The following is a 115026-nucleotide window of genomic DNA, read 5'->3' as shown; positions in this document are numbered from 1 at the left end:
GCGCCGGTGGTGATCGGGATGGTCTTGAGGAGCTTGCCGTCCCGCTCGACCTTCATCGTCTTGGACTTCGCGTCGACCGTGGAGACCTGGCTGCGGCCGATGGTGAAGGTGATCGACTTGGCCTGCGAGCCGTACACGTCGGGCCGGCCCTCGACACCGTCGAGGTTGAGCTCGACGGTGACCTTGGTGCCGGGCTTCCAGTACTCCTCGGGACGGAAGTCGAGGCGGTCGTTGCCATGCCACTTGTGGCGGATCTCCACGGCGGGTTCGGCGGTGACCTCGATGGCGTTCTCTACGGCGTCGGGGTTGGTGATGCCGCGGGTGAAGTTCAGCGAGACCGGCATGCCGACACCGACCGTGTCACCGTCCTCGGGCGTGTGGTGCCCGACGAAGGTGTTCTTCGGGGTGAGCGTCGTGAAGGTGATGTCCTTCGCGGACGCGCGGCCCTCGGAGTCCTTGGCCGTGGCGTGCACCTTGTACTTGGTGGAGGCCGCGAGGTGACTGGCCGGCTTCCAGCTGGCGCCGTCCTTGGCTATCTCGCCGGGGATCGCCTTGCCCTTGGTGTCCTCGACCTTGACCTCGGTCAGCTTGCCCTTGTCGGCGGTGATCTTCAGGGCGCCGCTGGTGGCCACGTTCTTGGCGCCGTCCTTGGGGGCTATGTCGACCACGGCCACCGAAGGCGTGTTGGCCTTCGCCTTGTCGGAGCCGCCCTTGGCCTTGTCCTTGTCGCCGCTGTCGTCGCCACCGCCGCCTCCGCAGGCCGTGACCGCGAGCAGCAGTGCGCCCGTGATCAGGGCCAGGCCGGTCCTGCCGCGGTGTCGTCGTGCATCAACCGATGCCCCCGATATCGGTCGCCCGTTCACCTGTCGCTCTCCCCTCGCATGGCCTGGTCAGGCCCGCTCCCCTGGATGCGCTCGCTGTTTGTCGCGCGTCCTATGCGCAAGGGTTATCACACGAGCTCGGGGGCTCGCTCCCCCGGGTTGTCACTGTTCCGTCCCAAGTGGTTCGGGCCCCAACTGCCGGGGCGGGGTGGGGGTTTCTTTTCCCCACCCCGCCCCTTCCCGAAACTGAGGGCTTCGCCCCCGGGCCCCCGCATCCGAACTTCGTTCGGATCTGCTCAATCGCCGCAGGGGCTGGATCGGCCGCAGCGGCTCAATGTGGCACCTTGCCCTGGCCCTGGGGGCGGTGGGCCAGAGCCGAGCCCTTCTTCCAGTCCTGCCAGGACAGGTTCCAGCCGCCCAGGCCGTTGTCCGGTGCGACTGTTTTGTCCTTGGAGCCGGTGACCTCGACGACGTCGCCGATCAGGGAGCGGTCGAAGAACCATCCCGCGGGTGTCTCCGCGCTGCCGCCCTTGACGTCGCGCAGGCCGACGCAGCCGTGGCTGACGTTGTCGCGGCCGAAGGTGGACGACGGGGCCCAGTAGTTGCCGTGCAGGAAGGTGCCCGACGTGGTGAGGCGGATGGCGTGCGGCACGTCCTTGATGTCGTACTCGCCCTTGCCGTCGGAGTCCGTGAAGCCCACGGTCGCGCCGTTCATGCGCGTCACCTCGAGCATCTCGGTGATCACCATTTTGCCGTTGTACGTGGTGGTCTTGGGCGCTCCCGCGGTGATCGGCACCTTGGACAGGAGCTCACCGTCGCGGTGCACCTCCATCGTGTGCTCCGCCGCGTCCACGAGGGAGACCTGGCTGCGGCCGACCGTGAAGGCGAAGGTCTTGTGCTGGAGCCCGTAGATGCCGGGCGCCGCCTCGACATCCCGTAGATGCAGATCGACCGTGACCTTCGTGCCGGGCTTCCAGTACTCGCGCGGACGGAAGTCCAGGCGGTCGGTGCCGAACCAGTGCCCGACGATCTCGGTGGGCGGCTGGGCCGTCACCTTCACCGCACGCTCGACGGCCGCCCGGTTCTCGACCTCGCGGTTGAAGTCAAGGGAGACGATCATGCCGGTGCCGACGGTGGAACGGTTCTCCGGTTTCACGTACGCCACGAAGCGCTCATCGGGCACGTACGTGGTGAAGCTCGTGTGCCGGGCCGAGCGGCGGCCGTGGCCGTCGAGCGCGACCGCGTCCACCTCGTACTTCGCGGCCAGCGAGAGCCGGGGGTCGTCCGGGGTCCAGCGCAGCCCGTCCGGGGAGATCCGGCCGGGCACCGGGAACTCCTGCGCGTCCTGGTACTTGACCACCTTCACGGTCTCCAGGCGCCCGCTGGGCACCTTCACCTCGATGCCCTCCTCGGGCCGTACTCCCCGCTCACCGTGGCCCGGACTCACCCGGATCGGCTCGGTTTCGCCCTTGCCGAGCATCTCGTCGAGCCGGAAGCCGTCCGACGAGCATCCGGAGAGCAGACCCATGGCGATCACTGCGACGGCCAGAAGGGTCCTGACCCGGCCGGCGCCCCTGTCGTTTTGTCTCACGTTGTCCCCAACGACGCGCCCCCTCCTGGGGAAACGTGAGTGCGGGGCCGGTTGGGGGCACAAGTGGGGGGAGACAGCGAGGACCGTACGCACGGGGAGCCGCGGCCGGGACGCCGTACCCCTCCGGACGGCCTCGCTCTGAGTACCGCTGAGCCGCGGGAGGCTGACAGGTGTCGAGGGCACCCGAGCAAGAGGCACAGCACGAGGCACGGCAAGGGGCACGGCAGGAGTCGGCGGAGAGGACGACGCGGGCGGACGAGCTGCTCGGGGGCGCCGCGGTACGCGGGGCCGCACGGCGCGGGCGGGAGAGCCCGCTGCCCACGCGGGCGGTGTGGCCGGGGGCGCCGACGCCGCTCGGCGCGCGTTTCCGGGTCGGTCCCGACGGGGCGGCCGGCACCAACTTCGCGCTGTGGGCAGGCGGTGCGGAGTCGGTGGAGCTGTGTCTCTTCGACGAGCAGGGGCGCGAGACGAGGTGCCCGCTGACCGAGCTGACCCATGAGATCTGGCACGGCTTCGTGCCGGGTGTCGAGCCGGGACAGCGCTACGGCTATCGCGTGCACGGGCGCTGGGACCCGTGGACGGGTGCGCGCTGGAATCCGGCGAAGCTGCTTCTCGATCCGTACGCGCGGGCCGTGGACGGCGACTACGGGACGTACGGCAGGGCTCCCGAGGTGTACGGGCATGTGCGGGACTGGCCCGAGCAGCACATCGCGGACACGGTGCGCGACGACCGGGATTCGGCGCCGTTCGTGCCCAAGGGCATCGTGGTCCACGACGACGGTCCGGACGAATGGGCCGAGGATCGGCGGCCGAAGACGCCCTGGGCGGATTCGGTGATCTACGAACTGCATGTGAAGGGCTTCACCCGACTCCATCCGGGAATTCCGGAGGAATTGCGCGGCACCTACGCGGGGCTCGGGCATCCGGCCGCGATCGACCATCTCGTACGGCTCGGGGTGACGGCGGTCGAGTTGCTGCCGGTGCACCAGTTCGCGCATGAGGACCATCTGCTCAAGCGGGATCTGAGGAATTACTGGGGTTACAACTCGATCGGGTATTTCGCGCCCCACGCGGGATATGCGGCGGGCGCGACGACGGGTGCGCAGGTCGGCGAGTTCAAGGAGATGGTCAGGTCTCTGCACGACGCCGGGATCGAGGTCATTCTCGACGTGGTCTACAACCACACGGCGGAAGCGGGCGAGTTGGGGCCCACGCTGTCGCTGCGCGGGATCGACAACCGGGGCTACTACCGGCTGCAGAGCGATACGCGCCGGTATGCGGACTACACCGGCTGCGGGAACACCCTGCATGTCGTGCAGCCGCACGTGCTGCGGCTGATCACCGATTCGCTGCGGTACTGGGTGACGGAAATGGGCGTGGACGGATTCCGTTTCGATCTGGCCGCCGCGCTCGCCCGCTCCTTTCACGATGTCGACATGCTCTCTCCGTTCCTCGCGGTGATAGCCCAGGATCCGGTCCTTCGGCGCGTGAAACTCATCGCCGAGCCCTGGGACGTGGGGTCGGGCGGATATCAGGTGGGGTCCTTTCCCCCGCTGTGGACGGAATGGAACGACCGTTACCGCGGTGCCGTACGGGATTTCTGGCGGGGTGCGCTGCCGGACGTACGGGATCTGGGGTACCGGCTCTCGGGGTCGAGCGATCTGTACGCGTGGGGCGGGCGCAGGCCGTACGCGTCGGTCAACTTCATCACCGCGCACGACGGGTTCACGCTGCGGGACCTGGTGTCGTACGAGCGCAAGCACAACGAGGCCAACGGCGAGGGCAACCGGGACGGCACCGACGACAACCGGGCCTGGAACTGCGGGGTGGAGGGCGAGAGCGACGACGAGCGGATCCAGGCACTCAGGCGCCGGCAGCTGCGGAACCTGCTCACCACGCTGCTGCTTTCGACCGGAGTGCCGATGCTGGTCGCGGGCGATGAGCTGGGGCGGACGCAGGGCGGCAACAACAACGCGTACTGCCAGGACAACGAGACCAGCTGGGTGGACTGGTCGCTGCTCGAACAGCCGGGCTGGAAGGCCCTGTTCGAGCTGACCTCGCGGCTGATCCGGCTGCGGCACGAGCATCCGGTGCTCCGCCGGCGCTCGTTCTTCTCGGGGCGTGCGCACTCGGCGGACGGGCTGCGGGATCTGGCCTGGTTCACGGCGCACGGCGCGGAGATGACGGAACGGGACTGGTACGCGCCGGCGGCGACGCTCGGCATGTACCTCTCCGGCCGCGACATCCCGGGCCGCGACGCCCGCGGGGCACCGGTCACGGACGACAGCTTCCTGGTGGTTCTGCACGCCGGCGACCGCCCGGTCAGCTTCACTCTGCCGGGACCGCCGTGGGCCACGTCGTACGAACTGGTCCTGGACACCACGAGCGAGGACCAGGCCCGGGCGCCTGCCACCCTGCACGCGGCGGGGACGGTGGTGACGGTGGCGGCGCGGTGTGTGCTGCTGTACCGGGTGGCGGACTGAGGGGGCCGGGAATACCGCGGTCGCAGATCAGCCGAGGATGCCGCGTTCGTACCCTGTTGCGACCGCGGCCGCTCGGTCCTTGACGCCCAGCTTGGCGTACAGGTGGGTGAGATGGGTCTTGACCGTGGCCTCGCTGATGAAGAGTTCGCGGGCGATCTCGCGGTTCGACGTGCCGCGGGCGACCAGGATCAGGACCTCGCGTTCGCGGGCGCTGAGCGGGGTTTCGCCGGGGGTCGGGGCCGGGGTGCGGACCCGGGAGACCAGGCGTGAGGCGACGGCCGGCGAGAGGACCGTGCGGCCCTCGGCGGCGGCGCGTACGGCCGTGAACAGCTCGTCGCGCGGGGCGTCCTTGAGGAGGTAGCCGGTCGCGCCCGCCTCGATCGCGGGGAGTGTGTCGGAGTCCGTGTCGTACGTGGTGAGGACGAGGACCTTGGCCCGCGCGCCGGTCCGTGCGAGCTCGGCGATCGCGGCCACTCCCCCGCCGCCCGGCATCCGCAGATCCATCAGGACGACATCCGGGTCGAGTCGGTTCGTGAGCGCCACGGCCTCCTCGCCGGTCGAGGCCTCGCCGAGCACCTCGAAGCCCGGCGCCGACTGGAACATGCCGCGCAGGCCGTCCCGTACGACGGGGTGGTCGTCCACGATGAGCAGCGTGATGGCCGCGTCAGAGCTGGTCATGGTGGTCCAACGGTACGGGACGATCTTGGGTGCGGACGAGGGGTTCTTCGTGTGCGCGCGACCTTGCGGTCGCCTCGCGTACGCCCGGCTGAGCGGACTCCTCGCGTGCGCCCGGCTGAGCGGACTCCTCGCGTACGCGCGGTTGAGCGGTCTCCTTGCGGACCAGCGGAACGCGCGCCGAGACCGCCGTGCCGAAACCGGGCTCGGACTCGATCTCCACGGTGCCCGCGACGCGTTCGGCCCGTGCGCGCATCCCGTCGACGCCGAAGCCGCCCGAGCCCGAGCGCTGCGGTACCGCGAGCGGGTCGAAGCCGGTGCCGTCGTCGCGTACGTCGAGGGCCACTTCGTCGTCCATGTACGAGAGCGTCACGCCGATACGGGTCGCCGCCGCGTGCCGTGCCGTGTTGGACAGGGCCTCCTGCGCGATCCGTACGAGGGTGCCCTCGATCTCGTCGTGCAGGGGCTCGGCGGTGCCGGTGACGGTGAACTCGGCCCGCACACCCGTCCTCGCGGACCACTCCGCGACGGTCTCCTTCAGGGCTTCGGCCAGACCCTGGTCCCGCAGCGCGGCCGGACCGAGGTTGTGCACCGAGCGGCGGGCCTCGCCGAGACTGGAGCGCGCCAAGTCCGCGGCGCGGCCCAGGTGTTCGCGGGCCAGGTCCCGGTCGTCGGTGTTCGCGACGACCTGGAGCTGGGCGATGATGCCGGTCAGGCCCTGCGCGATGGTGTCGTGGATCTCGGCGGCGAGCCGGCGGCGCTCGTCGGCGACGCCCGCCTCCCGTGCCTGGACGAGGAGTTGGGCGTGCAGCGCGGCGTTCTCGTCCAGGGCCTGCTGGAGCTTCGCGTTGGTCTGCTCCAGCTCGGCGATGGTGGCGCGCTGCACGTTCGTACGCTGCTGCTCGTACGTGTTGAGCCGGGCGAACACCCAGAAGAGCGAGACATGCACCGCGAGGATCGCGCCGAACAGCAGCCAGCGCGGGCCGTTCGGCGGCGGGAAACCGCCCGACTGCGAACCCGCGATGGTGATCGCGCTGGCGAACAGGCCCAGCGTGACCCAGCGCTGCGGCAGCAGACGCTCCGCACCGAAGTAACCGAGGGCCGCGTAGAAGGCCGCGAACGGGTTCAGCCAGGACAGGGTGAAGGCGAGCGCCCAGCGGATCGCGTAATACACGGAGCCGGCCGGGGTGGGCACGGTGTGGCCGCGGCCCATGCGGTACCACCACAGCTCCAGGAGCAGGGCGGCCGCGCTGAGCCCTCCGGCCGCCCAGCGCTCGCCGGCCGTCGGCAGGAGCTGGTTCGCGGTGCCGAGGACGAGCACCAAGGTGACGCCGAGGAGGACGAACGGGCCCCAGCGCAGGAGGTATTCCCAGCGCTCCTCGACCTTGTCGTGCGCGGCCGCCGCGTCCAGAGGCGTCACCGAAGGGTCCGGCCCTTTTGTGGAATGCCGGACGATCGCGTCGTACCAGGTGCCGCGCATGTCCTCAGTCTCGTGCACCGGCCGGGATCCTTCACGGTCGCCCGTCGTTCCCACCCGTCACTCCCAGCGGAACCAGCGGCCCGCCGCGGCCGTGAGGACCACCGCCCACAGGGCGAGGACGCCGAGGTGGGACCAGCTCGGCCAGTCGCCGGCCGCGGCCTCGCCCAGGGCCTGGGCGGCGGCGCCGAACGGGAGCAGCTCCATGATCCGCGCGAGCACGTCGGGCATGGTCTGCACCGGCATCCACAGACCGGCGCTGAACATCATCGGGAAGAAGGCCGCTGCGCCCACGGCGTTGGCGGCCTTGGACGTTCGGGAGACGGCGGAAAGCAGGGCGCCGAGCGCGAGGGCCGCGGCGACGGAGAGGACGAGGGCCACCCCGTATCCGAAGAGCTGCTCGGGGAGCGCCACGTCGAAGACGAGCAGTCCGACGAGGACCGAGAGGACCGCGGAGACCAGGGCCGCGGCGCCGTGCAGCGCCATCTGCGCGATGAGCACCGAGCGGGGGCGCACGGGCGTGGTGGACATCCGGCGCAGGATGCCGCGCTCGCGGTAGCCGGTGATCACCGGGGGCATGGCCTGCAGGCAGGCCATCAGGAGGGCGGTGAGGATCGCGATCGGTACGTAGACGTCGACGAGCCGCAGCCCGGGGACGGCCTCGCCGACCTCGCGGAACGTGGGGATGGAACCGAGGATCACAAACAGCGCGGTCGGGAAGACCATGATCCAGAAGATCGAGCCGGGTTCGCGGCGGAAGAGGGTGAACTCCGCCTTGAGGACGGCTGCGGTGGCCGGAGACAGGGGGCGGGTGAGAGTGAGCGTGCTCATGCCGGGACTCCCTTGGCGGCCGAAGGTGCGGCGGAGGTTTCCGTCAGGTCCAGGAACGCGTCGTCCAACGTCGCGTCGGATACGCGGAGTTGGTGGGCGGTGATGCGATGGCGGGCGAGCAGGGTGATCACGGCGTTGACGGTCTCGTCGGTGCCGTTCACCGTGAGCCGACCGTCCCGTGCGTCGGTGGCGGTCGATGCGGCGCCCGGGAGTCCGGCCAGGTCGGCCGGGTCGAGGGGACGCGAGGGCGTGAAGGAGATGACCGTCGAGCCCGCGGTGCGGCGGATCAGACCCGAGGGGGTGTCGAGTGCGGCCAGGCGCCCGCGGTCGATCACGGCGATCCGGTCGCACAGGCGCTGGGCCTCCTCCATGAAGTGCGTGACCAGGAGGACCGTGACGCCCGAGGCGCGGATCTCCTCGATCAGCCGCCAGGTGTCGCGCCGGGCGCGCGGGTCGAGCCCGGTGGTCAGCTCGTCGAGCACCACGACCCTGGGGCCCCCGATCAGGGCGAGCGCGATGGACAGACGCTGCTTCTGGCCACCGCTGAGCTTGGCGAAACGGGTGGTGAGCTTGTCCGTGAGGCCGAGGCGTTCGGCGAGTGCGCGCCAGTCGGCGGGGCGGTCGTAGAAGGCGCTGTAGAGCTCGAGGGCCTCGCGCACGGTGAGCTTGGCCTGCAGCTCGCTCTCCTGGAGCTGGGTGCCGAGGATGCGGGTGACCTCGTCGTGGTCGGCGACGGGGTCGAGGCCCGCGACGCGCACCTTGCCGGCGTCGGGGGCGCGCAGGCCCGCGATGCACTCCACGGTGGTGGTCTTGCCGGCTCCGTTGGGTCCGAGGATGCCGAAGATCTCGCCTTCCTCGACGGTGAAGCCCACGCCGTCGACGGCGGGGCGGCCCGAGTAGGCCTTGCGCAGGTCTGCGACTTCGATGACGGTCATGGCTTCACGGTCCCGCCCGCGGGACCCGCGCCGCATCGGCGATCGCGCTCGATCCGGCATCAACCGATCGGTTGATGGGGTCCTCCGAGTGGCTGCCGGAGAGCTGCCGGACAGCAGTCGGCCGGCTGCCGACCGGTGGTCCTACGCCCCGTCGTACGACCAAAAACCGATAACGGTTTGTCAGTGGCGAAGCCTAATCTCACTACTGATGCCCACTACATCTGCCGCCACGTCCGCCGCCACCGCAGACCCGCCCAAACGCTCCGCCGTCCGCTCCCTGCTGAGACTGTGGCCGTATGTCCGGCCGATCCGAACCCGTCTGTTCTCGGCGGCATTTGTGGCGATTGTCGCGTCCTGCGTGGGGCTCGTCATCCCGCTCGTCCTGAAATGGATGGTGGACGGTCCGGTCGCCGGCCGCGACCCCGGCGGGGTGTGGCTGGGTGCGCTGTATCTGCTGCTGCTCGGGCTCGCCGAGGCGGGTCTGTTCGGGCTGCGGCGCTGGCTCGTGGCGCGTCCGCTCGCGAGCGTCGAGGCCTCTATGCGGGCGGATCTGTTCCGGCATCTGCAGCGGCTGCCGATCGCCTTCCACGACAAGTGGGCCTCGGGGCAGCTGCTTTCGCGCGGGACGACGGATCTGATGCTGCTCAGGATGTTCCTGGCGTTCCCGCTGACGTTCCTCCTGGTCAACGGGGTGACGATCCTCGTCGGCATGATCATTCTCCTGGCGCAGGAGTGGACGCTCGGGCTCGTCCTGCTCGCTCCCGTCGTGCCGATGGTGATCGTCTGCTCGCTCTTCGAGCGGCGGTACGCGGCGGTGGCGCGGCGGGCGCAGGACCAGGTGGGCGATCTGACCACGGTGGTCGAGGAGAGCGTGCTCGGCGTCCGGATCATCAAGGGCTTCGGGCGGCACCGTTCGCAGGCCCGCGCCTTCCACGAGCTGGCGCACCGGCTGCGCGGCACCGAGCTGGGCAAGGCGAAGCTGCTCGCGGCGATCTGGGCCGTGATCGTGCTGCTGCCCGAGCTCACCATCGGGGCGGCCCTGGTGCTCGGCACGGTGCAGGTCGCGGACGGCGCGCTCTCGGCGGGGACGCTGGTGCTCTTCCTGTCCACCGCGCTCGCGCTGCGCTGGCCGGTGGAGTCGATCGGCTTCCTGCTCGCGATGAGCCAGGAGGCGGCGACGGCGACCGAGCGGTACTTCGAGGTGCTCGACGCGGAGCCGGAGTCTTCGGACGCGGCTGCGCCGGGCAAGCCGTCGGATGTGGTGGCCCTGGGCAAGCCGTCGGACGCGGCAGCCCTGGACAAGCCACCTACCGGCTCCCTGAGCACCGGACTCCGTTTCGAGGGCGTCGAGTTCAGGTATCCGGACGCCGCGCCCGACGCACCGCCCGCGCTCGCCCGTATCGATCTGCACATACGCCCCGGCGAGACGATGGCCCTCGTCGGCGCGACCGGCAGCGGCAAGACCACGCTGACCGCGCTCGTGCCCCGGCTGCACGAAACGACCGGCGGCCGGATCACGCTGGACGGCGAGGACATCACCGCGATGCCGCGCGAGCGGCTGCGGGAGCTGGTGGCGGTGGCCTTCGAGGAGCCGACGCTGTTCTCGGCGAGCGTGGGCGAGAACGTCCTGATGGGCGCCGAGCACGCCACCGCGGACGATCTGCGCCGCGCGCTCGCCGTCGCCCAGGCCGACTTCGTGCACGCCCTGCCGCACGGCACCCACACCCAGGTCGGCGAACAGGGCCTGAGCCTGTCCGGCGGCCAGCGCCAGCGTCTCGCGCTGGCGCGTGCGGTGGTGGGCAAACCGCGCTTCCTCGTCCTCGACGACCCGCTGTCCGCGCTCGACGTGCACACCGAGGCGCTGGTCGAGGCGGCGCTGCGCGAGGTGCTCGCCGGGACCACCGCCCTGGTCGTCGCGCACCGTCCGTCGACCGTGCTGCTCGCGGACCGGGTGGCGCTCCTGTCCGGCGGACGGATCACGGCGGTGGGCACCCATCAGGAACTGCTGCGGGACAACGCGGAGTACGCGTGGCTGATGTCGGGGGCCGACGAGACGGTCGACGGTCTCTCGTACGTGAAGGAGGACCGTTGACCACCACCGTGGACAAGCCGGCCGATGCCGCCGCGCGGCAGCAGGCCGACGATCCCTTCGCCCAGGACACCCTGCCCGCGGCCGAGGGCGCGACGGGTGCGCTGCTGCGTTCGCTGCTCGCACCGCTCAGGGCGCGGGTCGTGCTCACCGCCCTCCTGCTGCTGCTCCAGCAGGCGGCGGTGCAGGCGGGACCGCTGCTCGTGGCCTTCGCGATCGACCGCGGTGTACCGGCGCTGCGCCGCGGCGACCACGGCCCGCTGATCGCGGTCGCCGCCGCGTACGCGGTGTGCTCGCTGGGCTCGGCGGCGCTCCAGTACGCCTTCATCCGCTCCTCGGCCCGGGTCAACCAGGACGTGCTGCTCGATCTGCGCGGCCGGATCTTCCGCCATGCGCAGGCCCTGTCGGTCGACTTCCATGAGCGCTACACCTCGGGCCGCCTGATCTCCCGCTCCACCACCGATGTGGAGTCCCTGCGCGAACTGCTCAGCGAGGGCCTGCAGGAGCTCATCACCGTCATCCTCTCCTTCGTCTACATCGCGGCGATGCTGCTCTGGCTCGACCTGGGGCTCGGCGGTGTGGCGGTGGCGTCCTTCGTGCCGCTGTATCTCCTGATCCGCCTCTACCAGCGGCGGGCGGGCCGGATCTTCCGCCGCCGGTCGACCACGATCGCCGCGGTGATCGTGAAGTTCGCGGAGACGATGAACGGGATCAGGCCGGTACGGGCGTTCCGCCGCGAGCAGGCCAACGACGAGGAGTTCGCGGTCCTCAACCACCGCCACGAGCGCACCAACGGCGACGCGATGCTGGAGATGGCGCGCTATGTGGTCGGTTCCCGCCTGGTCGCCAACACCGCGGTCGCGGGCATCGTCCTGTGGGGCGCTTACCGGGTGGCGGGCGGCGGGCTCGCGCTCGGCGTGCTCGCGGCCTGCGTGCTGTATCTGCGGCGGCTCTACGACCCGATCGACCGGCTCGGGATGTTCCTCAACTCGTACCAGTCGGCGGCGGCATCGCTGGAGAAGATCGCGGGTCTGCTCGCCCAGACACCGTCCGTCCCCGAGCCGTCCGAGCCGCGCACGCTGCCCGTACGGAGGTCCGAACTCCCGGGCCGTACGGTCACGTTCGAGTCGGTGAGCTTCGGCTACCGCACCGGGGGCGAGGTCCTGCCGCGCTTCGACCTCACGCTGCCCGCGGGGCAGACGGTCGCGGTCGTCGGCTCGACGGGCGCCGGCAAGTCCACGCTCGCGAAGCTGCTCGCCCGGTTCTACGACCCTTCGCGGGGCCGGGTCCTGCTCGACGGCGTCGACCTGCGCGAGCTCGCGGTGCCCGAGCTGCGGCGCGGGGTCGTGATGGTCACCCAGGAGGCCTTCCTGTTCTCGGGCACGATCGCCGAGAACATCGCGATCGGCCGTCCCGAGGCCACCCGCGAGGAGATCGAGGGGGCGGCGAAGGCCATCGGCGCCCATGAGTTCATCGTGGCGCTCCCCGACGGCTACGACACGGATGTCCGTAAGCGCGGCGGCCGGATCTCCGCAGGTCAGCGCCAACTGGTCGCGTTCGCCCGGGCGTTGCTCGCCGACCCCGCGGTCCTGATCCTCGACGAGGCGACCAGCTCGCTCGACGTACCGGGCGAACGGGCCGTCCAGGAGGCGATGCGGACGGTCCTGCACGGCCGTACGGCGGTGGTCATCGCCCACCGCCTGTCGACGGTCGCCATCGCGGACCGGGTGCTCGTGATGGAATCCGGCCGGGTGGTCGAGGACGGGCCACCGGACGAACTGATCGCGGGAACGGGCCGGTTCTCGGATCTGCACCGGGCCTGGCGGGACAGTCTGGTGGGCTGACCGGTGCGCTGAGCAAACGCTTGCACCCTTGTGGCGGCGGCGGCACGCGGGTGCGTACCGCCGCCGTCGCGCTGCCGCGGCACACCTCGCGTACGCCTTCCGTATTCCGAACAGCCACCCCCGGACAACGGACCGTTTCCGGCCAACCTGTTGACGCGCTCCTGACAGCGGGTCGGCGCTCCTGCCACTCTTCACCTCGGTCGGCTCACGGTGTCCCACACGGCACTCGTGACCCGGTCATGCACCCCCACGCACCCGCACGTACCTCGCTCTGCCTGTTCTGAACCGGTCGGTTACCCAGCCGTCCGGTGGTCCGGCCGTGACCACGGCCCGCAGAAGGAGTCAGTGTTGAGATCCACCTCCCACATACGCACCACCCGTCGTCGTGCGACCGCCGTCGGCGCCCTGCTCTCCGCCGCCGCGCTGCTCACCGTCGGCATCCAGTCGGGCGCCGCGAGCGCGGACGTCCCGGCCGCCCCGGTGGCCGGACAGGCCGACCCGGGCGCCCTGCCCGCCAAGCTCTCGCCGGCGCAGCGCGCCGAGCTGCTGCGCGAGGCGAACGCCACCAAGGCCGAGACCGCCAAGGACCTCGGGCTCGGCGCCAAGGAGAAGCTCGTCGTCCGTGATGTCGTCCAGGACCGGGACGGCACCACGCACACCCGCTACGAGCGCACCTATGACGGACTGCCCGTCCTCGGCGGCGACTTGGTGGTCGCGGCGACCTCGGGCGAGACCGAGACGGTCACCAAGGCGTCGAACGCGAAGCTGACCGGCGTGGACACCACCGCCGAGATCGCCGCGTCCGCCGCCGAGGAGCAGGCGGTGGACGCCGCGCGGGCCGAGGGCTCGAAGAAAACCGCCGCGGACAAGGCGCCGCGCAAGGTCGTGTGGATGGCGAGCGGCTCCCCCACCCTCGCCTACGAGACCGTGGTCGGCGGACTCCAGCACGACGGGACGCCCAACGAGCTGCACGTGGTCACCGACGCCGCCACCGGCGCGAAGCTCTACGAGTGGCAGGCCGTGCAGAACGAGGGCACCGGCAACACGATGTACGGCGGCCAAGTCCCCCTCGGCACCACGCAGTCGGGCAGCAGCTACAACCTCACCGACGGCGCACGCGGCGGCCACAAGACGTACAACCTCAACCGCGGCACGTCCGGCACCGGCACCCTCTTCTCGGGCGCGGACGACGTGTGGGGCGACGGCACTCCGCAGAACCTGGAGACCGCGGGCGCCGACGCGCACTACGGGGCCGCGCTGACCTGGGACTACTACAAGAACGTGCACGGCCGCAGCGGTATCCGCGGTGACGGCGCGGCCGCGTACACGCGGGTCCACTACGGCAACGCGTACGTCAACGCCTTCTGGCAGGACAGCTGCTTCTGCATGACGTACGGCGACGGCACGGCCAACGCCAAGCCGCTGACCTCGATCGACGTGGCCGCGCACGAGATGACGCACGGCGTCACCTCCAACACCGCGGGCCTGGTCTACAGCGGGGAGTCCGGCGGGCTCAACGAGGCGACCAGCGACATCATGGCGGCGGCCGTGGAGTTCAACGCCAACAACGCCGCCGACAAGGGCGACTACCTCGTCGGCGAGAAGATCGACATCCGGGGCAACGGGACGCCGCTGCGCTACATGGACAAGCCCAGCAAGGACGGCTCGTCCAAGGACGCCTGGTACTCGGGCATCGGCTCGATCGACGTGCACTACTCCTCGGGCCCGGCCAACCACTTCTTCTACCTGCTCTCCGAGGGCAGCGGCGCGAAGACGGTCAACGGCGTGAACTACGACTCGCCGACCTCCGACGGTCTGCCGGTCACCGGCATCGGCCGGGAGAAGGCCGCGCTGATCTGGTTCAAGGCGCTGACCACCAAGTTCGGCTCCAGCACCAACTACGCGGGGGCCCGCACCGGCACGCTCGCGGTGGCGGGTGAGCTGTACGGGACGTCGAGCGCCGAGTACAAGGCGGTGCAGGACGCGTGGGCCGGGGTCAACGTCGGTGCGCGCTCCGGCGGCGGCGGTGGCGGCACCTCGTACGAGAACACCACGGTCGTGGCGATCCCGGACAACGGCGCCGCCGTGACCTCCTCGATCGCCGTGGACAAGACCGGCAACGCGCCGGCCACGCTGCAGGTCGCCGTGAACATCACGCACACCTGGCGCGGTGACCTCGTGGTGGATCTGCTGGCGCCCGACGGCTCCGTCTACAACCTGAAGCCGTTCAGCTCCTCGGACTCGGCGGACAACGTCGTGGCGACGTACACCGTGAACGCCTCCTCCGAAGTGGCCGCCGGTACCTGGAAGTTGCGGGTGCAGGACAAGGCCGCGCAGGACACGGGACGGATCAACAGCTGGAAGCTGACGTTCTAGCAGCGGTTCTGGTCGCCGTGGTCGGCTGACGCTCCGGTCGCCCTGGGCGGCCGGTGCCGAGTCGCCGTCACCGGCTGACGTTCCGGCCGCTGTCGGCGGTGGCCGGATCCGGAGCCCCGGGCCCTCCTCTTGCGGAGGCCCGGGGCTTCGTGTGTGCGTGTGTGTGCGGGTGCGAGTGCGAGTGCGCCAACTGTCGTACGGCTCACATCGATCGGCCGGGGCGCGCGGAACACGCATCGTGCACCATGCACGCATGACGTCCACCGAGAACCTCACGATCGCTCCGTACGTCACCGGCTACCCCGGGGTGGCCTTCGGCGGGTATGTCGCCGGGCTGCTCGCCGCGCGGGCCGACGCCAAGGAGGTGCGCGTGGACTTCCGGGCCGCGGTGCCCGTGGCGACCGGGCTCGTGATCGCGGACGGGCCGGACGGCGAGGTGGCGATACGGGACGGGGCGGGCGCGGGGCTCGCGGTGGCGGTCCCCGCCGAGGTGGGCGTCGAGGCGCCCGAGCCGCCCACGTGGGACGAGGCGGAGCGGGCCGCGGACCGCCAACTGGCCTCCCTGCGCCGCAATCCGCCCCCGATCCCCGACTGCTACGGCTGCGGCCCGGACGTGCTGCCCGGCCGCGGTCTGAAGCTCCTTCCGGGCCGCGTCGAGAGCCGCCCCGAGCTGCTCGCCGGAGCCTGGGTGCCGGACCGGGAGCTTGCGGGACCCGACGGCACGCTGCCGCCCGAGATCGTGTGGTCCGCGCTCGACTGTCCCGGCGGCTGGGTGGGCATGCGGATCGGGCGGATGCCGGAGGGCGCGGTGACGGCACGTCTGACGGGGACCCAGCCACTTCCCGTACGGGCGGGTGAACGCCATGTCTCGTACGCCTGGCTGCTGCACCGCGAGGGCCGCAAGACGACGGTGGGCGTGGCGCTCGCGACGGCGGAGGGCGAACTGTGCGCGCTGGGCGAGGCGTTGTGGATCTCGCCCCGGGAGCACACGGCCGGCTGAGCGGGGCGATCCGGAGCGGGCGGCGGCGGGCCACGTGCGCGGGGCTCCCGAGGCCGGCGGCCGGATGAACCGGTGACACCGCGGAAAGCGGACGCCGCACGGTGATGCTTACCGCATAGGTGTGCGCCGCGTAACGGAGGGAGCACATCGGGCCACGGACGAAATCCGGCCACCCCCCGATGAGGCGTACTGGCATGGACGCATCAGCGCTGCCACTCTGCGATCGCGCGCAGCAGCCAAGCACCCGCAGCGTCGCACTTCCCCCGAGGCCCGGGCGGTCCCCCATGCCGCCCGGGCCTCCTCGTACGTCCGACCGCCCCGAGCCGGTGAGCGGCGTGGCCCGCGACGCCGCTCACCGGGGTGATCAGCGCATCAGGACCCCCGCCCCCTCCCCCGTCAGCTCCGACGGCAGGGCCACCAGGCCGAGTTCGCGGGCCGAGGCGAGCAGGCGGTGCGAGGGCAGGATGCGGACCGTGTAGCCGAAGGGGCCCGTGCGGTCGAGGGCGAGGGGGCCCTCGTAGATCCAGCGGCCCTCAAGGTCCGGGCCGCCCGCGGGCTTCAGGGGCGTGGCGACCGCGTCCGTGAGCGTGTCGTCGGAGTCGACGCGGCCCGTCACGGACTGCACCTCGACGTCGTCCGGCTGGAGTTCGCCCAGCTGGACGCGGACCCGCAGCGCGACCGTCGCGCCGAGCTCGGCCGTGGAGCCGGCCGCCGCGGACTCCACATGATCGACCGCGACATGGGGCCAGGCCGAACGGATCCGGCCTTTCCACACGGCGAGTTCGCGCGCCGCCGCGAAGTCCAGGACGCGCTGCGCCTGCGCGGCGGGCGCGTACAGCTTCGCCACGTAGTCGCGCACCATGCGCCCCGCGAGCACCCGCGGCCCGAGCGAGGTCAGCGTACGGCGGACCATCTCGATCCAGCGGTCGGGCAGGCCCTGCGGCCCCCGGTCGTAGAAGCGGGGCGCGATCCGCTGCTCCAACAGGTCGTACAGCGCCGCCGCTTCGAGCGCGTCACGCCGGTCCTCGTCCGTGGCCGCGCCGTCCGCGGTCGGGATCGCCCAGCCGAAGTCCGGCTCGTACCACTCGTCCCACCAGCCGTCGAGGACCGACAGATTCAGGCAGCCGTTCAGCGCCGCCTTCATCCCGCTGGTGCCGCAGGCTTCGAGTGGCCGGAGCGGGTTGTTGAGCCACACGTCGCAGCCCGGGTACAGCTTCTGCGCCATCGCCATCCCGTAATCGGGCAGGAAGACGATGCGATGACGTACGCGCGGGTCGTCGGCGAACCTGACCAGCTCCTGGATCAGCCGCTTCCCGCCGTCGTCCGCCGGGTGCGCCTTGCCCGCGACGACGATCTGGATCGGCCGCTCGGGGTGCGTGAGCAGGTCCATCAGACGGTCGCGGTCCCGCAGCATCAGGGTGAGACGCTTGTACGAGGGCACGCGGCGCGCGAAGCCGATGGTGAGCACATCGGGGTCCAACACCCCGTCGATCCAGCCGAGTTCGGCCGTCCCCGCGCCGCGCTGGCGCCAGGACGCGCGCAGCCGGGCCCGCACCTCGTCCACCAGGTGCGAGCGAAGGACCCGCCGCAGCTCCCAGATCGTGTCGTCCGGGATCTCGGCCACCGCGTCCCAGCGGTCCGAGCCCCCGATGGTGAGCGCGTCCTCGGTGCGCCGCTCCCCGATCTGCCGCGCGCCGAGCCGGAACACCTCGGGCGCCACCCAGGTCGGGGCGTGCACCCCGTTGGTCACCGAGGTGATCGGCACCTCCTCGGGGTCGAAGCCCGGCCAGAGCCCGGAGAACATCTCGCGGCTGACCTTGCCGTGCAGCGTGGAGACCCCGTTGGCGCGGGCGGCGAGCCGCAGGCCCATGACCGCCATGTTGAACAGGTTCGCCTCGCCGCCCGGGTACGTCTCCATGCCTAGGCCGAGGATCCGCTCCACGTCGATCCCTGGCAGTTCGGCACCCGGACCGAAGTGCCGCGCGACCAGCTCGCGGTCGAAGCGGTCGATGCCGGCGGGCACGGGCGTGTGCGTGGTGAAGACCGTGCCGGCCCGCACCGCTTCGAGTGCGGCGTCGAAGTCCAGCCCCTGTTCGGCCAGTTCGGCGATCCGCTCCAGGCCGAGGAAGCCCGCGTGCCCCTCGTTCGTATGGAAGACCTCGGGCTCCGCATGAGCGGTGAGCCGGCAGTACGTGCGCACCGCGCGCACTCCGCCGATCCCGAGCAGCATCTCCTGGAGCAGCCGGTGCTCGCTGCCGCCGCCGTACAGGCGGTCGGTCACATCGCGCTCGCCGAGATCGTTCTCCTCGACGTCGGAGTCGAGCAGGAGCAGCGGTACGCGGCCGACCTGGGCCTGCCAGATGTGGGCGCGCAGCTGCCTGCCGTGCGGGAGTGCGAGGGCCACATGGCTGGGCGTGCCGTCGGGCTCCTTGAGCAGGGTGAGCGGCAGCTCGTTGGGGTCGAGCACGGGGTAGTGCTCCTGCTGCCAGCCGTCGCGCGAGAGGGACTGCCGGAAGTAGCCGTGCCGGTAGAGCAGACCGACGCCGATGAGCGGGACGCCGAGGTCGCTCGCGGCCTTGAGGTGGTCGCCGGCGAGGATGCCGAGGCCGCCGGAGTACTGCGGAAGGGCGGCGGTGATCCCGAACTCCGGTGAGAAGTAGGCGATTCCGGCCGGCAGCTCGGCGCCCGACTGCTCCTGGTACCAGCGCTCTCCGCTCATGTACTCCCGCAGATCGTCGGCCGCGGCCCGCAGCCGCTCCAGAAAGCCTTCGTCGGCGGCGAGTTCATCGAGCCGCGAGGGCGGCACGGTGCCGAGCAGGTGCACGGGGTCCCCGTCCCAGCGTCCTGGGTCGACGGATTCGAAGAGTTCTCTGGTGCCCGCATGCCAGGACCAGCGTAGATTGCGGGCGAGTTCGGTGAGCGGACCGAGCGGTTCGGGCAGTACGGGACGCACGGTGAATCGACGAATAGCCTTCACGGTTCCACCTTCGCAGGGGGCCAACGCGCCGCGGGGACCCACGCCTTCGTACGTCCCCCTCGTCGCCTTCGACGGTAGCGGCGCCGGGGGCTCCCATCCATGGGGCGTGGAGGGGCACTGGGGGCGCTCGTCCGTGACGGGCGGCAGCCGGTGGGGCGGGCGTCCCCGGCCGCGCGGCTGCCCGGAAATGGCCAGGACCGAGCGCAACCCTTCACAATCCGCACACCTCGCCCACGCCCGATATGGCCTGTTCCGCCCGGAGGTACGGGTTGTTCCCCTTCGCGGTGCGCGGGAGGCTGCCAAGTGTCGCCGGGGTCCGGACGGGGAGCGGGCTGTCGACCAGGCCGTGACTCCCCCTGCGCGACGCGGAGTTGAGGAGGGGAACTATCGGCATGAGGAAAGGGACTACTCGCCTGCGCTGGGCTGCCGGGCTGACCGCCGCGGCCACCGCCGTGATGGTTTCGGCCATCACCGCTCCCGCGCAGGCCGCCCCGCAGGAGGGGCGGATACTCGGCGCCGGGCAGGCCGGCGCCATCGGCAACAGCTATATCGTCACGCTCGACGGCGCCACCGACTCCGGGTCGAAGGCCGGGAAGGGCCTCGCCGAGAAGTACGGAGCGAGAATCAGCCACACGTACGACGAAGCGCTCAATGGGTACGCGGTGAAGCTGAGCGCCCGGAAGGCCAAGGAGTTCGCGGCCGATCCGCATGTGGTGGCCGTGGCCCAGGACACGAAGGTGACCACGCAGCACACCCAGCCGGACCCGCCGTCCTGGGGTCTCGACCGGATCGACCAGACCGATCCGCCGCTCGACTCCTCGTACACCTGGCCGGAATCCGCGGGCGCCGGGGTGAAGGTGTACGTCCTCGACACCGGTGTGCGGATCTCGCACCAGGACTTCGGCGGACGCGCGCACAACGGCTGGGACTTCATCGACGGCGATCCCGTCGCCGAGGACGGTTTCGGGCACGGCACGCATGTGGCGGGGACGATCGCCGGCGAGCAGTACGGCGTCGCCAAGCAGGCCGAGATCGTGGCGGTGCGCGTGCTCGACGACGAGGGCGCGGGCAGCACGGCCGGCATCCTCGCGGGCATCGACTGGGTGGTGCGGAACGCGCAGGGACCCGCGGTCGTCAACATGAGCCTGGGCGGCCCCGCCGACCCCGCGCTCGACCAGGCCGTGCGGAACGCGATCGCGGCCGGTATCACGTTCACGGTCGCGGCGGGCAACGAGGCGCAGCCCGCCTCGCTCGTCTCCCCGGCCCGCGTGCCCGAGGCGATCACGGTCGGCTCGACCGAGGCGGACGACCTGCGCTCGGCGTTCTCCAACTGGGGCCCGAGTGTCGACCTGTTCGCCCCCGGGGGCGAGATCACCTCGCTGTCGAACGCGAGCGACACGGCCGTCGTCACCGAGTCCGGCACCTCGATGGCGGCGCCGCACGCGGCGGGCGCGGCCGCGCTGTATCTGGCCGACCACCGGGACGCGTCCCCGGCCGAGGTGGGCACGGCGCTGCAGGAGAAGGCGGCACAGGGCAAGGTGCTCGGCGCGCTCCCGGGTTCGCCGAACCTTCTGCTGCAGGTCAACAACCCGTAAAGCAGGGCCCGTTGAGAGGGTCTGCCCCGGTACCGATGGGGCAGGCCGTCTTGCGTTTCGGTCTCAAGTCGACTTGTCTGCGATGCGGGGTACTCGTTGCCCGTACGCCCCTTGTCGCGATGTCTGCACTCTTACGCGCCAGTAGTTAACAAGGCCCCGGATTGCCCGCCCGGAGAGCGTGGAAGGCTCCCCCGGTACACGCCCCAGCTCCACTGCACCCGACCACCACCCCACCCCCAGGTGATGTCGTGAACTCAAGCGTGAGCATGCCCTTCGAACCACCGCGGATCGGACGTATCCCCGTCCTCGACGTCCAGCCGGCCGTCGACTGCGGCCGGCTCCCCGCCAAGTGTGTCGTGGGCGAGACCTTCCAGGTCAGCGCCACCGTCTTCCGTGAGGGCCACGATGCCGTGGCCGCCAACGCGGTCCTCGTCGATCCGGACGGACGCGAGGGCCCCTGGACCCCGATGCGCGAGCTGGCCCCCGGCACCGACCGCTGGGGCGCCGACGTCACCGCGGACCGCGCGGGCCTCTGGACGTACCGGGTGGAGGCCTGGGGTGATCCGGTCTCGACCTGGCGGCACCACGCGGGCATCAAGATCCCGGCGGGGATCGACACCGAACTCGTCCTGGAGGAGGGCGCGTTGCTCCACGAGCGCGCCGCCGAGGCAGAGGACATACCCAAGCCGCTCAAGGACACGCTCCTCGAAGCGGCCGACGCGCTGCGGGACACCCGGCGCCCGCCGAGCGCACGGCTCGCGGCGGCGCTCACCCCGCAGGTCAGCGAGATCCTGCAGGCCCGTCCACTGCGCGAACTCGTCTCTTCCTCCGCCGAGTTGCCGCTCCTCGTGGAGCGCCCGCGCGCCTTGTTCGGCTCGTGGTACGAGTTCTTCCCGCGCTCCGAGGGCGTGCGCGAGAACCCGGACGGCACCCACACCGGCGGCACCTTCACCACCGCCGCCGAGCGGCTGCCCGCGATCGCCGCGATGGGCTTCGACGTGGTGTATCTGCCGCCGATCCACCCCATCGGCACCACGTTCCGCAAGGGCCGCAACAACACCCTCTCGCCCGAGCCCGACGATGTCGGCGTGCCCTGGGCGATCGGTTCGCCGGACGGCGGCCACGACGCGATCCACCCCGACCTCGGCACGCTCGAGGACTTCGACGCCTTCGTCGCCCGGGCCCGTGAGCTGAATCTGGAGATCGCGCTCGACTTCGCTCTGCAGTGCTCTCCCGACCACCCCTGGGTCGACAAGCACCCCGACTGGTTCCACCACCGCCCCGACGGCACGATCGCGTACGCGGAGAACCCGCCGAAGAAGTACCAGGACATCTATCCGATCGCCTTCGACCAGGACATGCCGGGGCTCGTCAGGGAAACCCTGCGCGTGCTTCGGCACTGGATGGAGCACGGCGTACGGATCTTCCGCGTGGACAATCCGCATACGAAGCCGGTGGTGTTCTGGGAGCAGGTGCTCGGCGAGATCCGGCGCACCGACCCCGATGTGATCTTCCTGGCCGAGGCGTTCACGCGTCCCGCGATGATGCGCACCCTGGCCCAGATCGGCTTCCAGCAGTCCTACACGTACTTCACCTGGCGTAATGAGAAGCGCGAACTGGCCGACTACGCCCGTGAGTTGGCGCATGAGACGGCGCACTACATGCGCCCGAACTTCTTCGTGAACACGCCGGACATCCTGCACGCGTATCTGCAGGAAGGCGGCCGCCCGGCCTTCGAGGTGCGGGCGGTGCTCGCCGCGACCCTGTCCCCGACCTGGGGCGTCTACAGCGGCTACGAACTCTGCGAAAACGTTCCGGTAAGGCCGGGCAGCGAGGAGTATCTGCACTCCGAGAAATACCAGCTCAAACCGCGCGACTGGGCGGCCGCCGAGCGCGAGGGCCGGACGATCGCCCCCCTGATCACCCGCCTCAACGGCATCCGCCGCACCAGCCCGGCGCTGCGCCAGCTGCGCCGGATCCACTTCCACGACGTGGACAACGACCAGGTCCTGGCGTACTCGAAAACCCATGGCCCGAACACGGTTCTGGTGGTCGTGAACCTGGACCCGCACCACACCCAGGAAGCCACCGTCTCGTTGGACATGCCGCAACTGGGCCTCGACTGGCACGAGTTCACCGATGTACGCGATGAGCTCACGGACGAGGTCTACCACTGGGGCAGGGCCAACTATGTGCGTCTGGAGCCGGGCCGATCGCCCGCTCACATCCTCACCGTCCTGCGACCGTCCTCGCCGTGAATCGGAGGGTCACCCACACATGATCGTCAACGAGCCCGTCCCGGACACCTTCGAGGACACCCCTGCGAAGGACCGTGACCCCGACTGGTTCAAGCGCGCCGTGTTCTACGAAGTCCTCGTCCGGTCCTTCCAGGACAGCAACGGCGACGGCATCGGCGACCTCAAGGGCATCACCGCCAAGCTGGACTACCTCCAGTGGCTCGGCGTGGACTGCCTCTGGCTGCCGCCGTTCTTCGCCTCGCCGCTGCGCGACGGCGGCTACGACGTCTCCGACTACACAGCCGTGCTGCCGGACTTCGGGGACCTCGCGGACTTCGTGGAGTTCGTGGACGCCGCCCACCAGCGCGGCATGCGCGTGATCATCGACTTCGTCATGAACCACACCAGCGACCAGCATCCGTGGTTCCAGGAGTCGCGCACCAACCCCGACGGGCCCTACGGCGACTACTACGTCTGGGCGGACGACGACAAGCAGTACCAGGACGCGCGGATCATCTTCGTCGACACCGAGACGTCCAACTGGACCTTCGACCCGGTCCGCAAGCAGTACTTCTGGCACCGCTTCTTCTCCCACCAGCCGGACCTCAACTTCGAGAACCCGGCCGTCCAGGAGGAGATCATCTCGGCCCTCCGCTTCTGGCTGGATCTCGGCATCGACGGCTTCCGGCTCGACGCGGTGCCCTACCTCTACGCGGAGGAGGGCACCAACTGCGAGAACCTGCCGCGCACGCACGAGCTGCTCAAGCGCGTACGCAAGGAGATCGACGCGCACTACCCGGACACCGTGCTGCTCGCCGAGGCGAACCAGTGGCCGGAGGACGTCGTCGACTACTTCGGCGACTTCGAGGGCGGCGGCGACGAGTGCCACATGGCCTTCCACTTCCCGGTGATGCCGCGGATCTTCATGGCCGTACGGCGGGAGTCGCGCTACCCGGTCTCCGAGATCCTCGCCAAGACGCCCGCCATCCCGGCCGGCTGCCAGTGGGGCATCTTCCTGCGCAACCACGACGAGCTGACGCTCGAGATGGTCACGGACGAAGAGCGCGACTACATGTACGCGGAGTACGCCAAGGATCCGCGGATGCGGGCCAACATCGGCATCCGCAGGCGGCTGGCCCCGCTCCTCGACAACGACCGCAACCAGATCGAGCTGTTCACCGCCCTGCTCCTGTCGCTGCCGGGATCGCCGATCCTGTACTACGGCGACGAGATCGGGATGGGCGACAACATCTGGCTCGGCGACCGGGACGCCGTCCGTACGCCCATGCAGTGGACCCCGGACCGCAACGCAGGCTTCTCGTCCTGCGATCCGGGCCGACTCTTCCTGCCCACGATCATGGACCCGGTCTACGGCTACCAGGTGACGAACGTCGAGGCCTCCATGTCCTCGCCGTCCTCCCTCCTGCACTGGACGCGCCGGATGATCGAGATCCGTAAGCAGAACCCGGCGTTCGGCCTCGGCTCGTACACCGAACTGCCCTCGTCCAACCCGGCCGTTCTGGCCTTCCTGCGCGAGCACGGCGACGACCTGGTCCTGTGCGTGCACAACTTCTCGCGCTTCCCGCAGCCCACCGAGCTCGACCTGCAGTCCTTCAACGGACGGCATCCGGTGGAGCTGATCGGCGGCGTTCGGTTCCCCGCGATCGGGGAACTCCCGTATCTGCTCACCCTCGCGGGGCACGGCTTCTACTGGTTCCGGCTCCGCACCGATCCGTCGTAGGTTCGATTACAGGTTCGCAGGCACAGCTCCCCCACCCGTACGGGGAAAGGAAGCACGCCATGTCGGAAGCAGTCATCCGCCCGGCCGCCGGGTACGAGAGTGCCCGGCCCGATCTGCTCGCCTCCCTCGATCCACTGCTGCGCGCCTGGCTGCCCCGGCAGCGCTGGTTCGCGGGGAAGGGGCGGCCGGTCACCGGCTTCACGCTGGTGGCGGCGACCGCACTGCGTCCGTCCGGACTGCTGCATCTGCTCGTACGGGCGGAACAGGCGGGCGGGCCCGCGCAGGGTGTGCCCGCGCAGGGCGATCCGGCGGCGGGCCCGGGTGACTGCTACCAACTGCTGCTCGGCGTACGCCCGACGCTGCCGCCGCAGCTGGCCCCGGCCCTGATCGGGCACGCGGAACACGGGCCGCTCGCCGGGTCCGCCGTGTACGAAGGGGTGCACGACCCCCGGGCCGCCGCGCTGCTCCTGGAGCGGTTACGGATACCCGGCCGCATCGGGGTGCTCCGCTTCGAACAGGCCCCCGGCGCCGAGATACCCGGCGGCCTCACGCCCCGGATGCTCGGCGCGGAACAGTCCAACTCCTCGCTCGTATACGGCGATAGGTACATCCTCAAGCTGATCCGGCGGGTCGTCCCCGGCCTCAACCCGGATCTCGAACTCCCCCTCCTGCTCGCCCGCGAGGGCTGCACCCGCGTGCCCGCGCCGGCCGCCTGGTGCACCGCGGAGCTCGACAGCGGCGAACCGCTGACACTCGGCGTGCTGCAGCCCTTCCTCGCGGGCGCCGAGGACGGCTGGGAGCTGGCGCTGCGGACGCTGGCCAAGGGCGACGACTTCACCGCGGAGGCGTACGCGCTCGGCGAGGCCACGGCCGAGGTGCACGCGGCGCTCGCGGCGGCGGCGCCCCAGGTCTCGCTCGGACCTCCGCAGCGCGAGGTGATCGCCGACGAGATGGTGCAGCGGCTGCGGGACACCGCGCAGGACGTGCCGATGCTGCGGCCGTATGTGCCGGCGCTCACGGATGCCTTCGAGGAGTTGCGTCAACTCCCGGACGCCGACATCGGGTTCGCCCAGCGGGTGCACGGCGATCTGCACCTCGGGCAGTGTCTGCGGGCGCCGGACGGCACCTGGCAGATCATCGACTTCGAGGGCGAGCCCGCACGCCCGCTGTCCGAACGCCGCCGCGAGCAGCCGGCGATGCGCGATGTGGCGGGCATGCTGCGGTCCTTCGACTACGCGGCCTGCTCGGTGCCCGAAGCGGGCCTCGGCTGGGCGGCCGCGTGCCGGGAGGCGTACTGCGCCGGGTACGCCGCGGCCGGCGGCGCGGATCCGGCCGCGCATGCCGTCCTCGTACGGGCCTATGAGACCGACAAGGCCGTGTACGAGGTCCTGTACGAGGCCCGGCACCGGCCCGACTGGCTGCCCGTGCCGATGGCGGCGATCCGCCGTCTGTCCGCTGCCGCTCCCGGAAACCCTGTCGTCCGTACGCCCCCGAGGAGGCCTCGCCCGTGAGTACGCGTCCCCCCGAGCCCCAGCCGCCCGAGAAGCCCGCCCGGTCCTCGAAGGAGGGCGTCGCGAAGGCCGCCCCGGAGCAGGCGGCCGTTCCCCGCCAGCCGAAGAAGGCGGCGACGGGGAAGGCGGCCGTGGAGAAGAAGGCGGCCGCGAAGAAGGCTGTGGCCAGGAAGGCCGTGGCGAAGAAGGCCCCCGCCAAGAAGGGTCCGGTCGAGGAGACCGCGGCGGCGAAGAGTCCGGTCAAGGAGACGACGGCGGCGAAGGGCCCCGTCGAGGAGGCCGCCGCCAAGCGGGCCCTGCCCAAGAAGGCTCAGGCCAAGACGGTGCAGGCCAAGAAGCCTGCCGCCAAGAAGCCTGCCGTCAAGGCGGCTGCCAAGAAGGTCCCCGCGCAGGGGGCCACGGCGAAGAAGGCCGGGAGGACCCCGGCCGCGAGGACTCCGGCCACCAAGACACCGGCCGCCGGGACCCCGGCCCTGACGACACCGGCCACGAAGGCCCCGGCCGCCGGTCCCATAGCCCCCGAGCCCGCGCACCACGCCCCCGCAGCGCTCCCCTTCGAGGAGCGCGACCGCCTGCTCGCCGGCACGCACCACGATCCGCACTCCGTGCTCGGTGCGCATCCGCACCCCGAGGGCGTGGTGTTCCGTGTGCTGCGGCCGTACGCACTGCGGGTGACCGTGATCACCGAGGGGCTGCGGGCCCAACTGGACGACGACGGGGGCGGGTTCTTCTCCGGCGTCCTGCCGCTGCGCTCGGTCCCCGACTACCGGCTGCTCATCTCGTACGAGGACAACGACTTCGAGACCGCCGACCCGTACGGCTTCCTGCCCGCGCTCGGCGAGTTCGATCTCCATCTGATCGGCGAGGGCCGCCATGAGCAGCTGTGGAAGGCGCTCGGCGCCGAGCCCATGACCCATCAGGGCGTCGACGGCACCCGCTTCACCGTGTGGGCGCCGAACGCCCAGGGCGTGCGGGTCGTCGGCAACTTCAACTACTGGGACGGCACCGGCTTCCCGCTCAGGTCGCTCGGCTCGTCCGGGATCTGGGAGCTGTTCGTACCGGGGGTCGGCGAGGGCGAGCTCTACAAGTTCCAGATCACCCGGCCCGACGGCTCGATGACCTTCCGCGCCGACCCGATGGCCCGGCGCACGGAGGTGCCGCCGGCCAACTCCTCGATCGTCCACGCCTCGCACCACGCCTGGGACGACGAGGAGTGGATGGCGGCGCGGGCCGCGCGTCCGGCGCACGAGAGCCCGTTCTCGGTGTACGAGGTGCACCTGGCGTCGTGGCGCCCCGGACTCACGTACCGCCAGCTGGCCGAACAACTGCCCGCCTATGTGAAGGACTTGGGCTTCACGCACGTGGAGCTGATGCCGGTCGCCGAGCACCCCTTCGGCGGCTCCTGGGGCTACCAGGTCACCGGCTTCTACGCGCCGACGGCACGGATGGGCACGCCCGACGACTTCAAGTACCTGGTCGACGCGCTGCACCGGGCCGGGATCGGCGTCCTGATGGACTGGGTGCCGGCGCACTTCCCGCGCGACGACTGGGCGCTCGCGGAGTTCGACGGCCGTCCGCTGTACGAGCACGAGGACCCGCTGCGGGCCGCGCACCCCGACTGGGGGACGCTCGAGTTCGACTACGGCCGCAACGAGGTCCGCAACTTCCTCGTCGCCAACGCCCTGTACTGGTGCGAGGAGTTCCACATCGACGGCCTGCGCGTGGACGCGGTCGCCTCGATGCTCTACCTCGACTACTCCCGCGAGCACGGCCAGTGGACCCCGAACGTCCACGGCGGCCGCGAGAACCTGGACGCAGTGGCGTTCCTGCAGGAGATGAACGCCACGGTCTACCGCCGCGAGCCGGGCGTCGTCACCATCGCCGAGGAGTCCACGGCCTGGGACGGTGTCACCCGCGCCACCCACCATCTCGGCCCCGGCGGCTTCGGCGGGCTCGGCTTCGGCCTGAAGTGGAACATGGGCTGGATGCACGACTCGCTCGGCTACGTGCAGCACGAGCCGGTGCATCGCAAGCACCACCACAACGAGATGACCTTCTCGATGGTGTACGCGTACAGCGAGAACTATGTGCTGCCGATCTCGCACGACGAGGTCGTGCACGGCAAGCGTTCGCTGGTCTCGAAGATGCCCGGCGACTGGTGGCAGCAGCGCGCCACCCACCGCGCGTATCTCGGCTTCATGTGGGCGCACCCCGGCAAGCAACTCCTGTTCATGGGCCAGGAGTTCGCACAGGGCGCCGAGTGGTCGGAGGCGCACGGGCCCGACTGGTGGCTGCTCGACCCCGCGTACGGGGCCGAGCCGGACCACCGGGGCGTACGGGACCTGGTGCGCGATCTGAACTCCGTCTACCGGGCGGCACCGGCCCTGTGGCAGTGCGACACCGTGCCGGCCGGGTTCGCCTGGGTGGTGGGGGACGCGGCCGAGGACAACGTGTTCGCGTTCCTGCGCTACGACGCCGAGGGCTCGCCGCTGCTCGCCGTGTCCAACTTCTCGCCGGTCGTACGGCACGAGTACCGGCTCGGCGTGCCCGACGAGGTGCCCGCGTGGCACGAGGTCCTGAACACCGACGCAGTCGCGTACGGCGGCGGCGGTGTGGGCAACCCGGAGACGATCAAGCCCGATCCGGTGGGCGCGCACGGACGGCCCGCGAGCCTGCGGCTCGTCCTGCCGCCGCTGGCGACGGTGTGGCTGCGGCCGGCGTGAGACAGGGGTGGGTGGGCTCCCCGGCGGACCGGCCGGGGAGCCCACCCGCCCACCTCAGAACCCGTCCTCGCTCAGCTCCGTGATCCCCGCGTACAGGCAGCTCCACAGCTCGCCGCTCGGGGTGCCGCGCTCGAAGAGACCGGGCGCGAGCTCCTCCATCTCCGCCAGGTACACCTCGGCCAGGTCCTCCTGGTCGCCCTCGTCGGGATACGGGTGCCAGCACGCGTTGCGGTAGCGGTTGATCGCCTCCAGGCAGCGGGTGAAGACGTCCAGGTCCGGGGCGATGGCGATCAGGAAGGGGTGCCCCACGCCCTGCGGCCTGGTCACCTTGGTCCAGATGTGCACCGTGCCCGCGCTCCGGTGCAGATACAGCCGACCGTAGTCGACGCGGGCGAAGACGAGCAGGTCGCCGGGCGTCACACCCTGCGGCAGCCCGTCGGCGGACAGCTCGCCGTCGGCGGGCGCCCGCCACGCGTCGAGCGGCAGCAGCTCGAACTCCCCTCCGTGGCACGCCCAGTACGTGGGTACGCCGACGCCCCGCAGGAACTCCCGGGTCCCGGCGTGCTCGACGGCATCGGGCAGCTCCTCCTCGGAGAGCCGCAGCACCCGCCGCTCGCCGAAGACTTCGGCGACCCTGGCCGTGGTGAGCGGACCCTCGGGCCGCACTGCCCGCGGCTCGGGCCCCGGCGAGCCCTCCTCGGCCGACGACCAGTCGATCTCGCCGCGCGGCCAGTCGCCGAGGACCTTCGGATCCGTCTCGATCAGCGCGATGCCGTGCACGCTCTCGACGAGATGACGCGTGCGGCCCTCCACGACCGTGACGGCCGACGCGTCCTCCCAGCACTCGGGCGCGGTCAGCTCCAGGTCGGCGAGGTCCGGTGTGCCGTCCGCCGGATCGTCCCCGGGCGCGGGGGTCAGAGCGTCCGGATCGGGTGCGGGGACCGGGCGGCCCGTCGCCTCGTCCAGCCAGGTCCGCTCCTGCCCGAAGGAGGTACGGACTTCGATGAGCACCCCGTCCCCGTACCCGTGCCGCCCCGCATACCCGTCGTATCCGGTCAGACTCGGTTGCGCCACGAACCCGTTGACCGGCCGCCACCAAGCCCAGACCGTGCGCCAGGGCATACCCGGTTCGGCCTCGGCGATCCGCTCCGCGTACGCGTGCTCGCCGAGCATCCGGGCGGCGAACTGCAGCCAGGCGGCGAATTCGGCGCGCGGCACGTCCGCACCGCCGAATATCGCCTCGGCCTGGAGGAACACCTCACGTCCCGGCCCGGCACCCCCGTCCTCGATGAGCGCGCGCACCGCCGGGCGCCCGGCGGCGAGCAACCGCCGCGGATCGTCCAGGATTCCGTCCGGGATGTCGTCCAGATGTTCGGTCATACCCGCATGCTGCCACCCGGCTCTGACACCACCGCAGGCCGGCGCACCTTCCGCTTCGACTTCAATACGTCAACTGCCTTATGCCTGAAGGGAGTTGAGACTTTCCTTTCGCGCGATATGTGGTCACCCCATACATGCCTCCGTAAGGTGAATCCATGACGGGGGCTCAAGGGGACGACGAGCCGCGCTCCGCGCTGGAGCACGCGGTCCGCCAGCAGATCCTGCTGGAAGGCCCGGCGGTCGCGCGCACACAGGAGCGCAAGGCGCCGGAGGCGATGCGCCGATGGGGACGCGGCCGCCTGGTCCGGGCGCCGCGCTGACCTTGCGCGGCGCGGAGATCGGGGGCCGGCTGCATCTGTCGCGGGGCATCGTCGGCAACCCCCTCGGCACGGCCGTCGACTGCGACCGCACCCGGGTCACCACCGGCCTGATGATGCAGGAGTTACGGGCCTCCGGCTCGACGAGCCCGACCGGCACCCTGCCCTTCACCGACGCCACCCTGGGCGGCAAGGCCGACCTCGTACGGGCGAACCTCACCAACAGCAGCGGCCCCTCCCTGACCGCGAGCCGGCTGCGGGTCGACGGGGACCTGGACCTCAGCCACGCGCGGATGTCCTCCGCCGGCGAGCGGTCGTCCCTGAACCTGTTCAGCGCCAAGATCGGCGGATACGCCTCCCTGTCCTCCGCCAGGACCAAGAACGACCTCGGTACGGCCCTGTTCGGCGTCCAGCTCAAAGTGGGTGGCGATCTGCGGCTCAACGAGGAGTTCACCGCACGGGGCGGCGGCAAGGACGGGGCGGTCCGGCTGCATGTGTCCACGATCGAGGGCGCCCTCGATCTGTCCACGGCGCGGCTGCGCTCCGGACTCGGTCCCGCGCTGTCCGCGCGCTCGATGGAGGTGCTCGCCGACTTCCGCGCCGACCACATCAACATCACGTCCCAGGACCTGTCGAGCGACTCCTCGGGCCACGATCCGCACCCCAAGGTCGACCTGCGCGGCAGCCGGATCCGCGGCCGGATGGAGGTCTCGCCCGAGACGGTCCGCGCCAACCGCAGCCCCGGCCGCACGCTCGTCGCCCTGGACGACCTGGAGTTCGGCGTTCTCGACGCACGGATCGACGTCAAGCAGTGGATCGCGCTCCTGTCGGAGGAGACCCCGGCCTACCGCTCCCAGCCGTACCAGCATCTGGCGAGCCGCTACCGCGAACAGGGCGACGAGCACGAGGCCCGGCAGGTACTCATCGCCCAGCACCGCGACCAGCTGCGCAGAACGAGGGACCGCAGCGTGCTGCTGCGGTTCTGGCAGCAACTGGCCGGTGTCACCATCGGCTTCGGGCACCACCCCTGGCGGGCCTTGTTCGGGCTGCTGGGGATCTTCATCGTGATGAGCGCGCTCGCCCTGTGGGGAGGCGGGCTCGACGGCACGGGCTGCCGCTCCGTGGAACGCATCGGCCGCGCCGTCGAGGCCAGCCTGCCGCTCATCCGGATGCAGCAGCTGGAGGGGTGCAGCCCGGGCCTGGGCGCTCCCGGTCTGGTCTTCGTCCTGGCGTCGTGGGTGGCGCAGGTGGGTGCCTGGGTGTTCGCCACGCTGTTCATCGTCGGCCTCACCAACGCGATCCGCAGACGCCCGTCCTGAGGGCAGAGTCCCTGCGCCCGCCGGGGATACGCAGGCGGGCGCAGGGACACACGGGCTCAGGCGTACGGCATCTAACGCGCCGCGGCCGCCTCCGCGAGGCTCTGTGGCAGGTCGGCCGTGTGCAGGATGCCCAAGCGCTGGGTGGCGCGGGTGAGCGCCACGTACAGGTCGCTGGTGGCGAGCCCGGCCGGCTCCACGAGCAGCACCGCGTCGAACTCCAGGCCCTTCGACTGGCGCGCGTCCAGGAGCACCACCCGCTGCGTGAGGTCCGGCACGGTGCTCGGCCGCACCCCGTCGAGCCGCGCGGCGAGGGCCGCGTGCAGCTCGCGCGGGGCGATCACCGCGAGCCGTCCCTCCTCCGGGAGTTCACGGCCCACGGCCTCCGCGACCGCCGCCGGCAGCTCGTCGGCCGCGACCCGGCTGATCCACGGCGGGACCCCGGTCGAGCGCACCGAGGCGGGCGGCTGCGCCTGCGGGTGCTCGGTGCGCAGGACCGCCGCGGCGAGGTCCATCACCTCCGACGGGGTGCGGTAGTTGACCCGCAGCCGTACGTGCTCGAAGCGGTCGCCCACGTACGGCGCGAGGATCGAGGACCACGAGCCGAGCGCGGCCGCGTCCCCGGTCTGGGCCGGATCGCCCACAAGCGTCATCGACTTGGTGGGCGAGCGGCGCATGAGCAGCCGCCAGGCCATCGCCGACAGCTCCTGCGCCTCGTCCACGATGATGTGCCCGAACGCCCAGGTGCGGTCGGCCGCGGCCCGCTCGGCGGCGCTGCGCAGATCGGCCTCCTCCTGGCGTTCGGCCATCCGCTCGGCATCGATGATGTCGTGCGCCGAGAGCACCTCGGCCGCGTCCTCGTCGAGCTCTTCCTTGTCCTCGAACTCGTAGGTGCGCGAGGCGTACGAGAGGTCGAGGACGCCCTGCGCGTACTCGATCCGCCGCTGCCGCTCGGCCTCCTGGCGGGCCCGCTCGGCCGAGTCGTCCACACCGAGCAGTTCCGCCGCCTCGTCGAGCAGCGGGATGTCGGCGGAGGTCCAGGCACCGCCGGTGCGCTTGATCAACTCGGCGTCGGCGTCCGGGAGATAGCCGACGGGATCGGCGAGGAACTCCCGTACGAGCCGCTGCGGTGTCAGCTCCGGCCAGAGCTCCGCGATGGCGCCGTGCACCGCGGCGCTGGTCGCGACGTCCTTGCCGAGCTGTGCGGTGTCGTCCGGGCCGAGCAGGTTCGGGCCGCCGAAGGGGTCGGCACCGATGCGCTCGACGAGCTGCTCGGTCAGCGCGTCCACGATACGGAACGCGAAGTACGGGCGCGCGAGGTTGTGCGGCAGCCGCATCTCGCGCGCGGCGGTCCTGGCCTCCTCGGCCATGGCGCGGTCGATGAGCAGCGTGCCGTGGTCCTCGTGGTCGATCTCCAGGACCATGTCGGGCACGGACTGGTGGTCGCTCACGTACTCGGCCAGGATCTCCGCCATCGCGGCCCGGCCCTTCACCTCGGCCGCGCCCTGGGTGTCCTCGCCGGTGGCGTGCACGCCGGGGAAGAGTTCGCCGATCGTGGCGAGCAGCACCCCGGTCTCGCCGAGCGAGGGCAGCACCTCCCCGATGTAGCCGAGGAAGGCCGGGTTCGGACCGACGATCAACACGGCGCGCTTGGCGAGCAGTTCACGCTGTGCGTAGAGCAGATACGCGGCCCGGTGCAGCGCGACTGCCGTCTTGCCGGTGCCGGGTCCGCCCTCCACGACCATCACGCCCTGGTGCGGTGCGCGGATGATGCGGTCCTGCTCGGCCTGGATGGTCTGCACGATGTCGCCCATCCGCCCCGTACGGGCGGCATTGAGGGCGGCGAGCAGGACGGCGTCGCCGTTCGGGTCCTCGAACCCGGTGCGCTCCTCGTCGGTCAGGTCGAGGATCTCGTCGTGCAGCGCGAGGACCTCGTGCCCCTGCATGGTGATGTGTCTGCGCCGGCGCAGACCCATGGGCACATGGCTGGTCGCGAGATAGAAAGGCCGTGCGACATCGGCACGCCAGTCGATCAGAATCGGGGTGCGCTCACGGTCGTCGGCGCGGATTCCGATACGCCCGATGTGAAAGTTGTCCCGTTCCTCGACGAGATTGTCGGGATGATTGAGATCAATACGCCCGAAGACCAGGCCGTTTTCCACACCGTTCAGCTCGGCGACCAGACGGCCCTTCTCCAAGGCCGCGACATCCCGCTCGAGACGGGCCTGCCGCCCGGTCCCCACCTGCGCAAGGGCCGATTCGGCGGACTGCTCGGCCGCCTCCTGGAGCTGCCCGAGACGCGCATACACGCGGGCGACGAATTCCTGCTCGCTCCGCAGCTCCTCGGACGCGATTTCGCCCGTAGACCCGGTTGACAATTCAGCTCCTCGCGGGTTATGGTGTGTTCGTTGGGCCTCTTCGAGAGGCCCTTTTCTGTGTGCACAGAAACACCCAATATACGCGGGGAAATGCCTCGGCTGTCAATCGGCCGGGGTTTTCTCATGCCCGTACGTGGAGCCCGAATCCCGTGCGTCCCACGGGCTCCAGCCCCTCCTTCAACTGCAGCGACGGGATCTCGTAGTCGCCGAAGTTCTGCCGGCGGTACGGGATGGGCTCGGTCGTCTCCAGCGCGAGCAGCCGCTCCCGCCAGGCCTTGGCCACGTCGGGGAACTCCTGCTCGGTCATCCGGTCGGTGCCGTACAGGACGAACGGCGGTACGGACTCGATGCCGGGGTAGTACAGGATCCCGTGCTGGATCGGGAACAGCAGATCGTCGATCGGGCCGTTGATCCCGCGCGGTCCGTAGTGCGCCTCGGGGCCGCCGACGGTCACCGACAGCAGCGCCTTCCTGCCCGCGAGCGTGCCCTCGCCGTAGCGCTCCCCGTACTTGACCTCGCTGTGCTCGCCGACTCCGTACGCGAAGCGATAGGTGAACACCCGGTCCACCCAGCCCTTGAGGATCGCCGGCATCGAGTACCACCACAGCGGGAACTGGAAGATCACGGTGTCCGCCCAGAGCAGCTTCTCCTGCTCGGCGCGGACCTCTTCGGCGAGTGTCCCTGTCTCGAAGGCGTGGCCCGAGTCGCGGGCGACATGCAGCCGGCTCGACGCGTCGAGACCGTAGTCCCCCGCGTCCACGGCCGCCTTCCAGTTCATCGCGTACAGATCGCTCACCCGTACCTCGTGCCCGGCACCCTCCAGGGTGGCCACGGCGACGTCCTTGAGCGAGCTGTTGAGGGACTTCGGTTCGGGGTGGGCGTGGACGATCAGCGTCTTCATGGGAACTCCCCGGGATCGGTCGTGCATCGGATCGGATGCCTTGATCCTGGGCTCTGCGGCGCGCGTTGTTCAGGGGCGCCGCTTCCGTCGGAACGGAGTTCCTGGTACTGGCAGGGCCACCCTCGGCGGCGTACCCCGAGGCCATACTTGGGGGCATGGACGATCTTGCGGGACTCGGTGCCACGGAGGATCTGGCGGGCTTTCTGCGGACGCGGCGCTCCCGGGTCGACCCGGCGGCCGTCGGCATCACGACCGACGGCCGGCGGCGGGTGGCCGGGCTGCGCCGCGAAGAGGTCGCGCATCTGTCCGGAGTGAGCGTCGACTACTACGTACGCCTGGAGCAGGGCCGCGCGACGCAGCCCTCCGAGCAGGTGCTCGACGCGCTCGCGCGGGTGCTCGGTCTGGACGAGACCGAGCGCGAGCACCTCTACCGGCTCGCGCGTCAGCGACGGCGGCGCACGAAGGCACCGGCCGTACGGGTCCGCCCCGAGCTCCTGCGCGTGCTCGACCTCGTGCGCGACGCGCCCGCGCTGATCCTGGACCACCGCCTTGACGTACGGGCCGGGAACCGGCTCGCCGAGCTGCTCTACGGGCGGCCGACGGCGGGACTCAACACCGCGCGGCACATCTTCCTGGAGGAGACCGAGCGCGGGCTCTACGCGGACTGGGAGCAGTGCACGCTCGACGTGGTCGGGCATCTGCGCCTCGCGGCCGGGCAGTACCCCGACGATCCCCGACTGGCCTCGCTGATCGGGGAGTTGGCGATGGGCAGCGACCGGTTCCGGCGGCTGTGGGCCCGGGCGGATGTGAAGGCCCGCACCCACGGGCGCAAGGCCTACCGCCATCCGCTGGTCGGCCTGCTCGAACTGCACCAGGAGAACTTCGCGCTGCCCGACGCCTCGGGCATGGAGCTGATCGTGCTCTCCGCTCCCCCGGGCAGCCCGACCGAGGACGCCCTTCGGCTGCTCGCGGGGATGGGCGCGGACGGTGCGGACGCGGCTCCGGGCCGCTCCGGTTCAGCTCCGGGCAGGCGCGCTCAGATCGGCGAGAGCGTCCGCGAACACGGCCATCAGGCCTAGGGCGTTGACGAGGTCGCGCTCCAGACCGGACGTCGCCAGGCGCACGGGAGCACTCGCGCTCTGATCGGCGGCGGCCACGTGCAGGAGCTCCCGGAAGACGGCCGTGCCCTGCTGTACGTCCCCCCGGGTGAGCGCGGCCAGCGGACGGACCTTGGCGAGCAGCGCCGTGGCGCTCTCATCCCGTACGGCGGGTACGAGGACGTTCCGCACCAAGTGGTCGGCCAGTTCGGCGCGTTGGGCGGGCGTGAGGTGCGGCGCGTAGACGGCGAGTCCGCGGGCGAGGACGCTGCGGGCCTGGTCACGTGGGTCTTCGCAGGGGGCGGAGGCCGCGCTTGAGGCGGGTGCCGTGATGGGTGCGGCTGCAGCGTGTGCGGCCGTGGCGCCTGTGAGCGCGAGCAGGAGGGCGAGGGCGAGCGGTCGCAGCGGCAGAAGGGCCCGCACGGGCGGGCGCGGCGGACGGCGCATGGGGCGGCTCCGGGAGACGTACGGGCGGAGGTCGTTCCCCTCCACCCTCGGCCTTCCGAAACCGCCCCACCAGCGCAGCGATCCGAACGAGTCCCGGACCGGACGGTCCTCAGACCACCTCGGCCAGCTCCGCGAGCAGCTTGCGCTTGGGGCGGGCGCCGACCACCTGCCACACCGGCTCACCGCCCTTGAACACCATCAGCGTGGGCATCGACAGGACACCGTACGCCGTCGTCGTACCAGGGTTGGCGTCCACATCCAGCTGCACCACCTTCAGACGCTCGCCCTCCTCGCGGGCGATCTCACTGAGCACGGGTGCCAGCTGCCGGCAGGGTCCGCACCAGGAGGCCGTGTACTCGACGAGCACGGGCAGCTCGGCCTTCAGCACCTCCTGCTCGAAATCCGCGTCGGTCACCTCGGGCACACCCTCGGCCTTCACCACGGTCCTCACCCCACGTTCTCCCTAGGTACTGCCTCGTCGGACATCAGCGCATCGGAGAGCTCGCACAGCGGCTCGGGTCCGCCGGGCAGCGCGGCCTCGGCCGCGAGCCGGGCCCGCGCCTGCTCGGCGCGCTCCAGCTGACCGCGCACCTTGGCCCGTACGGAGGCCAACTCGCCGATCAGCGCGTCGAGTTCGTCGAGCTTGCGCCGGTACACCTCAAGCGAGGCCGGGCAGGAGTCGCCCTCCGGATGGCCGGCCCGCAGACACTCCACGAACGGCCGGGTCTCCTCCAGGCCGAACCCGAAGTCCTGCAGCACCTTGATCTGCTCGACGAGGCGCAGATCGCTCTCGTCGTACGCCCGGTACCCGTTGGTGCCCCGCCGCGCGGGCAGCAGCCCGCGCGACTCGTAGTACCTGAGCGTCCGCGTGGTGGTCCCGGCCCGCTCGGCCAGCTCGCCGATTCGCATGTCCCCGACGGTAATCCTTGACGCCGACGTCAAGGAAAGCGTGCGGGGGAATCCGGCGCGGACGGAGCGCATCGGGGCGCCTGCGCCGAGCTCGTCGCGATCGGGGCGGCCGCGACGGCCGGGGGGGCACGAGCCGAGCACGATCGTCGCGGTCGGCGACGGCGGCCGCGGGGTCATCGCCCCCTGTGGCCGCTGCCGTCCGATACTCCTCGACCGGCCGAGCCCCGCCCCTCGGGCGCCCGCCGCTCCACACCCTCAGACGCCGGACCGCTCCGGCGTCCGCTCCTGCGCCGCCTCCGGCGAGCTCTTCGCGCGGCGCGGCAGCAGGGCCGCCACCAGGAGCGTGCCGGCTCCGAGGATCACCGCGCCGACCAGGCTGGTGTGGGCCACCGCGTCCGAGAAGGCCGAGCCGACCGCGTCCGCCATCTGCCCGGCGCCATGGGCGAGTTGCTCGGCCTGCGCCTTGAGCTGGGCCGCCTGCTCGGGTGTCGCGGCCTGGGCGGCCTTGCCCGCGAGGGCGCGGGCCTGCTCGCCGATGCCCTGCGCGACGCCGTAGCCCGCGCCGACCGAGTCCTGGGCGGTGGCCAGGGCGTCACCGGGGAGCTTCGTGCCGGAGGCGGCCGTGGCGAGGTGCGAGGAGTAGGTGTTCGCGAGCACCGAGCCGAGGATCGCGATGCCGAGCGAGCCGCCGAGTTCGAGCGAGGTGTCGTTGACGGCGCCGCCGACCCCCAGCTCCGACTCGGGGAACGCGCCCATGATCGCGTCCGTGCAGGGCGAGAGCGCCAGGCCGATCGAGAGGCCGAGCAGGATCAGCGGCAGCACGAACGTGCCGTACGAGGAGGCCGCGTCCACCTGTGTGAGCAGCGCGAGCGCCGCCGTACCGCCGACCATGCCCGCGGTCACGGTGACCCGCATGCCCAGGCGCGGGGTGAGGAAGCCGGTGAGCGCCGAGCCCACGAAGACCGCGCCGGCCAGCGGCAGCATACGGATACCGGTGTCGAGCGCCCCGTATCCGAGGACGAACTGCAGATGCTGCGTGAGGAAGTAGAAGGCGCCGAACACCGCGAGGAAGAAGAGCGCGACGGCCAGGTTGGAGCCGGCGAAGCCGCGGTGCACGAAGCGGCGGACGTCAAGGACCGGCTTGGGGTGGCGCAGTTCGCGGACGATGAACAGGACAAGGCCGACGGCGGCGACGACCGCGGCGGTGATGGCGTTGACGCCCCAGCCGAAGTGCGGGCCTTCGATGATCATGTAGACGAGCGCACCGATCCAGATCACGGACAGGACGCCGCCCACGAAGTCGATGCGGTCGTGGTGGTCGGCCTTGGACGGCGGTACGAGGACCAGTGCGCCGGCGATGGCGAGCGCGGCGATCGGCACGTTGATCAGGAAGGTCGAGGCCCAGCCGTGGTGCTCCAGGAGCAGTCCGGCGACCAGCGGTCCCGCGGCGATGGCGACGCCCGCGGTGGCGGTCCAGATCACGATGGCCCTGGCGCGCTCGCGCTTGGGGAAGGTGGCCGCGAGCAGCGAGAGCGTCGCGGGCATGATCATCGCGGCGCCGACACCCATCACGGCACGGGCCGCGATCACCCCGGTCGAACTGTCCACGAGCGAGCCCGCGACGGCGCCGCCACCGAACACCACGAGGCCGAGGATCAGGGCGCCGCGGCGGCTGTACTTGTCGCCGATCGCGCCGAGCAGCAGCATCAGGGCGGCGTACGGGACGGTGTAGCCGTCGATGACCCACTGCAGATCGGCGCTGCTCAGGTGCAGCGACGTGGTCATGTCCGGGGCCGCGACGGTCAGGGCCGTATTGGCCATCACGATGATCAGCAGGCTCAGGCAGAGCACGCCGAGGGCCCACCAGCGGCGGGCGTAGGGCCCGCTCATCTTCTCCACGGGCTCCTTCATGACCAGGCGCATGACGCGGGCCGCCTTCCGTTCCACTCAGGGCACAGCACCGTGCGCCGTCACTTGCACAGCACTGTGCAATTACACAGCACTGTGCAATTTACGTGACTGCACAGCGCTGTGCAAAATGGACGCATGAACCAGGACCGCGTGAGCCCGAGCACTGCGCCCCAGGACCGCCCGAGCCGCGCCGACAGCAACCGCCGCCGCATCCTGGAGGTCGCGCGTACGGAGCTGCTGCGCAACCCGGACGCCTCCATGGACCAGATCGCGCGCGCGGCGGGGGTCGTACGGCGCACGGTGTACGGGCACTTCCCGAGCCGCGAGGCGCTGATCGTCGCGATCGCGGACGGCGCGATCGAGGCGATCGGCGAGGCCTTGGCTGCCGAGCCCGGGGACCCGGCCGGCGATCCGGCGGGCACCCTGGCCCGGCACACCCTGGCCGTCTGGCAGGTCGCCGACCGCTACCGCCTGCTCGTCTCGCTGGCCCAGCGCAGCGGCACGATGGAGGACATCCGCGACCGGCTCGCCCCGCACCGCGAGCACCTGACAGAGCTGCTCCAACAGGGCCTGGACCAGGGGGTGTTCACCTCACCGCTGCCGGCCGCCGCGCTCGCCCTCGTACAGGAGCAGGTGCTCTTCGGCCTGATGCAGGCCGTCAACGACGGCTTCCTTGACGCGGAGAAGGCGGGCCCCGCCGCCGCGGTCACCAGCCTGACCGCCGCGGGAGTGCCCGCCTCCGGGGCGAACGCCCTGGTCGCCCAACTGCCCTCCTGAGCCGCACCTCCGGGTGCGGCCCTCTCCCGAGCGCCACCGCTCAAGCAGAGGCAACCCGCAGCACGAGCGCCGCCACCGCTCAAGCAGAGGCAACCCGCAGCACGAGCGCCGCCACGGCGACGAGCACGAGCACCGCCGCCGGCGCCAACTCGTAGTCCTTGACGCGCAGATGGGCGATGACCGCCCCGATGAAGTAGAGGACCACGCCCACCGCGGCCGCCGTCCCGATGAACGGGACCGCGAGCCCGGCGAGCAGCCCCAGCGCGCCGGCCGCCTTCAGGGACGCAAGCCGTGGCAGCCAGGAATCGGGCACACCCACCTTGCCCATCGAGTCCGTGATGGCGGGATTGCGGGCGAAGGTGAACGTCGCGGACGCGGCCAGGACGAGGGCGAGCAGGGCGGCGACGATCGCATACGCGAGGAACATGAGCACTCCAATGTTTTCGAGTACCCTCAACCATAGAGGGTTCGATATCGTTGAAGACTATCAATCATTTTCCCGGTTCCACAATGGATCCCCGGCTACAGTGTCCGTATGGCAGCTCGAGAGGTCACCTACCGCCCCGCGTTCCTGCTCGCGTTCCACGGGAACATCACCGACGGCCTCATCCGCAAAGCCGTCGCGACCGCGGGGCTGAGCCCGCGGCATGTGGTCACCCTGCAGTTGCTGGCGGACGGTCCCGTCTCGCAGAAGGCGCTCGCCGAAGGGCTCGACGTCGACCCGAGTGTGCTCGTGGCCCTGCTCAACGGCCTGGAGAACGACGAGCTCGTGCACCGCAGGCGCGATCCCGCCGACCGGCGCCGACACATCGTGGAGATCACCCCGGAGGGCACCGAGCGGCTGCGGAAGGCGGATGCCGCGCTCGACGCGGTGGAGCGCGAGCTGTTCGCCGGCCTGTCCGAGCGCGAACTCGCCTCCCTGCGCAGGCTCCTGGACAAGCTCCGTACGTCTCCGGAGAACTTCAGCTGCGGCGAGTGAGCCACCGAAACGCAGCGGAGCCCGGCACTCCACCTGGGGGTGCCGGGCTCCGCTGCGTACAGCGAGACGGTCAGACCGCCGCGCCCTCCTTCTCGCCGCTCTTCTGCAGCGGTACGGCGTCCGCGCCGGCATCCGGCGCCGAGCCGTGCCCGTCGTCGAGGAGGGTGCGCTCGTCGAACGGGGCGCGTCCGGACAGGACCTCGTCGACCCGCGAGCGGTCGATCTCCTTGGTCCAGGTGCCGATGAGGACCGTGGCCACCGCGTTGCCCGCGAAGTTGGTCAGGGCGCGGGCCTCGCTCATGAAGCGGTCGATGCCGACGATGAGACCGATGCCGTCCACCAGGGCCGGCTTGTGCGACTGCAGACCGCCGGCCAGCGTCGCGAGGCCGGCGCCGGTGACACCGGCGGCGCCCTTCGAGGCGACGAACAGGAAGAGCAGCAGCGGGATCTGCTCGCCGATCGACATCGGCGTCCCCATGGCGTCCGCGACGAACAGCGAGGCCATGGTCATGTAGATCATGGTGCCGTCGAGGTTGAAGGAGTAGCCGGTCGGGACGGTGATGCCGACCACGGGCTTGCTGACGCCCATGTGCTCCATCTTCGCGATGAGGCGCGGCAGCGCCGACTCGGAGGACGAGGTGGACAGGATCAGCAGGAACTCACGGCCCAGGTAGTTGAAGAGCGTGAGGATGTTCATGCCCGCGACCATCCGCAGGAGTGCGCCGAGCACGAGGAAGACGAACAGCACGCAGGTGATGTAGAAGCCGAGCATCAGGACGGCCAGGGACTTGAGGGCATCGAGACCCGCGGAGCCCGTGACGGCGGCGATGGCGCCGAAGGCACCGATCGGCGCTGCCCACATGATCATGGCGAGGATACGGAAGACCAGGCGCTGGATGTGCTCGACCCCGCGCAGGATCGGCTGGCCCGCGTCTCCCATGGCCTGCAGCGCGAAGCCCGCGAGCAGGGCGATCAGCAGGGTCTGCAGGACCTCGCCGCCGGTGAAGGCGGAGACCATCGTGGTCGGGATGATGCCGAGCAGGAACTCGACGGTGTCCTTGGCCTCCGCGTCGACCTGTGCGTGGCCGGTCTCCTTGACGGCGTCGGTCACCGCGAGACCCGTCCCGGGGTCGATGATGTTGCCGACGACCAGGCCGATGGCGAGCGCCACCATCGACATCACGGTGAAGTAGAGCAGGGCGATGCCGCCGACGGCGCCGACCTTGGCGGCCTTCCGTACGGAGCCGATGCCGAGCACGATCGTGCAGAAGATGATCGGCGAGATCATCATCTTGATCAGGTTCACGAAGCCCGTGCCGATCGGCTTCAGCTCGACCGCGACACCGGGCGCCGCGAAGCCGACGATGATGCCGAGCACCACCGCGGCGATCACCGCGATATAGAGGTAATGCGTTCTGTCCCGCTTGCCTGTCGTCGTGGCTGCCACGGTGCCTCCCTGCACTTACGGCTCAAGTCCCGCCGTCCCGGTCCGTCCCCTGCGCGGCCCGGGCCCTCGGGGGCTTGCCCCGGCGGCGGTCCCGGTGAATATCCATCAGCACGTGAGCGGGGTCACCCTTGCGTACATTTAGTTCGCGCTTACGCGGCCAGGCACACTGACGCCATGCCCCGGATACCCAGGCCGCGCTCGCTCGCGGGCCAGCTCTTCGCCATGCAGGTCGTGCTCGTCGCGGTCGTCGTGGCCGGGTGTGCCGTGTTCGCGTACGTCACCGCGCACCGCCAGGCGGAGAGCGCCGCCGTACGGCAGGCGACGGCCGCGGCGCGTGCGGTGGCCGACTCGCCCTCGGTGCGCGAGGCGATCCGCGGGGACGCCCCGACCGTGTTCCTGCAGCCTTACGCGGAGGCCGTACGCCAGGACGCCGACGTCGACTTCGTCACGATCATGGATCCCCGGGGCATCCGCTGGACCCACCCCAACACCGAGCACATCGGCGACAGGTTCCTCGGCCACATCGGCCCCGCGCTCGACGGAAAGACCTTCTCCGAGACGTATACGGGGACACTCGGCCCTTCCGTCCGGGTGGTCACACCCGTCCACGACCGGGGCCGGATCGTGGGTCTGGTCAGCGCCGGGATCAAGATCGAGGAGATCGACGACCAGGTGCAGCGCCAGCTCGCCGGCCTGCTCGCCGTGGCACTCGGCGCCCTCGCGCTCGGCGGCCTGGGCACGTATGTGATCAACGCCCGCCTGCGGCGCCATACGCACGGCATGAACGCCGCCGAGCTCAGCCGGATGCACGACTACCACCAGGCAGCGCTGCACGCCGTACGCGAGGGCCTCCTGATGCTCGACGGCCGGCGCAGGATCGCGCTGCTCAACGACGGGGCGCGCGAACTCCTCGGCGTACGGGAGGACGTGGTCGGCCGCAACATCGCCGAACTCGGCCTGCCCGCCCCGCTCACCGGCGCACTGCTCGCCACCGAACCGCGGGTGGACGAGGTCCATCTGACCGCGGACCGCGTACTCGTCGTCAACACCTCCCCGGTCTCCGGCGGCGAGCAGCGCGGCACCGTGGCGACCCTGCGCGACCACACCGAACTGCAGGCCCTGACCGGTGAGCTCGACCACGAGCGCGGGTTCACGCAGGCGCTGCGCTCCCAGGCGCACGAGGCCGCGAACCGGCTGCACACCGTGGTCTCCCTGATCGAGATGGGCCGGTACGACGAGGCCGTCGACTTCGCCACGGCCGAGCTGGAACTGGCCCAGGCCCTCACCGACCAGGTGGTCACCGCGGTCGGCGAACCGGTGCTCGCCGCGCTGCTCCTCGGCAAGGCCGCGCAGGCCAACGAGCGCGGCGTCGAGCTCGAGGTCTCTCCCGACAGCCGGCTTGACGACGGGCTGCTTCCGGATACGCTGCCCGCCCGTGACCTGGTCACCGTGCTCGGCAATCTGATCGACAACGCCGTGGACGCGGCGACCGGCACCCCGGGCGGCGCGGTGACCGTCACAGCGGTGGTGGTCCACGACGAGCTGCTCCTGAACGTGTCCGACAACGGCCCGGGCGTGCCCGCCGGCACGGATGTGTTCGCCCGCGGCTGGTCCGGCAAGGGCCCGAACCGTGGCCTCGGCCTCGCGCTCGTACGGCAGACGGCACAGCGCCACGGCGGCACGGTGGCGGTGAGCGAATCCCCGGACGGGGGCGCCGAGTTCACCGTCCGGCTGCCGCTGCAAAGAGAGCCGAGGAGAGATACGGGTGCGCACATGAGAGAGGTACGGCAGTGAGCGAGCCCACCAGAGGCACGGGCGTGAGCGAGCCCATCCGCGTGCTCGTCGTCGAGGACGATCCGGTGGTAGCCGACGCGCATGTCATGTACGTCAACCGCGTCCACGGCTTCCGGGCCGTGGCCAAGGCGCACTCCGGCGCACAGGCCCGCCGGGTCCTCGAACGCACCCCGGTCGACCTGCTCCTGCTCGACCTCTATCTGCCCGACGGACACGGTCTGCAGCTGGCCCGCAGTCTGCGCGCGGCCGGCCACCAGGCCGATGTGATCGCGGTGACCTCGGCCCGCGATCTGGCCGTGGTCCGCGAGGGCGTCTCGCTCGGCGTGGTGCAGTACGTGCTCAAGCCGTTCACGTTCTCGACACTGCGCGACCGCCTCGTACGGTATGCGGAGTTCCGTACGGCGGCGGGCGAGGCCTCCGGGCAGGACGAGGTGGACCGGGCGATCGGGGCGCTGCGCGCACCCCGGCCGGCCGCGCTGCCCAAGGGGCTCAGCGCCCCCACCCTGGACCGCGTGATCACCACGCTGCGTGCCGCGCCCGAGGGCCTGAGCGCCGCGGCGGCCGCCGAGACGGCCGGGCTCTCGCGGATCACCGCCCGGCGCTATCTGGAGCATCTGGTCGAGTCCGGCCGCGCGGTGCGGGCTCCACAGTACGGGCAGGTGGGGCGGCCGGAGCTGCACTATCGCTGGGTCACGGCCTGAGTGCACGGCCTTCGGCCGGCCGACTCCCTTGCCGGATAACAACGTTGTCACGGAACCGATCTCCGCGTACGCACGGGCATTGACCCTCGCTGAACGGCGACCGTACGTTCAGCGGACAGCCCTAACGCATTACGCCGTAGCGCAACCCCGCAGCCGCCCCGCAGGCTCGTAGGAGGTCGTCCCGTGCGTCGTCCCAAGCGTTCCCTCGCGCCCCTCGTTCTCGGCGCAGCAGCCCTGTTCGCCGCCACCACGCTGACCGCCTGCGGTGATGACTCCGGGGACGACCCGGACACCCTCAAGGTCTCGTTCAAGCAGTCCACGGACAAGTCCATCAAGGTCCAGGACAACTTCCTCGCTTCCATCAAGAAGCAGTTCGAGAAGGAGAATCCGGGCAAGAAGGTCGAGCTCATCCCGATCAACGCCCCGGACGCCGAGTACTACACGAAGGTGCAGCAGATGCTGCGCTCGGCGAAGACGGCTCCCGATCTCGTCTACGAGGACACCTTCCTCATCAACTCCGATATCACCAGCGGGTACTTGACCCCACTCGACCCGTATCTGGAGAAGTGGAAGGACTGGCCGCAGTTCATCGAGACCGCACAGGCCGCGGCGAAGGCCGAGAACGGCAAGACGTACGGCGTACCGGACGGAACCGACACCCGCGGGCTCTGGTACAGCAAGGCCCTGTTCAAGAAGGCCGGACTGCCGGAGAACTGGCAGCCGAAGAACTGGGACGAGATCCTCGACGCCGCCCGCACCATCAAGGAGAAGGTGCCCGGGGTCATCCCGCTGAACGTCTACACCGGCAAGCCCGGCGGCGAACAGTCCACGATGCAGGGCTTCGAGATGCTCCTGTACGGGACGGGCGAGGACCCGCTCTACGACCCGGCGCAGAAGAAGTGGGTGCAGGGCGGCCAGGGCTTCAAGGACGCACTCGCCTTCGTGGAGACCGTCTACAAGGAGAAGCTCGGCCCGTCCGTCGAGGACGCGCTCGACCCGAACATCGGCACGCGCGTACGCGGTGAGCTGCTTCCCGAGGAGAAGCTGGCCATCAACCTCGACGGCTCCTGGCTGCCGCAGGACTGGCTGGAGGGTTCCGGGCACGAATGGCCCACGTGGTCCGAGGAGTTGGGCCTCGCGTACATGCCGACGCAGCACGGCCAGGCGCCCGGCAAGGTGTCCATGTCCGGCGGCTGGACCTGGGCGATCCCCGACAAGGCGGCCAACAAGGATCTGGCCTTCGAGTTCATCAAGGCCATGCAGACCAAGGAGAACGCCCAGCGCTGGTACATCGCCAACTCCGGTATCGCCGTACGCAAGGACGTCGCCGGGGACCCGGAGTACGTGAAGGCGCAGCCCGGCATCAAGTTCTTCACGGACCTCGTGGAGTTCACCCACTACCGGCCCGCGTATCCCGCGTATCCGCAGGTGTCGGTGGCCATCCAGGAGGCGATGGAGTCGGTCACGACGGGCGATGCCTCGGTGGACGAAGCGGCCTCCGCGTATGACGAGGAGCTCGACTCCGTCACCAAGGGCGAAGTCATCAAGAATTGAATCCTCTCCTCCCCAACGGAGGAGATTCCTGGCTCAGGCCGCCTCCGGGAGCAGCGCTCCCGGAGGGCTTATGCCCTCGGCACCAGCCGGGTTGAGACCTGCCCGGACCAGCATGACGTGGGCGGAGTTCTTGTCCCTCGGCGAGACGGCTCCGCACGCGGTGCAGGTGTAGGTACGTTCCGAAAGAGGAAGTGCGTGCTTGGTTCTCGCTCCGCACGACGCACAGTCCATGGTGGTGTGCGCGGGATACACGAGGCGGATGTCCCGCCCGTGCTTGCGGCCCATCTCGATCAGGGCCGTCTTGGTGGCGCCGATCGCCGCGTCGGCGGCTTTGCGGGCCATGGTGGTACGGCTGAGGAATTTCGGCCGGAAATCCTCGACGGCGATCGCATCGTGGTCGCGCACGACGCGCTTGGCCCACTTGCGGGCCGTGTCCTGCCGCTGCCGGGCGATCTTCGCATAGACCTTGGCGCGCGACTTCTTCGCCGCACGATGGCCTTTCGAGGAAGCCTGGCCCTTCCTCGGCTTACGGCGTGCCACCATTCGGTCGTACCGGCTCAGCTTCGGCTGGGCATTGCGTCCGTGCTGCGGGTGGGGCAAATCGTGGGCGTCGGATGTGGTGGTGGCTGTTTCCTTCACGCCCCAGTCAACGCCGAGGACGGCACCGGTCGCAGGGTACGGCTGGACTTCGGCGGCGACGACGAACGAGCAGTACCAGTGGCCCAGGGCATCCTGGTAAACGCGCACCGAGGAGGGTGCGGCGGGCAGTTCACGCGACCACACCACGGTCAGACTGATGCCACCCGCGAGGTGCAGACCACCGTCTTTCAGGCGGAACCCACGCCGTGTGCAGTTCAAGGTGGGCAGCGTCGCGCGCTTTCGTTTCGGCCGGGGCATTCCGGCCCGCTGCCGCCCAGGCAGCCGGTTTTCGATGTCCTTCATCGCCTTGGCGCGGGACTTGGCGAAGTCCCTGATGGTCTGCTGCTGCGGCACGGAGGCGCCCTCCGCCAGCCAAGGCATGCGGGCGCGGGCGTCGGTCAGCATCTTGTCGAGTTGGGCCGGGCCGCACGTCCGCTTGTCATCGGGGGGTTCGCGGTTGTGGGCGTGCACGGCACGGGACTTGGCGACGCATTCGTTCCACACCCAGCGACAGCGGCCCCACTCGGCGAGCAGCGCGGTGCGGGCGGTCGACGACATGCGAAGGCGGAAGGTGTACCGGGCTCGCCCGGCGTCCTTCGATGCCCGCGGTGTCTTCATGACACCATACCGACACTACAGTTGGGCTCATGGGTCAAGAAGTGCGCATCACACTCCGCCTACCCTCCGACCTGCACGAATGGCTCGTCGTCGAAGCCAAGTCCGCCCGCAGGTCCCTCAACTCCGAAATCCTGCACCGGCTTGAGTCCACACGCGATGACGCATCCGATAGCGACCAATCGTCCTGACGGCACATGGCCGTTCCCTGCTCCACCCCGCAGGGCACCAAGCCCTCCCCGGCCCGGGCGCCAGGTCATCCTCGGAGGTGTCCGGTGAAACGCTCGCTGACAAGGGCCCTGCCCCTGACGCCTGCGGTACTGCTCCTGCTCGCGTTCCTGGCGGGGCCCATCGGCTACTGCGTCTATCTCGCGTTCACCGATCTCCAGCTGACCGGTCAGGCCGAGTCCTCGTTCATCGGCTTCGACAACTTCCGTGAGGCCTTCGGCGACGAGGACTTCCTCAACGCCGTCTGGCTGACGCTGGTCTTCACGGTGCTCTCGTCCCTGATCGGCCAGAACACCCTCGGCCTCGGTCTCGCCCTGCTGATGCAGCGCGCCTCGAAGACGGTGCGCACCGTCACGGGCGGGATCGTGGTCACCGCGTGGGTGCTCCCGGAGGTCGTCGCGGGCTTTCTCCTGTACGCGTTCTTCCGCCGCGAGGGCACCCTGAACGCGATCCTCGACTTCCTCCATCTCCCGTCGCAGAACTGGATGTTCACGCTGCCGATCCTCGCGGTGTCGTTCGCGAACGTCTGGCGCGGCACGGCCTTCTCGATGCTGGTCTACTCGGCGGCGCTCAACGAGATCCCGAAAGAGGTCGTCGAATCGGCCGAGGTGGACGGCGCGGGCGGCTGGCGCCGGCTCTGGCACATCACGCTGCCCATGATCCGCCGCTCCATCGGTACCAACCTGATGCTCAACACCCTGCAGACGCTCTCCGTCTTCGGCCTGATCTGGGTGATGACCCGCGGCGGCCCGGGCGGCCGCAGCCAGACCCTGCCCCTGTACATGTACGAACAGGCCTTCCAGAACAGCATGATCGGCTACGCGACCGCGGTGGCGCTGCTCCTGCTCATCGTGGGCTCGCTCTTCTCCCTCGTATACATGCGGCTGCTGCGGACGGAGGTCTGAGATGGCGAACCGCCGGACGCAGCGCCGTCTCGCCGCCGACCTGGGGCTGCTCGTGGTGGCCGCGGCCTTCGTGCTGCCGCTCGCCTGGGTGGTGCTCTCCTCGCTCGACGCCGAGGCGAATCTGAAGGTCAAGCTGCCGGGCAGCTGGACCTTCGACAACTACGACGCCGTACTCGTCGACGAGATCACCTTCACACCGCTGCTCAACAGCCTGATCCTGTGCGGCGGGGCGACGGCGCTCACGGTCGCGTGCGCGGCCTTCGCCGCGTATCCGCTCTCGCGCTACCGCACCCGCTTCAACCGTCCCTTCCTCCTGACGATCCTCTTCGCGACCTGTCTGCCGATCACCGCGGTGATGGTCCCGGTCTATGCGCTGTTCGTGCAGATCGAGCTGATCGACACGATGCACGGGGTGATCTTCTTCTTCGCCGCGTCCCAACTCCCGTTCGCCATCTGGCTGATGAAGAACTTCATGGACGGCGTCCCCAAGGAGCTGGAGGAGGCGGCGTGGACGGACGGCGCGTCCACGCTCACCTCGATGCTCCGGATCGTGCTCCCCCTGATGGGTCCGGGGGTGGCGGTCGTGACGGTCTTCTCGTTCGTCATGATGTGGGGCAACTTCTTCGTGCCCTTCATGCTCCTGCTCGACCCCGCCCAGATGCCGGCCTCGGTGTCGATCAACGACTTCTTCGGCAACCGCGGCACGGTGGTGTACGGCCAGCTGGCCGCGTTCTCGGTCATCTACTCGACCCCGGTGATCCTGCTGTACGTGCTGATCTCGCGGCGTCTGGGCGGGGGCTTCGCGCTCGGTGGTGCGGTGAAGGGCTGACGGGGAGGCCAGGAGTGCGGGCCGCCCCTAGCTGCCCACGCTCACCGTGAACCGGCGCGGGTTGCCGTCGTGCGCCGCGCCGGAGACGTCCGGCTGGCCGTCGGGGCGTACGTCGTCGTACGGGAAGGCGTAGCCGATCGGCGCGTTGGCGTGCACGATCCGCGACCAGTGGTTGGTGGTGGCGTCCCGGTAGTAGTCGCCGGCGGTCACGCCGTTCGGCTGGTCGGGGTGCGTGAGCATGATGCTGCGGTTGAACCCCGCGGCGAGCCGCGCGAGCAGGCCCTTCTTGTCGTCGGGGTCGGAGGGGTTGTTGGTGAACGGGCCGTGGTTGCAGGTGAAGATGTCCTTCGAGCTCGGCTTGGGGAAGGCGTGGCCGCCGCCGAAGACGAGGGTGTCGCCGCTGACCCGGCCGGTGAACACCCCCCGGCCGCCCTGCAGGTCGATCCGCAGATCGGTGCCGCGGTACTTCTCCCAGACCTGGTCGATGTAGCCGTTCCACACGTCGCGGAAGGGCATCTGGTCGGGCCGGTCGAAGTAGGGGGCCATCAGGTTCTGCGGCGAGATGCAGCGCAGCACCTTGCCGCCGCCGTCCTTGATGACCAGCCGGTCCCAGGGCTGACCGTCCCGCGCGGCCTGTGCCTGGAGGTCACCGGCGATCCGTTCGACGGCGCCGTCGGGCAGCGGCGCGACGGTGTGGGTGGCGTCGCCTTCCAGGCGCAGACCGATGGGCAGCGCGGTCACCAGGTCGACATAGCTGATGTTCGCGAAGAGCTGCTGCGTGTTGAAGGTGAACTCGCAGAACGACCAGATCTTGCCGTAGTTCGCGTCGGTGGGGGTCGCGAAGGCCGGCTCGACCAGGCCGGGGCCCGGGTTGAGGAAGAAGTCCAGGGTGTCGTCACGGACGAAGTAGACGCGCGCGCCGAACATCTGAGGCAGCGTCACGACCTTCGGTGCGGCACCGGCCGGGTTCAGCGGGATGGCGCAGTCGACGGGCAGCGGTGTCTGCGGGGCGGAGGGGGACTCGGGCCGGTAGATCCCGCCGTCGGCCCGCAGCAGCACCCAGTTGCCGGTGGCCTGCTCGTGGCCGGTGACGTAGGCACGTACGGTACCGGCCAACGACTTGTTCTCCAGGGCCAGTTCAAAAGTCGCGGGTGCGGCGGCACCCGCGGTCCGGGACGGCAGGGTCAGGGAGGCTGCGGCAGCGGCGGCGCTCGCCGTGGCGCCCGCGAGGAACAGTCTGCGCGATATCACGATCGGCGCTCCTGTGGTGGGGGGTGTGGGGTGAGCCCACTGTTGCGAGCACCGGGGAAGGCGTCAAGACTTCACGCAGGGAGCGCTCCCGCCCCTCCATTTCGTTCAAGAAGTGAAGAGATAAGGCCTGACGACCTCTGGTCCGTACCTTTCCTGGTCAGGGAGTTGCGGGCGCCTGGCAGCCATGGGCCCCGGCCGAGCGTTCGGCGAAGACTTTCAGTACGGCCCGCTCCTGGGCGAGGTCTCCGGAGACGAACGCGGAACCCTTGTCCTCGTGGCGGCCCACGGCGAGCAAGGTGAAGACGGCCGTCCCGTCCGGGCACTTCGCCGTCGTCCAGCCGGACTGGTCGGCGCGCTTGCGGTTGCGGGCAGGGACATCTCCGACGGGGCGGTCCTGCGCGCCGTACGTCCGGTTCTCCTCGAACTCGAGCAGCGCGTACGGGCCGAAGGCCGCCGCGAGCTCGTAACGCCGGCTGCCGTCGGGCCCGTTCAGGAGGCACACCTCGTACGGCGCACCGTCCCGCGCCGTCTCCAGTGCGCTGCGCACCCCGCTCACCGGCTCGATGCCGGCGCAGGTGCCGTCCGCCTCGGCCAGCGGCTTGTACTCGTCCTGGCTGACGGGCAGCCGCAGGCTGCGCACCTTGCGCCCCGGCTCCGCGTCGCAGCCGCGTACGTCGGAGGCCTTGCGGGCCGTGGTCTCGGCGATCCGGGCATACGCGGGCCGGTTCGCGGGATCGTCGAGGGGGCCCGCCTCGGCGGGATCCGTCTCCACGGCCACCATCAGGCTCTTCGCGTCCCCCGCGGTGCAGCGCAGTGTGAGGGCCGTCGTCACGTCGTCGAAGTCCTCGCCGTCGACGCCGCGTGGACGCGCGCCGAACAGACCGGACCATCCGCCGCCGACCGGCACGGAAGGCGTCGCCCGCCCGGTCCCCCGGTACACGTACAGGTCGGACACGGAACTGCCGATCACGGTCTCGTCCGCCACCCGCACCTCCACCCGGCCGCCGCCCTCGACGACCACCTCGCAGCGCACCTGGTGCGCGGGGCCGTCCCACTCGCGCACGCCGACGTCCCCGTCGCCGAGCACCTCGCGGATCGCCGCCCGGTCGAGCAGGCCGTCACAGGCGGCGTCGAGCTTCGCCTCGTCGTCCCAGCGCCGGAAGTCGCCGTGCAGCCAGAGATATCCGGGGACCAGGACGGCGAGCACGACCGCTGCGCCCGCGATCCGCAGCACCAGCCGCCGCTTCACCGCCATCCCTCCACCTCTCCGAGCACCTTCGTGTCATGGCAGCGCTGCCGCTGCGGCCAGCCCGCGGGGTCGGCGAGGTACCGGTCGAGCGCTGTGCGCGCCTGCCGCGAGAACCGGGTGCGCTCGTCTTCGGTCAAGGCGCCGGATCGTCCGCCGCGGTACAGCGAGACGGTGACCTGGTGCAGTGTGCGGCCGGCCGCGCACCGGCCGCCGGCCCAGAGGGCGAGTTCCACCGGCTCGCCTTCGCGGAGCTCCTTGGTGCGCTCCCCCGCGCGGAACCCGTAACTGTCCCCGTCGCGCCCGTACTCGGCGTCCACGGACTCGCCCAGCGGATCCGTCCAGCTGGCGGCGGACACGTGGTCCACATCGCCCTGCTCCAGATCCGGTGTGTCCGCCGACGGATCCGCGCGGTCGTACACGGTCGCGTCGCAGACGCTCAGGAGCCGGGACTCCTGCAGATCGCCGGCGACGGACCAGTTGCCGGGGAACTCCTTCGCCAGGCCACGGCATTTGGCGGCGTCGAGACCCGGGATGTCGACGTCCTCGACCTCCATGTTGCCGCCGTCCGGATCGCTCGTGACCTCGGCCTCGTATGTGTCGATCACCTCGGCGGGCAGCGGGATCGCCTCGGACCCGCATTTCTGCGCCGCGGTCAGCGCGTTGGCGACCTCCACCGCGACACGGAATTCCCGCAGCGCCCGCGCCTTCGGACCGGGCTGCCGCGCGCCCGCGCCGAACCGGGTCACGGTCGCGGTCACGTACAGGGCGGAGACGGCACGGGCGCGGGTGTCGAGCCCGGCCGGGCACTCGGCGACCAGCCAGGCGGGCGTGGCCTCCCCCGCCCGCCCGGTCACGCCGGGCACTTCGAAGTCCGCGTCGCTCCCCGCGCCCGGCGCCAGCTCCGCCGACACCAGCGTCGCCGGCTCGGGCAGCCGCGAGAGCACGGGCATGGCCCGCACCTCGACACCGCCCCGGTCCGGCCAGGTCACCGAGCAGTTCAGGAGAGCGCGGCTCTCCTCTTCGGGAGTGAGCTGCGTGCCGTACGCCTCGGCCTCGCCCCGTACGTCGTCCGGGACCAGATCCCGCAGTTCCCCGTACGGCAGCAGACCGCCGCAGGCGCGCTTCAACTGGGCCCGGTTCGACGCGAGATGGCCGCCCTCCTCGTCGCCGGACGACAGCACCACCACGGCCACGCCCACGAGCAGCACCAACGCCAGGCCCGCGACCAGCGGTGCGCGCAGGCGCGCAGGCACCCGCCCCATGAGCCCTCCCCCGAGTCCCCCGCCGGCCGAAGACACAACCGGTCGATCCGAATCCGGAAACTATCAGAGCCGTAGATTCCTACGAGGAGTGATCCTGGGCGAACGCACCGTAGCCACGGGCCACGCCCGCACCTAGCGTGACCGCCGTGTCTCAGACCACTCCGCCGTTCAACGCCCTCGCCGCCCGCCGGCTGCGCGAGGCGCTCGGCATGGCGCCCGGGCATGTGGCGTACGGCATCCGCGCGAGCTACGGGCTGCCCCACATCACGCCGGACACCGTCCTCGCGTGGGAGCGCGGCATCGCCGCGCCCACCAGCAGCGAACTGACCGCCCTGGCCGGTGCGTTGTGGTGCACGCCCGGCGAACTCCTCGGCGCGGCACGGACCTTGCGCGAGCACCGCCTGGCACGCGGGCTCGCCCCGGAGGACGTGGCGCGGGCGGTGGGGCTCGACCACCGTACGTATCTGCAGATGGAGCAGGCCGACGACTGGCGCGGCAGCGAGCGCCAGTCGACCGTGCTCGCCGAGGTGCTCGGCCTGTCCCCGCGCGCCTTCGCCACGGTCACGGGCCGCGACGCCCGTCTGACGGAACTGCTCACCAGCGCGGCGACCGCGCGCTGGCAGCCGTACGTCAAACCGGTCGGCAAACTGGTCCCGGTCCCCGCCCGCCACATCGAACGCGCCCTGGAATCCCTCCACGAGGAGTACCACGGCCGCATGACGGCGACGCTCGGCTGGGGTGATTCCGGCGACACCGGCGAGGGGGCGCGGCAGTTCCTGGCCCAGGTCCTCGACCATTTCTGGTCTCGCGTCCGGGCGAATTGAGGTCGGAGGTCCCATGGGGCTCGGGTCCTTGGAGGGCTCAGCCCCTGCGGCGCTTGAGCAGATCCGAACGAAGTTCGGATGTCGGGGTCCGGGGCGCAGCCCCCCACGCGGCGGAGCCGCAAAATGTCACAGCCGGGAAGGGGCGGGGCGGGGAGAAAAGCCCGCCGCAGGCGCAACGGCCCGCACCCGAAACGCAACGGGCCCCCGGCAAAAGCCAGGGGCCCGCCGAAGCCGAGCAGCAGGCTCAGAAAACGGACTCCGCCTCGGCCATCCGGTACTCCGGAACCGTCTTCAGCTCCGACACCGCATCCGCCAGCGGCACCATGTCGATATCCGTCCCCCGCAGCGCGGTGAACTTCCCGAACTCCCCCCGGTGCGCAGCCTCCACCGCATGCCACCCGAACCGCGTCGCCAGGACACGGTCGTACGCGGTGGGCGTGCCGCCGCGCTGGACGTGGCCGAGGATCACCGGCTTGGCCTCCTTGCCGAGCCGGTGCTCCAGCTCATGGGCCAGGGCCGTACCGATGCCCTTGAAGCGCTCGTGGCCGAACTGGTCGATCTCACCGGTGCCGTAGTCCATCGAGCCGTCGATGGGATGCGCACCCTCGGCCACGCAGATCACGGCGAACTTCTTGCCGCGCGCGAAGCGTTCCTCGACCATCTTCACCAGGTCGGCGGGGTCGAACGGCCGCTCCGGCAGACAGATGCCGTGCGCACCGCCGGCCATCCCGGACTCGAGCGCGATCCAGCCCGCGTGCCGGCCCATGACCTCGACGACCATGACGCGCTGGTGCGACTCGGCGGTCGTCTTCAGGCGGTCCATCGCCTCGGTCGCAACACCCACAGCGGTGTCGAAGCCGAACGTGCGGTCCGTGGCGTTGATGTCGTTGTCGATCGTCTTCGGTACGCCGACGACGGGCATCCCGGCGTCCGACAGCATGCGCGCCGCGGTCAGCGTGCCCTCGCCGCCGATCGGGATGAGGACGTCGATACCGAGCTTCTTGGCGAGCGCGGGCGCGTTGGCGACCGCGTCCTCGAGGCGGCCCTTCTCCAGACGGGCCGAGCCGAGGATCGTGCCGCCGCGGGAGAGGATGCCGCTCACGCCGGTGAGGTCGAGGGGGCGGTAGTAGCCGTCGAGCAGCCCCTTGTAGCCGTCTTCGAAACCGATGACCTGGTCCCCGTGCGCGGCGACGGCGCGGTGCACGACCGACCGGATCACTGCGTTCAGGCCCGGGCAGTCGCCGCCTGCGGTCAGAACTCCGATACGCATCGTGCTGTGTCTCCTGGTCGCTAGTCGTACGCGTGAGCCCGGTCCGATTGTTCCACGGGCCACACAGGTGTGCCGCTTTCACCTACTCCGCCACAACCGCCGAGCAAGGGACCTTTCGGGCCCTTTGTCCCACCGCACCAGGCCCTAGGTCCGGCGGGCGCTCTATCCATCCGCGGAGGTATTGTCAAGAGGTCAAGCCCACCATAACGGGTAATTTTGCGACCTCCGTCGCGGTGGATCACCGTACGAACGCTCGTACCCATACCGCAGGCGCGAGAACGTCTGTCCGCCGACAATCAGGACAGACGAGTGAAGACGGCTGCCGGGCCGAAGAGGCCCGCGAGGCAGCGGACGACAGATGCAGTCGACAGACGCAGACGCGAAGGAACGGAGAGCACGCGTGACGCGCAGCGTGTACGTGACCGGGATCGACCGGGGCGACGGCCGGCAGGTGGTCGAGCTGGGAGTCATGGAGCTCCTGACCCGTCAGGTCGACCGGGTGGGCGTGTTCCGCCCGCTCGTCCACGACGGCCCGGACCGTCTTTTCGACCTGCTTCGGGCGCGCTACCGCCTCACCCAGGACGCGTCCAGCGTCTACGGCATGGACTACGTCGAGGCTTCCGCGCTGCAGGCCGAGAAGGGCACCGACGAACTGGTCTCGCGGATCGTCGACCGCTTCCACCAGGTGGCGCGCGAGTACGAGGTGGTCCTCGTACTCGGCACCGACTTCGCCGACACTCAGCTCCCCGACGAGCTCGCGCTCAACGCCCGGCTCGCGAACGAGTTCGGCGCGTCGGTGCTGCCCGTGGTCGGCGGCAAGAACCAGTCCGCGGAGTCCGTACGGGCCGAGGCGCGCAACGCCTACCGCGCGTACGAGGCGCTCGGCTGCGATCTGCTCGCCCTGGTGGTCAACCGGGTCGCCGCCGAGGACCGCGAGGTCATCGGCGAGCGTCTGGAGGCCCGTCTCCAGGTGCCCTGTTACGTGCTGCCCGACGAGCCGGCCCTGGCCGCGCCCACCGTCGCCCAGATCACCCACGCCCTGGACGGCAAGGTGCTGCTCGGTGACGACGCCGGACTCGCCCGCGACGCCCTGGACTTCGTGTTCGGCGGTGCCATGCTGCCCAACTTCCTCAACGCCCTGACCCCGGGCTGCCTGGTCGTCACCCCCGGCGACCGCGCCGACCTGGTGGTGGGCGCGCTCGCCGCGCACAACGCCGGTACGCCGCCGATCGCGGGCGTGCTGCTCACGCTGAACGAGCGCCCCAGCCAGGAGATCCTGCGCCTGGCCGAGCGCCTCGCGCCCGGCACCCCGGTGATCTCCGTGGCCGGCAACTCCTTCCCGACCGCTGCCGAACTCTTCGCGCTCGAAGGCAAGTTGAACGCCGCCACCCCGCGCAAGGCGGAGACCGCGCTCGGCCTCTTCGAGCGCCATGTCGACAGCGCGGAGCTGCTCAAGCGCGTCGAGGTGTCCGGCAGCGGCAAGGTCACGCCGATGATGTTCGAGCACAAGCTGATCGAGCAGGCCCGTTCGGACAAGCGCCGTGTCGTGCTGCCCGAGGGCACCGAGGACCGCGTCCTGCGCGCCGCCGACGTGCTCCTGCGCCGCGGCGTCTGCGATCTGACGCTGCTCGGCGACACCGAGGCCATCCGCAAGAAGGCCGCCGACCTCGGCATCGACCTGTCCGGCGCCCAGATCATCGACCCGGCCACCTCCGAACTGCGCGCGACGTTCGCCGAGAGTTACGCGCAGATGCGCGCCCACAAGGGCATGACGGTCGAGCTGGCCAACGACGTCGTCGTGGACGTCAACTACTTCGGCACGCTCATGGTCCAGACGGGCCTCGCGGACGGCATGGTCTCCGGTTCGGTGCACTCCACCGCGGCCACCATCCGCCCGGCCTTCGAGATCATCAAGACCAAGCCGGACGCGAAGATCGTCTCCTCGGTCTTCTTCATGTGCCTGGCCGACAAGGTCCTCGTCTACGGCGACTGCGCGGTCAACCCGGACCCGAACGCCGAGCAGCTCGCGGACATCGCGCTCCAGTCGGCCGTCACCGCCGAGCAGTTCGGCGTCGAGCCGCGGATCGCGATGCTCTCGTACTCGACGGGCACCTCCGGCAAGGGCGCCGACGTCGACAAGGTGCGCGAGGCCACCGAGCTGGCCCGGAGCCAGAACCCGGCCCTGAAGATCGAGGGCCCGATCCAGTACGACGCGGCCGTCGAGCCCTCGGTCGCGGCGACCAAGCTGCCGGGCTCCGAGGTGGCGGGCCAGGCCAGCGTGCTGATCTTCCCCGACCTCAACACCGGCAACAACACGTACAAGGCCGTGCAGCGCTCGGCCGGCGCGATCGCCGTCGGTCCTGTGCTCCAGGGTCTGCGCAAGCCGGTGAACGACCTGTCGCGCGGTGCCCTCGTGCAGGACATCGTCAATACGGTCGCCATCACGGCGATCCAGGCTCAGACCCCCGCCCCCTCCGCCTAAGCCCCCCACCAGAAAGCGCCGTTTTCGTGACTGCGACCCGCGTACTCGTCCTCAACTCCGGCTCCTCGTCGGTGAAGTACCAGCTGCTCGACATGGCCGACGCCTCGCGTCTGGCCGTCGGCCTGGTCGAGCGCATCGGTGAGGAGACCTCCCGGCTCAAGCACACCCCGCTGACCGGCGGGGGCGCCGAGGCGCGGGTCTTCGAGGGCCCGATCGCCGACCACAAGGCCGCGCTCCAGGCGGTCGCCGCCGAGCTGGCCGCGGACGGGCTCGGCCTCGACTCCCCCGAGCTGGCCGCGATCGGCCACCGCGTGGTGCACGGCGGCACCAAGTTCACCCAGCCCACCGTGGTGGACGCCGAGGTGCTCGCCGAGCTGGAGAGCCTCGTACCGCTGGCGCCGCTGCACAACCCGGCCAACGTCACCGGTATCGAGGTGGCCCGCTCGATCCGCCCCGACCTGCCCCAGGTCGCGGTGTTCGACACGGCCTTCCACTCGACGATGCCGGAGGCCGCGTACCGCTACGCGATCGACCGCGAGACGGCCGACGCGCTGTCCGTCCGCCGCTACGGCTTCCACGGCACCTCGCACGCGTACGTGTCCCGCGAGACCGCGAAGCTGCTCGGCAAGGCGCCCGAGGAGACCAACGTCATCGTCCTGCACCTGGGCAACGGCGCCTCGGCGTCCGCGGTCAGGGGCGGGGTGTGCGTGGACACGTCGATGGGGCTCACGCCACTGGAGGGGCTCGTGATGGGTACCCGCTCCGGTGACCTCGACCCGGCCGTGATCTTCCATCTGGCCCGGGTCGGCGGGAAGTCGGTCGACGAGATCGACGCGCTGCTCAACAAGAAGAGCGGTCTGCTCGGCCTGTGCGGGGACAACGACCAGCGCGAGGTCGAGCGGCGCCGCGCGGAGGGCGACGCTGCGGCGGCGCTCGCGTTCGACGTGTACATCCACCGCCTGAAGAAGTACATCGGCGCCTACACCGCGGTGCTCGGCCGGGTGGACGCGGTCGCGTTCACGGCCGGCGTCGGCGAGAACTCGACGACCGTACGAGAGGCTGCGATCAGCGGTCTCGAGGAGCTCGGTCTGGCTCTCGACGGCGAGCGCAACGCCGTGCGCGCCGACGAGCCCCGGCTGATCTCCGCCGACTACGCGCGGGTCGCGGTGGCCGTCGTACCGACCGATGAAGAGCTGGAGATCGCGACCCAGGCGTACGCGCTCGTCACGGGATGAGCGGGATGAGCGCGATGAACGGGAGGAAAGGCGGGATGCGGCAGTGACAAATGCCGGGATAAATACCGCCATCAATTCCCCTCATCTGAGCGCCAGTTCGCCCCTTTGGACTTTCCACTAGACGGAATATTCCGCGCCGAAACAAACCGATAGGATCCGCCTCATGCGCCGTTCCAAAATCGTCTGCACACTGGGCCCCGCCGTCGACTCGTATGAGCAGCTGAAGGCTCTCATCGAGGCCGGTATGAATGTGGCCCGCTTCAACTTCAGCCACGGATCCCACGCAGAGCACCAGGAGCGGTACGACCGTGTCCGCCAGGCCGCTGCCGACACCGGCAAGGCCGTGGGCGTGCTCGCCGACCTGCAGGGGCCGAAGATCCGTCTGGAGACCTTCGCCGAGGGTCCCGTCGAGCTGGTGCGCGGTGACGAGTTCACCATCACCACCGAGGACGTACCCGGCGACAAGTCGATCTGCGGTACGACCTACAAGGGTCTGCCGGGCGATGTCGCCAAGGGTGACCAGGTCCTTATCAACGACGGCAATGTCGAGCTCAAGGTCGTTTCCGTCGAGGGCCCGAAGGTCAGGACGGTCGTCATCGAGGGCGGTGTGATCTCGGACCACAAGGGCATCAACCTGCCTGGTGCCGCGGTCAATGTCCCGGCCCTTTCCGAGAAGGACGTCGAGGACCTCCGTTTCGCGCTCCGTATGGGCTGCGACATGGTCGCCCTGTCCTTCGTGCGCGACGCCAACGACGTCAAGGACGTCCACAAGGTGATGGACGAGGAGGGCCGCCGCGTCCCCGTCATCGCCAAGGTCGAGAAGCCCCAGGCCGTCAACAACATGGAGGGCGTCGTCGCGGCGTTCGACGCCGTGATGGTGGCCCGTGGCGACCTCGCCGTGGAGTACCCGCTCGAGAAGGTCCCGATGGTGCAGAAGCGCCTCGTGGAGCTCTGCCGCCGCAACGCCAAGCCGGTGATCGTCGCGACCCAGATGATGGAGTCGATGATCACCAACTCCCGCCCCACGCGCGCCGAGGCCTCCGACGTGGCCAACGCGATCCTGGACGGCGCGGACGCGGTCATGCTCTCCGCCGAGTCCTCGGTGGGCGCGTACCCGATCGAGACGGTCAAGACGATGTCCCGCATCGTCGAGGCCGCCGAGGAGGAGCTGCTCTCCAAGGGTCTGCAGCCGCTCGTGCCCGGCAAGAAGCCGCGTACGCAGGGTGGTTCGGTGGCCCGCGCGGCCGCCGAGATCGCGGAGTTCCTCGACGCGAAGTCCCTGGTCGCCTTCACACACTCCGGTGACACCGCGCGCCGACTGTCGCGCTACCGTCCCGTGCAGCCGATCCTGGCGTTCACCACCTCGCAGGACACCTGCAACCAGCTGACCCTGAGCTGGGGCGTGAACACCCAGATCGTGCAGCACGTCGACAACACCGACGACATGGTCGAGCTGGTCGACGCCGAGATGATGAAGATCAACGCCTGCAACACCGGCGACACCATCATCATCACGGCCGGTTCGCCCCCCGGTGTCCCGGGCACGACCAACATGGTCCGCGTCCACCACCTGGGCGGCGGCCGCCGCGACTGACGGCTCCGTACAGTCCCGTACACATACGTAGAGGGCGCCTTCCGCAGCTGCGGAAGGCGCCCTCTACGTATGTACGAAGTGCCTTACTTGGTGATGTAGCTCTTCAGACCCGGCACCGTCAGCGTGCCGCCGAACTGGCCGGCCTGGGTCACGGTCACGTTCGTGAAGAACGCGAACGGGACGTTCAGGGGCGGCGGGGTCTCGGGCGTGAACTCGATCGGGATCAGGCCGAAGAGGTTGCCTTCGAGCTTCTCCGTGTACATGGTCACCGTGCCGTCGCTCATCGTCGAGGTCGAACCCTTGGCGGCCTCGATGTGCGAGGTGGGACCGCCCGGCGGGGTCACCAGCTGGTGCAGGTCCTTGATGTCCACACCGTTGTCCGCGGTGAACTTGAGGACCGGCTTGACCGCACCGCTCGCCGTCTTGACGTTGACGACACCGTGGTAGTCGAGACCGCGCAGCGTGAGCAGGCTGGTCTTGAGGATCCACGGGTAGTCGGGCAGCGCCGGGATACCCGGCTCCAGGTCCGCGGCGGCGAGGGCCTTGGGGTCCTCCTCGGCGCACGGGAAGCGGGGCTTGCCGTCCTTGCCGAGCGGCAGGTCCTTGAGCGCCTCGTCCAGGGACGGTACGTCCAGGTCCTCGACCTCGGCGCCCACCTTGTCGGCGGCCTTCTCCATGTCGGCCTTGAGCTTGTCCGCGGCGTCCTGCGTGCCCTCGGTGACCTTGTCGGCCGCATCCTTGACCGGGTCGTCCGCGGGCTTCTCGGCGGCCGGCTTCTCGGCCGCGGGCTCCTCGGTCTCCTCCGCCGCAGGCTTCTCCTCGGCGGGCTCCGACGCCGACGGCGTGGGGGACGGGGTGGCCGTCTCCTCGTCGCCCGGCGTGAAGAAGTCCTTGACGTCCTCGCCGAACTCTTCGAGCTTGTCGCCGACACCCAGCGGATCGAGCGGGTTCTTGCTCTCGCTCGGGGACGGCGTCGGCTCGGCGGCCGGCTCGTCGGCCGCCTTCTGCGGGGTGGCATCCGCGGCGTCGTCGGCACCGGTCTCGCTCGCCGAAGGCGAGGGCGTCGGCGTCGGCTCCTCGGAGGGCTTCTCCTCGGGCTTCTCGGCCTCGGCGCCCGTCTCGGAGGCGGACGGGCTCGGCGTCGGCGACGCGCTCTCCTCCTGCGCCGCCTCCACGTCCTCACGGGTCACGCACGGACCCGACGAGAAGGGGATCTCACCGTCGTCGGCCATCGCGGGCTTGGGCACGAGGCTCATGCCCACGAACACGGCGGTCGGCATGGCGGCCAGGGCGAGCGCCCTGTTCGCGGGTATCTGAAGCTTCGTCAGCAATGTCTTGCGCGGAGCCGCGTGCCGCGGACCCTTTCTGACCGGCGCGGACTCGGCCCGCTCGGCCAGTCGCGTCTCGTCAGCCGGCACTGTGCCTCCCACCGTTGGTCTCCAGTGTGGTGTCCGGCTCCCCCATGGTGCCGTCCGCGTCGTCGTCCGTACGCGGACCGGGAACCGTCTCGCTCTGCTCGGCCTCGAGCTCCCCGGGCTTCTTGTCGGGCACCCACGAGATGGACAGCGCGCCGCCGACCATCGAAAGCAGGAAGCCGATCAGGAACCCGCCGAGGTTCGAGACGGGGATCGAGATCAGGGCGAGCAGAATCGCCGCGACTCCCGCGAACACCCGCACGATGTGGTGGAACCACATCGTCAGACCCAGCGTGATCAGAAGGACGCCGATGATCAGCGAACCCGCGCCGGCCGTGGTGGCCATGGACATCGTCAGGTTGCCGAGCTTCATGCTGGCGTACGGGAAGTAGGCGATCGGGATGCCGCCGAGGATCGTGAAGAAGCCCGCCCAGAACGGCCGGGAACCCCGCCAGGTGCGGAACTTCCTCCAGTAGACCTTGAGGAAGTGATCGTTCGGCCCCGGTGTCACGGCGCTCATGGGACAACAGCTCCTTGGAACCGGCAGTACGTGAAATGGTGCAAAGTCTGTGTGGCGGGCGGGAGTCGGACTCCGCGCCCGCCGGTCAGCTGCCGTGCGGAGCCGTGCGGCACCGCACCGGGCGGCCGAGTGCTAGTAGCACTCGACGCCCTTGCCGCTGCCCTTCTTGAGCTGCAGGCCGAAGCCGCTCAGCTCCAGGGTGGACGCGCTGGTCGCCCACGCGGTCTGCTTGACGTCCTCGATCACGGCGCCGTCGGCCTGCTGGGCGAAGCCGTTCGGGTCGACCTGCCGGTGCGCGCCCTCGGTGGGCTCCTTGGGCGCGGGGCCCTTGGTGGCCTTACCAGTGGCAATGCCGATGTCGATGTTCGAGAACGTGGCCTTGCTCGACTCGAGCTGCGCGATGTCGATGTAGATGTTCTCGGCGTTCACCGGCGTGCCCTTGCCACCGGCATTGAGCACCATGGTGATGTCACCGAGGACGGGGACCTTGGTGACGACGGACTGGCACATGTTGTGGATCTTCGCGTCCTTGAACGCGGAGACCGTGACCGGGTGCGGCTTGCCGTCGGCACCCATGTCGACGGTGCCGTACTGGGTCATCCCCGTACCGACGAGCTTGTCGGCCGAGACCTTGAACTGCTGGCCCGACACACTGAACGATGCCGCAAGCGCGCCCTGCGAAAGGGCGACACCTATCGCGGCAGTAGCCGCGACGCTCGGCACCATGACTACGGCGAACCGCTTCCATCTGGTTCCGCCACGAGCCACGGATTCCATGACTTTCCTCCTTCTCGGACGTACATCTCCTGACCCTGACTGCCACTGGCGCGGCTCAGCCGGGCAGGGATGGGAGAAGTGCTACGTCCTCGGGAAGGAGAGCGCCTTTATCCGGTACGCAGGAACTGCGGCGCGGAACACCGGCGATCACCCCCGAGCGACAACCACTGGCCGCGCCGGAGGCACGGCCTGTCGGACAGGCCCCACCGGTTGGCGGAGACCCCCCTGTCCTGGCCGGTGACTTGTTGTCGTCTCCGGCCGCTCGGTGGGGACCCAGGAACCCGCTTCCCGAGCTGGCTGTCGGGCGTACGTGAATGGACCGAGCGTGGCCGATCGTGGTGCATTAGGAGCTGCCGCACAAGGGGGTTCGTTACTCGCTGGTAACGGCTCCATAACCCCGCCACGACGGGCCGGCACCGGGTGGGCACACAGGGTGCATACGCCCCTGGGGACAGACCAGTTGATCGTCTGGCGAAACCGGACAGAACCACGGCTCCGCTTTACTGCGAGTAACAGCGGCCGCGATTACCAAGATTTGGTAAAGCGCGGCCGCGGTGCCTCAGTGGCGTCAAATCTTCACAGGACCGCTTACGGGTCCCTGGTTTAACGAAAGGTCAGCTACGCACCATCCGGACCATAGGGACGGACGGTGCGTACTGACGTGTAAGAACCGGTACTTGTGGGGTCAGAACAGCGCGCGGGCGAGGGCCGAGCGGGCCTTGGCCACGCGCGGGTCGTCGGCGCCGACGACCTCGAAGAGGCCGAGCAGATGCACGCGTACGGCATCGCGGTCGTCACCGAAGACCTTCTTGACGGTGTCGACGAGACGGCCGAAGGCGTCCTCGACATGACCGCCGACGAGGTCCAGGTCGGCCGCGGCGATCTGCGCCTGCGGGTCGGCCGGCTTCTCGGCCGCCTCCTGGCGCACCTGCTGCGGGTCCAACCCCTGCACACGCTGCAGGAGTTCGGCCTGCGCGAGGCCGAGCTTCGCCTCGGTGTTGGCGGGGTCGTCGTTGAGCACGTTCTTGTACGCCTGCACGGCGCCGCCCAAGTCGCCCGCGTCCAGCGCCTGTACGGCGGCTTCGAGCAGGGCGTCGTACGGGCCGGCCGGCTCGGGAGCGGCCTGCGGCGCGGCGCCGCCCTGCGCGTCCGGGTCGACCACGAGGCCGGTCAGACCGAAGCGCTCCTCGCCGACCTGGATGAGCTGGTCGAGGGTCTGGCGGATCTGGGCCTCGGGTGCGGCGCCCTGGAAAAGGGGCAGTGCCTGGCCGGCCACCACCGCGAACACCGCCGGAATCCCCTGGATCCCGAACTGCTGCATCAGCATCTGATTGGCGTCGACATCGACCTTCGCGAGCACGAAGCGGCCGTTGTACTCCAGAGTCAGCCGCTCGAGCAGGGGGCCGAGCTGCTTGCAGGGCTCACACCACTCGGCCCAGAAGTCGATCACGACGGGCACTTCGGTGGAGCGCTGGATGACGGCGCTCTCGAACGAGGCCTCGTCTACGTCGATCACCAGCTCGGCGGGCGAGACGGCACCGGTGCCGCCGCCCTGCCTGGCCGCTTCGGCGCGGGCCTGCTCCGCCTTGGCCTTGGCCTCCTGGGCCGCCTTCACCGCGGCGAGGTCGACGACTCCGCTCATGGACATGTTCCGTGGCTGCATGCGCCCATTCTCCCCCTACGGAGACCTCTCCCGTTAAGCCTTTCAGCCTTGCCGGCGTTTGAGGCGATCCGAGCGGAGCTCGGATGCGGGGGTCCGGGGGCGAAGCCCTCGGTTTCGGGAAGGGGCGGGGCGGGGAGAGAGGCCCGCCGCAGGCGCAACGGCCCGCACCCCCAGCCGCGCCGGAAGAGCAGGGCCGCGGCCCGTCCGCAGGCCCCCCGCCGGATGCGGGACGTGCAGACAGGTCACGACCGATGGGCCAGGTGCAATGGCCCGGATGGCCCGAGGAAAGGACCGGGTGCGCGGGGTCCCCACCCCACGCGTGGTTGCCGCTCGCGGTGAGAGGTTCACGTACGAGCTTTCGCTACGAGTCGTAGCGTATATCGTCTGGAGGGCTCTCGGCCCGTGATCTCCCTCACGGGGGTAAGGCGATCACGGGCCGAGCGTCCGGCACCTCCACGTACCAGCCGGTATGGTCACCGCCATGCCCGACCACACCACCGACCGCCCCGGCAGAAGCAGAACCGGCCGCCCCCGCAGCGCCGAGGCCGACGCCGCGATCCTGGGCGCCACCCGCGAGGCCCTCGTGGAGCTCGGCTGGTCCAAGCTGACGCTCGGCGACGTGGCCACCAGGGCCGGCGTCGCGAAGACCACGCTGTACCGGCGGTGGGCCGGCAAGAACGAGCTCGTCGTGGACGCCGTGGCCGAGCTCTTCGACGAGCTCGAACTCCCCGACCGCGGCAGTCTCGCCGCCGATGTCGAAGGCGTCGTGCTGCAGTTCGCCGCGCTCCTCGCGCGCCCCGAGACCCGTACCGCCCTGATGGCCGTCGTGGCCGAGTCCACCGGCGACGAGGCGCTGCGCGCACGGATCCGCAGTTCGATCGTGGACCGGCAGAAGCGCCTCGTCCTCCAGGGGCGCCAACGCGCCCAGGAGCGCGGCGAGTTGCCCCGCGAGAACGACCCCGAGACCGCGGCCCGCACCGCCGACCTCATCTTCGATGTCGTGGCGGGCGCGGTGGTCCACCGGTCCCTGGTGAGCTGCGAACCGGTGGACGCCCAGTGGGCGCACAGCTTCACCGCTCTGCTCCTGGGCGGGCTGACCGAAGCGGCGCGCACCTGAGCGGGCCTCGTCAGACCTGGTAGCGCTCCGCGTCGAACAGCGACAGGTTCGCCGCGACCCACTCCGAGGTCCGCACGAGCCCCTCGCGCAGGGACACCTCCGGCTTCCACCCGGCCCACTCCCGCGCCCGGGAGTTGTCGGAGAGCAGCCGTTCCACCTCGCTCGCCGCAGGCCGCAGCCGGGCCGGGTCGACCACGACCTCCGCCGAGGACCCCGACGCCGCGATCAGCTCGCGCGCCAGATCCCCGATCGCGATCTCGCGCCCGCAGCCCAGGTTCACCACCTCACCGACCGCCCGGTCACTGGCCCCCACCGCGAGGAACCCCCGCGCCGTGTCCGTGACGTAGGTGAAGTCACGGGTCGGCGTGAGCGAGCCCAGCTTGATCTCCCGGGCACCCGCGTGCAGTTGGGCCAGGATCGTGGGGATCACGGCGCGTGCCGACTGCCGCGGCCCGTACGTATTGAAGGGGCGGACCACGGCCACCGGCAGACCGAAGGCGTTGTGGTGCGAGAGCGCCATCATGTCCGCGCCGATCTTCGAGGCCGAGTACGGCGACTGCGGCTGCAGCGGATGGTCCTCACCGATCGGGACCGTGCGCGCCGTCCCGTACACCTCGCTGGTCGAGGTGTGGACGAGCCGCCGGACCCCGTGGTGGCGGCAGGCCTCCAGGATGTTCTCCGTACCGACGACGTTCGTCTGCACGTACGCGCCCGGGGAGTCGTAGCTGTACGGGATGCCGATCAGCGCGGCGAGATGGAACACGGTGTCGCAGCCGGCCACCGCGTCGAGCACGCGCCCGCCGTCGCGGACGTCGCCCGCGAGCATCTCGACCTCGGATCCGCCGAGGTAGCGGGCCAGGTGGCCCTTGTCCCCGTACGGCTTGTAGTGGACCAACGCCCTGACGCGGGCGCCCTGTTCGACGAGCAGGTCGACGAGCGTCGAGCCGATGAAGCCCTCCGCTCCGGTGACGAGGACGGTGCGGCCGGACCAGGAAAAGGAGTTCATCGGACGGTCTCCAGGCGAGGGAAGGGAACAGGGCGGCCGGCGAGGCGAAGCACCTCGGCGGCGAGCAGGTCGGCGGCCACGGCGTGCGGGCCGGGGTCGGCGGCGCGGCCCATCGCCGCGAGCCGTTCGGGCCGGTCGAGCAGCGGGCCGACGAGGTCGGCGAGGTGCTCGGCCGTGGTCTCGGCGTCGGGCAGCAGCAGGCCGGCGCCGGCGTCGGTGAGCACCCGGGCGTTGTGGGTCTGGTGGTCGCCGGGTGCGTGCGGGTACGGGACGAGGACGGCGGGCACACCGGTCGCGGCGAGCTCGGCGACGGTGGCGGAGCCCGCCCGGCAGACGACCAGGTCGGCGGCGGCGTAGGCGTGGTCCATCCGGTCCAGGTAGGGCACGGCACGGGCCACGGGCGAGGCGCCGAGCCGCCGCCGGGTGTCCTCCAGTGCGGCAGGGCCGGTCTTGATCAGGAGCTGGACGTCGGTCCGCGCACGCCAGAGCTCCGCCAGGCCCACGGCGGCCTCGGTGAGCCGGGCCGCGCCGAGGCTGCCGCCGTTGAAGACGATCAGGCGCGCGCACTCGCGTACCCCCATCGCGGCCCGCGCCTCGGCCCGCAGGGCCCCGCGGTCGAGCCCGGCGAGCGAGGACGCGATCGGCATCCCGACCACACGGGCCCGCTCGCCGCCCGCCAGATGGGCGCGGCTGCGGTCGAAGGCGACGGTGAGGTGCGGGGTGAGGCGGGCGGCGAACTGGTTGGCGCGCCCGGGCACGGCATTGGACTCGTGGATGACGCTCGGCAGTCCGGCGAGCTTCGCGCCGAGGATCACGGGCGCGCTGGGATAGCCGCCCATGCCGACCGCGACCTGGGCGCCCTGCGCCCGCAGGATCGAGCGGACCTGGGCGGCGGACTTCATGAGCGCGGCGGGCAGCAGGAAGCGGCGGGCGCCGAGCGAGGGGTCGAAGGGGATCATGTCGACGGTGTGCAGCCGGTGGCCCGCCCCGGGTATGAGCCGGGTCTCCAGGCCGCGGGTGGTGCCCACGAAGGAGATCAGCGCGTCGGGCACGGCACGGCGCAGGGCGTCGGCGAGCGCGAGACCGGGGTAGATATGGCCGCCGGTACCGCCCGCACCGATCACCACGGACAGGGGCGGTGTGGGTGTTGTCAGCATGCGGAGCAGGCTGCCGGGGCGGGCTAAGAAGGTTCTAAGAGTCCGGTTTGGCACCCTTTAGGGCATGAACGCGAACGGCAGCACCGGCCCCGGCAGCCCCGCGCGCCCTGACGGCCCCCGCATCCTCGTTGTAGACGACGAGCCCGAGGTGCGCGCGGCCGTCGAGGACGGGCTCACCGTCGAGGGGTACGCGGTGCGCGGCGCCGCCGACGGGCTCGCGGCCCTCTCCGCGATCGCGGCCTGGCAGCCGGACGCGGTGGTCACGGACGTGATGATGCCGGTGCTCGACGGGCTCGCCCTGTGCCGCCGCCTGCGCGCGATGGGCGACCGTACGCCGGTCCTCGTCCTGACCGCGCTCGGCTCGGTGAGCGAGCGCGTGGACGGTCTGGACGCGGGCGCGGACGACTATCTGGTCAAGCCCTTCGCCCTGGACGAACTAGCCGCCCGGGTAAGGGCGTTGCTGCGCCGGGTCGCTCCCGAACCGGCCGGCGGCGGCGAGCTGCTCACGTTCGCCGACCTCACGGCCGACCCCGTGACCCGCACGGGACAGCGCGCCGGGCGGCCTCTGGAGTTCAGCCGGACGGAGTTCGCCCTCCTCGAACAGCTGCTGCTCAGCCCGCGCCAGGCCCTGCCGCGGGAGCTGCTCCTGGAGCGCGTCTGGGGCCAGGACTTCGGGCCCGACTCCAACTCCCTCGCCGTATACGTGGGTTATCTGCGGCGCAAACTCGAAGCCGGTGGCGAACCACGCCTCGTGCACACCGTGCACGGCGTCGGCTACCGCCTGGACGTGGCATGAGCGGCGACGGCATCCGGGCACAGACGACCGACGGCACCCGGCAGCAGACGGCCGCGAAGGACCGCCGCCTCAGCGCCCGCTGGCGACGCCGCCGCCCCCTGCGCACCCGCCTCGCCCTGGCCGCGACCGCCGCGGTGGCGCTGGTGGCCGTCGGGATCTGCGCGGCCGCGTTCTTCGTGATCCGCTTCAAGCTCTACCAGCAGCTCGACCAGAATCTCGCCCAGTCCGCGACCCTGATCGCGCAGCAGCACGAGCGCGAGGGCCCGGGCGTCTACACCGGCGAGTGCCGCTATCTGGGCGCCCCGGCCTGTGTGCAGAGCGTCCCCGCGGACGAGGCCGACGACCCTGCGCCGCCGCAGGACACCGAGGCGGCGGGACCGTACCTGCTGCCCGTGTCGAAGGCGACCCGCCAGGTCGCGGCGCGCCAACGGCCCGCGTACTACACGAACTTCACGCTCGAAGGCCATCCCGCCCGGATGTATACGACCCCGTCCCGCGACGGCACGGCGCTGCAGGTCGCCCTGCGCGCCGATATCGCCGACCGTGGCGTGCACCAGGCCGCCGCCCTGCTCGCCCTCGTCGGCGGCGCCGGTGTCCTGCTCGCGGCCGCGGCCGGCTACTGGGTCTCGCGCACCGCCCTGTCCCCCGTCACCCGGCTCACCGCCACCGCCGAACGCATCGCCGCGACCCGCGACGCCCGCCACCGCATCGAGCTGCCGCCCGGTCCGCCGGGGCGCGAGGACGAGGTGACGCGGCTCGCGGCCACGTTCAACACCATGCTCGGCGAGCTGGAGCAGTCGGTCACCGCCCAGCGCCGCCTGGTCGCCGATGCCTCGCACGAACTGCGCACCCCGCTTACCGCCCTGCGTACGAACGCCGAACTCCTCGCCCGCGCGGACCGGTTGACCCCCACCCAGCGCGACCGCGCCGCCCAGGCGCTCGGCCGGCAGCTGCGGGAGGTGAGCGGCATGGTGAACGATCTGATCGAGCTGGCCCGCGACGAGGAGCCGCACCCGCTGCTCGAAGAGGTCCGGATGCACGCCCTGGTCACGCACGCACTCGACGCGGCCCGCGCGCACTGGCCGCAGGTCGTCTTCACCCTTGACGCATCGCAGGACGCCCGCGCGGTGACCTTCCCCGGCGTCCCGGCCCGCGTCTCGCGCCTCCTGACCAACCTCCTGGACAACGCCGCGAAGTTCTCCCCGCCCGGCGGCCCGGTCGAAGTGACCCTGACGGAGGCCGAGTTGACCGTACGGGATCACGGCCCCGGTATCGCCGCGGCCGACCTGCCGTATGTCTTCGACCGTTTCTACCGCGCCGAATCCGCCCGCGCCCTGCCCGGCTCGGGCCTCGGGCTCGCGATGGCCCGGCAGATCGCCCGCGCGCACCACGCGGACCTCACGGCCGGCCAGGCGCCCGGCGGCGGGGCGCAGTTCACGCTCACGCTGCCCGCTCCGTGATCCACCGGGGAAGCGCCCGGGCCGCGGTCCACAGTGGGTTACCCCCGGACCGTGATCCACGGCGGCCACCCGGACCGTGATCCATAGTGGAGGCATGGGAGAGAACAAGAAGCGGATGCTGGCGGGCGACTGGTACATCGCCGACGACGAGGAGCTGCTCGCGGAGACAGTCCGCAGGGCCCAGCTCTGCGCGGCCTACAACGCGGCGTCGACCGCGGCGCCCGAGGAACGCCGGGCGATTCTCGAAGAGTTGATCGGCACGCTCGGCGAGGACGTCCGCATCCGGCCGCCCTTCCAGTGCGACTACGGCACCTATGTCTCCATCGGCGCGCGGACCTTCGTCAACTTCGGTGCGGTCTTCCTGGACGCCGCCCCGATCACGATCGGCGAGGACGTCCAGATCGGCCCGAACGTCCAACTCCTCACCCCCACACACGAGTTGGATCCGGTACGCCGCCGCGAGGGCTGGGAGAAGGGCGAGCCCATCACGATCGGCGACAACGTCTGGCTGGGCGGCGGCGTGATCGTCTGCCCCGGCGTGACGATCGGTGCGGACACGGTGGTCGGCGCGGGCTCGGTGGTCACCCGCGATCTGCCGTCGGGGGTACTCGCGGTGGGCAATCCCGCACGGGTGCTGCGCAGCCTGTGACGCGGGCGAGGATGGAACCGGACCCGCCGCCCACACCCCAGGAGCCCGCCATGCCCCTACCCGCCGACCCGAACGTCCTGCACCCGATGCCCGGACAGCCGCGCGTCGTCCAGCTGAAGCCGCTGGTGAAGTCCGAGCTGATCGAGGTCGGGGAGTACTCGTATTACGACGACCCGGACGACGCGACCGCGTTCGAGACCCGCAACGTGCTGTACCACTACGGCCCCGAGCGGCTCGTGATCGGCAAGTTCTGCGCGCTCGGCACGGGGACGCGGTTCATCATGAACGGCGCCAACCACCGTATGGACGGCCCCTCCACCTTCCCCTTCCCCACCTTGGGCGGCGACTGGGCGCAGCACTTCGACCTGCTGACGGGGCTGCCGAACCCCGGCGACACAGTGGTGGGCAACGATGTCTGGTTCGGCAACGGCGCGACTGTGATGCCGGGCGTCCGGATCGGCCACGGCGCGATCATCGCCACGGGCGCGGTGGTCACCGCGGACGTCCCCGACTACGGGATCGTCGGCGGCAACCCGGCCCGCCTGATCCGCAAGCGCTTCAGCGAGCCGGAGATCGAGCGGCTGCTCGCGGTGGCCTGGTGGGACTGGCCGGCCGAGCACCTCACCGCGCATGTACGGACGGTCATGTCCGGCACGATCGAGGAGCTGGAGACGGCGGCGCCGCGCTAGGCGCTCAGCCCTCGCGCGGAGCCGCGCTGTGCGCTCAGCCCTCCGACGCCGCGAGCCCCTCGGCCCCCGCCAGCGCGATCCCCAACGGCGTCCGCTCGTACAGGACTTGATGCCCGTAGCGGCGCGAGGCCAGCAGCCCCGCACCCTTCAGGGCCGACAGATGCGCGGACACGGAGGACGGCGCGAGTCCGAGCCGGCCGGCCAGGGCCGAGGTGCTCGCCGGATCCGCCAGCGCGCACAGCACATCCGCGCGCGCCCGCCCGAGCAGCCGCGCGAGCGCCTCGGGGGTCCGGGCGCCGCCCTCGCTCCACAGGCCGCCGATACCGCGCGCCGGATAGATGACGGCAGGCTGCCACGGCTCGTCCTGGCCGCTGGCAACGTCGGGCCAGGTGAACACCGAGGGCATCAGGACGAGCCCCTCGCCGTGCAGCTCGCGCTCGTACTCCCCCAGGCTGCTGACGATGGTGAGCGTGGATCCGTGCCAGCGCAGATTCGGGTTCAGCTCACCGAGCATGGCCCGGAACCCGACCGCCGCGAGCACCCGTGAGTGGTAGGCGATATCCGCTTCGAGCAGCGCCCGCAGGCGGGGCCAGTCGGGGGCGATCAGGACGTGCCAGGCCTGTTCGAGACAGTCGGCGAGCAACTGCACCGCGGCGGCCGGATCGTCGAGCATCCGCCGTCCGAGCGGGCTCTCCAGGGCGCCCGGCCGCTCCACGAGCGTCAGATACAGATCGGTGTACGCGACCTCGGCCGGCGTGGCCCGCACCCGCTCGATCTCCTCCTCGAACGTGGCGAGCGCGCCGGTCGGCGGCGGCGCCCAGAAGTCCGGGGAGCGGCCGCGCTGCGGAATGAGCAGGAGCGCGGGCGCGAGGTCGAGTCCCTCGGCCTTCTCCTTGATCCGGCGCAGCCACGGCAGGTGGTAGCCATGGCTGTCGGGCCGGATGAGGGTGCGGATCGCCGACTGCGTCTCCCAGATCGGCGAGATCGCGAACCGGCAGTGCAGCAGGTCGTGTTCACCGAAGTGCAGATGGAAGGGCACGCGCGGCTCCTCTCGCCCGGCCTCCCCACCGTACGAAGATTCGGCCTGAGCCGAAAGTCTTAGAGATACGGACCCGGGGCTCCACGCTGCCGTACATGTCGACCGAGACCTGTGCCGGCGCCGCCGCCGCTGCCCCCGATGCCGCCCCGCCCCAGGGCTACGGCGCCGTCTTCCGCGTCCGCGAGTTCCGCGCCGTGTTCGCCGCCCATCTCCTCTCGCTGCTCGGCGTGGTGGTGAGCGAGATCGCGCTGACCGTCCTCGTCTACGAGCTCACCAGGTCCCCGCTGCTCAGCGCCCTCACCTTCGCGCTCGGCCTGCTGCCGTATCTGATCGGCGGCACGCTCTTCGCGAGCGTCGCCGACCGCTACCCGGCCCGGCGCGTCCTCGTCGTCTGCGATCTGATCTGCGCCTCCTGTGTGGCCGTGATGATCGTGCCGGGCACCCCGGTCGCCGCGCTGCTCGCCCTGCGCGTCCTGATCGCCGCCATCGCGCCCGTCTTCACCGGCACGCGGATGGCCGCGCTCACCGACATCCTCGGCGAGGGCGACCTCTTCGTCCTCGGCCGCTCGATCCTGCGGATCGTCTCGCAGAGCGCCCAGCTCGCCGGGTTCGGCGTGGGCGGCATCCTGCTGGCGGTGTTCTCACCGCGCGGCGCCATCACCATCACCCTGGGCACGTTCCTCGCCTCGGCCGCGCTGCTCCGCTTCGGCACCAAGGCGCGCCCCGCCCGCGCCCGCGGGGGCGCCGCGCTGATGCGGGAGTCCCTGTCCGGCGCCCGCAAGGTCTTCGCCGACCGCCGGATCCGCGCCCAGATCCTGCTCTTCTGGATCCCCACCATGTTCGTCGTCGCCCCGGAGGCCCTGGCCGCTCCGTACGCCGAGCACATCGGCGCCGGTCCCGCCGCGCTCGGCCTCCTGATGTGCGCGATGCCCGTCGGCCATATCGCGGCCGAGCTGTGGGTGGGCGCCCGTCTGAGCCCGCGCACCCGTTCCCGCATCGTGCTCCCGGTCGCCGCCGCGAGCCTGCTCCCCTACTTCGGTTACGCGGCCGAGCCGGGCCTCGGCCTCTCCGTCCTGCTGCTCGTGCTCGCCGGGGCCGGCGGCGCGTACGTGCTCGGGCTCGACCAGTGGTTCGTGGCCACTGTGCCCGAGGAACTGCGCGGCCGCGCCATGACGTTGATGACCGCTGGGCTGATGACGGTCCAGGGCGCGGGCATGGCCCTGGCCGGCCTCGCCGCCGAGTTCTGGCCGGTGCACCAGGTCGTCACCGGAGCCGGCGTGATCGGCACCGTCCTGTCCGTACTCCTGGTGCTCGAAGCCCGTCGAGCGGGAGCCGAGCCGAAGACGCCGGAGGCCGCGCCGGTTCGCACCTGAGGTCCGTCCCCGCTGGGAGCGCTCACACCTGAGAGCGCTCCACGGCGGGCGGCTCCGCGACGGGGGCCGCACGCAACGACGGGGCCGAGGCGGGCGGCGCGCTCCTCGCCTTGGCCAGCGAGGTGAGCGCCACCCCGCCGACGAGCAGCACCGCGGCGCCCCACCGCAGCGGGCTCACCGACTCGTCGAGCAGCAGCGCCGCCGAGGACATCCCGAAGACCGGGACGAGCAGGGAGAAGGGCGCCACGGCCGAGGCGGGATAGCGGCGCAGCAGGAAGCCCCAGGCGCCGAACCCGAAGACGGTCGCACCCCAGGCGACATAGACGAGCGCCCCGACGCCGCTCCAGTCGAGCGCCCGCAGAGCCGCCAGGTCCGCGTCGGGCCCCTCGAACACGAGGGACAGGCCGAGCAGCGGCAGTACGGGGACCACGGACACCCAGATCATGAAGTTGAGCGCGTCCGGCGGCGAGGCCTTGCGGGTCAGCACGTTCGAGACGCCCCAGCAGGCCGCGGCCGCGATGACGAGCACGAACGCGAGGACCGGCCCCGACGTCCCCTCGTCGACGGCCGCGAGCGCGATCCCGGCGAGCGCGACGGTCATGCCCGCGATCCGTACGCGGCCGGGGCGCTCGCGCAGCAGCACCGCCGCGAACACCGCCGTGAAGACGGCCTGGATCTGCAGGACGAGCGAGGAGAGACCGGCGGGCATTCCCCGGTCCATGCCGATGAAGAGGAGCCCGAACTTGGCCACCCCCAGGGCGAGTCCGACCCCGATCACCCACTTCCAGGCGACCTTGGGCCGGCCCACGAAGAACACGGCGGGCAGCGCGGCGACGAGGAAGCGCAGGGCGGAGAAGAGCAGCGGCGGGAAATGCCCGAGACCGAGCTCGATGACGACGAAGTTCACGCCCCAGACGGCGGCGACGAGGACGGCGAGGCTTACGTGGACGGGGCGCATGCCCCGAGCATCGGCGAGCACGACCATGTAGCACCAGCGCGGATTTCTTCATGGTTGAATTCAGAGTTGCTTACGTATGACGGCTGAAGGAAGGCCGCCGGCTTCCGCATGACGGCTGACGAGCAGCGGCCCTGCGTCCGCTCAACCACCCGCCCGGGAGGCGCTCATGCTCGATCTGGGACGACTGCGCGCACTGCACGCCGTCTCCGTGCACGGTTCGGTCGCCGCCGCGGCCCTCGCGCTCGGCTACACCCCGTCCGCCGTCTCGCAGCAGATCACCAAGCTGGAGCGGGAGACCCGCACGACTCTGCTCGAACGGCGGGGCCGCGGTGTGGCGCTGACCGACGAGGCACAGCATCTGGCCACCGCCGCACAGGAGTTGCTCGCCATCGTGGAGCGCGCGGAGACCACGCTCGAAGAGCGCCGCGGCAAGCCGACGGGCCTGCTCACCATCGGCGCCTTCTCCACGGCGGCCCGCGGCCTGCTCCCCGGGGTACTCGCCGCGCTCGCCCGGGAGCACCCCGGCCTCGACGTACGGCTGAGCGAGGTGGACCCGCATCTCTCCGTCGACCTGGTGACCCGCGGCATGCTCGACGTCGCCGTCGCCCACGACTGGGACATCGCGCCGCTGCCGTCACCGGAAGGCGTGGAACAGGCGGTGATCGGCGACGACCACTGCGACCTCCTGGTGCCCGAGGCACACCCGCTGGCCGCGCGGGAATCCGTACGCCGGGAGGACCTGGCCGGCGAGCGCTGGATCTGCCAGCCGCCGGGGACCGTCTGCCACGACTGGCTGGTGCGCACGATGCGGGCGGCGGGCTGCGAGCCGCACCTCGCGCATCAGGCGGCCGAGTACCACACCCAACTGGCCCTGGTGGCAGCCGGACTCGGCATCGCCCTCGTCCCGCGGCTCGGGCGCGGTCCGCTGCCGGACGGAGTCCGCGCGGTCGCGATCCGGCCGGCGCCGGTGCGCCGGCTTTACGCGCTGTGGCGGACGGGCGCGGCACGGCGGCCGGGGATCACGGTCACGGTGGACCTGCTGCGCAAGCACTGGGCGCACACCGCCTGAGCGCGGCCCGCCGGCCCGTGCCGCGCCTGGCCGAGACCGCCTCTGCCGCCCGGCCACAGGGGGGAAGCGACCGAACTTCGAGACGGCACTGGCCACGATGTGACCGCCCGGTAAGGTCAAGGGCGTGCCGAAGCCGCTCAGCCTCCCCTTCGACCCCATCGCCCGAGCCGACGAACTCTGGAAGCAGCGCTGGGGAACGGTGCCCTCGATGGCCGCGATCACCTCGATCATGCGCGCCCACCAGATCCTGCTCGCCGAGGTCGACGCGGTGGTCAAGCCGTACGGACTGACCTTCGCGCGCTACGAGGCGCTGGTGCTGCTCACCTTCTCCAAGGCCGGCGAACTGCCGATGTCGAAGATCGGCGAGCGCCTCATGGTGCACCCCACCTCGGTGACGAACACGGTCGACCGCCTGGTGAAGTCGGGCCTGGTCGCCAAGCGCCCCAACCCCAACGACGGCCGCGGCACGCTCGCCTCCATCACCGACAAGGGCCGCGAGGTGGTCGAATCAGCCACCCGCGACCTGATGGCGATGGACTTCGGCCTCGGCGTGTACGACGCGGAGGAATGCGGCGAAATCTTCGCGATGCTGCGCCCGCTGAGGGTCGCGGCAGCGGACTTCGAAGAACGCTGAGTCTTCAGCCCATGCAGGCGATGCAGCGCGTGAGGTCCTCTGCGAGGGAGACCACGAAGCGCCGCTGCGGGCTGACGATCTTCGCGAGATGGACAAGAGATGTTCCGGCGGCCTGAAGTTCGTCAACGGCTTCGGCCTGTCCCGGTGGCGGCACGACACCGGTCTCGAGCATCGCCTGGTGCCGCAAGGCCCAGGTCGCCCAGAGCTGCTGGGCGGAGGTCGCGTGATGCCCTTCGGACAACAGCTCGAAGTTCGCGCCGCCATGAAGCGCAAGGCGGGCGGCTCGTGCGGAAGGGCCGGCGTCCCGAGCGAGCGCGGATTCAAGGTCGCTGCGGATCACGCACCTAGTCTGCCGGTGCTCCGCCCACGGAGCAGCCGTCTGCCGGGCAGCACCCTCGCAAAGATCACACAAAGCGGGCAGTTACGCTCGATGCCATGAAACGCAGCGTCCTGACCCGCTACCGCGCCCTCGCCTACATCACCGGTGTCCTGCTCGTCCTGCTGACCTTCGGCATGATCGGCAAGTACGCCCTGGACATGGACGGCGCCGCGGACTTCACCAAGGTCGTCAGCATCGCGCACGGCTGGCTGTACGTCGTGTACCTGGTCATGGCCTTCGACCTGGGCTCCAAGGCCAAGTGGCCGGTGGGCAAGCAGCTGTGGGTGCTGATCGCGGGCACGATCCCGACCGCCGCCTTCTTCGTGGAGCGCAAGGTCTCCCGCGAGCTCGAGCCCCTCTTCACCGAGGACGACGACGCCGCGGTCGCCAAGGCCTAGCCAACCGCCGACATCCCCCGTGGCGCGCGCCACGGGGGTCGGCCATCGACATTTACTAGGACGTCCTAGTAAATTCGAGAGTATGGACGCTGACGCCATCGAAGAGGGCCGCCGCCGCTGGCAGGCCAGGTACGACAAGGCCCGCAAGCGGGACGCGGACTTCACCACGCTCTCCGGCGACGAGGTCGAGCCGGTCTACGGACCGCGCCCGGGCGATACGTACGAGGGCTTCGAGCGCATCGGATGGCCCGGCGAATACCCGTACACGCGCGGTCTGCACGCGACGGGCTACCGCGGCCGGACCTGGACCATCCGCCAGTTCGCCGGCTTCGGCAACGCCGAGCAGACCAACGAGCGCTACAAGATGATCCTGGCGAACGGCGGCGGCGGTCTGTCCGTCGCGTTCGACATGCCGACCCTGATGGGCCGCGACTCCGACGACCCGCGCTCGCTCGGCGAGGTCGGGCACTGCGGTGTGGCCATCGACTCGGCCGCCGACATGGAGGTCCTGTTCAAGGACATCCCGCTCGGCGACGTCACCACCTCGATGACCATCAGCGGCCCGGCCGTCCCGGTCTTCTGCATGTACCTGGTCGCGGCCGAGCGGCAGGGCGTGGACCCGGCCGTGCTCAACGGCACGCTGCAGACGGACATCTTCAAGGAGTACATCGCGCAGAAGGAGTGGCTCTTCCAGCCCGAGCCGCATCTGCGTCTGATCGGCGACCTGATGGAGTACACCTCCGCCGGGATCCCCGCGTACAAGCCGCTTTCCGTCTCCGGCTATCACATCCGCGAGGCGGGGGCGACGGCGGCGCAGGAGCTGGCGTACACGCTCGCGGACGGCTTCGGTTACGTGGAGCTGGGTCTGAGCCGCGGCCTGGACGTGGATGTCTTCGCGCCCGGTCTGTCCTTCTTCTTCGACGCGCATGTGGACTTCTTCGAGGAGATCGCCAAGTTCCGTGCGGCCCGGCGCATTTGGGCCCGCTGGGTGAAGGAGGTCTACGGGGCGAAGTCCGACAAGGCGCAGTGGCTGCGATTCCACACGCAGACCGCCGGTGTCTCGCTGACCGCGCAGCAGCCGTACAACAACGTGGTGCGGACGGCCGTGGAGGCGCTCGCGGCCGTGCTCGGCGGGACGAACTCGCTGCACACCAACGCGCTCGACGAGACACTCGCGCTGCCGAGCGAGCAAGCCGCGGAGATCGCGCTGCGCACGCAGCAAGTGCTCATGGAGGAGACCGGCGTCGCCAATGTGGCGGACCCGCTGGGCGGCTCCTGGTACATCGAGCAGCTCACGGACCGGATCGAGGCGGACGCCGAGAAGATCTTCGAGCAGATCAAGGAGCGCGGTCTGCGGGCGCACCCGGACGGTCAGCACCCGATCGGCCCGATCACCTCCGGCATTCTGCGCGGGATCGAGGACGGCTGGTTCACGGGCGAGATCGCCGAGTCGGCCTTCCAGTACCAGCGCTCGGTCGAGAAGGGCGACAAGCGGGTCGTCGGCGTGAACTGCCACACCGGCTCGGTCACCGGTGACCTGGAGATCCTGCGGGTCTCGCACGAGGTGGAGCGCGAGCAGGTGCGCCTGCTCGGCGACCGCAAGGCCGGCCGGGACGAGGCGAAGGTGCGGGCCGCCCTGGACGCGATGCTCGCCTCGGCGCGGGACGGCTCCAACATGATCGTGCCGATGATCGAGGCGGTACGGGCCGAGGCCACACTCGGCGAGATCTGCGGGGTCCTGCGGGACGAGTGGGGCGTGTACACGGAGCCGGCCGGGTTCTGAGCCGGGTGCCACTTCGGCGGGGCGTCGCCTTCGGGCGGCGCCCCGTTGCCGTGCCCCCTCGCCCTCTCCCTCCGTACCCCGGACAGGTGTCGTGACCTGCCGACTCCTGTCCGTTATGTAACGATTGCCCGGTCCCATGCGACCGTCCTCAAGGGGTCCGGATGACCGCCCGCAACGCCCGCAGGATCCGCGGCAGGCTGGCCATCGCCGCCGCAGCCACCGCGTCACTCGCCCTGGCCACCGCCTGTTCCGGCGGCACCAAGGACGCCGGCCAAGCCTCCGACGCCCGCGAGGCCGCCCTCGTCCAGTCGCCGCAGAAGCCGGCCGGCACACCGTTCTGGGTGGATCCCAACAGTCCGGCCGCCCAGCAGGTCAAGCAGTGGCAGCAAAGCGGCCGCGCCTCGGACGCGGAGGTGCTCCGGCGGATCGCCGACCGGCCGCTCGCCGTCTGGCCCGCGGGCGACGAGCCGGGCTGGCAGATCAAGGCCGCGCGCGAGGGAGCCGCGAAGACCAACAGCACGATGGTGCTCGTCGCGTACAACATCCCGCACCGCGACTGCGGCCAGCACTCGGCCGGCGGTGCGCACAGCGAGGCGTTCTACCGGCAGTGGATCGGCGCCTTCGCCGACAACATCGAGGACAAGAAGGCCATCGTCATCCTGGAGCCGGACGCCCTGCCGCACGTGGCGGACGGCTGCACCCCGTACGAGTACCACGAGCAGCGCTTCCGGCTGATCTCCGAGGCGGTCGCCCGGCTGAAGAAGCAGCCCAACACCAAGGTCTATCTGGACGCCGGCAACCCGGACTGGATCAGGAACCCGGGGAACCTCGCGCAGCCGCTGTGGCGTTCGGGCATCGCGCAGGCCGACGGCTTCGCGCTCAATGTGTCCAACTTCCAGCCGACCGCCGAGAACATCGCGTACGGCAAGAAGCTCTCCGCGCTCGTCGGCAACAAGCACTTCGTGATCGACACCAGCCGCAACGGCAACGGCCCGCTGCCCGGCCGCGGCGGCGAGGCCTGGTGCAACCCGCCGGGGCGCGCGCTCGGTGCCGCGCCGACGACGAAGACCGGCGAGAAGCTGGTGGACGCGCTCCTGTGGATCAAGCGGCCCGGTGAGTCGGACGGCGAGTGCCGCGGCGGCCCGCCGGCCGGCAAGTGGTGGCCGGACTACGCGCTCGGTCTCGCCCGCAACTCCAAGTAGCGGCACAGGAAACGGCCCGTCCCCCTCTCGCCAGAGGGGACGGGCCGTTTCGTACGGGAGGATCCGGTGCGTGGCTACTTCGCCACGTGGATCCACTGCGCCTCGGACGGCGTGCCCTCGCCGTCCACGCCGAAGACCATGTACCAGCCGGGCGGGACCAGGGTCCGGTCCTTCGGCACGGTGACCGTGACGGAGTCCTTGGTCTTGGTCATGTCCAGGGCGACGGAGCGCTGTTCGACATCCGTGGTGTGCGTGACCGCGCTCGGCCGCATCAGCCGCGCCTTGACGATCTTGTCGGGCGCCGGGGACTTGAAGGTCGCCTTCCCCTTCTCATCGGGCTCCCGCGGCCCGTCGGTGAGCTGCGGCCGGTTCTCCTTGTCGCGGTACAGATACGGCGGCGTGTAGACCTCCATCCGCTGCTCGAACTTGCCGAGCTTGGTGTTGTCCTTGTCGCCGAACAGCGAGTCGGACCCGAAGGTCGCCACCCGTCCGTCGGGCAGGAGCAGCGCCTCGGAGTGGTAGTTGCGCCCCACGGTGGGCTCGGCGGCCGTACGGAAGCGGTCGGCGGCCGGATCGTAGAACTGGGCCTTGAGGATGTTGGAGGCGCCGCGCCCGCGGTAGTCGTAGGAGCCGCCGCTGGTGAAGACGGAGTCGTCCGGCATGAGCACGCTGTTGAGGTAGCGCGTGCCCTGCGGGAGCGGGGCGCCGGTCTTGAAGGACGGATTGTCCTCCTTGAGGTCGATCACGGCCGTGCGGGCGGTGGACTTCTCGGACTCGCCGACCCCGCCGCCGCCGAGGATCATCACCTTCTGGTCCTGCGCGGGCGGCAGGAGCACGGACGCGGAGGTCTCGGTCTGGTCGAGGTCCTCCAGGCCGGGGACCTTCTGGAAGGTGTTCTTCTCCAGGTCCCACAGGCCGGGCTCGCGGCCCTTCTCTGCAGGCCCGTAGCCCGCATTGGAGGCCGGGTAGAAGAGCTTGCCGCCCTTGGTGAGGAAGAGCGCGGGATACGTGGGGAAGTAGCGGAAGGGGCCCTTCTTCCACTTCTTGGTGGCCGGGTCGTAGATCTCGTTGTCGCCGGGGTCGACCACGCCGACCTCGTCGAGCCCGGAGACCGCGAGCACCTTGCCGTCCTGGAGCGTGACCAGGGTGGGGTACCAGCGGGCCTTCGCCATCGGGTCGACCGGGATGTACTTCTCGGCCACCGGGTCGAACTCGTAGGCGGCCCTGATCCCCTGGAAGTCCTGCTTCTCCATGTCGATCTTCTCGGTGAGGCCGTAGACGTTGTCCGCGTCCTTGCCCTTCAGACCGACGATCTCGTACTGCGCCTGCTTCTTGGTGACCGATCCCGGGCCTTCCTGCACGGCCTCGACGAAGACCCGCTCCTCGGCGGCGAGCACCTTGGTCTTCCAGGGCTTCATCGCCCCGCTCTTCGTGTACGAGATGTCGAACTTGCGCTTCGCCTTGGGGATCTTCACGTCGAAGCGGCTGACGTACTCGGCGCCTGAGGGCGAGCGGAAGCGGGTGCCCTTCTTGAGGGTCACTTCCTTGTCGGGGCTCTCGTTCTTCACCCGCATCAGGCCGCCGGCCCGGGTGACCGCCCCGTCGAGCACCTCGTAGCGCGCGGTGCCGCCCGCCACCAGGAGCCGTCCGTCGGCGAGTTGGGTGTGGCCGGAGCAGAAGAAGTCCTCGGGGGTGGGGATCTTCTTGAAGGAGTTGTCGGCCGGGTTCCACAGGACGGTGTCGAAGGTGCCCGCGTCGAAGTTCTTCTGGCTGTTGCCGGAGCCCGCGACGATCAGCACCTTGCCGGTGTGCAGGAGCGCCGCGTGGATGGCGTTCGTCCGGTACTCCTTCGGCACGTCGACCGTGTTCCAGGAGCCGTACTTCTTCTTGTAGCCGGGCTGGGAGATCTTGTAGTCGTGGTACTGCTCCTCGGCGAAGCCCACGGCCGCGGGAGCGTTCAGACCGGCGAGCAGCACGACGGCTCCGGCGCCCATCACCGTCTTCTTCTGCCGCTTGGTCGGTGAGAAGGGCATGACTCAGTTGCCTCCTGTCGTGCTGCTGGACACCGTCGAACCGCTGGAGACGCCCGAGGAAACACCGGTGGTGACACTGGCCTTGGTCAGCTGCGCGGACCCGTTCACGGCGCTCGTGGCGAGCGCGGGAGCCGCCTCCGCCGCGGGCTTGGCGGCCCGCAGGGCGCGCCGCCGGCCCACTTCGCCGAAGGCCCAGACCGCGACCGGCGCCAGCGAGATCACCAGAGCGAGCGTGGCCCAGGTGCGCATCGCCACATGAGTATGGCCGAGTACGAAGGACGCGACCAGGGACGATGCGAGGATCGCGGCCCAGAAGAGATGGATACGGAAGGTGAGCACCCGGTCCGGGGAGGCGTCGCCGCCCTTGGGCGTGACGACGAACCGGCTCGGGCGGCGAAGCACCGCCTCGCCCAGGGACTTGGCGTAGATCGGAGCGGACAACGCGGACATCGCCATGCCCGCGAGGCCGCCGGAGCCTTCCGGCTCGTGGGGCGAGACGTTGTGGCGGCGGTTCCACAGGTACAGGCCCACCTGGAGCGCGGCCGCGTCGCTGTAGAGCATCAGCCAGATGGAGGCGGCGACCTGCGTACCGGAGGCACCGAACCACAGGAACAGCACACAACTGAGGATGCCGAGCACCCAGTTGACGGCCGTCATGGGGTAGTAGACCAGCATCAGCGAGTAGTTGAAGAGCCGCCCGAGGGGCATCTTGAACGGGGCCCGCCAGTACTGCTTGATGAGGGTCTCGTACGTGCCGCGCGACCAGCGCATCTGCTGGGTGAAGAAGTCCGTCCAGGATTCCGGGCCCTCGCCGACCGCGAGCACGTCCGGGGTGTAGACGGAGCGCCAGTGGTGGCCGGTGAGCGGGTTCTTGGTGCGGTGCAGTTCGAAGCCGGTGGCCATGTCCTCGGTGATCGAGTCGTAGAGCCCGCCGACCTGCTTGACCGCGGCGATCCGTACGGCGTTGTTGGTGCCCACGAACATCGGGGCCTTGTAGCGGTTGCCCGCCCGCTGGATCAGCGCGTGGAAGAGGAACTGCTGGGATTCCGCCGCCTTGGTGACGGCCGGCTGGTAGTTCCCGTAGACCTGCGGCCCGACCACGAAGGCGATGTCCGGGTCACGGAAGTAACCGAGCATCCGCTCCAGGAAGTTGGGCATCGGGACGTGGTCGGTGTCGACCGAGGCGAAGAACTCGTAGTCCTTGCCGTGCATGGCCAGCCACGCGTTGTAGTTCCCGTGCTTGGTCTTCGCCTTGTGGACGCCCTTGTCGCGGTTCCACTCCGGGACGCCCTTGCGCGTGAAGTGCCGCACCCCGAGTTCGGCGCAGAGCGCCTTCGCCTCGGGATCGTCGCCCTCGTCGAGCAGCCAGACGTCCAGGTGACCGTCGTGGCGCATCTTCATGGCGCCTTCGAGGGTGCCGCGCACCATGGATATGGGTTCCTTGCCGGGCACATAGGTCGTCAGAAAGGCGACACGGGTGCCGGGCTCGGCCCGTACGGGTATCGGATCGCGGGCGACCATCGTCGCGTGGGCGATCGAGACCACGTTGATCAGCATGAACAGCTCGATCAGTCCGATCGCCACGAGCATCGTGACGTCGAGATAGACCAGCCATTGGTCGCCGCCCTCGCGCTTCGTCCAGTGCGTGGGCCAGACCAGATAGACGAGCAGGATGCCGGTCAGGACCGGCGCCAGCGTCATCAGCAGGACAGCGCGTATTCGATGCGGCTCACGCGAGAGAAGCTTCGTGTACTGCACCCGGTAGGCGGCTCCGTCCGGCTCGGTGAGCGGCCCGGCTATCCGGCTGTGGGTGTCGTAGTCGTAGCCCTCCGGCCGCACGGCGCCCTCCTCGAGATCGTTGCGATCGCCCTGATCGAACGAGCCAATACCCCTACAAAAGAGGAGAAATCCGGGCGTGTCGACCGGAGGGAGACCGGAGGGGGCCGAGCGTGCGCTTTTTGATCCTGTACGGAGTGCTTGAGAGGCCCGTGAGTTGCGATCACACGGAGCGAGTGGACCGTCGCAGCCGATGGCGCACCGCGCGCTGGGCGAGGGGTCCGAGGTCCTCGACGGCGGTGGCGAGCACCGACAGCTGCTCGATCGCGGCCAGGGCGCGTTCGGCGCCCGCGGGGTCGACGCCCTCGTACAGCTCGATGCCGACGAAGGAGGCGCTCACGGCCCGCGCGAGCCCCACCGGATCGGCGAACTCGCCGAGCGGGCTCGCGCTCAGGACCCTGACCAGGACCTTCTCGATCTCGGCGATCCACAGATCGAGCCCGGCGGCCGTGGCGGGCGCGAGCGGCTGATGGGTCTGGGCGCCGGCCAGGAGCTGGGCGAGCACGGCCACATGGCCGGTGGCCCGCTCCTGCTCGTGCATCTCGCGTCCGAAGGCGAGCAGTTCCGAGAGGGTGGAGATCTTGTCGAGCCGGTCGCGGTAGAGGGCGACGCGCTCCTGCGAGCCCTGGCGGCAGGCGGCCGCGAGCAGTTCGTCCACCGAGCCGAAGTGGTAGAAGACCAGCGCCTGGTTCACCCCGGCGGCGGCCGCGATCGTCCGCGCGGAGGCCTTCGCGATCCCCTGCTCGATCAGGGTCTTCAGCGCCCCGTCGATCAGCTTCTGCTTGGTCTCGGCGCTCTTGGCCGCCTTGGCCTCGGCGGACTTGTCCGCCGAGGCGGACCCGGCCTGCTTACGGGGCGTCATGCGCGGGCCTCTTCCCGTACGGGGCGCAGGCCGGGCCGCACGCCGCAGTGGCGGACCTCGCGATGGGCGGCCGTGAAGGAACCCTCGTATCCGAAGAGGGGCCCGAAGTGGCGGTTCGTCACGCGCACCCGGATACGGAAGCGGCCGCTCTCCTCGTCGAACGACTCCCTGACCTCGGCGTCGCCGCCGATCAGCGAGGGCACCCGGACATCGACCGGTCCCTCGCGGAAGCGGTGGATGCCCGAGCGGATCACGAGTCCGCCCTTGCCGTCCGTGGACAGGTGCAGGTCGGACGCGAGGTGCTGATGCGTGCCGAGGTAGTCGAGGATGCGGTCGCCGCGCGGTCCGAGCACCATCTGGGCGTCGAAGCGGCGGGTTCCGTCGGGGAGGCGGAAGGTGCGCACGAAGCTCACCGTCTCACGGCCGTAGTCGTCGGTGTACGGCACGTTCTCGATGGTGAAGGGGACGCCCCGTCCTTCGCGCGGCACCAGGATGTTGCGTGTGGTGCCGAGCGCGAGGAAGGGCTTGACCCAGGCGCCGCCATGCCAGATGCGGTCCATCACGCCGGTGCCGAAGCAGGCCTCGCCGCTTGCGAGCCCCACCGAGAAGCGGCGCTGCAGCTGGGGGTGGAGGCGCTCGAAGCCGGCGCCCATGACGGTACGGAAGATCGAGGTCATCGGGCGTTCTCCTGGGGCAGTGCGGTCAGCAGTCGGGGGGCGCGGGCCGCGGCGTCCGGGGTGCGGGCGCAGCGGCGGGCGGCGGGTGTGAAGGGCAGTGGGGGCAGCCGCAGGAGCAGCGCGGCGAGGACCGACGGGATGCCGACGATCGCGAAGACGAAGAACAGCACGCCGAAGTCCACATAACCGGAGGCAAGCAGGAAGACCATCGGCTGGAGGGCGAAGACCACGAACAGGCCGAGCAGGGACGCGAGCAGCAGCGCCCGCATCAGCATCTCGGTGAGCCAGTGCACCAGGGACCACCGCGGCGTGATGCCCTCCTCCAGCCACAGCCGCAGGCGGTCGAAGGACCAGGCCGTGGCCCAGCCCATCAGCGGGCGGAACACGCAGCGGTCGGCGGCCCTGCCGAAGCGGCCCCAGCGCGGCGTGTAGTCGTAGCCGGTGAGGAAGCGGACGCCGTCGCCGTCGGGCACGTAACGCCAGTAGCCGCTGCCCTCCTTAAGGAGCGAGAGCGGGTGCGGCGAGGAGAAGCGCAGCGCGGAGGTCTGGGTGCCGTCGGGGCGGCGCTTCTCGCCCGCGCTGATCCCGGCGCCGGCGACAGTCAGGCCGGGCAGCAGCCGCGTCGCGTAGCGAAAGTGCTGCGGCTCGTCCTGCGAGGCCTTCGGGAGGTACTCGATCGACCCGAAGCGAAGGTCCCAGCGCTGGTGCAGCGCCGGGTCCTGCGTGTGGTCCCAGAGCTCGTCCATGTCGACCCGTATCCGGGCCTCGACGTAAAGCCCCTTGCTCGTCGTCATGCCGAACCCCCTGGTGAAGTACTTGTTGAGCGAGTGCTCAACAGGAAGGTACACGCTCCTTGAGCGAGTGCTCAAAGAGGGGGTACGAGAGAACCCCGGCCCATGAGGACCGGGGTTCACCGCAAAAAGGGACCGGCTACCGGTTCAGATACCGCTGCACCGTCTCGGCCTTCGACGTCAGGCCGTCGCTCACGCCCGGGCGGATGTCCGCCTTCATCACGACCGACACCCGCGGCGCCCGCGCCTCGACGGCGGCGACCGCGCGCTTGATCACCTCCATCACCTCGTCCCAGGACTCGCCCTCGACGGAGGTGAACATCGCGTCGGTGCGGTACGGGAGCCCGGAGTCGCGCACGACACGGACGGCGTCGGCGACGTACTCCCCGACCTCTTCGCCGACACCGAGCGGTGTGACCGAGAACGCGACGATCATGCGCCGACCACGCCTTCCTTGCGGGCGCGCGAGGCGATCACCGCGGACTCGGCCTCACGCTTGAGCTTGCGCTCGGCGTAGAAGCCGCCGAAGGGCAGCACGGAGAGCACGAAGTACAGTGCGGCGGTCTTCAGGTCCCACTTGGTGCGGTTCCAGGCGTCCAGCCAGAACAGCACGTACAGGACGAAGAGCAGGCCGTGGATCGCGCCCATCACCGGGACGGCGTTGAAATCGGTGGTGCGCTTGAGCACCGAGCAGACGAGCAGCAGCAGGAAGGACACGGCCTCCGGCGCGGAGACGAGTCGGAGACGGCTGAGCGCGGAGGCGGTCTTGATGTCCACGGGAGGGCACCTTCGAGACAGGGGTCAGGGTCCTCTCAGGGTACGGATCCGACTTCTGCCCCTGTCGGCGGGTATGCCTGTCCGGCTAACGTCGGCGCGTGGCAACGTTCCGACTCCAAGGCAGCAAGGTGCTCGCCGTCGACATGTCCGGCGACGCCGTGAAGGCGAAGAACGGCTCGATGGTCGCCTACGACGGCCAGATGGCGTTCAAGAAACTCTCCGGCGGCGGCGAGGGGCTGCGTGGCATGGTCACGCGCCGGCTCACCGGCGAACAGATGGTGCTGATGGAGGTGAAGGGGCACGGCACGTGCTTCTTCGCCGACCGCGCCTCCGAGATCAACCTCGTCAACCTCCACAACGACAAGCTCTACGTCGAGGCCAGCAATCTGCTGGCCACGGACGCCGGGCTGCGTACGGGCACGACCTTCACCGGCATGCGCGGCGCGACCTCGGGCAACGGCCTGTTCACGACGACGATCGAGGGCACGGGCCAGGCGGCCCTGATGTCCGACGGTCCGGCCGTGGTCCTGCGCGTGACCCCGCAGTACCCGCTGATCGTCGACCCGGGCGCGTACATCGCGCACCAGGGCAACGTCAGCCAGTCCTTCCAGTCCGGTGTGACCTTCCGCACTTTCATGGGCGAGGGCGGTGGCGAGGCCTTCCAGGTCCGCTTCGAGGGCGACGGTCTCGTCTACGTGCAGCCGAGCGAGCGGAACACCATCGGGGGCGATGTCTGATGCCGTTCCGCGAGATCAACTCCAAGATGATCGAGGCCACCGTCGGCCCCGGCCAGAAGCTCTTCTCCCAGCGCGGCGCGATGCTCGCGTACAAGGGCGAGGTGTCCTTCACGCCCAACATCCAGGGCGGCCAGGGCGGTATCGCCTCGATGATCGGCCGGCGCGTGGCCGGCGAGGCCACCCCGCTGATGACGGTCGAGGGCAGCGGCACCGTGATGTTCGGCCACGGCGGCCACCACATCCAGGTGATCCAGCTGACCGGCGACACGTTGTACGTGGAGGCCGACCGGCTGCTCGCGTTCGACGGGACGCTGCAGCAGGGCACGATGTTCATGGGCTCGCAGGGCGGGGTCATGGGCATGGTGCGCGGCCAGGTGACCGGGCAGGGCCTGTTCACGACCACTTTGAAAGGCCATGGCGCGGTCGCGGTGATGGCGCACGGCGGTGTCATCGAGATCCCGATCACCCCGCAGCGCCCGGTCCATGTCGACCCGCAGGCCTATGTCGCCCACCACGGCGACGTCCGCAACAAGCTGTCCACCGCGCTCGGCTGGCGCGACATGGTGGGCCGCGGCTCGGGTGAGGCGTTCCAGCTGGAGCTGTCCGGCAACGGTGCGGTGTACGTCCAGGCCTCGGAGGAGAAGCTGTGAACCCCCATATGCCCGGTGGCCCTGTGGTCCACGACCCGATGACCCTGCCGTCGGACGACAACGTCAATGCGTACACCTTCTGCGTGGAGCTCAAGGGGAGCCAGTGGTTCCTGCAGAAGGGGAAGATGATCGCCTATTACGGGTCGATCGAGTTCAACGGCATCGGGCACGGACGGCTCGACCGTCTGGTCCGTACGTCCTTCCACTCGCCGCTGCACGCCAGCGACTGGGTGGTGGCCCAGGGCAGCGGCAAGATGCTGCTCGCCGACCGGTCCTTCGACGTGAACTCGTACGACCTGGACAACGGCAATCTCACGATCCGATCCGGCAACCTGCTCGCCTACCAGCCCACCCTCGCGCTCAAGCAGTCGATCGTGCCGGGCTTCCTGACGCTGATCGGCACCGGCAAGTTCGTGGCCGCGTCCAACGGTCCCGTGGTCTTCATGGAGCCGCCGATCCGCGTGGACCCGCAGGCGCTCGTCGGCTGGGCGGACTGCCCCTCGCCCTGCCACCACTACGACCACGGCTACATGTCGGGCGTGATGGGCGGCGTACGGGCGCTGACCGGGCTCGGCGGCGCCTCCGGCGAGGAGCACCAGTTCGAGTTCGTCGGGGCCGGCACCGTACTGCTGCAGTCCAGCGAGGCGCTCATGGCCGAGCAGGCGACGGGGCATGTGCCGCAGCAGGCGGGGGTGCCCGGCGGGCACGGGACGCCGGGTCAGTCCGGGGTGCCGCGGATGCCGGGGCAGCTCGGAGATCTGCAGCGGCGGTTCGGGCTCTGAGGGGCGACGGTAGTCTGCGGAGTGTGACGTCGCCCCACTGATGGTCCGCAGATGGTTCGTAATTCAACTTTCTAGGTAGAATCGATTCATGGAGACCGAGAACGCCACCCCCCGCTGGCTCACCGAGGACGAGCAGTGCGCCTGGCGCACCTATCTCGCCGTGAACCGGCTCCTGACCTACCAGATGGAAAAGGATCTGCAGCCGTTCGGCCTGACCATGAACGACTACGAGATCCTCGTCAATCTCTCCGAGTCCGAGGACCTGCGGATGCGGATGAGCGATCTGGCCACCGCGACCCTGCAGTCCAAGAGCCGGCTCTCGCACCAGATCACGCGGATGGAGAACGCCGGACTCGTCCGCCGCGAGAACTGCGAGTCCGACCGCCGCGGTCTGTACGCGGTGCTCACCGACGAGGGGCACGCGACCATGAAGAAGGTCGCGCCGCACCATGTCGCCTCGGTGCGCAAGCACTACATCGACCTGATGTCCCCGGAGGCGCTCGCCGCCCTGCGTACCACGCTCACGCCGATCGCCGAGCACCTGCACGCGCAGCGCGGCAAGTCCTAACCCGCCAGGGGCAGTTCGACCCTGAAGAGCGCCCCGCCGTCCGGAGAGTCGCCGACACTCAGCCGGCCGGAGTGGCGCTCCACCACATCACGGGCGATCGCGAGCCCGAGCCCGGCGCCGCCTTCGTCACGCGTGCGGGCGTCGTCGAGGCGCACGAAGCGCTCGAAGATGCGCTCGCGTTCGTCCTCGGGCACGCCCGCGCCGTCGTCGGCGACGGTCAGCAGCGCCCGCTCGCCTTCGCGGCTCAGCGTCACGGTGATACGGGAACGGGCGTGGCGCTGCGCGTTGTCGACGAGGTTGCCGAGCACCCGCGCCAACTGGCCGCGCGATCCGCTCACTTCGACGCTCTCATCCGCGTGCACCCGTACGGGAATCCGGTCGGCGGTCCGCTGCGAGACCTCCTCGCGCACCAGCGCCGTGAGGTCGACCCGCGCGTCCGAGGGCCGCTCCCCCGCGTCCAGGCGCGCGAGCAGCAGCAGATCGGCGGCCAGGCCCTGCAGCCGTACGGTGTCCTCCACCGCGCCGTCCAGGTCGAGCAACTCCGGGTGCGCGGCGGCCACTTCGAGCTGGGTGCGCAGGGACGCGATCGGACTGCGCAGCTCGTGCGAGGCGTCGGCGACGAAGCGCCGCTGCCGCTCGACGCTCGCCTCCAGGGCGGAAAGCGTCTCGTTGGTGGTCTTCGCGAGCCGGGCGATCTCGTCGTGCGTGTCCGGCTCGGGCACCCGGCGGCTCAGATCCTCCGACGCGGTGATCGCGGCCATCTCCTGGCGGATGTCCTCCACCGGGCGCAGGGCGCGCTGGGTGGCGAGCCACGTGACACCGCCGACGATCAGGACGAGCGCGGGCAGGCCGATCAGCATCGAGGTCAGGGCGGTGCTCGCGGCGCCGTCGGTGGCGCTGAGCGGGGCGCCCGCGTAGACGGTGACGGTGGTGTCGTCGCGGGTGGTCACCTCGACCGCGGCGAACTGGTACTTGCCCGTCTCGCCGTCCACGGTCGCCTGACCACTGGCGTACCAGGCGCGGTCGGAGATCTCGCCCACGTCCGGGTCGCTCTCGTCGCGGTCGTCCTCCTCCTCGTCCCCGTCGGGGGCGAGCGAGGGGCGCGGCACCACGGCGGCGACACCCGTGCCGGTGATGTCCTCCAGGTCCTCGCTGGCGGCGCGCAGCCGGTCCTCGCGGTCGATCACCTGGACCGGGTGGTCCTCGCCGTCGGGGAGTTCGAGATTCGCGTATGGGGTGCCGGCGGCGAGCTGGGCCGCGACGCGGCGGGCGGCGGACTCGGCCTGGGACGAGGCCTGTTCGGTGAGGTTGGCGCGCAGGGACAGGAAGACGGCCGTCCCCGCGCCGATCAGGGCGACGGCGACGACGGCGGTCGCGCCGAGTGCGGCGCGGGCGCGTACGGAGGAGAAGAAGCGCCTCATCACTGACCGGCCTCGAGTCGGTAGCCGGCGCCGCGCACGGTCTTGATCAGCTGGGCACCGAGCTTGCGGCGCAGGGTGCTGATGTACACCTCGACGATGTTGGGGTCGCCCTCGTACGCGAAGTCCCACACGTGCTCGAGGATCTCGGCCTTGGAGACGACCTCGCCGACGCGGGTGGCGAGCTGTTCGAGGACCGCGAACTCCTTGGTGGTGAGCGTGATCTCGTCGTCCTGCCGGTGCACGCGGCGCGCGGCGGTGTCGACCTTGAGCTCGCCGAGGGTGATCACCGGGTTCGCGCTCTGCGCACTCCCGCGCCTGCGCAGCAGCGCCTTGATCCGGGCCACGAGCACGACGTACGAGAAGGGCTTGGTCAGATAGTCGTCGGCCCCGGTGTCGAGCCCCTCGGCCTCGTCGTACTCGCCGTCCTTGGCGGTCAGCATGAGGATCGGCACGTCGTTGCCGGCGGCGCGCAGGGCTCCGCACACCCGGTAGCCGTTCATACCGGGCAGCATGATGTCGAGCACGAGCAGGTCGTACGCGGTCTCGCTCGCCCGGTGCAGCCCTTCGAGCCCGTCGTGCACGACGTCCACGGCGTAGCCCTCGGCGGTGAGGCCCTTGGCGAGGGACAGGGCGAGACGTCTTTCGTCCTCGACGATCAGCAGGCGCATACGTCAAGAATGACAAACCGTGGCTGAAGGGATCTTCAGGCTTCCTTGCGGAGGTGCGGCTTCGGCTCCCGTACGGAGGTACGGCTTCGGCTCCCGTACGGAGGTGCGGCTTCGGCTCCCGTACGGAGGTGCGGCTTCGGCTCCCGTACGGGGGTGCAGGGGGCGGAGCCCCCGCCCGACCGCGGGTGCCGGTTCGCCGCGGTCTGCGGCGCCGTTGCGCCTGCGGCGGGCCTTCTCCCCCACCCCGCCCCTTCCCGGCTGTGACATTTGCGGCTCCGCCGCGTGGGGGCTCCGCCCCGGACCCCGGCATCCGAACTTCGTTCGGATCTGCTCAATCGCCGCAGGGGCTGGAAATCCCGCTCGGTCCGGCAATCCCAGCCCGTCCGGCGTTTGAGGACAAAGGGGGTCCGGGGGCGGAGCCCCCGGTTTCGGGAAGGGGCGGGGTGGGGAGAAAATCAGCCCTGCGTCAGCCCCGAGACCAGTTCGTCCGCCGCGGCGTAGGGGTCCAGGGAACCCGACGCGACCCGGTCGGCCAGCACGCCCAGACGCTGGTCACCCCGCAGGTCCGCGATCCGCTCGCGCAGCGCCGTGACCGCGATGGTCTCGACCTCGCGGGCGGCACGGGCGGCGCGGCGTTCGGCGAGTACGCCGCGCTCCTCCATCCACGCGCGGTGCTTCTCCAGCGCCTCGACCACCTCGTCGACGCCCTCCGCACGGGACGCGACGGTCTTCACGATCGGGGGCCGCCAGTCGCCGGGGCCCCGGGACTCCCCCAGGCCCAGCATGTGGTTGAGCTCACGGACCGTCGAATCCGCACCGTCGCGGTCCGCCTTGTTCACCACGTACACATCGCCGATCTCCAGGATTCCGGCCTTCGCCGCCTGGATCCCGTCGCCCATCCCGGGCGCGAGCAGCACCACCGACGTGTCCGCCTGCGAGGCGATCTCCACCTCGGACTGGCCGACGCCGACCGTCTCGACGAGCACGACGTCGCAGCCGGCCGCGTCCAGGACGCGGATCGCCTGGGGCGCGGCCCACGCGAGGCCGCCCAGATGGCCGCGGGTGGCCATCGAGCGGATGTAGACCCCCGGATCCGAGGCGTGATCCGCCATCCGGATCCGGTCGCCGAGCAGCGCACCGCCCGAGAACGGCGACGAGGGGTCCACCGCGAGCACTCCGACCCGTTTGCCCGCCCGCCGATACGCGGTCACGAGCGCCGAGGTCGAGGTCGACTTGCCGACACCGGGCGAGCCGGTGAGGCCGACCACGTACGCATGGCCGGTCAGCGGCGCGAGCGCCGCCATCACCTCACGGAGCTGCGGCGACGCCCCCTCGACCAGCGAGATCAGCCGGGCGACCGCACGCGGCCTGCCCTCCCGCGCCTGAGCCACCAGCGAGGGGACGTCGTGCATCACAGCTCCAGTTCGTTCGTACGCGTACGAGAAGGACGAGCGGTACCTCAGGCCTTGGGTACCCGCACGATCAGCGCGTCACCCTGACCGCCGCCGCCGCACAGCGCGGCCGCACCCACACCGCCGCCGCGCCGCTTGAGCTCGAGCGCCAGGTGGAGCACGAGACGCGCGCCGGACATGCCGATCGGGTGGCCGAGGGCAATCGCGCCGCCGTTGACGTTCACCTTTTCCGGGGTCACACCGAGGTCCTTCATTGACTGGACCGCGACCGCCGCGAAGGCCTCGTTGATCTCGATGAGGTCGAGGTCCTCGACCGAGATGCCCTCCTTCTTGACCGCGTGCTGGATCGCGTTGGACGGCTGCGACTGCAGCGAGTTGTCCGGGCCCGCGACATTGCCGTGCGCGCCGATCTCCGCGATCCACTGCAGACCCAGCTCGATGGCCTTGGTCTTGCTCATCACCACGACCGCCGCCGCACCGTCGGAGATCTGCGAGGCGGTGCCCGCCGTGATCGTGCCGTCCTTCGAGAAGGCCGGACGCAGCTTGCCGAGGGACTCGGCGGTGGTCTCCGGGCGGATGCCCTCGTCCTTGCTGAAGATGACCGCGTCGCCCTTGCGCTGCGGGATCTCGACGGGGGTGATCTCGGCCTCGAAGACGCCGTTGGCCTGCGCGGCCGCCGCGCGCTGGTGGGAGAGCGCACCGATCTCGTCCTGCTCGGCGCGGCCGAGGCCCAGACGGGTGTTGTGCTTCTCCGTGGACTCGCCCATCGCGATGCCCTCGAAGGAGTCGGTCAGGCCGTCGTACGCCATCGAGTCGAGCATCTCGATCGCGCCGTACTTGTAGCCCTCACGGGACTTCGGCAGCAGGTGGGGCGCGTTGGTCATCGACTCCTGGCCGCCCGCGACCACGATGTCGAACTCGCCGGCGCGGATCAGCTGGTCGGCGAGCGCGATCGCGTCGAGGCCGGAGAGGCAGACCTTGTTGACGGTCAGCGCGGGGACGTTCATCGGGATGCCCGCCTTGACGGCGGCCTGGCGTGCCGGGATCTGCCCTGCCCCGGCCTGAAGCACCTGACCCATGATCACGTACTGGACCTGGTCACCGCCGATGCCCGCCCGCTCGAGCGCGGCCTTGATCGCGAAGCCGCCGAGGTCGGCTCCCGAGAAGGACTTGAGCGAGCCGAGCAGACGGCCCATGGGGGTGCGGGCCCCAGAGACGATCACCGAAGTCGTGCTGTTCGTTCCAGAAGTTCCGGACGTTCCAGTCATGAGGCTTGGCCCCTAGGAGATGAGGAGTGAACGAGGGTTTACTTGCAATGTACTGACGAGTACCCGCCCCGGTCACCGGGCCGAGAGTGTGATCGCGCGCACGTTGCGTAATCGCGGCTCCAGGCGCTGCACTGGATGGATGCTGACGCGCATCGACCACATCGGGATCGCCTGCCACGACCTTGAGAAGACGGTGGAGTTCTACGTCTCCACGTACGGCTTCGAGGTCTTCCACACCGAGGTCAACGAGGAGCAGGGCGTACGCGAAGCCATGCTCAAGATCAACGAGACCTCCGACGGAGGGGCTTCGTACCTCCAGCTCCTCGAGCCGATCCGCGAGGACTCCACCGTCGCGAAGTGGCTCGCCAAGAACGGGGAGGGAGTTCATCACATCGCGTTCGGTACGGCCGACGTGGACGCCGACGCCGCTTCCGTACGCGAAAAGGGCGTCCGTGTCCTTTATGACGAGCCCCGTCGCGGCTCCATGGGGTCGCGGATCACCTTCCTGCACCCCAAGGACTGCCACGGAGTCCTCACGGAACTCGTCACATCCGCACCGGCTGAGTCCTAGGTCTGGCGTCAAATTCCCGCCGTCGCCCGAAGGGCGGCCGAGCGTGCGCACCAGACGCCGCCGGGCCGGCGGGGATTTGACGCCAGGACCTGGGGACCACTGACCTCGCGTTATCGGGCCCGGTAGGGTTGGGGGCGGCCGTGCGCTCGACTGGCACGGCTGCTTGCCGGGGTCTCGATTTCGGGGGACGGGCGTCGGGGCAGCCGCCCCTGTCCTGCCGATGATCTGACACCATTCCCCGGGAGCCCCGTTCGGCGGATGGACAGGGCTCGGTTGGAGAGACTTGCGACCAGGGTTGGGGTCTCCCCTGCTCGAAGAGCTTGGGGAAGGATGGGACCGCGCAGTGCGGGGCTACGAAGGCCAGGAGAACAGGCGGCCGGCTGAGACCGACAGCCTCTCGCGGTTCGAAGCCGAGATGGACCGGCTGAAGAAGGACCGCGAGAAGGCGGTTCAGCACGCCGAGGACCTGGGGTACCAGGTCGAGGTGTTGCGCGCCAAGCTCCACGAGGCGCGCCGCAGCCTCGCGAGCCGTCCTGCCTACGACACCGCTGACATCGGCTATCAGGCCGAGCAGCTGCTCCGTAATGCCCAGATCCAGGCCGACCAGCTGCGCACCGACGCCGAGCGCGAGCTGCGCGAGGCCCGGGCACAGACCCAGCGCATCCTCCAGGAGCACGCCGAGCAGCAGGCCCGCCTGCAGTCCGAGCTGCACGCCGAGGCCGTATCGCGCCGCCAGCAGCTGGACCAGGAGCTGGCCGAGCGCCGCCGGACCGTCGAGAACCACGTCAACGAGAACGTCGCCTGGGCCGAGCAGCTGCGCGCCCGCACCGAGCAGCAGGCCCGCCGCCTCCTCGACGACTCCCGCGCCGAGGCCGACCAGGCCCTGGCCGCGGCCCGCGCCGAGGCCGAGCGGATCAACGCCGAGGCCCGCCAGCGCCTGACCGGTGAGGCCGAGGCCGCGCGCACCGAGGCACAGGAGATCCTGCGCCGTGCCCGCGCGGACGCCGAGCGCCTTCTGAACGCCGCGTCCACGCAGGCCCAGGAGGCCACCGACCACGCCGAGCAGCTGCGGACGTCGACCGCGTCCGAGTCCGACCAGGCCCGCCGCCAGGCCACCGAACTGTCCCGCGCCGCCGAGCAGCGGATGCAGGAGGCCGAGACGGCGCTGCGCGAGGCGCGCGCCGAGGCCGAGAAGGTCGTCGCCGAGGCGAAGGAAGCCGCCGAGAAGCGGATCACGACCGCCGAGTCCACCAACGAGCAGCGCACCCGCACCGCCAAGGAGCAGGTCGCGCGCCTGGTCAGCGAGGCGACCAAGGAGGCCGAGGCCACCAAGGCGCAGGCCGAGCAGCTGCTCGCGGACGCCCGCGCGGCCGCCGAGAAGGTCACCGCCGAGGCCACCGAGAAGGCCCGCACCATCACCGCCGAGGAGTCGGCGTCCCAGCTCTCCAAGGCGGCAAGGACCGCCGAGGACGTGCTCAACAAGGCCTCCGAGAACGCCAAGGCGACCACGAAGGCCGCGAGCGAGGAGGCCGAGCGGATCCGCCGCGAGGCCCAGGCGGAGGCCGACCGGCTGCGCGGCGAGGCACAGGAGATCGCCGAGCAGCTCAAGGGCGCGGCCAAGGACGACACCAAGGAGTACCGGGCCAAGACCGAGGAGCTGCAGGAGGAGGCGCGCCGGCTGCGCGGCGAGGCCGAGCAGCTGCGGGCCGAGGCCGTCGCCGAGGGCGAGCGGATCCGCGGCGAGGCGCGGCGCGAGGCGGTCCAGCAGATCGAGGAGGCGGCCAACTCCGCGGAGGAGCTGCTCTCCAAGGCCCGCACGGACGCCGACGAGCTGCGCACCGCGGCGGGCACCGAGGCCGAGCGGGTCCGTACGGAGGCCATCGAGCGCGCCACGACCCTGCGCAAGCAGGCCGAGGAAACGCTTGAGCGCACCCGCGCCGAGGCCGAGCGGCACCGCACCGAGGTCGAGGAGCAGGCCGAGCGGATCAAGTCCGAGGCGGAGACGGCCGCGGCCAAGCTCCGCGAGGACGCCGAACGGGCCATCGCCCAGCGGCAGTCGGAGGCGGCCGAGGAGCTGACCCGGCTGCACACCGAGGCCGAGCAGCGCATCACCGCGGCCGAGGCCGCACTCGCCGACGCCCGCGCCGAGGCCGAGCGCCTGCGCCGTGAGGCCGCCGAGGAGGCCGAGCGACTTCGTACGGAGTCCGCCGAGCGCATTCGTACGCTGCAGCAGCAGGCCGAGACCGAGGCCGAGCGGCTGCGCACCGAGGCCGCGGCCGACGCCTCGCAGGCCCGCTCCGAGGGCGAGACCCTCGCCGTACGGCTGCGCACCGAAGCGGCCACCGAGGCCGAGCAGTTGAAGGCCGAGGCGCAGGACAGCGCGGACCGGATCCGGGCCGAGGCGCAGAGCGCCGCCGAGCGGCTCGGCACCGAGGCCGCGGAGGCGCTGCGGGCCGCGCAGGAGGAGGCGGGCCGGCGCCGGCGCGAGGCCGAGGAGCTGCTCACCGCCGCACGCGGCGAGGCCGACCAGGAGCGCGAGCGGGCCCGCGAGCAGAGCGAGGAGCTGCTCGCCAGCGCCCGTACCCGGGTCGACGAGGCTCAGGCCGAGGCCGTACGCCTGGTCGAGGAGGCCGACCGCCGCGCGACCGATCTCGTGGCCGCCGCGGAGCTGACGGCCCAGCAGGTACGGGACTCCGTCGCCGGACTGCAGGAGCAGGCCCAGGAGGAGATCACCGGTCTCCGCTCGGCCGCCGAGCATGCCGCGGAGCGCACGAAGACCGAGGCGCAGGAGGAGGCGGACCGGGTCCGCGCCGACGCCTATGCCGAGCGCGAGCGCGCCTCCGAGGACGCCTCGCGCCTGCGGCGGGAGGCGCAGGACGAGTCCGAGGCCGCCAAGGCGCTCGCCGAGCGCACGATGGCGGACGCCATCGCGGAGTCCGAGCGGCTGCGCACCGAGACCGCGGAGCACGCCCAGCGGCTGCGCACCGAGGCCTCGGACGCCATCGCCTCCGCGGAGCAGGACGCGTCCCGTACGCGTGCCGAGGCGCGCGAGGACGCCAACCGGATCCGCAGCGACGCGGCCGCGCAGGCCGACCAGTTGATCGGCGAGGCGACCGGTGAGGCCGAGCGGCTGCGCGCCGAGGCGGCCGAGACGGTCGGCTCCGCGCAGCAGCACGCCGAGCGCACCCGCAATGCCGCGGAACAGATCAAGTCGGACGCGGCCGCCGAGGCCGAACGGATCCGCAGCGAGGCGCAGTCGGAGGCCGAGCGCACCCTCGACGAGGCGCGCCAGGCCGCCAACAAGCGGCGCAGCGAGGCCGCCGAGCAGGTGGACAAGCTCGTCACCGAAGCGGTGGCCGAGGCCGAGAAGCTCACCGCGGACGCCGCCGAGAAGGCGCTCAAGACCGCCACGGACGCCGAGTCGCAGGCCGACACCATGGTCGGCGCGGCCCGTGTGGAGGCCGAGCGTCTGGTCTCCGAAGCGACCGTCGAGGGCAACTCCCTGGTCGAGAAGGCCCGTACGGACGCCGATGAACTCCTCGTCGGCGCACGCCGGGACGCGACCGCCATAAGGGAGCGGGCCGAGGAGCTGCGCGACCGCATCACGGGCGAGATCGAGGAGCTGCACGAGCGGGCGCGGCGCGAGTCGGCCGAGCAGATGAAGTCGGCGGGCGAGCGCTGCGACGCGCTCGTGAAGGCCGCCGAGGAGCAGCTCGCCGAGTCCACGGCCAAGGCCAAGAACCTCGTCTCGGAGGCCAACTCCGAGGCGGGCAAGGTCCGTATCGCCGCGGTCAAGAAGGCCGAGCAGCTGCTCAAGGAGGCCGAGCAGAAGAAGGCCGAGACGCTGCGCGAGGCCGAGCGGGTCAAGGCCGAGGCGGAGGCGGAGGCCGAGCGCATGGTCGAGGAGGGCAAGCGCGAACTGGACGTGCTCGTGCGCCGGCGTGAGGACATCCAGGCCGAGATCTCCCGTGTCCAGGACGTACTTGAGGCGTTGGAGTCTTTTGAGGCCCCTGTCGGCGGCGGCAAGGACAGCGGCGTCAAGGCGGGCGCGAGCGTCGGCGCCCCTCGTTCGGGTGGCAAGTCCTCGGACGGCTAGAGCTCTCCGGACGGCTCGGCAGCTCTCCGGACAGCTCGGTCCGGGCCTTCTCCGAAGGTTCCGGGCCACGTTCGGGTGACGATCCGATGGATTGTCCGTGATGGTCTCGTTCGGGTGGCCTGCCGTTCAACCGGTGGCGGTGGGCACAAACCCCGTACCCGACAAGGACGTTCGACCCTGGTGCTGGCAAGCGGTCTTGATATCAGCCACTCAAAAGGGTGGGCATTCTCCAGATCAAACCGCCATACGCTCGATGACACGCCGCCCGGGCCCCTAGGATTCCCTCTATCACCTCACCGGTCTCATTCGACAGGAACCCCATGAGCGACACTTCCCCCTACGGCTTCGAGCTTGTGCGGCGTGGGTACGACCGCGCTCAGGTGGACGAACGCATTTCCAAGCTCGTCTCCGACCGTGACAGTGCCCTGGCGCGTATCACTGCTCTGGAAAAGCGCATCGAGGAGCTCCACCTCGAGACGCAGAACGCGCAGGCCCAGGTCGCGGACGCCGAGCCGTCGTACGCCGGCCTCGGTGCGCGCGTAGAGAAGATCCTGCGCCTCGCCGAGGAGGAGGCGAAGGATCTGCGCGAGGAGGCCCGCCGCGCGGCCGAGCAGCACCGTGAGCTCGCCGAGTCGGCGGCCCAGCAGGTGCGCAACGACGCGGAGTCCTTCGCCGCCGACCGCAAGGCCAAGGCCGAGGACGAGGGCGTCCGCATCGTCGAGAAGGCCAAGGGCGACGCGGCCACGCTCCGCGCCGAGGCGCAGAAGGACGCTCAGCAGAAGCGCGAGGAGGCCGACGCCCTCTTCGAGGAGACCCGCGCCAAGGCCGCCCAGGCCGCCGCGGACTTCGAGACGAACCTCGCCAAGCGCCGCGAGCAGTCCGAGCGCGACCTGGCCTCGCGTCAGGCCAAGGCCGAGAAGCGCCTCGCGGAGATCGAGCACCGCGCGGAGCAGCTCCGCCTGGAGGCCGAGAAGCTGCGCACCGACGCCGAGCGCCGCGCCCGCCAGACGGTGGAGACCGCGCAGCGCCAGGCCGAGGACATCGTGGCCGACGCCAATGCCAAGGCCGACCGGATCCGCAGCGAATCGGAGCGCGAGCTGGCGGCGCTCACCAACCGCCGCGACTCCATCAACGCGCAGCTGACCAACGTCCGCGAGATGCTGGCCACGCTGACCGGTGCGGCCGTGGCTGCGGCGGGTGCGCCGGAGGACGAGCCCGTCACCCGCGGGGTTCCGGCTCAGCAGTCGCGCTGACCGAGGGCCGCTGAGGCCGTCGTACGAGGACAAAGCCCCCTGTCACTCCAAGTGGCAGGGGGCTTTGTCCCGTTTTAGCGTGGGCCGCATGATCGAGCTCGAGGGCCTGACCAAGCGGTACGGCGAGAAGGTGGCCGTCAACGACCTCACGTTCGCCGTCCGGCCCGGCATCGTGACCGGCTTCCTCGGGCCGAACGGCGCGGGCAAGTCCACGACGATGCGCATGATGCTGGGGCTCGACAACCCCACCGCGGGCGATGTCCGGATCGACGGCCGCCACTATGCGCAGATCAAGCATCCGCTGAAGTACATCGGCGCCCTGCTCGACGCCAAGGCCATGCACGGCGGCCGCAGCGCGTACAACCATCTGCTCTGCCTCGCGCAGTCCAACGGCATCCCCGACAGCCGGGTCCGCGAGGTGCTCGACACGGTCGGCCTGACCGCCGTCGCCAAGAAGAAGGCCAAGGGCTTCTCGCTCGGCATGGGCCAGCGGCTCGGCATCGCGGGCGCGCTGCTCGGCGATCCGCAGATCCTGATGTTCGACGAGCCGGTCAACGGGCTCGACCCCGAGGGCATCCACTGGATCCGCAATCTGATGAAGGGCCTCGCGGCCCAGGGCCGTACGGTCTTCGTCTCCTCGCACCTCATGAGCGAGATGGCGCTGACCGCGGACCACCTCGTCGTCATCGGCCAGGGCCGGCTGCTCGCCGACACCTCGATGGCCGGATTCATCCGCGAGAACTCCCGCTCCTACGCCCGGCTGCGCTCCCCCCAGCAGGAGCGGCTGCGCGATGTGCTGCACGCCGAGGGCATCACCGTCATCGAGGCCGGCAACGGCACGCTCGAAGTGGACGGCACCCCGGTCGAGCGGCTCGGTGAGCTCGCCGCACAGCACCACCTCGTCCTCCACGAGCTGAGCCCGCAGCAGGCCTCGCTCGAAGAGGCCTTCATGCAGCTCACGGCCGAGTCCGTCGAGTATCACGCGCACTCCGACACGGGCGCGCCCGACACCTCCGGCTGGCAGCAGTCGAATGACCAGTGGTCGCAGAAGAAGGAGCAGTGACCGATGTCGTCGACGCGGGTACTGAAGTCGGAGTGGACCAAGATCAAGTCCGTGGCCTCGACGCCGTGGACGCTGCTGCTCGCCATGGTGTTCACCATCGGCCTCGGCATGCTGATCTCGTACTTCGCGACGAGTGACTTCGACAAGCTGGACGCGAAGGACAAGCTGACCTTCGACGCCACCGCCATCAGCTTCGCCGGGATGAGCCTCGGCCAGCTGGCGATGATCGTGTTCGGTGTGCTCGTGGTCGCCAACGAGTACAGCACCGGCATGATCCGCACCTCGCTGGCCGCGGTGCCGCAGCGCGGCAAGTTCCTGTTCAGCAAGGTGGCCGTCGCCACCGCGCTCGCGCTCGTGGTCGGCATGGTCACCGCCTTCGCCACGTTCTTCCTGGGCCAGTCGATGATGGGCGACCACAAGGTGTCGCTCGGCGACGACGGGGTCCTGCGCGCGGTGATCGGCGGCGGGCTCTACATGACCCTGGTCGCCGTCTTCTCGATGGGGGTCGCGTCGATCCTGCGCAGTCCGATGCTGTCGCTCGGCATCCTGATGCCGCTGTTCTTCCTGGTCTCGCCGATCCTCGGCTCGGTCTCCGCGACGAAGAAGGTCGCCCGCTATCTGCCGGACCAGGCGGGCCAGAAGGTCATGCAGGTGGTCAAGCCCTTCGACGACGACACCCCGTACGGCCCGTGGGGCGGGCTCGCCATCATGATCGCCTGGGTGGTCGTGGCGCTGGGCGTGGGCTATCTGCTCCTCAAGAAGCGGGATGCCTGACCGCTCCGGAAGCGGGATGCCCGACCGCCCCTGAAACGGGATGCCCGACCAAAAGTACGGAAGTTCCCGGAGCACCCCCTGAGGTTTCCCGGATACACCCGTCGCGCATGGCCGGAACCGTCAACGGCTCGTTATCCTCCTTAGCTCCAAGGGGGACGAACTTTCCGTGTGCCCCGACCACTGTTCCTGACCTGTCGATGGGTGCAGCATGATCGAGGCAGTCGGCCTGACGAAGCGCTATGGCGCCAAGACGGCCGTGTACAACCTTTCCTTCCAGGTGCGGCCCGGTGCCGTCACCGGTTTCCTCGGGCCGAACGGTTCGGGCAAGTCGACGACGATGCGCATGATCCTCGGGCTCGACAACCCCACGGCCGGTCACGTCACCATCGCCGGCCACCCCTACCGCAAGCTCCCCAATGCCCCGCGCCAGGTGGGCGCGCTGCTCGACGCCAAGGCGGTGCACGGCGGCCGGCACGCCCGCAACCACCTCCTGTGCCTGGCGCAGCTGTCCGGCATCCCGGCCCGCCGCGTGGACGAGGTGCTCGGTGTCGTCGGCCTGCAGGACGTCGCCAAGAAGCGCTCCAAGGGCTTCTCGCTCGGCATGGGCCAGCGGCTCGGCATCGCCGCGGCGCTGCTCGGCGACCCGCAGGTGCTGCTCTTCGACGAGCCGGTCAACGGCCTCGACCCCGAGGGCATCCTCTGGGTCCGCAACCTCATGAAGGCGCTGGCCGCCGAGGGCCGTACGGTCTTCGTCTCCTCGCACCTCATGAGCGAGATGGCGCTGACCGCCGACCACCTGATCGTGATCGGCCGCGGGCAGCTGCTCGCGGACATGAGCGTGCGCGACTTCATCTCGGCCAACTCCGCGGACTTCGCGCGCGTGCGCACCCCGGACACCGAGCCCGCCGCGCGCGAGAAGCTCTCGGCCGCGCTGACCGAGGCCGGCGGCCATGTGCTGCCCGAGGCGGACGGTGCGCTGCGCGTGACCGGTCTCGCGCTGCCGCGGATCAGCGACCTCGCCCATGACTCCGACGTACGGCTGTGGGAGCTGTCGCCGCACCAGGCCTCCCTCGAAGAGGCGTACATGCGGATGACGCAGGGTGCCGTCGACTACCGCTCGACGATCGACCAGAAGGCCGGTCTGCAGCAGCAACTGCCGCCGCCGCAGGCCCAGTTCCAGGCGCCGGTGCCCGGCCAGGGCCAGCCGGGCTGGTACGCGCCTCCGCCGCCGCAGCAGGGCGGGCAGCCGTTCGGGATGCCGCAAGGTGCGCCCGTACAGCCGGGTGCGCCCGTGCAGCCCGGTGCCCCCGCCCCGCAGGGCGCGCCCGTGCACAACCCGTACGCGCAGCCGGCCGACGTCCCCGCCGCTCCGGTCGCCGCTCCCCCGGCGCCCACGGCCGCGCCCCCGGCGGCACCCGCGCCCGCGGCCGCGCCCGATCTGACCAAGTCCGAGAACAACGAGAACGGGGCCGCCCGATGAGTACCCCCACGCCCCCGCAGGCCGCCCCGGTCCCGATGCAGCAGCAGGCGCCGGCGCAGTGGCAGGGCGCGCCCGCCGCGACCTACACGTCGCCGATCCCGATCCGCTCCACGCACCTCGGCCACGCCCTCGCCTCCGAGTGGACCAAGATCCGTTCGGTGCGCTCCACGATGTGGACGCTGAGCGTGATGTTCGTCCTCGTGCTCGGCATCGGCCTGCTGACCGCGATCGGCTTCTCCAGCTCCTCGTACGCCGAGATCCCGCTGCTCTCGGGCGGGTTGTTCGGTCTGATGCTCGGCCAGATCTGCATCGTGACGCTCGGCGTCCTGGTGATCACTTCCGAGTACGGCACGGGCATGATCCGTACGACGATGACCGCCTGTCCGGCGCGCGGCCGGGTGCTCGCCGCGAAGGCGATCGTGTTCTTCTCGCTGTCGTTCGTGATGACGCTGGTCGCCACCACGCTCACCGCACTGATGCAGTCGGCGATGCTCGGCGGGCAGTCCCCGGGTGAGTTCACGACGCTGCCCGAGGAGTCGATCGTCAACGGCGAGGTCATCGCCACCACGAGCGAGTGGGTCGACGCGACCGTCGGCGCCTCCCTCTACGTCGCGCTGCTCGGTCTGCTCGCGCTCGCCATCGGCGCCATCCTGCGGCACTCGGCGGGTGCGATCACCACGATGCTCGCGGTGATCCTGCTGCCGATGCTGCTCGCCCTGTTCATGCAGATGGAGAGCCTGCGCGATCTCCAGGAGGCGCTGGTCGAGTACTCGCCCCTGAACGGTCTGGCCACCCTCTACCAGCTGCCCTTCATGGGCGACGAGGGCTCGGGCAGCGGCTGGGGTCTGCTCGGCATCCTGGCCTGTGTGACGGTCGGGGCGCTCGTCGGCGCCTTCGCCCTCACCCACAAGCGTGACGTGTAAAGGCCTCGCCTGACTCAGTACGTGGACGCCTCAGTACTTGGGCGCATTACGGGACCGCTGCACCTTCGAGGTGCGGCGGTCCCTCGCGTTCCAGCAGGCCTTGTGCCAGTGCCGCCGGTCGTCGACGCCGCCGTACTGCGGCCAGGCCACCACATGCGGCACGGCCGAGGGGATCTCCTGGTCGCATCCCGGGCAGCGGTACGTCTTGCCGGCCGCACTCGCCCCCGCCACATGCCGTACGCGGTACTCCTCGCCCTGATGGTGCTCCTGGTGCTCGAAGCCGCCGTAGCGCGTCCCGTCGTCGTCACCGCCGCCGCCTCGGCCTGATCCGCCGGAGTTCTTGGGGCGGTTTTTGCGCGGGGACACGGGAACACCTCACCGGCTGACGTCACAGGGACTGCGTGGATACGGACCGTCGCCAAGCCTACGCGGGACACGAGGGGGTACCTGCCCGTATACGAGGCACCGGACACGGGCGGTCACAAGGGCCCGGACAAGTGCACAACTCAGCACATTCTCATCAGCACCCCTGTCGCTCATAAGAAAATGGGCCAACCTTTATGCCAAGCCGTGCCTTTGGCACGTGTCAGGCGTTGTTGCCAGTAGGGGGAGTACCGCGTCGGCGCCAAGGAGGCAGTAGGCGATGCGTGTCGGAAGCTTTGTTCTTGCGGCCCAGTTCCCGGGCCAGGGCCAGGGGGAGGCCCTGCACCGTGCGGTGCGCAGTGCCGAGGTGGCCGAGGAGGCCGGGCTCGACTCGGTCTGGCTGGCCGAGCACCACTTCGTGCCGTACGGGGTCTGCCCGTCGGCCACGACCCTGGCGGCGCTGCTGCTCGGGCGCACCCGGCGGATCCGGGTGGGCACGGCGGTCAGCGTGCTGCCCACCCAGCACCCCGTCGCGCTCGGCGAGCAGGCCGCGCTGCTCCATCTGACCAGCGGCGGCCGCTTCACGCTCGGCGTGGGACGCGGCGGCCCCTGGGTGGACCTGGAGGTCTTCGGAGCGGGCGTCGAAGCGTACGAGAAGGACTTTCCCGAGTCGCTCGACGTGCTGCACCGCTGGCTGACCGAACCGGCCGTCGGGGCGTCGGGAGAGCGCCACTCGTTCCGTGAAGTGCCCGTCGTGCCGCGGCCCGACGAGGCGCTGAGCGGTCCCGCGGGGCCGGAGCTGATCCTCGCCTGCACCTCGCCGTCGAGTGTGCGCCTCGCCGCGGAGCGCGGGCTGGCGATGCTGCTCGGCATGCACATCGGGGACGAGGAGAAGGCCGAGATGGTCGCGCTCTACCGTTCGTACGCGCTCGCGGCGGGCCGGCCCCCGGACGAGGTGGCCGCGGCCCCGCATGTGGCGGCGGGCGTCGCTCAAGTCGCGGACCGGACCGTGGAGGCGGCCGAGATGCTGCTCAAGGCGATGCCTGGCTGGCTGAAGCAGGGCCTCGACGCGCATGTCACCGTGGACGGCCGCGAGCGCAAGATGCGCGACCCGTTCGCGTACACCGAGCTGCTGACGTCGATCCACCCGGTGGGCACACCGAAGCTGTGCGCGGACCGTCTTGCGGCGACGGCGGAGCGCACCGGGATCACGCGCTTCGCGCTGCTCACGGAGGGCTCGGGAGCTCTGGACTCGACCGAGGAGAATCTGCGGCGGCTCGGGGCGGAGGTCCTACCCCGGCTGAGCTGACCATGGATCGGCGAGGGCTGCCGCCCCGGATACACCTCCCGCGTACGGAGCGGCAGCAACAGGCCTCAGCAGTCCCGCAGTTCAGGTGACTGGTTCAGCAACTGGCCGCGGATCGAGGTGAAGCGGGCCAGCCTGTCGTCGGCTTCGGGGCCGACGGGGAACACAGCGACACGATGGCAGTTCTGGAATGCCAGACGCACCCCGAAGTGGCGCTGCAGAGCACCACGTATCGCATCACTTGCGAGCGCGCGCAGCAGTTGTCCGCGCTCCTGCTCGGTGGCCGGCGGGGTCTGGTTGTCGGCGAACTCTCCTCCGTCGACCTCCAGCTGTGCCACCAACGAGCTGATCATTTCCCATGCGTACGGCAGGGATGTCCGGACGCAGTCGACGAATTCCGCTTCATCGACCTCGCCTCGCTCGGCCTGTGCCAACAGAGCCGGTGAGACGTCGAGCGACATGGGTTCTCCTCTCGCACCCCCGGGGAGCGGGGGTTGACGGATTGGGCCGGAAACCGCCTACGCAGCGTGCACGCTTCGCGACCTCCTGCTTCCACGGTAGGCAACGCATCGTGCGCGCACCAGGAGAAGGCGGCCACAACCGGCCACAAACCAACCAAGGTTGAACAGGGGCAAGCCGGGAATTTCCCCGGCCGGGCATGCGGGCCGTATCCCGGTCCACGGGGCGAATCGCGCGAACGGTGCCGCGTCGAGTAGCGTTGCCGACCATGCGTCTCGTCATCGCCCGCTGCTCCGTGGACTACGCGGGCCGGCTCACCGCCCACCTCCCGTCGGCCCCCCGCCTCATCCTCGTGAAGGCGGACGGCAGCGTCTCCATCCACGCGGACGACCGCGCCTACAAGCCGCTGAATTGGATGTCCCCGCCCTGCACCCTCAAGGAGGACGAGGGCGTCTGGACGGTCATCAACAAAGCAGGCGAGAAACTGATCATCACGATGGAGGAGATCCTGCACGACTCCTCCCACGAGCTCGGGGTCGACCCGGGTCTGATCAAGGACGGCGTCGAGGCCCATCTGCAGGAGCTGCTCGCCGACCGGATCGAGACCCTCGGCGAGGGCTACACCCTGATCCGCCGCGAGTACCCCACGGCCATCGGCCCGGTGGACATCCTGTGCCGGGACGCGGACGGCATGACCGTCGCGGTCGAGATCAAGCGGCGCGGCGAGATCGACGGTGTCGAGCAGCTCACCCGCTATCTCGAACTGCTCAACCGCGACCCGCACTTGGCGCCGGTGCGCGGCATCTTCGCGGCCCAGGAGATCAAGCCGCAGGCCCGCGTGCTCGCCACGGACCGCAGCATCGGCTGCACCGTGCTCGACTACGACGCGCTGCGCGGCATCGAGGACGACAAGCTGCGCCTGTTCTAGCATCCGCCGCCCTTCTTCCCGTACGTAGAAGAACGCCGCGTCTCCCGGAGGGTTGTCCGGGAGACGCGGCGTTCTTGTCGTTACGGGCGTCCTGGGTCGATGCTGCGAGCCGGGCCCTAGATGATGGCGGACGCGCTCGTGCTGCCCGTGGGGCTGGTGTCCGCCGAGGTGCTGGCCGACTCGCTCCTGGACGGGCTGTTGGTCACCGGGGTGCTGGCGGTGTCCGAGGTGTCCGGAGTGGTGGGCGGCGGGTCGTCCGTGGTCGGCGGAGGCGTGGTCGGCGGCTCGGAGGTCTCCGGGGGCTCCGAAGTCTCCGGCGGGTTGGACGAGGACGGCGGCTTCGAGGAGCTCGGCGGCTTCGTGGTCGGCTTGTCCGTCGGCTTCTTGGTGGGCCCGTCGCTGCCGCTCGGCGAGTCCGAGGGCTCGTCGCTCGTCTCCGGCGGCGTCGGGTCGTCCGACGTGCCGATGACTCCGTCCTCACCCGGGTCGGTGGGCCGCTGCGTGGAGTCGGCGTCCGGTTCGCCGTCGCCGTCCTTGTCGGGCTGGTCGGCGGGCAGTCCGTCGCCGTTGTCCTGCTCGCTCGCGGTCTGGCCCGGGCGCACCCGGTTCGACGGGTCGTCGTCCGAGGTCGCGCCGAGCGTCACCACGGTGCCGAGCACGGCCGCGAGCAGCGCGCCCGCGCCCGCCGCGACGAGATTGCGCCGGGTGCCGCTGATCACCGCGCGTCCCGCGCCACCGGTCCGCGGGCGCCGAGCGCCCGGGTCGGGTGCGGGCTGGCGGGTGATCAGGGTCGGCGGCTCGGGGTCGGGTCCGGGCAGCGCGTACGCCGCCGGTACGCCGCCGGGCGGGGACGCGGACTCGTCGTACCGGGCGTCCGGGACTTCCTCGCCCGCCGGGGCGCGGCCGCCGTGCAGCACTCCCCCGGAACGGTCCGCGACCAGCGCGAGCGCTCTGCGGCCCGCGACCGTGCCGCGTTTGTCGGCGAGCGCGCCGCGCAGGCCTATGGAGGCCTCCAGCTCGGCGCGGGCCCGGTCGAGCCGGCCGCCGAGCAGCGCGAGTATCCCCAACTCGTGGTGGAAGTAGGCCTCTTCGGCCACCTCTCCGGCCAGCCGCGCCGCCTCCTGGCCGGCCCGCAACGCCCGCTCCCACGTGCTCCAGTCGAGCCCCGCGGCATAGGCGGGGGCGGCGGTACGCGCAAGCAGGACGGCCGCACCGGCATGGCCGGGCTCGGCCGAGGCGAGCAGGATCGTGAGCGCCGCGAGCGCGGCCTCTGCCTCGGACACGGCCCGCTCGGGCGTCACCGAGGGGTGCCCTGCCCACCAGGAGTAGTGCTGCGCGGCGGTGTGCGCGAGCTCCGCGCGCTCCTGTGCGGTCGCCGCGTAACCGGCCGCGGTCAGCTGGGCCTGGACTCCCGCCGCGAGCCGCCAGCGCGCGCCGACGGGCGTGACGAGCGCGACGGCGGCGAGCTCGCCGAGCGCGGCGTCCGCGTGGGTGTCGCCGACGAGGGCGGGCAGATGGGCCTGGTGCGGCACCTCGCCGCCGAGCGCGACCGCGAACTTCAGTGTGGTGCGGGCCGATTCGCTGAGCCGCGAGGCGAGCAGCTCGGCGGGTGCGGCGCCCTCGGCGAGCGTCGGCAGCGGTACGTCGTGGCCGTCCTCGGCGTCGAAGGGCGCGTCGACGGGAGCGTCGGCGTAGTAGCCGTACTCGTCGAAGGCCGCCGGGTCGGCGCGCAGCTGGTCGCGCTGCCGGAGCAGGGCACCGGCCTGCACGAAGCGCAGCGGCAGGCCTTCGGACTCGAACCAGAGGTCACCGGCCCAGCCGGCCTCGTCGTCGGTGAGGGCGCGGCCCACCGCGCGCTCCAGGAGCTCGAGGCCCGCGCTGCGGCTGAGTCCGCCGAGGAAGACCTCCTCGACGTGCGAGTCCGCGGACGGCGCCGCCACCTCGGGTGTCGCGGCGAGCAGGAAGGCGCACTCGGGCGTGGCCTCGAGGAACTCGTCGAGCGCGCTGCCGCCGAACTCCAGGTCGTCCACGACGACCACGGCGCCGATGTCCCGTACGAGGTCGAGGACCTTGTCGCGGTCGGGCCGGTGCAGCGGTGACTTGTAGACGGCCGTGAACAGGTCGTGGAGCAGTTCGGCGGAGCCGCGCTTGTGACCGTTGAGACGTACGACGCCGTCGGGCGCGAGGTCCAGGCAGTCCTCGGCAACGGTGTCGAGAAGCGCGGTACGGCCGGATCCGGACGGACCGGTGAGCCGTACGGAGCGGCCGCGGGCGAGCAGCCGTACGAGGCGCTCGCGCTCGTCCTGGCGCTCGAGCAGGACGCGGCGCGGCTGTTCGGGCCCCGGCGGCACCGGCGGCTTGGCCGCGCGGGCCAGCTCGGTGCGCTCGGCGAGGGTGAACTTGACCGGCCGCGGCGGAAGTTCGAGCGGCGGGCAGGGTTCGATCTCGCTGCCGTCCACGGGATTCACCGTGAGCAGAAAGTCCCCCGAGACCAGCTGCACCGTGCGCGCGGGCACAGGGCTGCCGAAGTCGGGCGTGATCGCGTCACGGGGCGGGCGCTGCGGCGCACCGCCACCGGCGTCGGAACGGTCCTCGTCGTGACCGAAGTCTTGCGGTCCCCGGTTCGTCGGGTCCATGGTCAAAGCCCCCCAAAAGCGGATGTGCCTTGGCTTCCCCGGCCTTTCGCACACCACACTGTCGCTTCTGGTCCGGTGCTCTCTTGTTGAGTGAGCGACCGAACCTTAGACCTTCGCTCAGTATCTCCGAACAGCCGGGGTGCCGCGCCGTCCGGGACGTCACAGTCTCGTGAGGATTGCGTGCGTACCGCCCCGCGGGCGGGCCCCGTGCCCCGCCGCAGCGGTGCACCCCTCTACAGCGGGTGCGCCCCGATGCCGCCCTCGATGGCCAGGATCCGGTGCAGCCGCGTGGCCACCAGGAGGCGCTGCATCTGCGGCGGCACATTGCGCAGGACAAGGCGCCGGCCGCAGCGGCCCGCCTGCCGGTGCGCTCCCATGATCACGCCGAGTCCGGTGGCGTCGAGCGCGTCGAGGCTCCCGAGGTCGAGCACGAGATCGCCCGCCCCTTCGTCCAGGGCGGAGTGCAGCACGGTCCGGGCGTCCGCCGCGCTGCGGACGTCGAGGCTGCCCCCGACGGCCAGCTCGGCATGGTCGCCCCTGATGTACATATGCACTCCCCGGAGTTGGTCCTCGACGGTCCGATCGCGAATGGACTCTCAACCCAACTGACTGGCTGACGGACGCAGAAGTTGCCGTCCGTAAGCGAACCGATACCCAATTCACTCGCGCGAGGGACACCGGCGCGGAATCCGGCAGGGGATCTCCGCGCCGGCCGGTGTCAGTTCACGCTCAGTGCTTGTAGAAGCCCTGACCGCTCTTGCGGCCGATGTCCCCGGCGTCGACCATCCGGCGCATCAGCTCCGGCGGCGCGAACTTCTCGTCCTGGGACTCGGTGTAGATGTTGCTGGTCGCGTGCAGCAGGATGTCGACGCCCGTGAGGTCCGCCGTGGCCAGCGGGCCCATCGCGTGGCCGAAGCCCAACTTGCAGGCGATATCGATGTCTTCGGCGCTCGCGACGCCCGACTCGTACAGCTTGGCGGCCTCGACGACGAGCGCCGAGATCAGCCGGGTGGTGACAAAACCGGCGACGTCGCGGTTCACGACGATGCAGGTCTTGCCGACCGACTCGGCGAACTCCCGCGTAAGGGCGAGGGTTTCGTCACTGGTCTTGTAGCCGCGCACCAGCTCGCAGAGCTGCATCATCGGCACGGGCGAGAAGAAGTGCGCGCCCACGACCCGCTCGGGACGCTCGGTGACCGCCGCGATCTTCGTGATCGGGATCGCCGAGGTGTTGGAGGCGAGCACCGTGTCCTCGCGCGCGATCTTGTCGAGCGCGCGGAAGATCTCGTGCTTGACCTCGAGCTTCTCGAACACGGCCTCGACGACGATGTCGACGTCGCCGCACGCGTCCAGATCGGTGGTCGTGGTGATGCGCCCGAGCGCCGCCTCGGCGTCGGCCGCGTCCAGCTTGCCCTTGCTCACGAACTTCTCGTACGACTTCTTGATGCCGTCGGTCCCGCGGGTCAGGGCTTCATCGGTGATGTCGCGCAGGACCACGTCCCAGCCGGCCTGGGCGGAGACCTGGGCGATTCCGGACCCCATGAGTCCGGCTCCGATGACGGCGAGCTTCCTGGCCACTGCGCGATCTCCTGTCCCGCCGTACGCACCACGCTGTGCGTACCACGCTGTCCTTACGAACCGTTTACTGAGCTACCCGCCGGACACTAGCGGCCGTGAGACCGCGATGGGGGCCTACGAGATGCGCGTCACGCCCGATACGACGCACATCACACCGGGGCGGCCCATCACGCGGTGCGCACCGCGTAGTTGAGGACCTTTTCGCCCAGGATTTCCTCCAGTTCGTCGAGCAGCCGGAGGGCGTCGCGGGAGACCTCGGCGGCCGGGCGCCCCGCGCACATCTCGCGCCCGATGAAGCCCATGAGGGTGCCCTGGGCCCAGGCGAGCTGCCCGCCGACGAGCATCGGCAGGGGGTCGCCCTCGGCGGCCCCGGCCTCCTTGCGCAGGGTGCGCTCGATGTCCTCCACGGCCTCCTGCTGGATGCGCCACAGGCGTGAGCGCAGGGCCGGCGCGTTCTCGATGACGGCCATGAAGGACGCGTACCCCTCGAAGAGCCCGACGCGCGGCGAGACGGCCTCGACCTCGGCGCGGAACTCGCGCAGCACGGCCTGCGCCGCCGATTCGCCGTCGGCGCGGCCCCGTACGTAGCGCGAGAGGCGGTCGACGACGTCGCTGGAGCGGTCGAGGAAGAGGTCCTCCTTGGCCGGGAAGTAGTTGTAGACCGTGTTGACCGAGACGTCCGCGGCCTCGGCGATCTCGGCGATGGGCACGGCGTCGAAGCCGCGCTCCAGGAACAGGCCGGTCGCGATGTCGGAGATCCGCTGCCGGGTCTCGCGCTTCTTGCGCTCCCTGAGCCCCTCGGGCTTCGTCCGTGCTGCCTTCGCCATGGCCTCATCGTAGGCCGTATCTGGGCTCTCTGAAATTTTGGGGAGGTTGCAAAATTTAAGTCACCCTGTTTTTCTGTACCGCATGGCAATCATCAGTACGGCCGGTCTGGCCCGGACCTTCCAGACCAAGCGGGGCCCGGTGGAAGCGGTCCGCGGGATCGACCTGACGGTGCAGCCCGGCGAGATCCTGGGATTCCTCGGCCCGAACGGCGCGGGCAAGACGACCACTCTGCGGATGCTCACGACGCTGCTCGCCCCGACCGGCGGCGCGGCCACGGTCGCGGGCTGCGATCTCGTACGGGATCCGGCGGGCGTGCGCGAGAAGTGCGGGTACGTGGCCCAGTCCGGCGGCGTGGACCCGAACGTCTCCGTACGCGAGGAGCTGGTCACCCAGGGGCGGCTCTACCGCCTGGCCAAGCCCCAAGCGGCCGCGCGCGCCGAGGAGTTGGCGGGCGAGCTCGGACTCACCGAGCTGCTCGACCGCAAATGCGCGGCGCTCTCCGGCGGCCAGCGCCGGCGCCTCGACATCGCGATGGCGCTCACGCACCGGCCCGCGGTGCTCTTCCTCGACGAGCCCACGACCGGGCTCGACCCCGGCGGTCGCGCCGATCTGTGGGAGCTGGTGCGTGCGCTGCGCGACCGGCACGGCGCCACGGTCTTCCTGACCACGCACTACCTGGACGAGGCGGACGCGCTGGCCGACCGGCTCGTGATCGTCGATCACCGCACGGTCGTCGCGGAGGGCACACCCGCCGCGCTCAAGGAGCGGTACGCGGGGTCGGCGGCGGCCACGCTGCAGGACACGTTCCTGGCGATCACGGGGCGGGGACCGGCCCCGGTCGGCACGATCCCGGTCGCCGTGTAGCTCCGCTACGGGGGTGGGGGGGGGGGGGGGCCCCCCCCGCCCCCCCCGGGGGGGGGGGGGGGGGCCCCGCCCCCCCCCCCGGCGCCGGCCCCCCCCCCCCCCCCCCCGCCCCCCCCCCCCCGCCCCGCCCCCCCGCCCCCC

97 protein-coding genes (1 of these 97 only partly in view) are annotated in these 115026 nt (G+C 70.6%); 50 read left to right on the top strand and 47 right to left on the bottom strand.

Annotation, left to right across the window (positions count from 1 at the left end; genetic code table 11):
* Nucleotides 1–863 carry the 5' portion of a L,D-transpeptidase gene (locus H9Y04_RS02585; protein WP_187811984.1) on the bottom strand. The gene continues 400 nt to the left of window position 1, outside the view, so 863 of the gene's 1263 nt are visible here — the first part of the coding sequence; the start codon lies at nt 861–863; its stop codon lies beyond the left edge, outside the window.
* A gap of 289 nt (nt 864–1152) precedes the next feature.
* Nucleotides 1153–2412 carry a L,D-transpeptidase gene (locus H9Y04_RS02580; RefSeq protein ID WP_438818063.1) on the bottom strand — a complete coding sequence of 420 codons (1260 nt, stop codon included), beginning with the start codon at nt 2410–2412 and terminating at the stop codon, nt 1153–1155.
* Between the two features lie 170 nt (nt 2413–2582).
* Here H9Y04_RS02580 and glgX point away from each other — a divergent pair, with 170 nt between their 5' ends.
* On the top strand, nt 2583–4895 hold the full coding sequence (glgX, locus tag H9Y04_RS02575; protein WP_187811983.1) for a glycogen debranching protein GlgX: 2313 nt from the start codon (nt 2583–2585) through the stop codon (nt 4893–4895).
* 27 nt (nt 4896–4922) lie between these two features.
* Here the strand turns inward: glgX and H9Y04_RS02570 are convergent, their stop codons facing one another.
* Genes H9Y04_RS02570 through H9Y04_RS02555 form a run of 4 tightly spaced genes read right to left on the bottom strand, consistent with a single transcriptional unit; the run spans nt 4923 to nt 8813 of the window.
* Nucleotides 4923–5573 (bottom strand): response regulator, encoded by a 651-nt coding sequence (locus H9Y04_RS02570; RefSeq protein WP_187811982.1) that lies wholly within the window; start codon nt 5571–5573, stop codon nt 4923–4925.
* Complete coding sequence (locus tag H9Y04_RS02565; RefSeq protein ID WP_187812123.1) at nt 5560–7050, bottom strand: histidine kinase; 1491 nt, start codon at nt 7048–7050, stop codon at nt 5560–5562. The genes H9Y04_RS02570 and H9Y04_RS02565 overlap by 14 nt, the downstream gene beginning before the upstream one ends.
* Nucleotides 7051–7107: 57 nt before the next feature.
* The gene (locus H9Y04_RS02560; protein ID WP_187811981.1) at nt 7108–7878 is read right to left on the bottom strand and encodes an ABC transporter permease; all 771 of its coding nucleotides are present in this window, start codon (nt 7876–7878) and stop codon (nt 7108–7110) included.
* A complete protein-coding gene (locus H9Y04_RS02555; RefSeq protein WP_187811980.1) occupies nt 7875–8813 on the bottom strand; it encodes an ABC transporter ATP-binding protein in 939 nt (312 codons plus the stop codon). Before H9Y04_RS02555 ends, H9Y04_RS02560 begins: the two co-directional genes overlap by 4 nt.
* Before the next feature lie 208 nt (nt 8814–9021).
* Here H9Y04_RS02555 and H9Y04_RS02550 point away from each other — a divergent pair, with 208 nt between their 5' ends.
* The 4 genes from H9Y04_RS02550 (at nt 9022) to H9Y04_RS02535 (ending at nt 16122) form a co-directional block, all read left to right on the top strand.
* Nucleotides 9022–10905: an ABC transporter ATP-binding protein gene (locus H9Y04_RS02550; protein WP_187811979.1), complete on the top strand. Its 1884-nt coding sequence runs from the start codon at nt 9022–9024 to the stop codon at nt 10903–10905.
* Complete coding sequence (locus tag H9Y04_RS02545) at nt 10902–12746, top strand: ABC transporter ATP-binding protein (protein ID WP_187811978.1); 1845 nt, start codon at nt 10902–10904, stop codon at nt 12744–12746. Before H9Y04_RS02550 ends, H9Y04_RS02545 begins: the two co-directional genes overlap by 4 nt.
* Nucleotides 12747–13112: 366 nt before the next feature.
* On the top strand, nt 13113–15122 hold the full coding sequence (locus H9Y04_RS02540) for a M4 family metallopeptidase (protein WP_187812122.1): 2010 nt from the start codon (nt 13113–13115) through the stop codon (nt 15120–15122).
* Nucleotides 15123–15375: 253 nt separating this feature from the next.
* Nucleotides 15376–16122 carry a hypothetical protein gene (locus tag H9Y04_RS02535; protein WP_187811977.1) on the top strand — a complete coding sequence of 249 codons (747 nt, stop codon included), beginning with the start codon at nt 15376–15378 and terminating at the stop codon, nt 16120–16122.
* A 364-nt stretch (nt 16123–16486) separates the two neighbouring features.
* On the opposite strand, the gene H9Y04_RS02530 is transcribed toward H9Y04_RS02535, so the two are convergent.
* Nucleotides 16487–19099 (bottom strand): glycosyltransferase family 1 protein, encoded by a 2613-nt coding sequence (locus H9Y04_RS02530; protein ID WP_187811976.1) that lies wholly within the window; start codon nt 19097–19099, stop codon nt 16487–16489.
* Between the two features lie 392 nt (nt 19100–19491).
* On the opposite strand from H9Y04_RS02530, the gene H9Y04_RS02525 reads away from it, so the two are divergent.
* The 5 genes from H9Y04_RS02525 (at nt 19492) to glgB (ending at nt 28906) form a co-directional block, all read left to right on the top strand.
* Nucleotides 19492–20694 (top strand): S8 family peptidase, encoded by a 1203-nt coding sequence (locus tag H9Y04_RS02525; protein WP_187811975.1) that lies wholly within the window; start codon nt 19492–19494, stop codon nt 20692–20694.
* Between the two features lie 266 nt (nt 20695–20960).
* Nucleotides 20961–22952, top strand: coding sequence for an alpha-1,4-glucan--maltose-1-phosphate maltosyltransferase (locus tag H9Y04_RS02520; RefSeq protein ID WP_187812121.1), 1992 nt, complete (start codon nt 20961–20963; stop codon nt 22950–22952).
* Between the two features lie 19 nt (nt 22953–22971).
* The gene (gene treS, locus H9Y04_RS02515; protein ID WP_187811974.1) at nt 22972–24672 is read left to right on the top strand and encodes a maltose alpha-D-glucosyltransferase; all 1701 of its coding nucleotides are present in this window, start codon (nt 22972–22974) and stop codon (nt 24670–24672) included.
* Nucleotides 24673–24731: 59 nt separating this feature from the next.
* Complete coding sequence (locus H9Y04_RS02510; RefSeq protein ID WP_187811973.1) at nt 24732–26183, top strand: maltokinase N-terminal cap-like domain-containing protein; 1452 nt, start codon at nt 24732–24734, stop codon at nt 26181–26183.
* A complete protein-coding gene (glgB, locus tag H9Y04_RS02505) occupies nt 26180–28906 on the top strand; it encodes a 1,4-alpha-glucan branching enzyme (protein WP_438818062.1) in 2727 nt (908 codons plus the stop codon). Before H9Y04_RS02510 ends, glgB begins: the two co-directional genes overlap by 4 nt.
* 54 nt (nt 28907–28960) lie before the next feature.
* On the opposite strand, the gene H9Y04_RS02500 is transcribed toward glgB, so the two are convergent.
* Nucleotides 28961–30286: an SUKH-4 family immunity protein gene (locus tag H9Y04_RS02500; protein WP_187811972.1), complete on the bottom strand. Its 1326-nt coding sequence runs from the start codon at nt 30284–30286 to the stop codon at nt 28961–28963.
* 155 nt (nt 30287–30441) lie between these two features.
* On the opposite strand from H9Y04_RS02500, the gene H9Y04_RS02495 reads away from it, so the two are divergent.
* Complete coding sequence (locus tag H9Y04_RS02495) at nt 30442–30606, top strand: hypothetical protein (protein WP_187811971.1); 165 nt, start codon at nt 30442–30444, stop codon at nt 30604–30606.
* Nucleotides 30570–31922 carry a hypothetical protein gene (locus tag H9Y04_RS02490; protein WP_187811970.1) on the top strand — a complete coding sequence of 451 codons (1353 nt, stop codon included), beginning with the start codon at nt 30570–30572 and terminating at the stop codon, nt 31920–31922. Before H9Y04_RS02495 ends, H9Y04_RS02490 begins: the two co-directional genes overlap by 37 nt.
* A gap of 71 nt (nt 31923–31993) precedes the next feature.
* On the opposite strand, the gene H9Y04_RS02485 is transcribed toward H9Y04_RS02490, so the two are convergent.
* The gene (locus H9Y04_RS02485) at nt 31994–34258 is read right to left on the bottom strand and encodes a HelD family protein (protein ID WP_187812119.1); all 2265 of its coding nucleotides are present in this window, start codon (nt 34256–34258) and stop codon (nt 31994–31996) included.
* Nucleotides 34259–34418: 160 nt separating this feature from the next.
* Nucleotides 34419–35198 (bottom strand): NAD(P)H-dependent oxidoreductase, encoded by a 780-nt coding sequence (locus H9Y04_RS02480; RefSeq protein ID WP_187811969.1) that lies wholly within the window; start codon nt 35196–35198, stop codon nt 34419–34421.
* 155 nt (nt 35199–35353) lie between these two features.
* On the opposite strand from H9Y04_RS02480, the gene H9Y04_RS02475 reads away from it, so the two are divergent.
* Nucleotides 35354–36277 carry a helix-turn-helix transcriptional regulator gene (locus tag H9Y04_RS02475; protein ID WP_236070541.1) on the top strand — a complete coding sequence of 308 codons (924 nt, stop codon included), beginning with the start codon at nt 35354–35356 and terminating at the stop codon, nt 36275–36277.
* Here the strand turns inward: H9Y04_RS02475 and H9Y04_RS02470 are convergent.
* From H9Y04_RS02470 to H9Y04_RS02455, 4 genes are all read right to left on the bottom strand, one after another.
* Complete coding sequence (locus tag H9Y04_RS02470; protein WP_187811968.1) at nt 36215–36742, bottom strand: hypothetical protein; 528 nt, start codon at nt 36740–36742, stop codon at nt 36215–36217. The two genes, H9Y04_RS02475 and H9Y04_RS02470, sit on opposite strands and share 63 nt — an antisense overlap.
* A 109-nt stretch (nt 36743–36851) precedes the next feature.
* Nucleotides 36852–37184, bottom strand: coding sequence for a thioredoxin (trxA, locus tag H9Y04_RS02465; RefSeq protein ID WP_308800847.1), 333 nt, complete (start codon nt 37182–37184; stop codon nt 36852–36854).
* 5 nt (nt 37185–37189) lie between these two features.
* Complete coding sequence (locus H9Y04_RS02460; protein WP_187811967.1) at nt 37190–37651, bottom strand: MerR family transcriptional regulator; 462 nt, start codon at nt 37649–37651, stop codon at nt 37190–37192.
* A 255-nt stretch (nt 37652–37906) separates the two neighbouring features.
* Entirely contained in the window at nt 37907–39574 is a 1668-nt protein-coding gene (locus H9Y04_RS02455; RefSeq protein ID WP_187811966.1) for an MFS transporter, read from the bottom strand.
* A 123-nt stretch (nt 39575–39697) separates the two neighbouring features.
* On the opposite strand from H9Y04_RS02455, the gene H9Y04_RS02450 reads away from it, so the two are divergent.
* Complete coding sequence (locus H9Y04_RS02450; RefSeq protein ID WP_187811965.1) at nt 39698–40339, top strand: TetR/AcrR family transcriptional regulator; 642 nt, start codon at nt 39698–39700, stop codon at nt 40337–40339.
* Nucleotides 40340–40418: 79 nt separating this feature from the next.
* Here the strand turns inward: H9Y04_RS02450 and H9Y04_RS02445 are convergent, their stop codons facing one another.
* Nucleotides 40419–40796: a DoxX family protein gene (locus H9Y04_RS02445; protein ID WP_236070540.1), complete on the bottom strand. Its 378-nt coding sequence runs from the start codon at nt 40794–40796 to the stop codon at nt 40419–40421.
* 78 nt (nt 40797–40874) lie between these two features.
* Between H9Y04_RS02445 and H9Y04_RS02440 the strand changes: the two genes are divergently transcribed.
* Nucleotides 40875–41318, top strand: coding sequence for a MarR family winged helix-turn-helix transcriptional regulator (locus H9Y04_RS02440; RefSeq protein WP_187811964.1), 444 nt, complete (start codon nt 40875–40877; stop codon nt 41316–41318).
* Nucleotides 41319–41388: 70 nt separating this feature from the next.
* Here the strand turns inward: H9Y04_RS02440 and H9Y04_RS02435 are convergent, their stop codons facing one another.
* Nucleotides 41389–42765, bottom strand: a complete 1377-nt coding sequence (locus tag H9Y04_RS02435; RefSeq protein ID WP_308800836.1) for a cation:dicarboxylate symporter family transporter — start codon at nt 42763–42765, stop codon at nt 41389–41391.
* Between the two features lie 174 nt (nt 42766–42939).
* Between H9Y04_RS02435 and H9Y04_RS02430 the strand changes: the two genes are divergently transcribed.
* The 3 genes from H9Y04_RS02430 to H9Y04_RS02420 all read left to right on the top strand — a co-directional run bounded on the left by H9Y04_RS02430 (nt 42940) and on the right by H9Y04_RS02420 (nt 46814).
* Nucleotides 42940–44559 (top strand): sensor histidine kinase, encoded by a 1620-nt coding sequence (locus H9Y04_RS02430; protein ID WP_187811962.1) that lies wholly within the window; start codon nt 42940–42942, stop codon nt 44557–44559.
* Between the two features lie 23 nt (nt 44560–44582).
* Nucleotides 44583–45260, top strand: coding sequence for a response regulator (locus H9Y04_RS02425; RefSeq protein WP_187811961.1), 678 nt, complete (start codon nt 44583–44585; stop codon nt 45258–45260).
* 183 nt (nt 45261–45443) lie between these two features.
* Nucleotides 45444–46814, top strand: coding sequence for an extracellular solute-binding protein (locus tag H9Y04_RS02420; RefSeq protein ID WP_187811960.1), 1371 nt, complete (start codon nt 45444–45446; stop codon nt 46812–46814).
* Nucleotides 46815–46847: 33 nt separating this feature from the next.
* Here H9Y04_RS02420 and H9Y04_RS02415 read toward each other — a convergent pair whose 3' ends face one another.
* The gene (locus H9Y04_RS02415; RefSeq protein WP_187811959.1) at nt 46848–48071 is read right to left on the bottom strand and encodes an RNA-guided endonuclease InsQ/TnpB family protein; all 1224 of its coding nucleotides are present in this window, start codon (nt 48069–48071) and stop codon (nt 46848–46850) included.
* A 29-nt stretch (nt 48072–48100) separates the two neighbouring features.
* Between H9Y04_RS02415 and H9Y04_RS02410 the strand changes: the two genes are divergently transcribed.
* The 3 genes from H9Y04_RS02410 to H9Y04_RS02400 are packed head-to-tail and all read left to right on the top strand — an operon-like array spanning nt 48101 to nt 50030.
* Complete coding sequence (locus tag H9Y04_RS02410) at nt 48101–48259, top strand: Arc family DNA-binding protein (RefSeq protein WP_187811958.1); 159 nt, start codon at nt 48101–48103, stop codon at nt 48257–48259.
* Nucleotides 48260–48265: 6 nt separating this feature from the next.
* On the top strand, nt 48266–49201 hold the full coding sequence (locus H9Y04_RS02405) for a carbohydrate ABC transporter permease (RefSeq protein ID WP_187811957.1): 936 nt from the start codon (nt 48266–48268) through the stop codon (nt 49199–49201).
* A gap of 1 nt (nt 49202) precedes the next feature.
* A complete protein-coding gene (locus H9Y04_RS02400) occupies nt 49203–50030 on the top strand; it encodes a carbohydrate ABC transporter permease (protein WP_187811956.1) in 828 nt (275 codons plus the stop codon).
* A 27-nt stretch (nt 50031–50057) separates the two neighbouring features.
* Here the strand turns inward: H9Y04_RS02400 and H9Y04_RS02395 are convergent, their stop codons facing one another.
* The 3 genes from H9Y04_RS02395 to H9Y04_RS02385 all read right to left on the bottom strand — a co-directional run bounded on the left by H9Y04_RS02395 (nt 50058) and on the right by H9Y04_RS02385 (nt 53792).
* Nucleotides 50058–51281 carry a glycoside hydrolase family 64 protein gene (locus H9Y04_RS02395; protein ID WP_187811955.1) on the bottom strand — a complete coding sequence of 408 codons (1224 nt, stop codon included), beginning with the start codon at nt 51279–51281 and terminating at the stop codon, nt 50058–50060.
* A 157-nt stretch (nt 51282–51438) separates the two neighbouring features.
* Nucleotides 51439–52536, bottom strand: a complete 1098-nt coding sequence (locus H9Y04_RS02390; protein WP_187811954.1) for a hypothetical protein — start codon at nt 52534–52536, stop codon at nt 51439–51441.
* Nucleotides 52527–53792: a hypothetical protein gene (locus tag H9Y04_RS02385; RefSeq protein ID WP_187811953.1), complete on the bottom strand. Its 1266-nt coding sequence runs from the start codon at nt 53790–53792 to the stop codon at nt 52527–52529. Before H9Y04_RS02385 ends, H9Y04_RS02390 begins: the two co-directional genes overlap by 10 nt.
* Nucleotides 53793–53929: 137 nt before the next feature.
* Here H9Y04_RS02385 and H9Y04_RS02380 point away from each other — a divergent pair, with 137 nt between their 5' ends.
* Nucleotides 53930–54616, top strand: a complete 687-nt coding sequence (locus H9Y04_RS02380; RefSeq protein ID WP_187811952.1) for a helix-turn-helix domain-containing protein — start codon at nt 53930–53932, stop codon at nt 54614–54616.
* 244 nt (nt 54617–54860) lie between these two features.
* On the opposite strand, the gene H9Y04_RS02375 is transcribed toward H9Y04_RS02380, so the two are convergent.
* On the bottom strand, nt 54861–55886 hold the full coding sequence (locus H9Y04_RS02375) for an ATP-dependent 6-phosphofructokinase (protein WP_187811951.1): 1026 nt from the start codon (nt 55884–55886) through the stop codon (nt 54861–54863).
* A gap of 400 nt (nt 55887–56286) precedes the next feature.
* On the opposite strand from H9Y04_RS02375, the gene pta reads away from it, so the two are divergent.
* From pta to pyk, 3 genes are all read left to right on the top strand, one after another.
* Nucleotides 56287–58368 (top strand): phosphate acetyltransferase, encoded by a 2082-nt coding sequence (gene pta, locus H9Y04_RS02370; RefSeq protein ID WP_187811950.1) that lies wholly within the window; start codon nt 56287–56289, stop codon nt 58366–58368.
* Nucleotides 58369–58394: 26 nt separating this feature from the next.
* Nucleotides 58395–59603 (top strand): acetate kinase, encoded by a 1209-nt coding sequence (locus H9Y04_RS02365; RefSeq protein ID WP_187811949.1) that lies wholly within the window; start codon nt 58395–58397, stop codon nt 59601–59603.
* Nucleotides 59604–59766: 163 nt separating this feature from the next.
* Entirely contained in the window at nt 59767–61197 is a 1431-nt protein-coding gene (gene pyk, locus H9Y04_RS02360; RefSeq protein WP_187811948.1) for a pyruvate kinase, read from the top strand.
* A gap of 83 nt (nt 61198–61280) precedes the next feature.
* Here the strand turns inward: pyk and H9Y04_RS02355 are convergent, their stop codons facing one another.
* The 4 genes from H9Y04_RS02355 to H9Y04_RS02340 form a co-directional block, all read right to left on the bottom strand.
* A complete protein-coding gene (locus tag H9Y04_RS02355; protein WP_187811947.1) occupies nt 61281–62615 on the bottom strand; it encodes a hypothetical protein in 1335 nt (444 codons plus the stop codon).
* Nucleotides 62605–63132, bottom strand: a complete 528-nt coding sequence (locus H9Y04_RS02350; protein WP_187811946.1) for a DUF6114 domain-containing protein — start codon at nt 63130–63132, stop codon at nt 62605–62607. Before H9Y04_RS02350 ends, H9Y04_RS02355 begins: the two co-directional genes overlap by 11 nt.
* A 132-nt stretch (nt 63133–63264) precedes the next feature.
* A complete protein-coding gene (locus H9Y04_RS02345; RefSeq protein ID WP_187811945.1) occupies nt 63265–63909 on the bottom strand; it encodes a DUF6230 family protein in 645 nt (214 codons plus the stop codon).
* Between the two features lie 685 nt (nt 63910–64594).
* Nucleotides 64595–65572, bottom strand: a complete 978-nt coding sequence (locus tag H9Y04_RS02340; RefSeq protein ID WP_187811944.1) for a tetratricopeptide repeat protein — start codon at nt 65570–65572, stop codon at nt 64595–64597.
* Nucleotides 65573–66053: 481 nt separating this feature from the next.
* On the opposite strand from H9Y04_RS02340, the gene H9Y04_RS02335 reads away from it, so the two are divergent.
* Nucleotides 66054–66689: a TetR/AcrR family transcriptional regulator gene (locus tag H9Y04_RS02335; RefSeq protein WP_187811943.1), complete on the top strand. Its 636-nt coding sequence runs from the start codon at nt 66054–66056 to the stop codon at nt 66687–66689.
* Nucleotides 66690–66699: 10 nt separating this feature from the next.
* On the opposite strand, the gene H9Y04_RS02330 is transcribed toward H9Y04_RS02335, so the two are convergent.
* Complete coding sequence (locus H9Y04_RS02330) at nt 66700–67695, bottom strand: GDP-mannose 4,6-dehydratase (RefSeq protein ID WP_187811942.1); 996 nt, start codon at nt 67693–67695, stop codon at nt 66700–66702.
* The gene (locus tag H9Y04_RS02325; RefSeq protein ID WP_187811941.1) at nt 67692–68852 is read right to left on the bottom strand and encodes a UDP-N-acetylglucosamine--N-acetylmuramyl-(pentapeptide) pyrophosphoryl-undecaprenol N-acetylglucosamine transferase; all 1161 of its coding nucleotides are present in this window, start codon (nt 68850–68852) and stop codon (nt 67692–67694) included. The genes H9Y04_RS02330 and H9Y04_RS02325 overlap by 4 nt, the downstream gene beginning before the upstream one ends.
* Nucleotides 68853–68916: 64 nt before the next feature.
* Between H9Y04_RS02325 and H9Y04_RS02320 the strand changes: the two genes are divergently transcribed.
* From H9Y04_RS02320 to H9Y04_RS02305, 4 genes are all read left to right on the top strand, one after another.
* Complete coding sequence (locus H9Y04_RS02320; RefSeq protein WP_187811940.1) at nt 68917–69648, top strand: response regulator transcription factor; 732 nt, start codon at nt 68917–68919, stop codon at nt 69646–69648.
* Nucleotides 69645–71108, top strand: coding sequence for a sensor histidine kinase (locus H9Y04_RS02315; RefSeq protein ID WP_187811939.1), 1464 nt, complete (start codon nt 69645–69647; stop codon nt 71106–71108). Before H9Y04_RS02320 ends, H9Y04_RS02315 begins: the two co-directional genes overlap by 4 nt.
* 94 nt (nt 71109–71202) lie before the next feature.
* The gene (locus H9Y04_RS02310) at nt 71203–71757 is read left to right on the top strand and encodes a sugar O-acetyltransferase (RefSeq protein ID WP_187811938.1); all 555 of its coding nucleotides are present in this window, start codon (nt 71203–71205) and stop codon (nt 71755–71757) included.
* A 50-nt stretch (nt 71758–71807) separates the two neighbouring features.
* The gene (locus tag H9Y04_RS02305; protein WP_187811937.1) at nt 71808–72446 is read left to right on the top strand and encodes a CatB-related O-acetyltransferase; all 639 of its coding nucleotides are present in this window, start codon (nt 71808–71810) and stop codon (nt 72444–72446) included.
* Between the two features lie 34 nt (nt 72447–72480).
* Here H9Y04_RS02305 and H9Y04_RS02300 read toward each other — a convergent pair whose 3' ends face one another.
* Nucleotides 72481–73485, bottom strand: a complete 1005-nt coding sequence (locus tag H9Y04_RS02300; RefSeq protein ID WP_187811936.1) for an ArsR/SmtB family transcription factor — start codon at nt 73483–73485, stop codon at nt 72481–72483.
* A 95-nt stretch (nt 73486–73580) separates the two neighbouring features.
* On the opposite strand from H9Y04_RS02300, the gene H9Y04_RS02295 reads away from it, so the two are divergent.
* Nucleotides 73581–74858 carry an MFS transporter gene (locus tag H9Y04_RS02295; RefSeq protein WP_187811935.1) on the top strand — a complete coding sequence of 426 codons (1278 nt, stop codon included), beginning with the start codon at nt 73581–73583 and terminating at the stop codon, nt 74856–74858.
* Nucleotides 74859–74880: 22 nt separating this feature from the next.
* Here the strand turns inward: H9Y04_RS02295 and H9Y04_RS02290 are convergent, their stop codons facing one another.
* Nucleotides 74881–75816 (bottom strand): EamA family transporter, encoded by a 936-nt coding sequence (locus tag H9Y04_RS02290; protein ID WP_187811934.1) that lies wholly within the window; start codon nt 75814–75816, stop codon nt 74881–74883.
* 166 nt (nt 75817–75982) lie between these two features.
* Between H9Y04_RS02290 and H9Y04_RS02285 the strand changes: the two genes are divergently transcribed.
* Together H9Y04_RS02285 and H9Y04_RS02280 are read left to right on the top strand one after the other, a co-directional pair.
* Nucleotides 75983–76885, top strand: a complete 903-nt coding sequence (locus H9Y04_RS02285; protein WP_187811933.1) for a LysR family transcriptional regulator — start codon at nt 75983–75985, stop codon at nt 76883–76885.
* 124 nt (nt 76886–77009) lie between these two features.
* Nucleotides 77010–77519: a MarR family winged helix-turn-helix transcriptional regulator gene (locus H9Y04_RS02280; RefSeq protein ID WP_187811932.1), complete on the top strand. Its 510-nt coding sequence runs from the start codon at nt 77010–77012 to the stop codon at nt 77517–77519.
* 4 nt (nt 77520–77523) lie between these two features.
* Here H9Y04_RS02280 and H9Y04_RS02275 read toward each other — a convergent pair whose 3' ends face one another.
* On the bottom strand, nt 77524–77859 hold the full coding sequence (locus H9Y04_RS02275; RefSeq protein WP_187811931.1) for a hypothetical protein: 336 nt from the start codon (nt 77857–77859) through the stop codon (nt 77524–77526).
* Between the two features lie 95 nt (nt 77860–77954).
* Between H9Y04_RS02275 and H9Y04_RS02270 the strand changes: the two genes are divergently transcribed.
* The 3 genes from H9Y04_RS02270 to H9Y04_RS02260 all read left to right on the top strand — a co-directional run bounded on the left by H9Y04_RS02270 (nt 77955) and on the right by H9Y04_RS02260 (nt 81281).
* Nucleotides 77955–78296, top strand: a complete 342-nt coding sequence (locus H9Y04_RS02270) for a DUF3817 domain-containing protein (RefSeq protein WP_187811930.1) — start codon at nt 77955–77957, stop codon at nt 78294–78296.
* Between the two features lie 82 nt (nt 78297–78378).
* Entirely contained in the window at nt 78379–80079 is a 1701-nt protein-coding gene (gene icmA / locus H9Y04_RS02265; protein ID WP_187811929.1) for a coenzyme B12-dependent isobutyryl-CoA mutase large subunit, read from the top strand.
* 161 nt (nt 80080–80240) lie between these two features.
* The gene (locus H9Y04_RS02260; protein WP_187811928.1) at nt 80241–81281 is read left to right on the top strand and encodes a glycoside hydrolase family 6 protein; all 1041 of its coding nucleotides are present in this window, start codon (nt 80241–80243) and stop codon (nt 81279–81281) included.
* Nucleotides 81282–81355: 74 nt separating this feature from the next.
* Here H9Y04_RS02260 and glxA read toward each other — a convergent pair whose 3' ends face one another.
* The 7 genes from glxA to H9Y04_RS02225 all read right to left on the bottom strand — a co-directional run bounded on the left by glxA (nt 81356) and on the right by H9Y04_RS02225 (nt 88257).
* Complete coding sequence (glxA, locus tag H9Y04_RS02255; RefSeq protein ID WP_187811927.1) at nt 81356–83314, bottom strand: radical copper oxidase GlxA; 1959 nt, start codon at nt 83312–83314, stop codon at nt 81356–81358.
* Nucleotides 83315–83317: 3 nt separating this feature from the next.
* Nucleotides 83318–85153, bottom strand: a complete 1836-nt coding sequence (locus tag H9Y04_RS02250; protein ID WP_187811926.1) for a glycosyltransferase family 2 protein — start codon at nt 85151–85153, stop codon at nt 83318–83320.
* Nucleotides 85154–85313: 160 nt separating this feature from the next.
* Nucleotides 85314–86012 carry a TetR family transcriptional regulator gene (locus H9Y04_RS02245; protein WP_187811925.1) on the bottom strand — a complete coding sequence of 233 codons (699 nt, stop codon included), beginning with the start codon at nt 86010–86012 and terminating at the stop codon, nt 85314–85316.
* The gene (locus H9Y04_RS02240; RefSeq protein WP_187811924.1) at nt 86009–86689 is read right to left on the bottom strand and encodes a DUF4166 domain-containing protein; all 681 of its coding nucleotides are present in this window, start codon (nt 86687–86689) and stop codon (nt 86009–86011) included. The genes H9Y04_RS02245 and H9Y04_RS02240 overlap by 4 nt, the downstream gene beginning before the upstream one ends.
* Nucleotides 86686–87483, bottom strand: coding sequence for a hypothetical protein (locus H9Y04_RS02235; RefSeq protein ID WP_187811923.1), 798 nt, complete (start codon nt 87481–87483; stop codon nt 86686–86688). Before H9Y04_RS02235 ends, H9Y04_RS02240 begins: the two co-directional genes overlap by 4 nt.
* Nucleotides 87484–87619: 136 nt before the next feature.
* Complete coding sequence (locus H9Y04_RS02230) at nt 87620–87916, bottom strand: MTH1187 family thiamine-binding protein (RefSeq protein ID WP_187811922.1); 297 nt, start codon at nt 87914–87916, stop codon at nt 87620–87622.
* Nucleotides 87913–88257 carry a DUF3817 domain-containing protein gene (locus tag H9Y04_RS02225; RefSeq protein ID WP_187811921.1) on the bottom strand — a complete coding sequence of 115 codons (345 nt, stop codon included), beginning with the start codon at nt 88255–88257 and terminating at the stop codon, nt 87913–87915. The genes H9Y04_RS02230 and H9Y04_RS02225 overlap by 4 nt, the downstream gene beginning before the upstream one ends.
* Before the next feature lie 98 nt (nt 88258–88355).
* Here H9Y04_RS02225 and H9Y04_RS02220 point away from each other — a divergent pair, with 98 nt between their 5' ends.
* From H9Y04_RS02220 to H9Y04_RS02205, 4 genes are all read left to right on the top strand, one after another.
* A complete protein-coding gene (locus tag H9Y04_RS02220; protein WP_187811920.1) occupies nt 88356–88994 on the top strand; it encodes an AIM24 family protein in 639 nt (212 codons plus the stop codon).
* A complete protein-coding gene (locus H9Y04_RS02215) occupies nt 88994–89644 on the top strand; it encodes an AIM24 family protein (protein ID WP_187811919.1) in 651 nt (216 codons plus the stop codon). The genes H9Y04_RS02220 and H9Y04_RS02215 overlap by 1 nt, the downstream gene beginning before the upstream one ends.
* A gap of 8 nt (nt 89645–89652) precedes the next feature.
* A complete protein-coding gene (locus H9Y04_RS02210; protein ID WP_187812116.1) occupies nt 89653–90426 on the top strand; it encodes an AIM24 family protein in 774 nt (257 codons plus the stop codon).
* Between the two features lie 88 nt (nt 90427–90514).
* Nucleotides 90515–90994 carry a MarR family winged helix-turn-helix transcriptional regulator gene (locus H9Y04_RS02205; protein WP_187811918.1) on the top strand — a complete coding sequence of 160 codons (480 nt, stop codon included), beginning with the start codon at nt 90515–90517 and terminating at the stop codon, nt 90992–90994.
* Here the strand turns inward: H9Y04_RS02205 and H9Y04_RS02200 are convergent.
* From H9Y04_RS02200 to H9Y04_RS02185, 4 genes are all read right to left on the bottom strand, one after another.
* Nucleotides 90991–92415, bottom strand: a complete 1425-nt coding sequence (locus H9Y04_RS02200) for a sensor histidine kinase (protein WP_187811917.1) — start codon at nt 92413–92415, stop codon at nt 90991–90993. The genes H9Y04_RS02205 and H9Y04_RS02200 overlap by 4 nt on opposite strands.
* Nucleotides 92415–93083 (bottom strand): response regulator transcription factor, encoded by a 669-nt coding sequence (locus tag H9Y04_RS02195; protein WP_187811916.1) that lies wholly within the window; start codon nt 93081–93083, stop codon nt 92415–92417. The genes H9Y04_RS02200 and H9Y04_RS02195 overlap by 1 nt, the downstream gene beginning before the upstream one ends.
* Before the next feature lie 455 nt (nt 93084–93538).
* The gene (meaB, locus tag H9Y04_RS02190; protein WP_187811915.1) at nt 93539–94495 is read right to left on the bottom strand and encodes a methylmalonyl Co-A mutase-associated GTPase MeaB; all 957 of its coding nucleotides are present in this window, start codon (nt 94493–94495) and stop codon (nt 93539–93541) included.
* Nucleotides 94496–94542: 47 nt separating this feature from the next.
* Nucleotides 94543–95763, bottom strand: a complete 1221-nt coding sequence (locus tag H9Y04_RS02185; protein ID WP_187811914.1) for an acetyl-CoA C-acetyltransferase — start codon at nt 95761–95763, stop codon at nt 94543–94545.
* 139 nt (nt 95764–95902) lie between these two features.
* Between H9Y04_RS02185 and mce the strand changes: the two genes are divergently transcribed.
* The 7 genes from mce to H9Y04_RS02150 all read left to right on the top strand — a co-directional run bounded on the left by mce (nt 95903) and on the right by H9Y04_RS02150 (nt 105923).
* Nucleotides 95903–96334 (top strand): methylmalonyl-CoA epimerase, encoded by a 432-nt coding sequence (gene mce / locus H9Y04_RS02180; RefSeq protein WP_165331631.1) that lies wholly within the window; start codon nt 95903–95905, stop codon nt 96332–96334.
* Nucleotides 96335–96677: 343 nt separating this feature from the next.
* Nucleotides 96678–100430 (top strand): polarized growth protein Scy, encoded by a 3753-nt coding sequence (scy, locus tag H9Y04_RS02175; protein WP_187811913.1) that lies wholly within the window; start codon nt 96678–96680, stop codon nt 100428–100430.
* A gap of 320 nt (nt 100431–100750) precedes the next feature.
* Nucleotides 100751–101683 (top strand): coiled-coil domain-containing protein, encoded by a 933-nt coding sequence (locus H9Y04_RS02170; protein WP_187811912.1) that lies wholly within the window; start codon nt 100751–100753, stop codon nt 101681–101683.
* Between the two features lie 88 nt (nt 101684–101771).
* Nucleotides 101772–102746, top strand: a complete 975-nt coding sequence (locus tag H9Y04_RS02165; protein ID WP_187811911.1) for an ABC transporter ATP-binding protein — start codon at nt 101772–101774, stop codon at nt 102744–102746.
* Between the two features lie 3 nt (nt 102747–102749).
* Complete coding sequence (locus H9Y04_RS02160; protein WP_187811910.1) at nt 102750–103520, top strand: ABC transporter permease; 771 nt, start codon at nt 102750–102752, stop codon at nt 103518–103520.
* Nucleotides 103521–103728: 208 nt separating this feature from the next.
* Nucleotides 103729–105000 carry an ABC transporter ATP-binding protein gene (locus H9Y04_RS02155; RefSeq protein ID WP_187811909.1) on the top strand — a complete coding sequence of 424 codons (1272 nt, stop codon included), beginning with the start codon at nt 103729–103731 and terminating at the stop codon, nt 104998–105000.
* Nucleotides 104997–105923, top strand: coding sequence for an ABC transporter permease (locus H9Y04_RS02150; protein ID WP_187811908.1), 927 nt, complete (start codon nt 104997–104999; stop codon nt 105921–105923). Before H9Y04_RS02155 ends, H9Y04_RS02150 begins: the two co-directional genes overlap by 4 nt.
* A 30-nt stretch (nt 105924–105953) precedes the next feature.
* Here H9Y04_RS02150 and H9Y04_RS02145 read toward each other — a convergent pair whose 3' ends face one another.
* Nucleotides 105954–106289, bottom strand: a complete 336-nt coding sequence (locus H9Y04_RS02145) for an Rv1322 family protein (protein ID WP_187811907.1) — start codon at nt 106287–106289, stop codon at nt 105954–105956.
* A gap of 277 nt (nt 106290–106566) precedes the next feature.
* Here H9Y04_RS02145 and H9Y04_RS02140 point away from each other — a divergent pair, with 277 nt between their 5' ends.
* Nucleotides 106567–107595 carry an LLM class flavin-dependent oxidoreductase gene (locus tag H9Y04_RS02140; RefSeq protein ID WP_187811906.1) on the top strand — a complete coding sequence of 343 codons (1029 nt, stop codon included), beginning with the start codon at nt 106567–106569 and terminating at the stop codon, nt 107593–107595.
* Nucleotides 107596–107660: 65 nt separating this feature from the next.
* On the opposite strand, the gene H9Y04_RS02135 is transcribed toward H9Y04_RS02140, so the two are convergent.
* Nucleotides 107661–108053: an SCO5389 family protein gene (locus H9Y04_RS02135; protein WP_187811905.1), complete on the bottom strand. Its 393-nt coding sequence runs from the start codon at nt 108051–108053 to the stop codon at nt 107661–107663.
* A gap of 266 nt (nt 108054–108319) precedes the next feature.
* Here H9Y04_RS02135 and nucS point away from each other — a divergent pair, with 266 nt between their 5' ends.
* The gene (nucS, locus tag H9Y04_RS02130) at nt 108320–108979 is read left to right on the top strand and encodes an endonuclease NucS (RefSeq protein WP_187811904.1); all 660 of its coding nucleotides are present in this window, start codon (nt 108320–108322) and stop codon (nt 108977–108979) included.
* A 116-nt stretch (nt 108980–109095) separates the two neighbouring features.
* Here nucS and H9Y04_RS02125 read toward each other — a convergent pair whose 3' ends face one another.
* The 4 genes from H9Y04_RS02125 to H9Y04_RS02110 form a co-directional block, all read right to left on the bottom strand.
* Complete coding sequence (locus H9Y04_RS02125) at nt 109096–111615, bottom strand: ATP-binding protein (protein ID WP_187811903.1); 2520 nt, start codon at nt 111613–111615, stop codon at nt 109096–109098.
* A 233-nt stretch (nt 111616–111848) separates the two neighbouring features.
* Entirely contained in the window at nt 111849–112163 is a 315-nt protein-coding gene (locus H9Y04_RS02120) for an STAS domain-containing protein (RefSeq protein ID WP_187811902.1), read from the bottom strand.
* Nucleotides 112164–112344: 181 nt separating this feature from the next.
* Nucleotides 112345–113193 carry a 3-hydroxyacyl-CoA dehydrogenase family protein gene (locus H9Y04_RS02115; RefSeq protein WP_187811901.1) on the bottom strand — a complete coding sequence of 283 codons (849 nt, stop codon included), beginning with the start codon at nt 113191–113193 and terminating at the stop codon, nt 112345–112347.
* 167 nt (nt 113194–113360) lie between these two features.
* Nucleotides 113361–114020, bottom strand: coding sequence for a TetR/AcrR family transcriptional regulator (locus H9Y04_RS02110; protein ID WP_187811900.1), 660 nt, complete (start codon nt 114018–114020; stop codon nt 113361–113363).
* Nucleotides 114021–114102: 82 nt separating this feature from the next.
* Here H9Y04_RS02110 and H9Y04_RS02105 point away from each other — a divergent pair, with 82 nt between their 5' ends.
* Nucleotides 114103–114885 (top strand): ABC transporter ATP-binding protein, encoded by a 783-nt coding sequence (locus H9Y04_RS02105; RefSeq protein ID WP_187811899.1) that lies wholly within the window; start codon nt 114103–114105, stop codon nt 114883–114885.
* Nucleotides 114886–115026 lie beyond the last annotated feature (141 nt).

The sequence above is a fragment of the Streptomyces polyasparticus genome (assembly GCF_014493765.1).
Taxonomy (GTDB): Bacteria; Actinomycetota; Actinomycetes; order Streptomycetales; family Streptomycetaceae; genus Streptomyces; species Streptomyces polyasparticus.
Note: the sequence above shows the minus strand (reverse complement) of the source record. Positions and strands in the feature narration are given on the sequence as shown.

Coding starts and splice junctions, on each gene's coding strand:
- H9Y04_RS02570 (WP_187811982.1), bottom strand. CDS start 5,573: ATGACCAGCTCTGACGCGGCCATCACGCTGCTCATCGTGGACGACCAC.
- H9Y04_RS02565 (WP_187812123.1), bottom strand. CDS start 7,050: ATGCGCGGCACCTGGTACGACGCGATCGTCCGGCATTCCACAAAAGGG.
- H9Y04_RS02560 (WP_187811981.1), bottom strand. CDS start 7,878: ATGAGCACGCTCACTCTCACCCGCCCCCTGTCTCCGGCCACCGCAGCC.
- H9Y04_RS02555 (WP_187811980.1), bottom strand. CDS start 8,813: ATGACCGTCATCGAAGTCGCAGACCTGCGCAAGGCCTACTCGGGCCGC.
- H9Y04_RS02550 (WP_187811979.1), top strand. CDS start 9,022: ATGCCCACTACATCTGCCGCCACGTCCGCCGCCACCGCAGACCCGCCC.
- H9Y04_RS02535 (WP_187811977.1), top strand. CDS start 15,376: ATGACGTCCACCGAGAACCTCACGATCGCTCCGTACGTCACCGGCTAC.
- H9Y04_RS02525 (WP_187811975.1), top strand. CDS start 19,492: ATGAGGAAAGGGACTACTCGCCTGCGCTGGGCTGCCGGGCTGACCGCC.
- H9Y04_RS02520 (WP_187812121.1), top strand. CDS start 20,961: ATGCCCTTCGAACCACCGCGGATCGGACGTATCCCCGTCCTCGACGTC.
- treS (WP_187811974.1), top strand. CDS start 22,972: ATGATCGTCAACGAGCCCGTCCCGGACACCTTCGAGGACACCCCTGCG.
- H9Y04_RS02510 (WP_187811973.1), top strand. CDS start 24,732: ATGTCGGAAGCAGTCATCCGCCCGGCCGCCGGGTACGAGAGTGCCCGG.
- H9Y04_RS02500 (WP_187811972.1), bottom strand. CDS start 30,286: ATGACCGAACATCTGGACGACATCCCGGACGGAATCCTGGACGATCCG.
- H9Y04_RS02495 (WP_187811971.1), top strand. CDS start 30,442: ATGACGGGGGCTCAAGGGGACGACGAGCCGCGCTCCGCGCTGGAGCAC.
- H9Y04_RS02490 (WP_187811970.1), top strand. CDS start 30,570: ATGGGGACGCGGCCGCCTGGTCCGGGCGCCGCGCTGACCTTGCGCGGC.
- H9Y04_RS02480 (WP_187811969.1), bottom strand. CDS start 35,198: ATGAAGACGCTGATCGTCCACGCCCACCCCGAACCGAAGTCCCTCAAC.
- H9Y04_RS02475 (WP_236070541.1), top strand. CDS start 35,354: ATGGACGATCTTGCGGGACTCGGTGCCACGGAGGATCTGGCGGGCTTT.
- H9Y04_RS02470 (WP_187811968.1), bottom strand. CDS start 36,742: ATGCGCCGTCCGCCGCGCCCGCCCGTGCGGGCCCTTCTGCCGCTGCGA.
- H9Y04_RS02460 (WP_187811967.1), bottom strand. CDS start 37,651: ATGCGAATCGGCGAGCTGGCCGAGCGGGCCGGGACCACCACGCGGACG.
- H9Y04_RS02455 (WP_187811966.1), bottom strand. CDS start 39,574: ATGCGCCTGGTCATGAAGGAGCCCGTGGAGAAGATGAGCGGGCCCTAC.
- H9Y04_RS02450 (WP_187811965.1), top strand. CDS start 39,698: ATGAACCAGGACCGCGTGAGCCCGAGCACTGCGCCCCAGGACCGCCCG.
- H9Y04_RS02440 (WP_187811964.1), top strand. CDS start 40,875: ATGGCAGCTCGAGAGGTCACCTACCGCCCCGCGTTCCTGCTCGCGTTC.
- H9Y04_RS02430 (WP_187811962.1), top strand. CDS start 42,940: ATGCCCCGGATACCCAGGCCGCGCTCGCTCGCGGGCCAGCTCTTCGCC.
- H9Y04_RS02415 (WP_187811959.1), bottom strand. CDS start 48,071: ATGAAGACACCGCGGGCATCGAAGGACGCCGGGCGAGCCCGGTACACC.
- H9Y04_RS02410 (WP_187811958.1), top strand. CDS start 48,101: ATGGGTCAAGAAGTGCGCATCACACTCCGCCTACCCTCCGACCTGCAC.
- H9Y04_RS02405 (WP_187811957.1), top strand. CDS start 48,266: ATGGCCGTTCCCTGCTCCACCCCGCAGGGCACCAAGCCCTCCCCGGCC.
- H9Y04_RS02400 (WP_187811956.1), top strand. CDS start 49,203: ATGGCGAACCGCCGGACGCAGCGCCGTCTCGCCGCCGACCTGGGGCTG.
- H9Y04_RS02390 (WP_187811954.1), bottom strand. CDS start 52,536: ATGGCGGTGAAGCGGCGGCTGGTGCTGCGGATCGCGGGCGCAGCGGTC.
- H9Y04_RS02385 (WP_187811953.1), bottom strand. CDS start 53,792: ATGGGGCGGGTGCCTGCGCGCCTGCGCGCACCGCTGGTCGCGGGCCTG.
- H9Y04_RS02375 (WP_187811951.1), bottom strand. CDS start 55,886: ATGCGTATCGGAGTTCTGACCGCAGGCGGCGACTGCCCGGGCCTGAAC.
- pyk (WP_187811948.1), top strand. CDS start 59,767: ATGCGCCGTTCCAAAATCGTCTGCACACTGGGCCCCGCCGTCGACTCG.
- H9Y04_RS02350 (WP_187811946.1), bottom strand. CDS start 63,132: ATGAGCGCCGTGACACCGGGGCCGAACGATCACTTCCTCAAGGTCTAC.
- H9Y04_RS02345 (WP_187811945.1), bottom strand. CDS start 63,909: ATGGAATCCGTGGCTCGTGGCGGAACCAGATGGAAGCGGTTCGCCGTA.
- H9Y04_RS02340 (WP_187811944.1), bottom strand. CDS start 65,572: ATGCAGCCACGGAACATGTCCATGAGCGGAGTCGTCGACCTCGCCGCG.
- H9Y04_RS02335 (WP_187811943.1), top strand. CDS start 66,054: ATGCCCGACCACACCACCGACCGCCCCGGCAGAAGCAGAACCGGCCGC.
- H9Y04_RS02330 (WP_187811942.1), bottom strand. CDS start 67,695: ATGAACTCCTTTTCCTGGTCCGGCCGCACCGTCCTCGTCACCGGAGCG.
- H9Y04_RS02325 (WP_187811941.1), bottom strand. CDS start 68,852: ATGCTGACAACACCCACACCGCCCCTGTCCGTGGTGATCGGTGCGGGC.
- H9Y04_RS02320 (WP_187811940.1), top strand. CDS start 68,917: ATGAACGCGAACGGCAGCACCGGCCCCGGCAGCCCCGCGCGCCCTGAC.
- H9Y04_RS02315 (WP_187811939.1), top strand. CDS start 69,645: ATGAGCGGCGACGGCATCCGGGCACAGACGACCGACGGCACCCGGCAG.
- H9Y04_RS02310 (WP_187811938.1), top strand. CDS start 71,203: ATGGGAGAGAACAAGAAGCGGATGCTGGCGGGCGACTGGTACATCGCC.
- H9Y04_RS02305 (WP_187811937.1), top strand. CDS start 71,808: ATGCCCCTACCCGCCGACCCGAACGTCCTGCACCCGATGCCCGGACAG.
- H9Y04_RS02295 (WP_187811935.1), top strand. CDS start 73,581: ATGTCGACCGAGACCTGTGCCGGCGCCGCCGCCGCTGCCCCCGATGCC.
- H9Y04_RS02290 (WP_187811934.1), bottom strand. CDS start 75,816: ATGCGCCCCGTCCACGTAAGCCTCGCCGTCCTCGTCGCCGCCGTCTGG.
- H9Y04_RS02285 (WP_187811933.1), top strand. CDS start 75,983: ATGCTCGATCTGGGACGACTGCGCGCACTGCACGCCGTCTCCGTGCAC.
- H9Y04_RS02270 (WP_187811930.1), top strand. CDS start 77,955: ATGAAACGCAGCGTCCTGACCCGCTACCGCGCCCTCGCCTACATCACC.
- icmA (WP_187811929.1), top strand. CDS start 78,379: ATGGACGCTGACGCCATCGAAGAGGGCCGCCGCCGCTGGCAGGCCAGG.
- H9Y04_RS02260 (WP_187811928.1), top strand. CDS start 80,241: ATGACCGCCCGCAACGCCCGCAGGATCCGCGGCAGGCTGGCCATCGCC.
- glxA (WP_187811927.1), bottom strand. CDS start 83,314: ATGCCCTTCTCACCGACCAAGCGGCAGAAGAAGACGGTGATGGGCGCC.
- H9Y04_RS02245 (WP_187811925.1), bottom strand. CDS start 86,012: ATGACGCCCCGTAAGCAGGCCGGGTCCGCCTCGGCGGACAAGTCCGCC.
- H9Y04_RS02240 (WP_187811924.1), bottom strand. CDS start 86,689: ATGACCTCGATCTTCCGTACCGTCATGGGCGCCGGCTTCGAGCGCCTC.
- H9Y04_RS02235 (WP_187811923.1), bottom strand. CDS start 87,483: ATGACGACGAGCAAGGGGCTTTACGTCGAGGCCCGGATACGGGTCGAC.
- H9Y04_RS02230 (WP_187811922.1), bottom strand. CDS start 87,916: ATGATCGTCGCGTTCTCGGTCACACCGCTCGGTGTCGGCGAAGAGGTC.
- H9Y04_RS02215 (WP_187811919.1), top strand. CDS start 88,994: ATGCCGTTCCGCGAGATCAACTCCAAGATGATCGAGGCCACCGTCGGC.
- H9Y04_RS02210 (WP_187812116.1), top strand. CDS start 89,653: ATGCCCGGTGGCCCTGTGGTCCACGACCCGATGACCCTGCCGTCGGAC.
- H9Y04_RS02205 (WP_187811918.1), top strand. CDS start 90,515: ATGGAGACCGAGAACGCCACCCCCCGCTGGCTCACCGAGGACGAGCAG.
- H9Y04_RS02200 (WP_187811917.1), bottom strand. CDS start 92,415: ATGAGGCGCTTCTTCTCCTCCGTACGCGCCCGCGCCGCACTCGGCGCG.
- H9Y04_RS02195 (WP_187811916.1), bottom strand. CDS start 93,083: ATGCGCCTGCTGATCGTCGAGGACGAAAGACGTCTCGCCCTGTCCCTC.
- meaB (WP_187811915.1), bottom strand. CDS start 94,495: ATGCACGACGTCCCCTCGCTGGTGGCTCAGGCGCGGGAGGGCAGGCCG.
- H9Y04_RS02185 (WP_187811914.1), bottom strand. CDS start 95,763: ATGACTGGAACGTCCGGAACTTCTGGAACGAACAGCACGACTTCGGTG.
- mce (WP_165331631.1), top strand. CDS start 95,903: ATGCTGACGCGCATCGACCACATCGGGATCGCCTGCCACGACCTTGAG.
- H9Y04_RS02170 (WP_187811912.1), top strand. CDS start 100,751: ATGAGCGACACTTCCCCCTACGGCTTCGAGCTTGTGCGGCGTGGGTAC.
- H9Y04_RS02165 (WP_187811911.1), top strand. CDS start 101,772: ATGATCGAGCTCGAGGGCCTGACCAAGCGGTACGGCGAGAAGGTGGCC.
- H9Y04_RS02160 (WP_187811910.1), top strand. CDS start 102,750: ATGTCGTCGACGCGGGTACTGAAGTCGGAGTGGACCAAGATCAAGTCC.
- H9Y04_RS02155 (WP_187811909.1), top strand. CDS start 103,729: ATGATCGAGGCAGTCGGCCTGACGAAGCGCTATGGCGCCAAGACGGCC.
- H9Y04_RS02150 (WP_187811908.1), top strand. CDS start 104,997: ATGAGTACCCCCACGCCCCCGCAGGCCGCCCCGGTCCCGATGCAGCAG.
- H9Y04_RS02140 (WP_187811906.1), top strand. CDS start 106,567: ATGCGTGTCGGAAGCTTTGTTCTTGCGGCCCAGTTCCCGGGCCAGGGC.
- H9Y04_RS02135 (WP_187811905.1), bottom strand. CDS start 108,053: ATGTCGCTCGACGTCTCACCGGCTCTGTTGGCACAGGCCGAGCGAGGC.
- nucS (WP_187811904.1), top strand. CDS start 108,320: ATGCGTCTCGTCATCGCCCGCTGCTCCGTGGACTACGCGGGCCGGCTC.
- H9Y04_RS02125 (WP_187811903.1), bottom strand. CDS start 111,615: ATGGACCCGACGAACCGGGGACCGCAAGACTTCGGTCACGACGAGGAC.
- H9Y04_RS02120 (WP_187811902.1), bottom strand. CDS start 112,163: ATGTACATCAGGGGCGACCATGCCGAGCTGGCCGTCGGGGGCAGCCTC.
- H9Y04_RS02110 (WP_187811900.1), bottom strand. CDS start 114,020: ATGGCGAAGGCAGCACGGACGAAGCCCGAGGGGCTCAGGGAGCGCAAG.
- H9Y04_RS02105 (WP_187811899.1), top strand. CDS start 114,103: ATGGCAATCATCAGTACGGCCGGTCTGGCCCGGACCTTCCAGACCAAG.